The 115,343-nt window shown below is 39.0% G+C and carries 95 protein-coding genes, 6 pseudogenes and 1 riboswitch (2 of these 102 running past the window's edge); of the genes and pseudogenes, 76 read left to right on the top strand and 25 right to left on the bottom strand.

Annotated elements, in window-relative coordinates:
* A protein-coding gene (locus BSR19_RS06805) for an amino acid ABC transporter ATP-binding protein (RefSeq protein ID WP_002885262.1) crosses the window boundary here: on the top strand, positions 1 to 327 show its 3' end. It extends 438 nt beyond the left edge of the window; 327 of the gene's 765 nt are visible here — the last part of the coding sequence; its start codon lies beyond the left edge, outside the window; the stop codon is at positions 325 to 327.
* A 71-nt stretch (positions 328 to 398) separates the two neighbouring features.
* Here BSR19_RS06805 and BSR19_RS11475 read toward each other — a convergent pair whose 3' ends face one another.
* From BSR19_RS11475 to BSR19_RS06790, 3 genes are all read right to left on the bottom strand, one after another.
* Positions 399 to 1,544, bottom strand: coding sequence for a hypothetical protein (locus BSR19_RS11475; protein WP_197092238.1), 1,146 nt, complete (start codon positions 1,542 to 1,544; stop codon positions 399 to 401).
* A 596-nt stretch (positions 1,545 to 2,140) separates the two neighbouring features.
* Positions 2,141 to 4,597: a KxYKxGKxW signal peptide domain-containing protein gene (locus tag BSR19_RS06795; RefSeq protein ID WP_004182290.1), complete on the bottom strand. Its 2,457-nt coding sequence runs from the start codon at positions 4,595 to 4,597 to the stop codon at positions 2,141 to 2,143.
* A gap of 274 nt (positions 4,598 to 4,871) precedes the next feature.
* Positions 4,872 to 8,015, bottom strand: a complete 3,144-nt coding sequence (locus BSR19_RS06790) for a KxYKxGKxW signal peptide domain-containing protein (protein ID WP_156246860.1) — start codon at positions 8,013 to 8,015, stop codon at positions 4,872 to 4,874.
* Between the two features lie 326 nt (positions 8,016 to 8,341).
* On the opposite strand from BSR19_RS06790, the gene BSR19_RS06785 reads away from it, so the two are divergent.
* From BSR19_RS06785 to BSR19_RS06775, 3 genes are all read left to right on the top strand, one after another.
* Positions 8,342 to 9,727 carry an amino acid permease gene (locus BSR19_RS06785; protein ID WP_022496478.1) on the top strand — a complete coding sequence of 462 codons (1,386 nt, stop codon included), beginning with the start codon at positions 8,342 to 8,344 and terminating at the stop codon, positions 9,725 to 9,727.
* A 106-nt stretch (positions 9,728 to 9,833) separates the two neighbouring features.
* Positions 9,834 to 10,244, top strand: coding sequence for an ASCH domain-containing protein (locus BSR19_RS06780; protein WP_227862319.1), 411 nt, complete (start codon positions 9,834 to 9,836; stop codon positions 10,242 to 10,244).
* 121 nt (positions 10,245 to 10,365) lie between these two features.
* The gene (locus BSR19_RS06775) at positions 10,366 to 12,912 is read left to right on the top strand and encodes a carbohydrate-binding domain-containing protein (RefSeq protein WP_156246859.1); all 2,547 of its coding nucleotides are present in this window, start codon (positions 10,366 to 10,368) and stop codon (positions 12,910 to 12,912) included.
* 71 nt (positions 12,913 to 12,983) lie between these two features.
* On the opposite strand, the gene BSR19_RS06770 is transcribed toward BSR19_RS06775, so the two are convergent.
* The 3 genes from BSR19_RS06770 to BSR19_RS06760 all read right to left on the bottom strand — a co-directional run bounded on the left by BSR19_RS06770 (position 12,984) and on the right by BSR19_RS06760 (position 14,329).
* Positions 12,984 to 13,181 carry a CsbD family protein gene (locus BSR19_RS06770; RefSeq protein ID WP_008534959.1) on the bottom strand — a complete coding sequence of 66 codons (198 nt, stop codon included), beginning with the start codon at positions 13,179 to 13,181 and terminating at the stop codon, positions 12,984 to 12,986.
* Positions 13,182 to 13,247: 66 nt separating this feature from the next.
* Positions 13,248 to 13,880 (bottom strand): DUF421 domain-containing protein, encoded by a 633-nt coding sequence (locus tag BSR19_RS06765; RefSeq protein WP_002885232.1) that lies wholly within the window; start codon positions 13,878 to 13,880, stop codon positions 13,248 to 13,250.
* Positions 13,877 to 14,329 (bottom strand): DUF3290 family protein, encoded by a 453-nt coding sequence (locus BSR19_RS06760; RefSeq protein ID WP_156246858.1) that lies wholly within the window; start codon positions 14,327 to 14,329, stop codon positions 13,877 to 13,879. Before BSR19_RS06760 ends, BSR19_RS06765 begins: the two co-directional genes overlap by 4 nt.
* Before the next feature lie 371 nt (positions 14,330 to 14,700).
* On the opposite strand from BSR19_RS06760, the gene manA reads away from it, so the two are divergent.
* From manA to msrB, 7 genes are all read left to right on the top strand, one after another.
* Positions 14,701 to 15,642: a mannose-6-phosphate isomerase, class I gene (gene manA / locus BSR19_RS06755; protein WP_156246857.1), complete on the top strand. Its 942-nt coding sequence runs from the start codon at positions 14,701 to 14,703 to the stop codon at positions 15,640 to 15,642.
* Positions 15,643 to 15,857: 215 nt separating this feature from the next.
* The gene (gene brnQ, locus BSR19_RS06750; RefSeq protein WP_156246856.1) at positions 15,858 to 17,186 is read left to right on the top strand and encodes a branched-chain amino acid transport system II carrier protein; all 1,329 of its coding nucleotides are present in this window, start codon (positions 15,858 to 15,860) and stop codon (positions 17,184 to 17,186) included.
* 162 nt (positions 17,187 to 17,348) lie between these two features.
* Positions 17,349 to 19,823 carry a dynamin family protein gene (locus tag BSR19_RS06745; RefSeq protein WP_156246855.1) on the top strand — a complete coding sequence of 825 codons (2,475 nt, stop codon included), beginning with the start codon at positions 17,349 to 17,351 and terminating at the stop codon, positions 19,821 to 19,823.
* A gap of 19 nt (positions 19,824 to 19,842) precedes the next feature.
* Positions 19,843 to 23,259: an ATP-binding protein gene (locus BSR19_RS06740; protein ID WP_156246854.1), complete on the top strand. Its 3,417-nt coding sequence runs from the start codon at positions 19,843 to 19,845 to the stop codon at positions 23,257 to 23,259.
* Positions 23,259 to 23,852, top strand: a complete 594-nt coding sequence (locus tag BSR19_RS06735; protein ID WP_060972822.1) for an HNH endonuclease — start codon at positions 23,259 to 23,261, stop codon at positions 23,850 to 23,852. The genes BSR19_RS06740 and BSR19_RS06735 overlap by 1 nt, the downstream gene beginning before the upstream one ends.
* Positions 23,849 to 24,226: a hypothetical protein gene (locus BSR19_RS06730; RefSeq protein WP_060972823.1), complete on the top strand. Its 378-nt coding sequence runs from the start codon at positions 23,849 to 23,851 to the stop codon at positions 24,224 to 24,226. Before BSR19_RS06735 ends, BSR19_RS06730 begins: the two co-directional genes overlap by 4 nt.
* Positions 24,227 to 24,382: 156 nt before the next feature.
* Positions 24,383 to 25,333, top strand: a complete 951-nt coding sequence (gene msrB / locus BSR19_RS06725; protein WP_156246853.1) for a peptide-methionine (R)-S-oxide reductase MsrB — start codon at positions 24,383 to 24,385, stop codon at positions 25,331 to 25,333.
* 887 nt (positions 25,334 to 26,220) lie between these two features.
* Here the strand turns inward: msrB and BSR19_RS06720 are convergent.
* Positions 26,221 to 27,570, bottom strand: coding sequence for an MATE family efflux transporter (locus BSR19_RS06720; protein ID WP_156246852.1), 1,350 nt, complete (start codon positions 27,568 to 27,570; stop codon positions 26,221 to 26,223).
* A gap of 63 nt (positions 27,571 to 27,633) precedes the next feature.
* Positions 27,634 to 28,467 carry a helix-turn-helix domain-containing protein gene (locus tag BSR19_RS06715; RefSeq protein ID WP_073685800.1) on the bottom strand — a complete coding sequence of 278 codons (834 nt, stop codon included), beginning with the start codon at positions 28,465 to 28,467 and terminating at the stop codon, positions 27,634 to 27,636.
* A 129-nt stretch (positions 28,468 to 28,596) separates the two neighbouring features.
* Between BSR19_RS06715 and BSR19_RS06710 the strand changes: the two genes are divergently transcribed.
* Positions 28,597 to 30,165, top strand: coding sequence for an ATP-binding cassette domain-containing protein (locus BSR19_RS06710; protein WP_156246851.1), 1,569 nt, complete (start codon positions 28,597 to 28,599; stop codon positions 30,163 to 30,165).
* A 120-nt stretch (positions 30,166 to 30,285) separates the two neighbouring features.
* Here the strand turns inward: BSR19_RS06710 and BSR19_RS06705 are convergent, their stop codons facing one another.
* Positions 30,286 to 31,554, bottom strand: a complete 1,269-nt coding sequence (locus BSR19_RS06705; protein WP_156246850.1) for a nucleobase:cation symporter-2 family protein — start codon at positions 31,552 to 31,554, stop codon at positions 30,286 to 30,288.
* A complete protein-coding gene (locus BSR19_RS06700) occupies positions 31,554 to 32,135 on the bottom strand; it encodes a xanthine phosphoribosyltransferase (RefSeq protein WP_004182304.1) in 582 nt (193 codons plus the stop codon). Before BSR19_RS06700 ends, BSR19_RS06705 begins: the two co-directional genes overlap by 1 nt.
* A 149-nt stretch (positions 32,136 to 32,284) precedes the next feature.
* Positions 32,285 to 32,380: riboswitch (purine riboswitch) on the bottom strand.
* 205 nt (positions 32,381 to 32,585) lie between these two features.
* Here BSR19_RS06700 and BSR19_RS06695 point away from each other — a divergent pair.
* From BSR19_RS06695 to BSR19_RS06540, 32 genes and pseudogenes are all read left to right on the top strand, one after another.
* Positions 32,586 to 33,266, top strand: a complete 681-nt coding sequence (locus tag BSR19_RS06695) for a response regulator transcription factor (RefSeq protein ID WP_156246849.1) — start codon at positions 32,586 to 32,588, stop codon at positions 33,264 to 33,266.
* On the top strand, positions 33,256 to 34,230 hold the full coding sequence (locus tag BSR19_RS06690; RefSeq protein WP_156246848.1) for a sensor histidine kinase: 975 nt from the start codon (positions 33,256 to 33,258) through the stop codon (positions 34,228 to 34,230). The genes BSR19_RS06695 and BSR19_RS06690 overlap by 11 nt, the downstream gene beginning before the upstream one ends.
* 142 nt (positions 34,231 to 34,372) lie before the next feature.
* Positions 34,373 to 35,131 (top strand): ABC transporter ATP-binding protein, encoded by a 759-nt coding sequence (locus BSR19_RS06685; RefSeq protein ID WP_156246847.1) that lies wholly within the window; start codon positions 34,373 to 34,375, stop codon positions 35,129 to 35,131.
* A 1-nt stretch (position 35,132) separates the two neighbouring features.
* Complete coding sequence (locus tag BSR19_RS06680; RefSeq protein ID WP_156246846.1) at positions 35,133 to 37,133, top strand: ABC transporter permease; 2,001 nt, start codon at positions 35,133 to 35,135, stop codon at positions 37,131 to 37,133.
* Between the two features lie 84 nt (positions 37,134 to 37,217).
* Positions 37,218 to 37,712, top strand: coding sequence for a YkgJ family cysteine cluster protein (locus BSR19_RS06675; RefSeq protein ID WP_037600991.1), 495 nt, complete (start codon positions 37,218 to 37,220; stop codon positions 37,710 to 37,712).
* A 12-nt stretch (positions 37,713 to 37,724) separates the two neighbouring features.
* The gene (locus tag BSR19_RS06670; RefSeq protein ID WP_156246845.1) at positions 37,725 to 38,390 is read left to right on the top strand and encodes a hypothetical protein; all 666 of its coding nucleotides are present in this window, start codon (positions 37,725 to 37,727) and stop codon (positions 38,388 to 38,390) included.
* A gap of 136 nt (positions 38,391 to 38,526) precedes the next feature.
* Entirely contained in the window at positions 38,527 to 39,204 is a 678-nt protein-coding gene (locus tag BSR19_RS06665; protein WP_156246844.1) for a hypothetical protein, read from the top strand.
* Positions 39,205 to 39,270: 66 nt separating this feature from the next.
* Positions 39,271 to 40,152, top strand: a complete 882-nt coding sequence (locus BSR19_RS06660) for an ABC transporter ATP-binding protein (RefSeq protein WP_156246843.1) — start codon at positions 39,271 to 39,273, stop codon at positions 40,150 to 40,152.
* Complete coding sequence (locus BSR19_RS06655; protein ID WP_070476653.1) at positions 40,149 to 40,886, top strand: ABC transporter permease; 738 nt, start codon at positions 40,149 to 40,151, stop codon at positions 40,884 to 40,886. The genes BSR19_RS06660 and BSR19_RS06655 overlap by 4 nt, the downstream gene beginning before the upstream one ends.
* 10 nt (positions 40,887 to 40,896) lie before the next feature.
* A pseudogene (locus BSR19_RS06650) lies at positions 40,897 to 41,071 on the top strand (cytidine deaminase); the annotation flags it as partial.
* Positions 41,072 to 41,357: 286 nt separating this feature from the next.
* Positions 41,358 to 42,182, top strand: a pseudogene (locus BSR19_RS06645) (phosphate ABC transporter ATPase).
* Positions 42,183 to 42,185: 3 nt separating this feature from the next.
* A pseudogene (locus tag BSR19_RS11910) lies at positions 42,186 to 42,274 on the top strand (NAD(P)H-hydrate dehydratase); the annotation flags it as partial.
* 160 nt (positions 42,275 to 42,434) lie between these two features.
* On the top strand, positions 42,435 to 42,839 hold the full coding sequence (locus BSR19_RS06640) for an NUDIX hydrolase (RefSeq protein WP_070578985.1): 405 nt from the start codon (positions 42,435 to 42,437) through the stop codon (positions 42,837 to 42,839).
* Positions 42,840 to 43,002: 163 nt separating this feature from the next.
* Positions 43,003 to 43,500 carry an NUDIX hydrolase gene (locus tag BSR19_RS06635; RefSeq protein ID WP_156246842.1) on the top strand — a complete coding sequence of 166 codons (498 nt, stop codon included), beginning with the start codon at positions 43,003 to 43,005 and terminating at the stop codon, positions 43,498 to 43,500.
* Complete coding sequence (locus BSR19_RS06630; RefSeq protein ID WP_070578828.1) at positions 43,497 to 43,937, top strand: ASCH domain-containing protein; 441 nt, start codon at positions 43,497 to 43,499, stop codon at positions 43,935 to 43,937. Before BSR19_RS06635 ends, BSR19_RS06630 begins: the two co-directional genes overlap by 4 nt.
* A gap of 260 nt (positions 43,938 to 44,197) precedes the next feature.
* A pseudogene (locus tag BSR19_RS11905) lies at positions 44,198 to 44,263 on the top strand (SH3 domain-containing protein); the annotation flags it as partial.
* Positions 44,264 to 44,392: 129 nt separating this feature from the next.
* The gene (locus BSR19_RS06615) at positions 44,393 to 44,941 is read left to right on the top strand and encodes a transcriptional regulator (RefSeq protein ID WP_156246841.1); all 549 of its coding nucleotides are present in this window, start codon (positions 44,393 to 44,395) and stop codon (positions 44,939 to 44,941) included.
* Between the two features lie 173 nt (positions 44,942 to 45,114).
* A complete protein-coding gene (locus BSR19_RS06610) occupies positions 45,115 to 46,704 on the top strand; it encodes an ATP-binding cassette domain-containing protein (RefSeq protein ID WP_156246840.1) in 1,590 nt (529 codons plus the stop codon).
* A 123-nt stretch (positions 46,705 to 46,827) separates the two neighbouring features.
* Positions 46,828 to 47,277, top strand: coding sequence for a cytidine deaminase family protein (locus tag BSR19_RS06605; protein ID WP_156246839.1), 450 nt, complete (start codon positions 46,828 to 46,830; stop codon positions 47,275 to 47,277).
* Positions 47,278 to 47,419: 142 nt separating this feature from the next.
* Positions 47,420 to 48,355: a bile acid:sodium symporter family protein gene (locus BSR19_RS06600; protein WP_156246838.1), complete on the top strand. Its 936-nt coding sequence runs from the start codon at positions 47,420 to 47,422 to the stop codon at positions 48,353 to 48,355.
* A gap of 308 nt (positions 48,356 to 48,663) precedes the next feature.
* Positions 48,664 to 48,873, top strand: a complete 210-nt coding sequence (locus BSR19_RS06595; protein ID WP_004182317.1) for a hypothetical protein — start codon at positions 48,664 to 48,666, stop codon at positions 48,871 to 48,873.
* A gap of 10 nt (positions 48,874 to 48,883) precedes the next feature.
* A complete protein-coding gene (locus BSR19_RS06590; RefSeq protein WP_037610444.1) occupies positions 48,884 to 49,063 on the top strand; it encodes a hypothetical protein in 180 nt (59 codons plus the stop codon).
* Positions 49,056 to 49,934 (top strand): ABC transporter ATP-binding protein, encoded by an 879-nt coding sequence (locus tag BSR19_RS06585; protein WP_037610442.1) that lies wholly within the window; start codon positions 49,056 to 49,058, stop codon positions 49,932 to 49,934. Before BSR19_RS06590 ends, BSR19_RS06585 begins: the two co-directional genes overlap by 8 nt.
* Complete coding sequence (locus BSR19_RS06580; RefSeq protein WP_037610440.1) at positions 49,934 to 50,671, top strand: ABC transporter permease; 738 nt, start codon at positions 49,934 to 49,936, stop codon at positions 50,669 to 50,671. Before BSR19_RS06585 ends, BSR19_RS06580 begins: the two co-directional genes overlap by 1 nt.
* On the top strand, positions 50,664 to 51,746 hold the full coding sequence (locus BSR19_RS06575) for a sensor histidine kinase (protein ID WP_037610438.1): 1,083 nt from the start codon (positions 50,664 to 50,666) through the stop codon (positions 51,744 to 51,746). Before BSR19_RS06580 ends, BSR19_RS06575 begins: the two co-directional genes overlap by 8 nt.
* Positions 51,743 to 52,345, top strand: a complete 603-nt coding sequence (locus BSR19_RS06570; RefSeq protein WP_037610436.1) for a response regulator transcription factor — start codon at positions 51,743 to 51,745, stop codon at positions 52,343 to 52,345. The genes BSR19_RS06575 and BSR19_RS06570 overlap by 4 nt, the downstream gene beginning before the upstream one ends.
* 369 nt (positions 52,346 to 52,714) lie before the next feature.
* The gene (locus tag BSR19_RS06565; protein WP_021151727.1) at positions 52,715 to 53,707 is read left to right on the top strand and encodes an ABC transporter ATP-binding protein; all 993 of its coding nucleotides are present in this window, start codon (positions 52,715 to 52,717) and stop codon (positions 53,705 to 53,707) included.
* A gap of 1 nt (position 53,708) precedes the next feature.
* Positions 53,709 to 54,527, top strand: a complete 819-nt coding sequence (locus tag BSR19_RS06560) for an ABC transporter permease (RefSeq protein ID WP_037610434.1) — start codon at positions 53,709 to 53,711, stop codon at positions 54,525 to 54,527.
* A gap of 1 nt (position 54,528) precedes the next feature.
* A complete protein-coding gene (locus BSR19_RS06555) occupies positions 54,529 to 55,314 on the top strand; it encodes an ABC transporter permease (protein ID WP_014634663.1) in 786 nt (261 codons plus the stop codon).
* 642 nt (positions 55,315 to 55,956) lie between these two features.
* Positions 55,957 to 57,201: a hypothetical protein gene (locus tag BSR19_RS06550; RefSeq protein WP_156246837.1), complete on the top strand. Its 1,245-nt coding sequence runs from the start codon at positions 55,957 to 55,959 to the stop codon at positions 57,199 to 57,201.
* Positions 57,202 to 57,266: 65 nt separating this feature from the next.
* A complete protein-coding gene (locus tag BSR19_RS06545) occupies positions 57,267 to 58,172 on the top strand; it encodes a hypothetical protein (protein WP_156246836.1) in 906 nt (301 codons plus the stop codon).
* Positions 58,150 to 59,040 (top strand): hypothetical protein, encoded by an 891-nt coding sequence (locus BSR19_RS06540; protein WP_156246835.1) that lies wholly within the window; start codon positions 58,150 to 58,152, stop codon positions 59,038 to 59,040. Before BSR19_RS06545 ends, BSR19_RS06540 begins: the two co-directional genes overlap by 23 nt.
* Positions 59,041 to 59,150: 110 nt before the next feature.
* On the opposite strand, the gene BSR19_RS06535 is transcribed toward BSR19_RS06540, so the two are convergent.
* The 4 genes from BSR19_RS06535 to BSR19_RS06520 form a co-directional block, all read right to left on the bottom strand.
* A complete protein-coding gene (locus BSR19_RS06535; RefSeq protein WP_156246834.1) occupies positions 59,151 to 60,059 on the bottom strand; it encodes a helix-turn-helix domain-containing protein in 909 nt (302 codons plus the stop codon).
* 155 nt (positions 60,060 to 60,214) lie between these two features.
* Positions 60,215 to 60,934, bottom strand: a complete 720-nt coding sequence (locus tag BSR19_RS06530; RefSeq protein ID WP_014634657.1) for an ABC transporter permease — start codon at positions 60,932 to 60,934, stop codon at positions 60,215 to 60,217.
* Complete coding sequence (locus BSR19_RS06525; protein WP_156246833.1) at positions 60,927 to 61,763, bottom strand: ABC transporter ATP-binding protein; 837 nt, start codon at positions 61,761 to 61,763, stop codon at positions 60,927 to 60,929. Before BSR19_RS06525 ends, BSR19_RS06530 begins: the two co-directional genes overlap by 8 nt.
* Positions 61,764 to 61,848: 85 nt before the next feature.
* Positions 61,849 to 62,757: a helix-turn-helix domain-containing protein gene (locus tag BSR19_RS06520; protein WP_156246832.1), complete on the bottom strand. Its 909-nt coding sequence runs from the start codon at positions 62,755 to 62,757 to the stop codon at positions 61,849 to 61,851.
* Between the two features lie 217 nt (positions 62,758 to 62,974).
* On the opposite strand from BSR19_RS06520, the gene BSR19_RS06515 reads away from it, so the two are divergent.
* The 3 genes from BSR19_RS06515 (at position 62,975) to BSR19_RS06505 (ending at position 68,703) form a co-directional block, all read left to right on the top strand.
* Entirely contained in the window at positions 62,975 to 63,496 is a 522-nt protein-coding gene (locus BSR19_RS06515; RefSeq protein ID WP_231605957.1) for an RDD family protein, read from the top strand.
* 123 nt (positions 63,497 to 63,619) lie between these two features.
* Positions 63,620 to 64,546 carry a DMT family transporter gene (locus BSR19_RS06510; protein WP_156246830.1) on the top strand — a complete coding sequence of 309 codons (927 nt, stop codon included), beginning with the start codon at positions 63,620 to 63,622 and terminating at the stop codon, positions 64,544 to 64,546.
* A gap of 248 nt (positions 64,547 to 64,794) precedes the next feature.
* Complete coding sequence (locus BSR19_RS06505) at positions 64,795 to 68,703, top strand: GH32 C-terminal domain-containing protein (RefSeq protein ID WP_156246829.1); 3,909 nt, start codon at positions 64,795 to 64,797, stop codon at positions 68,701 to 68,703.
* A gap of 83 nt (positions 68,704 to 68,786) precedes the next feature.
* Here BSR19_RS06505 and sdaAA read toward each other — a convergent pair whose 3' ends face one another.
* On the bottom strand, positions 68,787 to 69,656 hold the full coding sequence (gene sdaAA, locus BSR19_RS06500; protein ID WP_156246828.1) for an L-serine ammonia-lyase, iron-sulfur-dependent, subunit alpha: 870 nt from the start codon (positions 69,654 to 69,656) through the stop codon (positions 68,787 to 68,789).
* A gap of 12 nt (positions 69,657 to 69,668) precedes the next feature.
* Positions 69,669 to 70,340: an L-serine ammonia-lyase, iron-sulfur-dependent subunit beta gene (sdaAB, locus tag BSR19_RS06495; protein ID WP_070838935.1), complete on the bottom strand. Its 672-nt coding sequence runs from the start codon at positions 70,338 to 70,340 to the stop codon at positions 69,669 to 69,671.
* Positions 70,341 to 70,673: 333 nt separating this feature from the next.
* Between sdaAB and tnpA the strand changes: the two genes are divergently transcribed.
* The 11 genes from tnpA to smc all read left to right on the top strand — a co-directional run bounded on the left by tnpA (position 70,674) and on the right by smc (position 85,900).
* Complete coding sequence (gene tnpA / locus BSR19_RS06490) at positions 70,674 to 71,147, top strand: IS200/IS605 family transposase (RefSeq protein WP_002891962.1); 474 nt, start codon at positions 70,674 to 70,676, stop codon at positions 71,145 to 71,147.
* Positions 71,148 to 71,356: 209 nt separating this feature from the next.
* Positions 71,357 to 72,052: a YjjG family noncanonical pyrimidine nucleotidase gene (locus BSR19_RS06485; protein ID WP_156246827.1), complete on the top strand. Its 696-nt coding sequence runs from the start codon at positions 71,357 to 71,359 to the stop codon at positions 72,050 to 72,052.
* A 59-nt stretch (positions 72,053 to 72,111) separates the two neighbouring features.
* A complete protein-coding gene (gene uvrC / locus BSR19_RS06480; protein WP_145517448.1) occupies positions 72,112 to 73,899 on the top strand; it encodes an excinuclease ABC subunit UvrC in 1,788 nt (595 codons plus the stop codon).
* Between the two features lie 88 nt (positions 73,900 to 73,987).
* Positions 73,988 to 75,538 (top strand): cardiolipin synthase, encoded by a 1,551-nt coding sequence (gene cls / locus BSR19_RS06475; protein WP_186295072.1) that lies wholly within the window; start codon positions 73,988 to 73,990, stop codon positions 75,536 to 75,538.
* Between the two features lie 89 nt (positions 75,539 to 75,627).
* A complete protein-coding gene (locus tag BSR19_RS06470; RefSeq protein ID WP_156246826.1) occupies positions 75,628 to 76,140 on the top strand; it encodes a GNAT family N-acetyltransferase in 513 nt (170 codons plus the stop codon).
* A gap of 133 nt (positions 76,141 to 76,273) precedes the next feature.
* Positions 76,274 to 77,848, top strand: a complete 1,575-nt coding sequence (cls, locus tag BSR19_RS06465; RefSeq protein ID WP_156246825.1) for a cardiolipin synthase — start codon at positions 76,274 to 76,276, stop codon at positions 77,846 to 77,848.
* 73 nt (positions 77,849 to 77,921) lie between these two features.
* Positions 77,922 to 78,797, top strand: a complete 876-nt coding sequence (locus BSR19_RS06460; protein ID WP_156246824.1) for a LisH domain-containing protein — start codon at positions 77,922 to 77,924, stop codon at positions 78,795 to 78,797.
* A gap of 320 nt (positions 78,798 to 79,117) precedes the next feature.
* Entirely contained in the window at positions 79,118 to 80,194 is a 1,077-nt protein-coding gene (locus BSR19_RS06455) for an aspartate-semialdehyde dehydrogenase (RefSeq protein ID WP_003096845.1), read from the top strand.
* A 383-nt stretch (positions 80,195 to 80,577) separates the two neighbouring features.
* Positions 80,578 to 81,513: a 4-hydroxy-tetrahydrodipicolinate synthase gene (gene dapA / locus BSR19_RS06450; RefSeq protein ID WP_013990425.1), complete on the top strand. Its 936-nt coding sequence runs from the start codon at positions 80,578 to 80,580 to the stop codon at positions 81,511 to 81,513.
* A 161-nt stretch (positions 81,514 to 81,674) separates the two neighbouring features.
* Positions 81,675 to 82,364 carry a ribonuclease III gene (rnc, locus tag BSR19_RS06445; RefSeq protein ID WP_004182345.1) on the top strand — a complete coding sequence of 230 codons (690 nt, stop codon included), beginning with the start codon at positions 81,675 to 81,677 and terminating at the stop codon, positions 82,362 to 82,364.
* A gap of 2 nt (positions 82,365 to 82,366) precedes the next feature.
* Positions 82,367 to 85,900: a chromosome segregation protein SMC gene (gene smc, locus BSR19_RS06440; RefSeq protein ID WP_156246823.1), complete on the top strand. Its 3,534-nt coding sequence runs from the start codon at positions 82,367 to 82,369 to the stop codon at positions 85,898 to 85,900.
* A gap of 390 nt (positions 85,901 to 86,290) precedes the next feature.
* Here smc and BSR19_RS06435 read toward each other — a convergent pair whose 3' ends face one another.
* The gene (locus tag BSR19_RS06435; RefSeq protein WP_156246822.1) at positions 86,291 to 86,836 is read right to left on the bottom strand and encodes a DUF3278 domain-containing protein; all 546 of its coding nucleotides are present in this window, start codon (positions 86,834 to 86,836) and stop codon (positions 86,291 to 86,293) included.
* Positions 86,837 to 86,862: 26 nt separating this feature from the next.
* Positions 86,863 to 87,060, bottom strand: a complete 198-nt coding sequence (locus BSR19_RS06430) for a helix-turn-helix transcriptional regulator (protein WP_048675459.1) — start codon at positions 87,058 to 87,060, stop codon at positions 86,863 to 86,865.
* Between the two features lie 475 nt (positions 87,061 to 87,535).
* On the opposite strand from BSR19_RS06430, the gene pheS reads away from it, so the two are divergent.
* The 5 genes from pheS (at position 87,536) to BSR19_RS06405 (ending at position 92,905) form a co-directional block, all read left to right on the top strand.
* Positions 87,536 to 88,579 carry a phenylalanine--tRNA ligase subunit alpha gene (gene pheS, locus BSR19_RS06425; RefSeq protein ID WP_156246821.1) on the top strand — a complete coding sequence of 348 codons (1,044 nt, stop codon included), beginning with the start codon at positions 87,536 to 87,538 and terminating at the stop codon, positions 88,577 to 88,579.
* Between the two features lie 16 nt (positions 88,580 to 88,595).
* Positions 88,596 to 89,114: a GNAT family N-acetyltransferase gene (locus BSR19_RS06420; protein WP_156246820.1), complete on the top strand. Its 519-nt coding sequence runs from the start codon at positions 88,596 to 88,598 to the stop codon at positions 89,112 to 89,114.
* 296 nt (positions 89,115 to 89,410) lie between these two features.
* Entirely contained in the window at positions 89,411 to 91,825 is a 2,415-nt protein-coding gene (pheT, locus tag BSR19_RS06415; RefSeq protein ID WP_414820572.1) for a phenylalanine--tRNA ligase subunit beta, read from the top strand.
* 68 nt (positions 91,826 to 91,893) lie between these two features.
* A complete protein-coding gene (locus BSR19_RS06410) occupies positions 91,894 to 92,475 on the top strand; it encodes a hypothetical protein (protein WP_156246818.1) in 582 nt (193 codons plus the stop codon).
* A gap of 91 nt (positions 92,476 to 92,566) precedes the next feature.
* Complete coding sequence (locus tag BSR19_RS06405; protein ID WP_002891184.1) at positions 92,567 to 92,905, top strand: ATP cone domain-containing protein; 339 nt, start codon at positions 92,567 to 92,569, stop codon at positions 92,903 to 92,905.
* A 40-nt stretch (positions 92,906 to 92,945) separates the two neighbouring features.
* Here the strand turns inward: BSR19_RS06405 and BSR19_RS06400 are convergent, their stop codons facing one another.
* Complete coding sequence (locus BSR19_RS06400; RefSeq protein WP_156246817.1) at positions 92,946 to 94,211, bottom strand: aminotransferase-like domain-containing protein; 1,266 nt, start codon at positions 94,209 to 94,211, stop codon at positions 92,946 to 92,948.
* A 159-nt stretch (positions 94,212 to 94,370) separates the two neighbouring features.
* Between BSR19_RS06400 and BSR19_RS06395 the strand changes: the two genes are divergently transcribed.
* The 6 genes from BSR19_RS06395 (at position 94,371) to nox (ending at position 100,265) form a co-directional block, all read left to right on the top strand.
* On the top strand, positions 94,371 to 94,901 hold the full coding sequence (locus BSR19_RS06395; RefSeq protein WP_049545157.1) for a DUF5067 domain-containing protein: 531 nt from the start codon (positions 94,371 to 94,373) through the stop codon (positions 94,899 to 94,901).
* A gap of 136 nt (positions 94,902 to 95,037) precedes the next feature.
* On the top strand, positions 95,038 to 95,547 hold the full coding sequence (locus BSR19_RS06390) for an ECF transporter S component (protein ID WP_048675476.1): 510 nt from the start codon (positions 95,038 to 95,040) through the stop codon (positions 95,545 to 95,547).
* Complete coding sequence (locus BSR19_RS06385) at positions 95,548 to 96,405, top strand: pyridoxamine kinase (RefSeq protein ID WP_156246816.1); 858 nt, start codon at positions 95,548 to 95,550, stop codon at positions 96,403 to 96,405.
* A complete protein-coding gene (locus BSR19_RS06380; protein WP_156246815.1) occupies positions 96,395 to 96,925 on the top strand; it encodes an ECF transporter S component in 531 nt (176 codons plus the stop codon). Before BSR19_RS06385 ends, BSR19_RS06380 begins: the two co-directional genes overlap by 11 nt.
* Before the next feature lie 138 nt (positions 96,926 to 97,063).
* Positions 97,064 to 98,602 carry an ABC-F family ATP-binding cassette domain-containing protein gene (locus tag BSR19_RS06375; protein ID WP_156246814.1) on the top strand — a complete coding sequence of 513 codons (1,539 nt, stop codon included), beginning with the start codon at positions 97,064 to 97,066 and terminating at the stop codon, positions 98,600 to 98,602.
* Positions 98,603 to 98,891: 289 nt separating this feature from the next.
* Complete coding sequence (gene nox / locus BSR19_RS06370) at positions 98,892 to 100,265, top strand: H2O-forming NADH oxidase (protein WP_048675487.1); 1,374 nt, start codon at positions 98,892 to 98,894, stop codon at positions 100,263 to 100,265.
* 118 nt (positions 100,266 to 100,383) lie between these two features.
* Here nox and BSR19_RS06365 read toward each other — a convergent pair whose 3' ends face one another.
* Complete coding sequence (locus BSR19_RS06365) at positions 100,384 to 101,370, bottom strand: L-lactate dehydrogenase (protein ID WP_037600761.1); 987 nt, start codon at positions 101,368 to 101,370, stop codon at positions 100,384 to 100,386.
* 219 nt (positions 101,371 to 101,589) lie between these two features.
* Here BSR19_RS06365 and gyrA point away from each other — a divergent pair, with 219 nt between their 5' ends.
* On the top strand, positions 101,590 to 104,058 hold the full coding sequence (gene gyrA / locus BSR19_RS06360; protein WP_156246813.1) for a DNA gyrase subunit A: 2,469 nt from the start codon (positions 101,590 to 101,592) through the stop codon (positions 104,056 to 104,058).
* Entirely contained in the window at positions 104,058 to 104,819 is a 762-nt protein-coding gene (locus tag BSR19_RS06355) for a class A sortase (RefSeq protein ID WP_156246812.1), read from the top strand. Before gyrA ends, BSR19_RS06355 begins: the two co-directional genes overlap by 1 nt.
* Positions 104,820 to 104,953: 134 nt before the next feature.
* On the opposite strand, the pseudogene BSR19_RS06345 reads toward BSR19_RS06355, so the two are convergent.
* Positions 104,954 to 105,888: pseudogene (locus BSR19_RS06345) on the bottom strand (IS30 family transposase).
* A 222-nt stretch (positions 105,889 to 106,110) separates the two neighbouring features.
* Between BSR19_RS06345 and BSR19_RS06340 the strand changes: the two are divergent.
* From BSR19_RS06340 to BSR19_RS06325, 4 genes and pseudogenes are all read left to right on the top strand, one after another.
* Positions 106,111 to 108,810 (top strand): DUF2971 domain-containing protein, encoded by a 2,700-nt coding sequence (locus tag BSR19_RS06340; protein WP_156246811.1) that lies wholly within the window; start codon positions 106,111 to 106,113, stop codon positions 108,808 to 108,810.
* Positions 108,811 to 108,902: 92 nt separating this feature from the next.
* A pseudogene (locus tag BSR19_RS06335) lies at positions 108,903 to 109,241 on the top strand (VOC family protein); the annotation flags it as partial.
* Between the two features lie 113 nt (positions 109,242 to 109,354).
* Positions 109,355 to 110,323, top strand: a complete 969-nt coding sequence (locus tag BSR19_RS06330; protein ID WP_156246810.1) for a DUF1002 domain-containing protein — start codon at positions 109,355 to 109,357, stop codon at positions 110,321 to 110,323.
* 140 nt (positions 110,324 to 110,463) lie between these two features.
* Complete coding sequence (locus BSR19_RS06325; protein ID WP_156246809.1) at positions 110,464 to 111,726, top strand: NRAMP family divalent metal transporter; 1,263 nt, start codon at positions 110,464 to 110,466, stop codon at positions 111,724 to 111,726.
* A gap of 122 nt (positions 111,727 to 111,848) precedes the next feature.
* Here BSR19_RS06325 and BSR19_RS06320 read toward each other — a convergent pair whose 3' ends face one another.
* The 4 genes from BSR19_RS06320 to yghU form a co-directional block, all read right to left on the bottom strand.
* Positions 111,849 to 112,091 carry a type B 50S ribosomal protein L31 gene (locus tag BSR19_RS06320; RefSeq protein ID WP_002945948.1) on the bottom strand — a complete coding sequence of 81 codons (243 nt, stop codon included), beginning with the start codon at positions 112,089 to 112,091 and terminating at the stop codon, positions 111,849 to 111,851.
* A gap of 107 nt (positions 112,092 to 112,198) precedes the next feature.
* Complete coding sequence (locus tag BSR19_RS06315) at positions 112,199 to 113,131, bottom strand: FAD:protein FMN transferase (RefSeq protein ID WP_156246808.1); 933 nt, start codon at positions 113,129 to 113,131, stop codon at positions 112,199 to 112,201.
* Complete coding sequence (locus tag BSR19_RS06310) at positions 113,118 to 114,062, bottom strand: DHH family phosphoesterase (RefSeq protein ID WP_156246807.1); 945 nt, start codon at positions 114,060 to 114,062, stop codon at positions 113,118 to 113,120. The genes BSR19_RS06315 and BSR19_RS06310 overlap by 14 nt, the downstream gene beginning before the upstream one ends.
* Before the next feature lie 79 nt (positions 114,063 to 114,141).
* A complete protein-coding gene (yghU, locus tag BSR19_RS06305; protein ID WP_156246806.1) occupies positions 114,142 to 114,930 on the bottom strand; it encodes a glutathione-dependent disulfide-bond oxidoreductase in 789 nt (262 codons plus the stop codon).
* Between the two features lie 172 nt (positions 114,931 to 115,102).
* Between yghU and add the strand changes: the two genes are divergently transcribed.
* Positions 115,103 to 115,343, top strand: partial view of an adenosine deaminase gene (gene add / locus BSR19_RS06300; protein ID WP_155212120.1) — the 5' end (the start) only. 770 nt of this gene lie beyond the right edge of the window; only the first 241 of its 1,011 coding nucleotides appear in the window; the start codon lies at positions 115,103 to 115,105; its stop codon lies off the right edge, out of view.

The following is a 115,343-nucleotide window of genomic DNA, read 5'->3' as shown; positions in this document are numbered from 1 at the left end:
CGTATTGGTTTAGCCAGGGCTATAGCAGTTAAGCCGGAGGTTATCTTATTAGATGAACCAACATCAGCCCTTGATCCAGAACTAGTTGGGGATGTTCTGGATGTTATGAAACAACTTGCTCATGAAGGAACAACAATGGTAGTTGTGACTCATGAAATGGGGTTTGCACGAGATGTAGCTAATCATGTCGTTTTCATGGATGGTGGTCATGTCATCGAAGAGGGGAGTCCAAAAGACATTTTTTACAGACCAAAAGAAAAACGTACACAACAATTTTTGGCACGTATTCTTTCTGATGCTAGTTATGATTTGGAATATATGATTTAAAAAATCTGCTGTTTTAATTAAGAATGAAAAAAACAAAGACGAGTTTAGTTTGTCTTTGTTTTTTTTTTTGCTTATAAGTAGTCTACTGCAAGAATAGGAGTGTTCTTTTTAGCCGGTACACGTGTTTTCACACCATTATTCCCTTTAGGGAGACGTAATTTTGTAGTTCCTTGGTTTGAAGAATTTGTTTGGTGTTTGTAGTTAACAGGGATACGCGTTTTCACACCGTTATTGCCTTTAGGAAGACGAAGTTTTTTAGCACTTGTTGGTGTAACAGGTGTTACAGGTTTTTCAGCTGTTCCTTCAGTAACTTCCTTGTAAATATAAGTGATTGTCACAGTATTTGAAATACGAATTTTGTGTGACTTAATTTCTTGATCATCAGTTGATTGTAGCTTATATGTTTTACCATTAGCTTGGATCGTTTCAGGCGCAGTCGGGAAATAGGCATAGTAAGCTAAATCAATATCGCGTCTAACCATGTTGACTTTGATTGGAGCAATTTCCTGTCCCTTCTCATCGACAAAACGGGCTTGTTGTGCGACAGTTGGAGCAAGGTCAACATCATCATAGAAGTAGGTAACATCAATCATAGGACTTGAAGCAATTCCTTTTTTAGGAGCGCCGTAATTACTCTTATTGTTAAGCACTATGTCGTCGTATTTAGCGAAATACCATGTTTTTCCGTTTTCATCTGTTACTGTTGCTGGCGCAAAAGCAGATGTGTCGTATTCAGTGAATGCAGGTACTTTAATCGTTGTGTAAAGCACATCTTTTTGAGAGCTAAATTGTGAATAACTTGCTTCAGTTGTACGACGAATATGATGAATACGAACTTCTGACACACGTTCATCAACCGTTGGTGTGTTTACAACTGGACTTGGTTCTTCAAGATTTACAGGGCTTGTATTTTCAATTGTTGGTGCAGGTGCAGTTACTTCCTCACTAAGGATAGCAGTGCTCGCTGAGCTAACCTCAGTTGCAGGATTAGTAGTAGTTGTTGTGCTTACTGATTCGTTAGCTAGATTAACATCAACGGCTGAAGCAGGGATGTTTTCAACAACTAGGTTTTCAAAAGAAGTGTTATCAAGAGCCTCTGTAGCGGGAAGACTTACTGGCAATTCTTGTTCATCTGCAAGTGCAGAAGATGATAGACCAAGTGCTAAAATTGCAGCACTAAGACCAATAGTAGCATGTAATTTCTTATTCATGTTCATTAATTCCTCCTTGATATATGATGATTATAACAGAGGTGATTATAAAAGTCAAAAAATTAAAAATATGTAAATTGAAAAAATTTGTTTGATACTTAAAATGATTTAAAACATGATAGTAATAGTACATTACGAGTGTTAATGTAAAATTTCATTCAAAAATTAGGGCTTTTTATGATTTTCTAGAGGATTCATAAAAGTGATTTATGTTTAATAAAAAACTTATATTTCAAAAACTTTAATCAATAATATATGAACATTTATTGTCATATCCCTGATAATTGTAGCAGTTCTCTATTCTCTAGTTACTCTGGTCTTGACGAACCTTATCCACTATACCATGTTGAATATTGATCATGAAACTGGCTTTGGAAGTGAGAAACGCTACCTTAATTTCAGATATCCTTTGTTATACCCAATCGCTAAGAAGAAAATAGAGAAGTACAAGTCTAAGCGGTATGCATAAAAAACAGCCGTACATTTATTTTGTACGACTGACTTTAAAAAACAGACACTATCATTCTCACAGGTGGTTTTGACTCTCCTAGATGTAGTATTCCTAAATTAGACGTTATTGAGGTAAAGAAATACAACTAATGCTAGTGGACGTAGTGGCCAACACCATTTTCATCAAAGTGATAGCTAACCGTAAATTGTCTCATTATAGCTAAAAATTTAAACATAACAGTTTGATTTTTAACCATGGCTCCATCATCGCCATAGAAGTAGCTTTGACCGCCAAAATCAACCATTTTATTCAGGATGGCACGCCCATCTTGTTGGAAATTGTAATCTTTACCATTAATAGTTTGACGCCCAGTTATTGCTTTGCCATCTTTGTCAAAGTAGTATCTAGCGACTCTAGAAGCCCCTCCGTCGCCACTACCGCTTCCAGGAGCTGCGGGCATTCCAAAATGGATAACTTTTTCATAATCTTCTTCTGGAACATATTCTCCGAGTAATAATGTGACGAAACGATTTGTCATCATTTCTCCCGTGAGTTTATCGTAATAATGGATGTGTCCATCAATCTTACGTAATTGACCTTTTACTTGTTTGCCATCTTTATCAAAATAAAGAGAGATACCATCAACCACTTGAGGACCTGTTAAAAATGTCCCATCATTAGTGACATAATAACTATTTCCTAGAGCATCTTTAACAAATGTTTGACGCTTCTCAGTGCTACGAGTTACGATTCCTTCTTGGTCAATAGTTACTAAGATGTCGCCATCTTGATAAGTTTGATTGCGAATAAGTTGACCAGCAGAATCTTGATTATCTTTCTCAGTGAAATGATAGAATTTATTATCAATTTCTTTCCAACCGTAAGTGACTTTTCCACCTGCTTCAGGATCTAGATAATAACGATTATTGTCTTTGTTAAGCCATCCTACTTGAACCTTTCCTTCACCGTTTACATAGTAGGTACCAGTAATTGTTTTATCATCTTGATTATCAGAGTATGTGTTTACAAACTGATTGTAAATTAAATGATAGTTTTGGAGGAAGTAGTCGCCATCTTTTTCATGGATAATGCCATCGAGTGCCCAACCCTTCTCGTTGAAGTAGTAGGTTTGTCCATCTATCGTGTGGAATCCTTTTATAGCCTTTCCATCTGGGCCAAAATAGTAAGTGATATTGACGTACTCATCTATGTCAATATCAGTACCATAAACATTTACGGTTTTCTTCACTCTGGTAGGAATGACAGAAAGCTGATTTGTACGCATTGCTCCATTATCCTTTTCGAAGAAATAAGTGTCTGTACCTATAGTTGTTATTTTTCCTTTCGCTTGGATTCCGTTATCATCAAAATAAACATTTACACCATCTATATTATGAAGTCCAATAAGTTTGTGTCCAAAACCATCGTAATAGGACCAATCATTTCCATTTTCAGAAATGTATTGGTTACGATATGGAGGGAGTTCTTTAACAATACCGTTTTCATCAGCTTCATAAGACTTACCATCAAGCTCGAAGATGGCATTCTTAACCTCTCTACCATTATCCTTATCGAAATAATGTGTTCCTGTATGGTTCCCCCAAATTGATATTAGTTGACCTTTAGCTTGTTTTCCATCAGAATGAAAATAAAGAGAGTAGCCATCGATGATTTGACTGAAGGTAACCATATGTCCATCTTTATCAAAGTAATACCAAAAACCTTCATTATCAGAAATAAAACGATTTTTTACTGCAGCGCCAGATTCATCAAAATAGAATGTACCTCCATGGACATAAATCTTTTTGTCCTTAACCTTTCTTCCGTTGTATGGATCAAAATAGTAAGTCTGTTCTCCGATATTAACTAGCGAACCTTTAATTTGATATCCTCTATCATCAAAATAGAGATCAAAGTTATCAATAGTTTGCGCTCCTTTTACAGCCTTACCATCAGCTCCGAGATAGTACCATCCATAGCCACCATCAGTAACAAATTGGTTCGTTAACTTTCTACCAGAATCTTTGTCAAAGTAGTATGTTTCATTATCCACAGTTACAAAGTTACCCTTTGCTTGGATACCATCCTGGTCAAAGTAAAGAGGAACACCATCCACTGTTTGAAAGCCAGTTAACTTTTGATTATCTTTAATATAGTACCAATTACCATATTCATCAGTTATGAAGTTGCCTCCTGTAATTGAGTTATCTTCTTGTGTTTCAATACTTGAAGCTTCAGAAACATTAGTAGCTCCTTCCAAAGATGCTTCACTTGAAGATGGTACGGTACTATCTTCAGGAAGCGATACTTTCGAGTTGTTGTCGACTGTATAAGTATCGGTTGTCGTAGAATGATTTGTTGATGTTTCAAGAGACGATTCGGACTGGCTAGTAGTCTTTTCATCAATGAAAGTATTCGATGTGTTGATAGCTGATTCTTCAAAAACTATGGAATTTTCTATTGTTTGATTAGTAAGAGGTAATTCCGATTGCTCAGCATAAGCGATATTTCCGGTAGAAGCGATGATTCCAAGTGTTAAGCTTGAAATAGCAATGGTAATCCAATGTTTCTTCACTTTGTGAAGCTTGAAATGAGTTTTGTGTTCCATAATTCTATCCTCCGTTTCTCACTTTTCACCTTAATTTTAACATTTGATTTTTATATATTCAAATATTTCTATAATAATTTTTTAATTATTCGGAAGCTGTTATATTGTGAAAAAAATAGTAAAAGTATTGCAAATTTTATCAATTAATTCTTGAAAAACTCAAGTATAAATTACAATTTTTCAGTTTTTATGGAAGAAAGTTCGAAAAATTTAATTTTAAAAGAACCCACAAAAAAACCAAGACTTTCGTCTCGGTTTCAGGTTTCATCTCATCTTAAGACACCACATGTCCATCTTTATCGAAGGTATAGAGTTTACCGTCGATGAGGACAGAGCGGTTAGTGTATCTTTCACCTGTTTTAGGGTCGAAATAGTAGGTGTAATTATCAACTGTGACAAAGCGTCCTAGGACTTGTTTGCCTTCAGCGTCGAAGTAGAGGACCTTGCCATCAACTTCTTGGAAGCCAGTCACTTTCTCACCTTTATCATTGTAATAATAGTTGTCGCCCTTATCGTAGACGATACGATTGCGGTAGGCAGGTTCACCCTTGCGGTCAGCAACCACGCCATTGTCATCAGCGTTATAGGCTCTATCTCCGATGACAAAACGTCCTGTTTCAAGGTTTCCGCTAGCTCGGAAGTAGTAGTCCTTGCCGTTGATGGTTTGCCAACCTGTCAGAGCAGCTCCGTCATTGCCATAGTAGCGTGTTGGGTAGTATGGAAAACGTGGAGAACCTTCGTAATTATATGATTTTGAAAAGGCGTTGCGTGTCATGATACCAGTCAGTTGGTCAAATTGGTAAATATTATTGTTGATTGCGACCTCAGTACCTTTAGCTTGGTGGCCATCGTCATAGAAATAGTAACTAACGCCATCAAAGGTCTTCAAACCAGTGACTTTTTGGCCATTTTCATAGAGATAACTTGTACCGTTACGATCCGTCTTCAATTGGTCAAAGTGGATGGCTTTTTCTTTTGTCTCGTCAATACCCTTGGCATCAAAATTAAAGGTTACACCACGATATGTAAGGGCCTTGTTAGTTGTTGCAATGGCAACGTTTGTGGTTACTTTTTGGCCATTTGGTGCTGTGAAGGTCATTGGTGTAGAGTCGAAATGGTAGAGGTGTCCGTTAAGAATGTCCCATTCGTCAAAAGTTGACCATTGTGATTGGCGAACGCTACTATATTTTGATCCAAGAATCTTGCCATCATACTGATAAGGACCTTCTTTGATATTACCGTCGGTATCTGTGACATAGACACCTTCAAGGTCATAAGCATTTTCACCAGTACGCTTAAACTCAGGATAGAGACCATTTGTCAAGAGTTTCCCATCTGGGCTAAAGAGTTGAGAGTTGATAACTCCTGTGTAGAGGTTTCCTTTAGGGGTGTCGTCATCAGAATAGTCGCTAGCGTAGTAACGGTTACCGTTGACTTCTAACCAGCCTGTCTTGAAGGCACCATCATTGCCAGCGTAGTAGATGTTTTCAGAGAAGTCACCGTAACGACCAGTAGATTTATCATGGTAGAAGGCATTGCGAAGGATAGCACCAGTATCTTTGTTGGCGACGTAGTAGTTATCACCTAGGTTGAAAATACCTCCTCGAACTTGTTGGCCCTTATCGTTAAAGTAGTAGAGGTCCTTGTTAATGGTTTGGAAACCAGTGACCTTTTTACCATTATCATCATAGTAGTACCATTCTTGATCAGTACCTTTAACAAATTGGTTTCGATTTGTTGTTTGGTCAGCTTTAGTCGTCGCCACACCATTATTGTCAAAATTATAGACCGTACCGTTTAAGGTAAGTGAACGATTAACCCACTTGTCACCTGTATTTGGGTCGAAATAGTAGGTTTTGCCGTCAACGGTAACCAGTTGTCCCTTGGCTTGGACACCATATTCGTGGAAATATAGGTTCTGTCCGTTAATGGTTTGGAAACCAGATACGGCTTTACCATCAGCTCCGAAGTAGTACCAAGAGTTATCTCTATTAACGAATTGGTTAGTTACGGGATTTCCATTGTCTTTATCGAAATAATAGATATCGTTATAGTAGTAAAGGAAGTCTCCTTTGATTTGTTGACCATTGTCATTGAAGTAGTGAAGGCTACCGTCTACCGTTTGAAAACCGTGAAGTGCTTTACCATCTTTACCAAAGTAATACCAATTACCCTTGTCGTCAGAAATATAACGATTGGTTACCATGATACCAGTCTTAGGATCAAAGTAATACTGTTGACCGTTTAGGTTTTGAACACTTGTCTTGTAGTCAGCTTGGCTACGATCTAGGAATTCGGTTTGGAAACCAAATGGGGCTGAGAAGCCTTTAGTTGCCTTGAAGTCACTCATGTAATACCAATTCCCAGCTTTATCCGAAACAAAGACAAAATTAGGTTGATAGCCAGTAGCATCAAAATAGTAGGTGTTGCCATTTTCAGTGACAAAATCATCTTTAACCATCTTGCCATCTTTGTCGAAGTAGTAATAGCCTGAGTATTTGTGATTAGCACCATCAACGTAGTAGAGACCTGTCACACGACGTCCATTGTCTTTATCGAAATAGTAGCTATCACCATTAATAGTAACGATTTCGTTTTTAGCTTGTCGACCGTCTTCGTGGAAGTAGAGGTTAAATGTATCAATGGTCTGAGCACCAGTGACGGGTTTGCCATCTTTGCCGAGGTAATACCAGTTGTGGTTATTATCTTCGATAAACTGGTTGCGTTTGTTCGTTTCAGGGAGAACTGCTGTCAAACGACCTTGGGCATCAGCATTGTAGGCTTGACCATCGATGTTGATAGAGGTATTGGTTACCTTACGTCCATTGGCTTTGTCATAGTAGAAAGATTGTCCATTTTCAGTGATAATCTCACCTTTGGCTTGCTTTCCATCCTCGTGGAAATAAAGGTCGAAATGGTCAACGTTTTGGGCACCTGTCAGATTTTTCCCGTCTTTAAGGTAGTACCAGTTGCCTTCAGCATCACTCTTGAATTGACCGCCAGAAACGACAGTAGTTTCAACAGATTCTGGTGCTTGACTGTTTACTTCAGTGACTGTGCTAGCTGTTTCTGAAGTAGAAGTTCTCGTTTCGCCACTAGCCAAATTGTAAGTGCTACTTGCTTGATCTTCTTTAAGGACTGGCTGCTTTTCCGTTGTAACAGTAGCAGTTGTATCAGCTGCATTATTAGTTGCGACTAGATCAGCTTTTGTCGTATCTACAGTTGTTTCTGTGACGACAAAATCAGGATCTTGGCTGACGCTCTCAGGTGTGCTTGCTGAGGTGACTTGATTCGCAGCTTCTTCGTCGGCAGAGACACCAACTCCAATCAATGAGGCACCAAGTGCCAAACCAGATACGGCAATGGTAACCCATTGTTTTTTCACTTTATGAAGTTTAAAATGAACTTTATTTTCCATAAAAGTTCCCCTTTTCCTTTTTAATGACCCCATTCTAACATCTTTCATTAGAAGAATCAAACGCATTCATAAGATTTTCATGTTTTTTTCTAAAAATTGAAAATTCTTTCTAGGTAAGGATTTGAGAAACAAAAAAGAATGATAAATGACCACTTTAGCAAGCTCCTTTTAATCGAGATGTATGGAAAATTAAAAAGTAAGCACTGGAAGTCCCCATTTTCAACATAGCATTCACCAATAAAAGTATAAAAATACAGAAAAAGGCCCATTTAGACCAAGAAATATGGTATAATAGTTCGGTATTTCGCAAAAAATGGAGTATAAAAATGAGTATTTTTCGTAAAAAGGATGTCGGTCTCGCTCAGACTGAGATGAAACGGCATCTGACCCTTAGGGATGTGGTCCTTCTGGGAATCGGTGCCATGGTTGGTACAGGAATCTTTACGATTACTGGTACCGCGGCATCGACTCTGGCTGGTCCTGCCCTGATTATTTCAGTCTTGATTTCAGCCGTGTGTGTTGGGATGTCAGCGATTTTCTTTGCCGAGTTTGCCTCACGTTACCCATCAGCCGGTGGTGTCTATGGTTACCTCTATGCTGTCTGGGGGGAGTATCCTGCCTGGATGGGTGGCTGGTTGACCATGATTGTCTTTATGAATGCCGTATCCAGTGTTGCCTCTGGTTGGGGTGCTTACCTCAAGGGGCTGCTGGCTAGCTTTGGTCTTAAGTTGCCTCAAGCCATCAGTGGACCTTTCAATCCCAGTCAAGGTACTTACATAGACCTCTTGCCAGTCTTGGTCTTAGTCTTGGTGACGGCTCTTCTTCTCATGAATTCCAAGCAGGCTTTACGTTTGAACTCCCTATTGGTAGTGCTCAAGTTTTCAGCCTTGGCGGTCTTCATCTTAGTGGGGCTCTTCCATTTGAATCCTAGCAACTGGGCAGATTTTGCACCATTTGGCTTTGGTCAGATTTATGGAGGAAAAACTGGGATTATGGCAGGAGCCTCTCTCATGTTCTTTGGATTTCTTGGTTTCGAGTCTATCTCTATGACCGTAGACGAGATTAAAGAGCCGCAAAAGAACGTTCCTCGAGGTATCGTTCTTGCCTTGATTATTGTGGCTTCACTTTATGCAGTGGTTTCTCTCGTCTTGACAGGAGTGGTTCACTATACCAAGTTGAATGTTGATGATGCTGTGGCTTATGCCCTTCGCTATATCGGTATTTCTTGGGCAGCCAACTACGTATCAGTGGTTGCTATTATGACCTTGATTACGGTATGTATCTCAATGGCCTATGCCCTTAGCCGTATGGTTTATAGCCTGGCGCGTGATGGTTTCCTTCCTCAAACCTTCCAAAAGGTTTCAAAGACTAATAAGGTTCCACATCATGCGACGCTTTTGACAGGCGTTTTGTCAGCTATCTCAGCAGGTATCTTCTCTTTGGCCAATATGGCATCCTTGGTTAACATTGCGACCTTGGCTTACTTGGTCCTCTTGGCTATTGCCCTCATTATTCTTCGTAAGGACAAGGGTTTGCCACAGAAGGATGAGTTTAAGGTTCCATTTGTTCCTGTCTTGCCCATTATTTCAATTATCGTCTGCCTCTCCTTTATGAGTCAGTACAGTTGGCAGACATGGTTAACCTTTGGTTTGGCAGTGCTAATTGGGTCAGCGATCTATGCCTTTTACGGTTACAAACATTCTAAGTATTAAGATGAAAACGTTAGGTCTGATAATCTAGCGTTTTTTGATATAATGGAAGGAGAGTAAAAGCAGGAGTAGATTGATGAAATCAGACCAGATGTAGCAAGCCTATAAGATTTTAAATCAGACAATCGGAGATAAGATTGATGCCTGGGCCTTTGGCGTGGAAGCAGATTATTTGGCAGAACTCGTATTGATGGGGCAAAAGACAGCAACCAGTTCAGCTTTTGACTTGTATGCAGTGGGGAATGAACCATTGCCCAAGGAAAATGAACTGAGCGTCATTCTTGATAGTAAGGAGAATGCTATTTGTATTATTGAAACGACGAAAGTTGAGGTCATCCCATTTAAAGAGGTTTCTAAAGACCATGCCTACAAGGAAGGTGAAGGAGACCGTGGGCTAACCTATTGGCAAGAGATTCATGAGAATCTCTTTAGCAATTGGTTGGAAGAGGTTGGATTACATTTTAGTCAGGACAGTCTAGTTGTTTTAGAAGAATTTAGAGTAGTCTATCCTAGAGATTGAAAGTTCCCAATATCTTGGGGACTTTTTTTACTTTAAGGAAAGATTAACCTTTCTTTAAGTCTTGTCTTAGGTTTCTTGTGTTTAATAGAGGCATCTCAAAAGTAAGTAAGAGGTAGAACATATGACATACAAACATAGCAAACAAACACAAGAACGTTATGCCATTAAGAAATCATCAAAATGGAAAACAGCAGGTTCAGTCCTGGTAGCAAGCTTAATCTTTGGTAGCTCAGTTGTCTTAAATGACAGCAAGGTTTCAGCAGACGAGACAAACACTGAATCAACACTCTCAACGGTTTCAACAGGTGAAACCACTGCTGATTTAATTGAAGAAAGTACTCAGACCGACAATACATCAGAAACTACTGAAACAAGCACAGAATCGGCTACAAGTACTTCAACTGCGGCTTCAACTTCAGACACTGATTCATCATCAACAAGTACAATAAGTACAACAAGTACGACAGAGGACACGACTGCTACATCAACAAGCAGTGAAACATCTGATCATTCAAGTACTTCCGCAACTCCAGAAGCAAGTTCTTCTGAAACTGCTGAAAGCACAACTAGTGAAACCTCAGCATCTGAAACGAACAATGCAGACGAAAACACTAGCTCTAATACAAGCTCAAGCACCACTGAAGCCACTGCATCTGAAACAGCTTCAGTGTTAACCAACAGCGCCTCAGATTCAGCTACTGAAACGACGACAACTGAGTCTGAAGATAGTGATTCAGAAAGCTCAACGACAACGATTACTTTCAATGGAACAACCGTGGTAACAAGTGATAGCGGTACTGTCACAGTTGATGGAACGACAATTACCATCAATCAAGCAGGATCATACACTTTGACCGGAAATGGTTCAAGCTATACCATTATTGTGTCAGGTAGCGTGACAGATCCAGTTACAATCTACTTGGATGGTGTGACCTTAACGGATTCGTCTATTACTTCCAATTCTTCAGCAGAATTGACTGTTAATGTCCTTTCAGACAGTTCTATTTCTTCGACGTCTGCTAATGCGATTGAAGCAGCGGGAGCCTTGACCATTACCAGTGGTACTGGAAGTAACTTGACCCTTTCAAGCACTGAAAAGCACGCCATCAAGGCTGACAGTGTAACGGTTGACTCTGTAACACTTGATTTGACTTCTGAGGCAAAGGATGGTATCAATGCGACGAAAGCTGTAACTATTAAAAATGCCACAGTCAACATCACGGCAACTGATGACGGTATTCAGGTCGAAGACGAAACAGATGTGAACAGTGGTGATTTGACGATTACCGACTCAACGGTAACCATTAATGCAACTGATAAAGGTATCACGGTTACAGATGAATTGACTGTCGAAGGCAATTCTAAAGTAACAGTTGTAGCAGGTGACGAAGGCCTTGAAGGGCGTTATATCAATTTGACAGGTGGAACCGTTGATATCACTGCTGGTGATGATGGTATTAACGCCACTGAGTGGACGACCAAGGACAGCGCTGATACTTCAAGCTTAACCAATTCGACTTCTGACTTGGAAAATGAAGTGGGCATCAATATTGACGGTGCAACGGTAACTATTCTGGCAGACGGTGATGGTATCGACAGTAACGGCAATGTGACAGTGAAAAGTGGTTCTCTCTACGTCGCTCAGACAAGTGCAGATAATGCTGCTATCGACTACGATGGAACAGGTATTATTTCTGGCGGTACCGTTTGGGCCATAGGTAACCAAGGAATGGCTCAGGCCTTTACAACGGGTTCAAGCCAGTCTTATATCATGGCCAACATCTCTGGTAGTGCTGGAGATACCATCACAGTTACAGATAGTTCTGGAAATGTTGTAGCGACCACAACAGCAACAACTTCATTTGGAAATGTGGTCTTTAGTACCGAGAGTCTAACTTCGGGTGAAACCTATACCATTACGACATCAAGTGGTGCTAGTGTGACTGCAACAGCTACTGAAGAAGGCACAAACAATGGTCCTGGTGCTGGTGGCATGGGCGGCTTCCCAGGCGGTGGCTTTGGCAATAGCTCAATGTCTGATAACTTCGGAGGCTACGGTGGACCGACTAGCTATGGGGGAAGCTCTACCAATACCGGAAGCGTAAACACACCGTGGGGCCAATCTGCTTCGACAAGTTCTGAGAATACAAATAGCACAAGTAGTACAAGTTCAGCTACCAATGCTCCAGCAATGACAGCGACAAACACAGCTTTATCAAATCAAAATACGCCAACATCAAATTCTTCAAGCTCTGAAGGAGCGTCTCTTAAATCAAATACCTCTCTTGCTAACCAGCCTACAAAAGAGCAACCGACACAAACAATGACTAATGCGACAAGCAGTGCCCAACAACAAGCTCAAGAGACTGCTGAGAAATTGGATAATATTCTTACTCAAAAACAAACTTCTGAAGCATCAAAAGGTCATGTAGGCGTGAGTCAAAAGGAAAATGTAAGCTCAGTCGTACAAACTAATCTTGCTCAGAAACAAAATACCCAAACAAGTTCTAAGGCTAATCAGTCATCTAAAAGTTCACAAAGCAATCAAACAAGTAAATCAAGTCTACCAAATACTGGTGATGTGAGCAGTTTGGGACTAGGCGCATTAGGAGCAGTTATGATGACAACCTCATTTGCCTTAAAAGGAAGCAAGCATTCTCGTAAGTAATTCTAGTTAAGAACATAAAGAAAAACAGAAGCCCTCTTCAAAAAAGGAAAAGAGCTTCTGTTTATTTATTATTATTTTTTAGAAAAAGCATTTTTAAGGCCTTCAACAGCACCTTCAACGCCTTCTTTAACATCTTCGATACCGTCTTTTGCTTTTGCTACCACTTTTTCGACAGCACCTTCGACTTCAGTCTTTTTGTCGCCAGTCAGTTTACCAGCACCCTCTTTAAGAGCGCCTTTAGCTTGATTCAATTTATCTTCGATTCCCATGATAGAACCTCCTTTTTATGATGAGACCATTGTAGACAATATTAAACGGTAATGCAAGTATTTTGTTTAATAAGTGACAACATTAATCTTTCCTTTATCATATTCAGCGATGAAGATATCTGAAATGTTGTCATATCCCATTTTTTGAAGCTCTTCATTTAACCAATCCTCCGTTTTACCAATAGTATCAAGAATTTCTGTTTGAATGACCCCATCAGTAACGATTGGGTATTTCGGATTTTCATCACCCGCACGAACCACAATCAATTGGCCGTTCTGTTCAATAACTGCACGTTTAACCTCTTTAAGTTGAAAAATTCCTTGGGAACGTAATTTTAAAGCGACATCAGAGGCTGAAAGTCCTTTAGAGCGACAAGCTTCAGGATCTAGTTGACCATGTTTGATGATGACAGTTGGTTTACCGTCAATCAAATGTTTGATAAAGAGAATATTGGTAATTAGCCATTTTAGAAGTAAAATCAAAATCGTCCAAATAATCAAAATCACGATATATTGGAGGATTGAAACGGTACTACTATAAATTGTACCACCGAGGATTGCACCAAGAACAAAGTTCTGTACTTGGTCAGTAGCTGAGCTAGGTGCTAGGTTTCCTTTACCTGTTAAATTGATAACAAAGACGAGTGAAATAAGCCCCAAAGCTAGTTTAATTGCAACAGTAAGATAAAAAGATGTCATTTTTTAACCTCCACGAGTTCAACATCAGACTTGTAAATTTTTATTTGTTCTAGCAAGTAGCTGTCAGGTTCTGAACCTGAGATGGCACGATAGTATTTGTTTCCAACTTTGAGGATAGCACCATCTGTAGTAGTAGAAGTATTGACATAAACTTTACTCTTATCAACGTCGAGATTTTTAGACACAATCTCGATAAAGTGAAGAGATGCTCTAAATTGGTTATCGTTTGATTGATTGCTTTGGAAATTACTGATAGCAATTAGAACCACGGCAACTAAGGTTAAAATAGAAATAATAGAGAGTTCACGAAACTTAGTATCATGGCGTTCTTTGAAGGCCTTAAAAGCAAATACGCCGGTCACTAAAATAAGTCCTGCAGTAATGGCAACCATAACCCAGTTTTGTTGGCTAATCTGACTTAGCACATAGTCGTAGGAATAGAATTTCATTGAGAGATTTCCTTTCATAATATCACTAACATTATAGATTAAAAAGTCTTTAAATTCAATCAAACTATCCGAAAAATGAAGGAATAAGTAGGATTCTTAAAGGAAATTTGCTATTGAAATGACTTGCAGCCATTAAGCCAAAATCTTATGATTTCTTTAAGGACTCTGTTGATATTTTCACAAATTATGCTTATAATTGAGGTAATCAACAATCAGAACTTGCCTAAATTTTTCGAGAATCAGAAGTCTGGTAACTTAAAGAGATTGGTTATTTTATGTAAGACTTCACTGTTAATCTCTAAGAGAGTCAACACCTTTTCTTGAATTCCAAAAAATGTTAAGGCCTCTCGTTCCTAGAAAAAGGAGTAATTATGTCTGAACCATTATTTTTACAATCTGTTATGCAAGAAAAAATCTGGGGCGGTACGCATTTGCGTGATGTCTTTGGCAACGACATTCCAAGCGACCATGTCGGAGAGTACTGGGCTATTTCTGCTCACCCAAATGGTGTTTCTACCATTAAGAATGGTCGTTATGCCGGTCAAACTTTAGATGTTCTTTATGCAGAGCACCGTGAGTTATTTGGCAATCGTCAAGAACCTGTCTTCCCACTTTTGACTAAGATTTTGGATGCCAATGATTGGCTTAGTGTGCAGGTCCATCCAGATGATGCTTATGGACTTGAACATGAAGGTGAGCTTGGTAAAACAGAGTGTTGGTATATCATTGCTGCTGAACCAGGTGCTGAAATTATTTATGGCCACAATGCCAAATCAAAAGAAGAACTGCGTCAGCAAATTGAAAGTAAGGATTGGGAAAATCTTTTGACTAAGGTTCCAGTTAAAGCAGGTGATTTCTTCTATGTGCCAAGTGGTACCATGCATGCTATTGGTGCAGGTATCATGGTTCTTGAAACGCAACAATCTAGTGATACGACCTACCGTGTTTATGATTTTGACCGTAAAGATGATCAAGGTAACCTGCGTGAACTCCATCTTGAAAAATCTATCGACGTGCTTACTATCGGTGAGCCAGCCAACAGTCGACCAGTCACAACAAAAGTAGATGACCTCAAATCAACGCTCTTAGTAGCAAGTGATTTCTTCGCCGTTTACAAATGGGAAATCTCAGGTAAGGCTGATTTTGAAAAGACTGCTGATTACAGTTTGTTTAGTGTACTTGACGGTCAAGGAAGCCTCTTAGTCGATGATCAAGAATACCCAATTGCAAAAGGCAGCCACTTTATTCTTCCTAGCGATGTTGAAACATGGCAAATTAAGGGAGAGCTTGAACTGATTGTCAGTCACCCATAATCAAAATATCAAACTAGACGAGATGAGAATCTTGTCTAGTTTTTTCGTACAAGGATACAGAAAATTTGCAATTTTAAAAACCTTTGTAAATACGTTTCAATAGCTTGAAGTTCCAAACTAATCATGTCATACTAAATAAGTTGACTAAAATTATAATAAACAAGTTGTGTCTATTTGGGGCATAAGATCTTGTTTGTTTTAGATTGGAGAAACTTATGTTAAAAAAGGGAAGCCTTACAGCTTTATTGTTGTTTGGTATGTTCTTTGGAGCGGGAAACCTGACCTTTCCCCCTCAGTTAGGCTTTGAATCTGGAGGTCATTTTTGGCCAGCCATTGCCGGCTTTGTCCTATCAGGTGTTGGTATTGCCATCCTAACACTGGTTATCGGGACTTTAAATCCTAAGGGTTACATTCATGAGATTTCTCAAAAAATCTCGCCTAAGTTTGCTCTAGTCTATTTGGCAGTACTTTATCTGTCCATTGGTCCTTTCTTTGCCATTCCTAGAACGGCCGCCACCGCCTTTTCAATTGGCTTCTCTCCTTTGATTGGAAGTGGACATACTAGCCTTTGGCTCTTTGTCTTTACCGTAATCTACTTTGCTCTAGCACTTTGGATTGCCATGAATCCATCTAAAATTCTAGATAGTATTGGACGTATATTGACGCCTATCTTTGCCATCATGATTGTTGTCGTTATCGTGGCAGGAGCATTTAAATATGTTGGTCACAATCCTCAGGATGCAAGTCAAGCCTATCAGGCTTCTGCTTTTGGTAAAGGCTTCTTGGAAGGATACAACACCTTGGATGCCTTGGCTTCTGTGGCCTTCAGTGTAGTAGCAGTAGTCACACTCAACCAATTAGGCTTCAAGTCTAAAAAAGAGTATATCTCAACGATTTGGGTCGTTGGTTTCGTAGTTACTATCCTCTTTGGTGCTCTGTATTTGGGATTAGCCTTTTTGGGGAATCATTTCCCACTCCAAGTAGCGGGATTACCAAAAGATGCCAATATTGGTGCAAGTGTCTTGTCACAAGCCACACAAGCCATCTTTGGACCAGCGGCTCAGATTTTCTTAGCTATCATGGTGACAGTGACTTGCTTCACAACAACCGCAGGGCTTATTGTTGCGACTGGGGAATTCTTCCACAAGGCATTTCCGAAAGTATCTTACAAGGCTTACGCCATTATCTTTACCTTGATTGGGTTTGCGATTGCCAACTTGGGACTTAACAATATCATTGCTTTCTCAGTACCAGTGCTTTTGATTCTCTACCCAATTACTATCACGATTGTTATGATTGTGATTGCCAATAAGTTCGTGGCCTTGTCTAAACCTGGCATGCAAGTGACAGTTGCAGTAGTCACGCTGATTGCCTTGCTTAGTGTAATTGGAAGCCAGTTTAAACTTGCGGGACTCAATGCCCTCATTAACTTCCTCCCATTGTCGGGAGCATCACTGCCATGGTTGATACCAGCCATCTTGTGTATTCTTTTGTCTCTCATCTTACCTGATAAGATTAAGAGCGAAAGCTTCGAAATGGAATAAAAATAATATCCTATCACATAATATGTGGTGGGATTTTTATGTGGGGTAGAAAATGAGTTAAACATTAGATAAATAAAAATAGTTAGATTTTATAGAAAGCGCATACAGAAAACCATTTGCTGTGATATAATACACTTGTATTTTTAAATAATCGGAGTAATTATGAATAAAATTAAAGTAGTAAGTAATCCTTACGAAAAGACAGTAACTTTCAGTCGCTACGACTTATCTAGTGATAATTGGGTGACAATAAATAGTGATAATAACTCAAATAGCAAGCTAGTTTCAGCCGTTTTTCAACGTGGCTTTTTTCCCTTTAAGGTATATGATATTTTAAAAGAAATTGAAAATGAATATTCTATTCCTGATGAAAAACTAGAATTAATTTTTGAAGGGCCTAATGATGAGAAGCAACAGTTAGAAGAGGCTTTAAAAGATGAGCGGTTTTCAAATATTATTTTGTCATCATCAACAAACTATTTAGAGAATGCACGTGATGTTCTGCCAGAAATTAATCGTATTTTTAGAAATCTTGAGCCACTGATTATAAAGAATATTGGTGAGAGCAACAAGGAAATTGAAGCACAGTTAAAACGCTTTTCGGATGCTTCGGGAGATACAGTTCCTATCTGTGTGCTCGGAACTTATAGTGCAGGAAAGTCGACCTTTATTAATGCCTTGATTGGACAGGAATTACTTCCAAGTGCTGAGATTCCTGTGACTGCTAAAATTTATAAGGTCACAGCTAGTCCTTATGAAGATCGTGCTAAAATCTCTTTTATATTTAAAGATGATAGAGTTGTTCTTACTTTCCATGATGATCAAGTGTTTTATGATGGACTAAATGAGACTGATGCATTTGGTAAGGAAATAAATGAAATATTGAATGATTCTTTTGATTCAATCATTTCAAAGCTACGTGCAGTTTTAGAAGTAATCAATGATTTTGCTGACGAAGGTGTTGGAGATTTAATCGAAATACTTGTCCCATTTTCAAAAGGTATTTTAGGAGATGTAGGTTCAAAAATTACGATATTCGACACTCCAGGTTCTAATTCATCAACTAATAGTAAACATTCAGAAGTCCTAGCTAATGCCATGGCTGGTATGTCAAATGGCTTGCCAGTCTTTGTTACTGATAGTAGTTCCTTAGACAGCACTGATAATAGTAATTTAAAAGAAAAGCTTATTTCAGTAGAAGGTTTAGATGAACGGTTCACAATGATTGTGGTTAATAAGGCCGAGGCAGCAGATTTGAGCTTGACAAATTTTAAACGTGATTCATTTAGAAATAAGATTATGAATCAAGCCGTTCCTAGAGAGTTGTATGCTCAAGGCATTTATTACGTTTCATCAATTTTAGGACTTGGAGCGAAGTTAAATGGGCATTTAGAGGGAGAATTCTACTCTGAGCAATTTGATACTTATAGAGAAAAATACTCAAATCCTGAAACAAAATACTATAAGAAGTTGTATGAGTTTGACATTCTTCCAAGACAAATGTCTAGTACCGTTCGAGCAACTGCTGAAAAAAGTTCCGACCTTATTTATGCAAATAGTGGTTTATTAACCATTGAAGATTCTATTAAAACCTTTGTTGACCGCTACTCACACTATGACAAGTGTCAACAGGCAAAAGCTCTATTAGACAAACTACTATTGAGAACAAATGCAGTAATTACAGAGAAAAACGAAGATTTACGTATTAGAGAGGCAGAATTAGAGGCTAATCTTGATGGCCAAAAATCTGTCATTGTTGAAAGATTGAAATCCATTTCATTATCCCAAAAAAATGACCTTTTGATCAAGTATCCAAAGGAAATGAAAATTTTTCAAGAGCAACTCATGAAACACATTGAAAAAGATGATGTTTTAGATCGTTATAATGAAATACACAAAGAGATACTCTCATTAAATCCAACTTTAAATTTAACTGAGCATCAACAAATTGATATTAGTAATCTAAAATTAGGAAATATCAGTAATGAGTTTAGTAACTATCTCAGTGTTACACGTGAGAACAAGACAAAGAAAATCAATTTAGAGAATCTAGCTTCTGCACAAACAGTTGATTATTTTAGAAATAAATTTGTAGAAGAACTTTATTTTTCAAGGGTAGACTTTGAACGTATTTCTAGCAGTTTTTGGTCTAATCATGCTTCTGAGATAAAATCTCATTTTGAGCGTATTATTTCAGGTGATATGGGACTTGAACCAGAAAAACGTCAAAAGCTTTCTCAATTGATTTTATCTTATGAAGAGGTAGATTTTACTCAATTAAATCTTGAAAAGTTTAGTAAAGAAGAACTTAGTTATGTCTTTAGATTGGGAGACTTTACTTTGAAATCAAGTAAAGTTAACGCATCTGGCCTTAAGAAGACCTATAATGATTTATTTAAATCAAAGATGACAGAATTTGCAGGAAGTATTTGTTCGGAACACGAGAAAGCTTTTAAAATTTGGCTAGTAAATCTTACAAGTATAATTGTTCAAAATATAATTGAATTTAGTCCAGAATTGAGTGCTTTAAATACGAAAATTCAGAGAACAAGAAACGAAGTTGCAAGCTTAGAGGAGCAGCAGCAACAGATTGAAAATTATACTAACCAGATTAAACAAATGATTACTTGGAAATAGCTTTTTGTGGGTGAATCGTATGGGAATAAAAAACATTATTAATAAGGCAGGAGCTAAGGCTGCAGACAAGGTTGCGAAACTTTCAGCTTTGAGCCCAGAGCAACTTAAACAAGTTGAGGAGCAAAGAGAGAAATATCTAGCTGATCAACCTAATATTAGTGATGAGGAATTAACGAATCGCTTATTAGCTTCATGTGGAGTAGAGATTTTCAATTCGTATTTGGAACAGATAAAAGAACTCTATGTTCCTATCGAAAATAAGGTAGAATTTGGTACAGACTTTCAGGAATCATATAATATCAGGTATTTCAATATCACAAAATGGGTCGTTGACAAAAAAGAAAATAGTTTAGAAAAACTAGTTAATGTCTATGAAGTACTTTCTAACGAAGACTGTAATATTGCTCTCGTCTTCAATCGAACTGAGACCAATACAGAAGTTTTTCTGGCTGTAGTAAATACTAAGAATGATTCTGATAATGTCAATGTCGAAAATTATCGCAAGCGATTGTTAGAAGCCATTAAAGGTAACTTTCCTGGATCTACAGTCCAGAATGAAAAGGGAATTGGTAGGATTCCTTGTCTAGCAAACTCTAAGCCTTATTCGGTGGCAACGGTGTCTAATTTACCAACTGCCAAATCTGAAAAATTTATCAGTCAAACCATTGAAAAATTGATAGATGGCATCATTCCGTCAGAACCATCCGAAAACTATACCTTAATCCTTTTAGCAAGTCCTATTCAGGATATAGAAAATAGAAAGTTACGTTTATCTGAGCTATTTTCAGCCTTAGCGCCTTATGAAAAATGGCAAACCAACTATACTTTCACAGCTTCAGATGCAACGACCTCCATGGCTACTTTTGGAGTCAATGTTGGAGCCAGTGCTGGTATCCAACATGGTAAGAATCAATCAGTTAACCAATCTGCTGGTGATACGCAAACTAGTGGTCAATCTCAAACGGATTCGTCTGGACAAACGGATGGTACCAATACATCTCATACAGATGGAACAAATAAAGGATCATCACATACTACTGGTGGCAGTCTTGAAGGGACGCCATTTGGAGTGGGAGCAACTGTTGACTATCATTACTCTAAAAATCATGGAACAAGTACTGCAGACTCTATTGGTCAATCGACTACAAAAACTGTTAGCCGTGCCCTCGCTAAAACCGCTAGTCGTGCCTTATCTCAAACGGTTGGACAAACCTTGGGCTCTTCAAGTGGTGTTAACTTAGGTTCTAATATCGGTGCTAATTTTGCGCGTGCCTCAAATGTGACTGCTACTATTGGTAAGAACGAGGGCATTACCCAGTCCTTTACCAATCATAATATTTCCCACGCCCTTAAGGTCCTTGAAGAACAGATGAAACGTTTTGAAAAAGGAACAGCTATGGGTATGTGGGAGTTCGCTGCCTATGTACTCAGTGAAGACCAGAATATTGCGAATAATGTTGCTCATACATACTTAGCCTTGACCCAAGGAGAAGAGTCATTTATGAGTCAGTCTTCAGTTAATTTATGGAGAGGAGATTTGGGTGAGAGCAGTGGTGATGCAGAAGAAATAGTTGCTTATCTAAGAGAATTACGCCATCCCTTATTTGGACTGAATCCTAATCTGCTATTAGCTGATTCAACCTTTAATGTCTATCCATCTATTGTGACTCCAACAGTACCTCTTACTGGTCAAGAATTGGCCTTTTCATTGAACTTCCCTAGAAAATCTATTCCAGGACTACCGATTTTAGAGTGTGCAGAGTTCGGACGAAATATTGCTAAATTTGATGAAGAAGATGTTACTAATAAGATGCTTCATTTAGGAGATATTTTCCATATGTATCATAAGGAAGATGTACCTGTTAACCTTAGACAAAACTCTTTGGCTTCGCATGTTTTTGTAACAGGAAGTACGGGTTCTGGTAAGAGTAATACGATTTATCAACTCCTCAATGAAGGTAGAAAGAATGGCTTGAAATTCCTAGTTGTTGAACCTGCAAAAGGAGAATATAAGCATGTCTTTGGTAATCACGACGATGTTTCAGTTTATGGAACGAATCCTCAGTTAACACCTTTGTTGAGGTTGAATCCTTTTAGTTTCCCTAAAGAAATTCATATCTTAGAGCATCTAGATAGGCTAGTCGAAATTTTCAATGTGTGCTGGCCGATGTATGCGGCTATGCCAGCGGTTTTAAAAAAAGCTGTAGAACAATCTTATCAGGATTGTGGATGGAATCTCCTTGAATCAACCAACCCTTATGGTAGACTGTATCCAAATTTCAATGATATAGCAGATAATATTAAGACGATAATTGATTCCAGTGAATATGATGATGAGAATAAAGGTGCTTACAAGGGAGCTTTATTAACTCGAATCGAATCTCTGACAAATGGAATTAATGGCCTAATCTTTTCAAATGATGAACTCACCAATGAGCATCTATTTGATTCAAATGTCATCGTTGACCTCAGTAGAGTTGGTTCCACTGAGACTAAATCTTTGCTAATGGGGATTTTGGTTTTGAAATTGCAAGAGTATCGCATGACTAGTGGAGATATGAATGCCGAATTAAAACACATCACTGTGCTTGAAGAAGCTCATAACCTTCTAAAATGCACATCAACAGAACAAATGGCTGAATCAGCTAATCTCTTAGGTAAAAGTGTGGAGATGTTGGCAAATGCCATTGCTGAAATGCGAACATATGGAGAAGGATTTATTATTGCTGATCAAGCTCCAGGTTTAATGGATTTGTCAGTTATCCGAAATACCAATACTAAGATTATCATGCGATTACCTGATTTTTCAGATCGTGATTTAGTAGGGAAGTCAGCTAATCTAAATGATGACCAAATCATAGAACTAGCCAAATTACCAAAGGGTGTTGCAGCAGTCTATCAAAATGAATGGATTCAACCAGTTTTATGTAAGGTTGAAAAAGTTGAGCATGAGTCTAATACATTTCAGAATACGTTTGTAGGAAGTGCTACGCCTAAAAGTTTCAAAGCCAACAATGTCAAATCGGTTATTTTAGATTATCTTATAACAAATTGGATGACCAAAGGTAAGCATGTAGATTATTCTAGTGTAAGTGAATTGATATTAAATTCAAATATCAGCTCAAAGATTAAAAGGCTTCTTATGGAAGTCAATGATTCTAGCGGAGACGTTAATTTGAAGAGTTTGAGAGAACTTGTGTATGAATTGCTAGATGCCAATAGGGCAATCGAGAAATCAAAGGATGAAGACGATATTCATGATTGGGTTGACACTGTTGTACATAACTTCCAACTACCTATCGAATCTTACCCTAAAGAAACGATTAATATCATCTTGGCATTGGTAATTGAAGAACATCAGTTTCGAGATTCCTCTTACGAAAATCTATTTAAACGTTTTGTAGAAGTTCAAACAAAAGAAGGGGGCGTATACTAATGGAAGGAAAAAATCTTGAAGCTGTAAAAAATACTGCCGATAATTTTAAAAGTATTCTCCCAAAGGATAAATTGTCTGGACAAGACATTGAAAATTTTACAAAATCACTTTTTAAAATAAATGACAATAATTTTGAAAAGCAATTTATTCCTAGCACAAATGGTAACTGGACTGGTGAGCCTGGAAATTCGAAATGGATTCCTGATCCAAACTATGTTCCGCAGAATACACAAACGAATCCAGAACAGAAAACGATTAAGGAAATATTTCAACCATATGGTATTGATGGAATTACCTTTAAAAATTTTGAACCAGATTTTACACCTATAGCTAAAGAAAGCTTTAAAATAAAAAACTTTTCAGAAAAAAGGAATAAAAATTTTAAACAAGGTGATTTACAATTAGCTATCAAAATGGGAGTCAGTCCCGAAGAGGCAAAAGCTTATAGAAAAGAACATAGGCTTACCTATCATGAAAGAAGTGACATGAAAACCTTAGATCTGGTACCTATAGATGCCCACGGTGCAATTCCACATAAAGGTGGAATCGCTAAATGTAAAGAATTAAATGAAAAGAAAGGTAATGAATCATGATAGAGTCAAAATTTGGTGAATTAGAATTTGATTTTGGGTATTACACTCAGCTTGAAGTAAATTTGTTTTCACAATCTCAAATTGTTCCTGTAGATTTTTCTGCGTACTATGAAAATGATGGTATTACTGAACAACAAGAATCGGTATATTCTCACTTTCTAGAGGAAAAAGATAAACAGTTAGAAAAACTTCAAGCCCTGTTGATAGCTGAATTTGGTATTGAAAGTAAACAGAGATTTAGTTTAAGTGAATTGTATATCGAGAGAACTGGAGAACTAGCATTCCTATTTGATGATTCTGAAAATCCTGATGAAGGAATTGTTGTCCAATTGTTACCTGATGTATTGATTACCTGTCAATCTGTTTATTTGTAGAGTTATCAAGGTAATAAAGTCATCTATTTGGGTCCTATCACATAATATATGATGGGATTTTTTTGTCTCTCCAAGTCACCTTAAGTGCGAAATTTGCTGAAAAGCGTTACACTTAAGGCGTGGAGATGCAAGTATCTATTGAAGGGAGTGTTAAAAATGTCAAATCCTAATAATCATACTATTTATCTTGCTGGTGGCTGTTTCTGGGGCGTGGAGGAATACTTTTCACGTGTTCCTGGTGTGCTTGATGCGGTTTCGGGTTATGCTAATGGGCGTAGTGAGACGACTCGCTATGAACTTATTGGTCAGACGGGCCACGCTGAAACTGTTCAAGTGACCTACGATACGAACAAGGTGTCATTGCGAGAGATTTTGCTACATTTCTTCCGTATTATCAATCCCCTTAGTAAAAATAAGCAAGGCAATGATATGGGAACTCAGTACCGTACGGGTGTTTACTATACCGATGAAAATGACTTGCCAATTATCGAGCAAGTTTTCCAAGAAATGACTGAGCAATACGGTCAGCCTTTGGCAGTTGAATTGTTGCCTCTGAAGCACTTTATTCCTGCCGAGGATTACCATCAAGATTATCTCAAGAAGAATCCTAATGGCTATTGCCATATTAATGTTAATCAAGCCGTTAATCCTATTATTGATTCAAGTACTTATCACAAGCCAAGTCAGGAGGAGCTTAAGGGAAGTTTGAGTCCAGAAGCCTATGCTGTGACCCAGGAAAATGGAACGGAACGGGCCTTTACAAGTCCTCTTTGGAATCAATTTGAGCCTGGAATTTACGTTGACGTGGTGACTGGCGAGCCACTCTTTTCATCCAAGGATAAGTTTGATTCAGCCTGTGGCTGGCCGAGTTTCTCTCGCCCCATTAGTCCTGAGGTAGCCAACTACAAGGAAGATCATTCTCACAATATGGATCGTATTGAGGTCCGTAGTCGTGTGGGTGATTCTCATCTTGGCCATGTCTTCCCAGATGGTCCAAGTGACAAGGGCGGGTTACGCTATTGTATCAATGGCGTAGCGACACGATTTGTGCCTAAAGCCGATATGGAAAAAGAAGGTTACGCCTACTTACTTGACCAAGTAGACTGATTATTCACTAGTATTAACAGATTTTCTAGCAGAAGCTTATCATAAAATAAAAGGTTGGTACTGCTTGCTACCAGCCTCTTTTGAATGTAAAAGAAATTATTGAAAGCCTTTTAAAGCTAACATAACATGTTACCTAACCGTTCAGGATAAAAAAGTGACCTTTCATTACATTTTTTTACAATTTTATCCAATTTGTTTTACTTCGTATATAGAAAAAATAGTACACTATAATAGTGAGAAATCTGACAAGTGTAAATGTGTCCTTCTCCTTAGCTTTTGCTGGTTTTGGCGTCTGTAAACATTATTGTACTTTGTGTAATAATGAGTCTTCCCAACCTCCCAATATGATTTTATATGTCTTAACTTACCAAAACAAGACTAGCAAGAGAATACTAAGATATTTCCTTAAGAAGTAATGACAGCGCTTGTTAGATTTTGTGATAACATTCAGATAGTCCTAAGGGCTGTTTTATTGTGCTAAATCTTTTTGACGGAGATTATTATGGAATGGATAAATAAACTAATCATATTAATAGCCATTTGTGTCTTGTGGTTCTGGTCTTTTCTTTTACTTCCTAAAACAGGGGAGAAAGTAGTTTATCTTTATCATTTCCTAGCTCTATGTGGTTTAGTCATGATTTATGGTGCCCTAGTTGATCCAGCTGGTCTCTGTGATACTTTTTTCAATATTAAACATCTATGTTTTCATTAATGAATCCCAGTTTGGTAATAGGTCAGGAAAATCTGAATTTAATTAATCACTCATCAAAAGAAGCTTTCTGTGTATTGATAACAGTTTGTCTGTTTTCAATATGCAGGAGTTTTTTTTCTGTATTATCGAGATTTGGACATAGAAAAAGCAGTCGGAAAAGACTGCTTCAGGTGTGTTACTGTTGTGATTCGTATCGTTTGACGATTCTATTTAAGCGCCATTGGTAACAGAGACCACTAACGATAAGACTGGCAATCAGGCCAATCCAGTAACTATAGGGACCAAGTCCAGTGACTTTTTCAAGCAGGAAGCCAACTGGGAGGGTGATGCCCCAGTAGGTTAGGACACCGAGATAAAAAGGTACCTTGGTATCTTTATAGCCACGCAGGATTCCTTGAAGCGGAGCCGCAAAGACATCTGCCACTTGGAAGAAGAGGCTATAGGTCATGAAAATGGCCGTCATTCTCAAAAAGTCAGGCTCATGCCCATAAAGTTCAGCCAAATCATAACGCAAGAAGTAGAGGAAAATCAAGGTAAAGATAGAAAATCCTAGGGCTGTCAACCGTCCCAGCTTGCTGTAGCTCTTGACGGCATCCATGCGTCTGGCCCCAAATTCGTAGGAAATAATGATAGCCATGGCACTGGAAATGCTGAGAGGAAAGGCATACATGAGATTTGAGAAATTCATGGCCGCCTGGTGACTAGCAATCACTAGTGACGGATACTTAGACATAACCAGACCAACACCAGAGAAGATGGCGACTTCCGCAAAGACCGTTCCACCAATAGGGAGACCTAGTTTAAGGGCGTCAAGCAGAGCTGCTTTATCAAGGGGTTGAATCTTTTCAATGTGGTAGGGTTTAACCTTTTTATGCTTTCTGATAACCGAGATGGAAATAAGGAGAAGGGCCCAGTAAGCCAATGAAGTTCCAAGTCCAGCTCCAGCTCCCCCTAACTCTGGTAAACCAGCAATGCCATAGATGAGGAGGAAATTGAAGAAACCATTGAGAGGTAGGAGCAGAAGCATGAGGTACATGGAAAGGCGCGTGAGACCAAGCGCATCAAGGAAGGAGCGAACCACGCTAAAGAGTAGGAGGGGAATAATACCAAGACTCAAAAAGCGTAAATAACCAAGGGCTACCTTTCTGACCAAAGGTTCTAAACCTAAATGATTCAAAACCAAGGGAGCCCCCAGAAAAACGAGGGCAAAGAGGATAAGTGATAGACCCAAAGCCATATAAAGAAATTGATAGAAATCAGGTGCCACTCGGTCCTTGCGACCTGCCCCTAGATGGTGTCCGATAATAGGAACTAGGGCAGATACGATACCTGTTAAGAAGGTGAAAAAAGGACTCCATAAACTCGTTGCCATGGCTACCCCCGCCAAGTGTAGGGCATCGTATTGACCAGTCATGGTAGTGTCCACAAAAGCTGCTGAAAAGTTGGCAAACTGATAGATCAGTATGGGCACAAAAATCTTGAAGAAAACAAGAAATCGCTCACGGAGAGAATGTGTTTCGTGCATTCTGTTTTCCTTTCTAAATTTTTCAAATTATATAATCATTGTACAACTGTTATCCAATAAAGTCTATAATTGACGGAAAGTTCGGTCCCATTCTCTCAAATTATCGTCATCTCCCATAAAAGCCAAGTAGTGGAGAATTTCTTTATGTATAGTCTTTCCCATATTCTTATCGATAAATTTATAAAGGTATGCGGCTTTTAGTTCTTTAAGATAGAGTTTTTGTAACATGAAATAGTCTGGTAATTGAATAGTTTTTAGTTCGTTTATATAGTAGTCACTATCTTCTTGATTTCCGTAAAGAATGATTTGGAAAATACAACGACTGATAACTTCTAAAGTGATTCGATCTAAATTATTTCTAGGATTTTTATTGAGTATTGATAGGAATTCCTTAATGTAGATTTTTAGCGCATCTTCTGTGAAGATATCCTTTACCATATTCAGTAAATTAATATCGAGAAGTGTCCAAATATCAATAGAAAAGAAGTAGTTTTGAAGTTCTGTAGCAATATCTTGGTTAACTGACCGGTTTTGAAGTTTTGAAACCTGACAGTCAATACAAAGACTAATCAGATAATCACTATAATTGGTTTCTCCTAAAATGCGAAACTTTTCTGCGACTTGCTCCAGTGCTTCAAAGTCTAGATGATTTGAGGCTTGATTGAATTGATTAGCAAGTTTTATGTAGGTTTCGTCCACAAGATATTCTTGTTCGAAAAATTCATTATATTCGACTTTTAGATGTTTTAAAAGTTTGAAAAGAGTATCATTTGAGAGTGATGTTTTGTTATTTTCAAAGTCTGAAAGACTCGCTACAGATCCAGCTACTTGAGCGAGTCTCTGAATAGTGTATTTTCTCTGTTTTCGAATCTGTTTAAATTTTTGACCTTGTTCCATATAAAATTACCTTATCGGATTTCCGAAATTTCAATAGTTGATACTATTAATAAACTAAAATAATAGTATCAAATTGAAGGAGGTAAAAGCAATGATTATTGAAAAAAATAAATCAGTTGCTGTATCACAATGATGGTTAAATTTTTTAAGCTACTTCCTAAAAAGGACATTATTCTTTATATCATTTTTGCGCTTCTTTATTCCTGTCAAGGCATTGTAGTACCTGTAATTATCCAGATGGCAGGTCATATAGATAGTAGTGATAGTCGGGATTTAATAGTTTTTACATTTTCGAGTATCTCTCTTTGGGTGGTTGTGTACGCTTTTATGTATATAGAGAATATTCTGCTTCGTTCTATTATTAGAGCGTTTAATGTAAGCCTATCAGAAAATATTTTAAAGAATCATGCTGTCTTTCCTAAAAACATCTCCGATTCTGAGCTTTGCTCACTCTTGACACAAGATCTTGGAATTGTAGACCAGGAGTTCCTCCAATCTTTTCTTATCTCGCCAGTGTGGGGCGCCTCTGTCCTAGTATCTGTAATTTATCTGCTCAAACAAAATATTATTGTAGGGAGTCTTTTTACTGTAGGTGCCTTTCTGATGATTTTGCCTCAGTTTATATTTAAGAGAAAGTTAAAAGAGTCAGGAGAATTACTAAGTAGCTCAAAAGAGAAAAATTTAAGAGCTATTACAGACTTTGGTAAAGGTATTGAAACGATTATTTGCAACCAAGCAGAAAAAGAGAATGTAAAGCAAACTCTCATAACCCTTAGTGAGATGGAGACGACACAATTTAAGTATTATACACTTCAGAATTTAGTTATGTTTTGGACAGGACCTCTGAAAGCTGTCGGCTTGATTGGACCATTTGTGATTGGTCTTGTTATGAAACAAAATTCAATTACTACACTTATTGCTATGATGTCTGCTTCAACATATCTTATTAACCCCTTACAACAGATTCTGGAGGCTATTGCAAGTATTCAATCAAGTCAAGTGATAAAAGATAAATTATTGACATTTGGAAGTGAGTCAGAAATTCCTTCAAAAGGGCTTCACACACATACTTTAGAAGAAATTCAGTTAAAAAACGTCACTAAATCTTATGATAATCAAGAGATTTTTCGAGATGTTACGGTTACTTTTTCATTGTCTCAGCATAACCTTATAGTTGGTGATAGTGGTATTGGAAAAACAACACTTTTTAGGTTAATATCAGGGCAAGATAAGTCTTATAGTGGGGAAATCATTTTCAAAAGCATTGATGGAAGGAAACTGACTCCAAATTTGGATAATGTTGCAATAATTCATCAAAATCCTTATGTCTTTCATACAAGTGTGCGACATAATCTAACTCTTTATCAAGATTATTCTGACTCATTGCTCATTTCAACACTAAAAAAGGTTGGGCTATGGGTGGCTTGTTGTCACCAATTAGACTATGAATTAACTGGAGATAACTTTTCAGGTGGTCAAATCATAAAACTGGAGATTGCACGTGCTATTTTGAGGGGCAAGCAAGTTTTACTTGCGGATGAGATGATGGCGTCTTTAGATGAAGCAAGTTCGAGAGAAATTAGAAATGTCTTGAAACAGTTGCCTAATAGCATTATTGAAATTGCCCATCATTACAATCTGGAAGATTATGATGCTGTCTATAGAATTGAAAATAAGTCAATCGTAAGAATTAAATAGCAAGAGCTACTTTCAGTAAAAGTTAGACAGATTAGTTGCTTAGTCTTTTCTTTTGCTTTACAATTGAAGATTTTAATTTCAAAGAAAACACCTAAGTCAAGCGACTCAGGTGTTCTTGTGTTATTTTTCTTTTTTATTATGGTTCAAAATGGCATTGAGGACAATGGCAAGCAAGCTTGCAACGACGATACCGTTTGAGAAGAACATTTGGAAAGCATTTGGTAGGCTGTTGAAGAGGTTGCTGCCGTTAAGACCAACCCCTGCAGCGATTGATACTGCAGCAATCAAGAAGTTGTGTTCGTTGTTGGCGAAATCAACACGTGCCAAGATTTGCATTCCTTGGATAGAAACAAAACCGAACATGACAAGCATAGCGCCACCAAGGACTGGGCTTGGGATGATTTGAGCCAAGGCACCAAACTTAGGAAGGAGTCCAAGAAGAACAAGGAAACCAGCTGCATAGTAGATTGGTAAGCGAGTCTTGATACCTGACAATTTCACAAGACCAACGTTTTGTGAAAAACCAGTGTATGGGAAGGTGTTGAAGAGTCCACCAAGGAGAACAGCCAAACCTTCAGCTCGGTAACCGTTACGAAGGCGAGTGCTATCGAGTGGTTCTTTGGTAATATCAGAGAGGGCCAAGTAAACTCCAGTTGATTCAACCATAGACACTGTAGCGATAATACACATCATGATGATTGATGACAACTCAAACTTAGGCATTCCGAAGTAGAATGGTGTTGGCACGTGGACAATAGGTGCCGCAGCCACTGGTGAGAAGTCAACCAAGCCCATGCTTGCTGCGATGGCAGTACCGACAATCAAACCAATCAAGATTGAGATGGATTTGATAAATCCTTTAGTGAAAATATTAATCAAAAGGATGATGAGAACGGTGATAGCTGCAAGGAAGAGGCTTTGACCAGTTGGTTTATCAGCATTATTTCCCATATTTCCGATAGCCACAGGGATGAGGGTCAAACCAATAGTAGTGATGACAGATCCCGTAACGATAGAAGGGAAGAGATTGGCCACTTTTGAGAAGACGCCAGAAATGAGGATAACATAAATCCCTGAAACGATAAGAGCACCAAACATAGCACCGCTACCATGTTTCTCACCAATCATAGTAAGTGGTGCTACTGACTGGAAGGCAACCCCAAGAACAACTGGAAGACCGATACCGAAGTATTTATTAAGTTGAAGTTGGAGGAAGGTTGCTACACCACACATGAAAATGTCGGTGGAAATCAAGTAGGTTAATTCATGAGCTGAATACCCTAAGGCTCCAGCAATCATGATTGGAACCAGGATTGATCCCGAGTACATGGCAAGTAGGTGTTGCAGTCCTAGGACCGCCGCCTGCGAATGTTTCTCTTTATTTTGCATTAGATGTCTGCCTCCTTAAATACGACCTGACCATTTTCAAAACGATCCAAACGAGCAAGTGAAACGACTGGGTAACCAGCTTCTTCTAGAAGGGCACGACCATCTTGGAAAGATTTCTCAATAACGATACCGACCGCTTCAACGTGTGCGCCAGCTTCTTCGATGATTTGAATCAAGCCTTTGGCAGCTTGGCCGTTAGCTAGGAAGTCATCAACGATGAGAACCTTATCTTCAGGAGTGAGGAACTTGCTTGCGATAGAGACAGTGCTAGTCACCTGCTTAGTGAAGGAGTAAACCTCAGCAGTGAGGATCCCTTCATTCATGGTGATATTTTTAGCCTTCTTAGCAAAGATCATAGGGACATCCAAAGCCTCAGCAGCATAGAGGGCTGGAGCAATACCAGATGCCTCGATAGTCACCACCTTGGTGATGCCTGCATCCTTGAACTTTTCAGCAAAGACCTTTCCAATCTCACGCATGAGATCAAAGTCCACTTGGTGAGTAAGGAAAGAGTCAACTTTGAGGATGTTCTCCCCAAGGACATTCCCATCTTTGAGAATGCGGTCTTCCAGTAATTTCATATTACCTCCTATAAAAAATAAAACTAAAGTGTATTTTGATTTTCTCAGATTCCATTGAGACTCTGACAAAGATCAAACCAATCGAATAACAGAAAAAGGCCTGCAAAGCAAGCCTTTGAAATCACAAAAAGACAGTAAAAATCTTTCTATGACTATGTTAGCTTACTCATTGTTAGGTGTTACGGCACCTTGTAGAAACGTCACGCCCATTCGTGACATAAATAAGTAATGTTCTCATTGTTCGATGAAGCTGTCGATGGTTGATGATAAACCAACATCAACTCTATTATAATACTATATTTTCTTTGAAGACTCAAAGAATTTTTTCCATAAAAATGCACTCTTTAAAAAGTTGCAAAATTCAATCTAACATTATTGTAAGATTTGCTGAGAAAGGGCGATTCTTATGTCATTTTTGTTATAATAGTGAGAAATGAAAGAGGTTGAGTTATGCATAAGATTTTATTAGTTGAGGACGATGAGGTTATCCGTCAACAAGTCAAGAAAATACTAGAACAGTGGGGTTACGAAGTTGTTCTTGTTGAAGATTTCATGGAAGTATTATCCATTTTTGTAAAAGAAGAACCCCACTTGGTTCTTATGGATATTGGTTTACCTCTATTTAACGGTTATCACTGGTGTCAGGAAATTCGGAAGGTCTCCAAGGTGCCTATTATGTTCTTGTCTTCTAGAGATCAGGCCATGGATATCGTTATGGCAATCAATATGGGGGGAGACGACTTTGTGACTAAACCATTTGATCAAAATGTTCTCCTAGCAAAAATTCAAGGGCTTTTACGTCGTTCTTATGAGTTTGGTAAGGATCAGAGCCTCTTGGAATATAGAGGTGTGATACTGAACCTCAAAGCCATGGATTTGGTTTATCAGGGCGAAGTCGTTTCTTTGACTAAGAATGAGTTTCAGATTTTACAAGTTCTCTTCGAGCGTTCTGGTAATATTGTTAGTCGTGAAGACCTCATGAAGGAGCTTTGGAATAGTGACTTCTTTATTGATGATAACACTCTCTCTGTAAATGTGGCACGTTTACGTAAGAAGTTAGAAGCAGTCGGTTTGAATGATTTTATAGAAACCAAGAAAGGTGTCGGCTACGGGTTGCGTCATGATGGGTAAGTGTCAATTTATCAAATACTATATTAGGTCTCGTCTGCCTTTCTATCTCTTGGTTATCTTTAACGGAATCCTCTTGCTTTTGTTTGCCTTTTTATTTGATGAGGTGGCAGATGTTCTTTATTATGCCCTGACAATCCTGACTTTTGTGACCATCATTATGCTGGCTTGGGACTTGCTTAGATCCTATCAGTCTTATAAGCTAGCATATCTATATGAGGAAATTACTCCCTTAAGTCCTTTGGAGTTTTACTTAGCCCAGACCTTGGAAAATGCAAGGGAGAATCAGATGAATCAGACTGAGGAGGAACGTAAGCGCTATACAGATTTGATGGACTACTACACTCTTTGGGTTCATCAAATCAAGACGCCAATAGCAGCCAGTCAATTGTTAGTTCAGGATGTCACAGATAGTAATACTAGGTCTCTCTTGGAGCAAGAAATCTTCAAAATCGATGCCTACACTAATTTGGTTTTGCAGTATTTACGCTTAGAAAACTTTCATGATGATTTGCAGTTGAAACAGGTTGCATTAGAACACTTGGTTAAAGAAGTTATTAGAAAGCATAGACTTTTCTTTATTCAAAAAGGGTTGACCATTAACCTAGATAACTTGGATGTTAAGGTTATTTCAGATGAAAAATGGCTCTTAGTCATCATTGAGCAGGTCTTGTCAAACAGTTTGAAGTACACAAAGAGTGGCGGTATTGAAATCTACTTCAAGGATAATACGCTTTATCTTAAAGATTCTGGAATTGGTATCAAGGATAGTGATATTTTACGGGTTTTTGAGCGTGGCTTTTCAGGTTACAATGGCCGATTGACTCAGCAGTCGTCTGGGTTAGGTCTCTATCTTTCAAAGAAAATTGCTGATCATCTTGGACATGATATTAGTATTAGCTCCCAAGTAGGTCAAGGAACCACAGTTTCCATTCATTTTCAAAAGAAGAAGTTAGCCATTGATTGATAACTTACAAAAGTGTAAGAAATTAGACGACAAATGAAAGCAAGGGTTATGGTTTTGCCCCTGCTTTTTCTATAAAATGGTATCGAAGTTAAGTAAGAGATTCCTAAAATCTCTCCTAATTCTACTAATAAAGGAGCTTATTATGACATTACTAGATGTTCAACATGTTAAAAAAATTTATAAAACACGTTTCAAAGGAAATCAGGTTGAAGCCCTTAAAGATATCCATTTTACGGTTGAGAAGGGTGAGTATGTTGCTATTATGGGTGAGTCTGGTTCAGGAAAATCAACCCTGCTCAACATTCTTGCCATGCTTGATAAACCAACGGCAGGGCGTGTCTACCTTAATGGTATGGACACAGCAACTATTAAAAATAAGGATGCTTCCAGTTTCCGTCGTGAAAGATTAGGGTTTGTTTTCCAGGATTTCAATCTTTTAGATACCCTATCAGTTAAAGATAATATCCTGCTACCTTTGGTCCTTTCTCGACGCTCAGTTAAGCAAATGATGACACAAGTTGAAGCTATCAGTCGTCAACTGGGAATTCATTCCTTGCTAGAGAAGTACCCTTATGAAATTTCAGGTGGTCAAAAGCAAAGGGTTGCAGTTGCGCGTGCGATCATCACTAAACCAGAAATCCTCTTAGCAGATGAGCCAACAGGCGCCTTGGATTCAAAATCTTCAGCGGCACTCTTGGATGTCTTTGAAACTATTAATGCCAGCGGTCAGACCATTCTTATGGTAACTCACTCAACAGCGGCCGCCAGTCGTGCGCAGCGTGTTTTGTTTATTAAGGATGGTATTCTTTATAATCAAATCTTCAAAGGGGATAAGTCTGAACATCAAATGTTCCAAGAAATTTCCGATACACTAACTACAATGGCAAGTGAGGTGAACTAATATGTTTCGTCTAACCAATAGACTGGCTTTGTCCAATCTCATAAAAAATCGTAAGCTTTACTATCCGTATACATTGGCAACTATTCTGGCTATTGCCATTACCTATATCTTTACATCTTTAACGCTTAATCCTCATCTGGATGACTTGACTGGGGCAGATGCTATCAAGATGGTTTTGGGGATGGGACTTGGAATTGTCGCCCTATCCTCTGGAATTATTGTTCTTTATGCCAATAGCTTTGTTATGAAAAATCGTTCAAGGGAGCTTGGTCTCTATAGTGTGCTAGGCTTAGAGAAGCGTCATCTCTTTAGTATGATTCTAAAAGAAACAGTGATTATGAGTTTTGTGACTTTGCTTCTAGGTATAGGTGTGGGGGCACTTTTCGATAAACTCATTTATGCTTTTCTTCAAAGGCTTATCGGTGAAAGTACTGGTTTAGTTTCGACCTTTCAAGTAATGACAATTCCTATTGTTCTTGTCATCTTTGTTTGTATTTTTAGTTTGTTGGTTTTGGTAAATGGTTTCCGATTGCTACGGCTTAATCCTTTACAATTAACTAAAGATGGCCTTAAGGGTGAAAAAAAGGGACGTTTTCTAGTGATTCAAACCCTTTTGGGACTTGGTGCTATGGGGTATGGTTACTATCTTGCTCTCTCTGTTCAGAATCCAGTAACGGCTATTATGAGTTTTTTTCTAGCTGTTCTACTGGTCATTCTAGGGACTTACCTTCTCTTTAATGCCGGGACAACAGTTGTTCTGCAACTCTTGAAAAAGAAGAAGAGCTACTATTACAAGCCCAATAATATGATTTCCATTTCCAACCTTGTCTTTCGGATGAAAAAAAATGCAGTTGGGCTGGCGACCATTGCCATTCTCTCAAGTATGGTTTTGGTGACACTTGTAGGTGCTGCAAGTATTTATGCTGGAAAAAAAGACTATCTGGCGAGTTCTGCTCCGCATGATTACTCAGTTACAGGGACGAATGTAGATTTAACAAGTACACGGAGAGCTATAGATGATTTCTTAGTACAGACGGGAAATCAGGTAAATAGAAAAGTGGAAGCAAGTTACCTCTACTTTGGTATCAAAGAACAAGAAAAAAACAAGCTAACCATCTTTTCTGAGAATGAAAGAAAAGTTCTACCAAAGTCAATTTTTCTTGTCTTCTCACAATCTACTTATAAACAATTAACAGGTAAAGACCTCAATCTGACTTCGAATCAAGTTGGCTTATTTACTAAAAATAAAATATTAAAAGATCAAAAGAGTTTGTCTGTCAACAGTCAAACCTACCAGATCCATGATAGCCTTAATGACTTTCTTAAAGGTAAAGTACCCAACCTCTTCACAATCATAGTTTCTGATTATAGCTACCTTGTTGTTCCTGATATGGATGATTTTCAAGAAAGTATCAAAGGAACAGCAACCACCCAAGCTACCTATGTTGGTGTTAATGTCAAAGACCCTTCACATGATGCCAAGAAAAATTCAGATTTGTTAGACAAAATCACGGATAAAGAAACACAACAGTTAGCTGGACAAACTACTGGCCTCCCTAAGTCTTACTTCACTGCAAATAGCCGATATGATGCAGAAGGCATGGTAAATGGCTTTGTTGGTGGAACCTTCTTTATCGGCATCTTCCTATCCATCATCTTCATGCTTGGCACAGTTCTCGTGATTTACTATAAACAGATTTCCGAGGGTTATGAGGATCGTGAGCGCTTTGTTATTCTTCAAAAGATTGGCTTGGACGACCTCCAAGTCAAGCAAACCATTGGAAAGCAAGTCCTTACTGTCTTCTTCCTCCCCTTGATTTTTGCCTTTATTCACTTGGCCTTTGCCTATCATATGATCAGTTTGATTGTGCGTATCATTGGAGTTCTTAATCCAAGTCTTATGTTAGTGGTTACTATCATTGTTTGTGGCGTATTCTTCCTAGCCTATATCTTGGTTTTCGTCCTAACGTCGCGTTCTTATCGTAGAATCGTATCAATGTAACTGACATAGAGTCTAGTTCAAGCTAGGCTCTATTTCTTTTATGCTATAATAGATGACAGAATTATAAATTATCGGAGAAAATACATGTCACAGACTATTGATGTCAAACGTTATGAGGAATTGGCACGTCAAAAGCAAGGGGAGCACCGAAAGTTTCTAGCACAACTCAAGAAGAAGGCTCCTAAAAATTTAGATAAGATTGTTCAGCAGGTACACAATGAAGTCTTTCAAGAAATTGATTGTACTCAGTGTGCCAATTGTTGTAAGACGCTTGGTCCCGACTTTACAGAGCAGGACATTACTCGCATTGCCAAGCATTTTCGAATGAAATTACCTGCCTTCGAGGAGCTGTACCTGCAGGTAGATGAGGATGGCGACAAGGTCTTCAAGTCTATGCCTTGTCCCTTCTTAGGGCCTGATAATCTCTGTGATATTTATGATGTCCGTCCTAAGGCCTGTGCAGCCTTTCCTCACACGGATCGTAAGAAAATCTATCAGATCAATCATCTGACTATCAAAAATACGCTTTTCTGTCCAGCAGCCTACCTTTTTGTGGAAAAACTCAAGGATAGGATTTAGAAAGGAACTGTTATGAAACGCTTTAATTCAGGTGTTATTACCTTACTTATCATTGCTGCCTATTTTATCGCAACAGCTTTTATTCCAGATTTGTATTTGGCTTTTAATTATAAGTTGATTTTAGCCTTGCTTTTTGTGCTTTTGAGCTGGCAATCTAAGGGAAAATTTCTCTTTTTCTTGGGGATGGCTTTTCTATCGACCTATATCCATGACCTCTTTAGATTGGACTATTCGGAATGGACACTCTTTGTAGGAATTCTTATCTTGGGGATTGCAGTGGACCGTTTGAGCAAGCCAAATTATAAGAAAAAATTCTCTTACAAGGTGTCTAAAGAACATGAGCGAGAGATTTTTGCTAAGACTCTTTTTTCAGAGTCTGTGCAAGTGGTGACTTCGCAAAATCTTGAAACTGTCTATGCCAATGCCGATTTTGGACGTTTGACTTTAGATTTGCGTCAGGCTCAGTTTATGACGGACCGACCTCAGATTGTGGTTCAGGCAAATTTTTCTCAGGTTATCATTCGAGTTCCTAAGGATTGGCAAGTGGATACACACGGGCTTCATACAAGCTTAGCAGGAGTGAAAGGCTACGATAGTCTAGGAGATCGAGAGTTATCAAGAACGACAGTTTCTCTAACAGGCTCTGTAACCTTTGGACAAGTAACTGTCAAACATTGAAAATAATGAAAGAGCGAAAGCTCTTTTTTTCTTGCAAATCCTTCTTATATAACATTGAATACGTTTACAAATAGTGCTATACTGATAGTGAAAATAATTGGAAATTTGCAATCATTTACTAGAAAGGAGTCTTCTTATGCAACGGTTTAATCTTCGGAGTTTCTTGTTGCTTTTACTAGCAGCTTGTTTTATCGCTAGTGCCTTTATTCCAGATTTTTGGATCATGGTCAATTATAATCTGGTTTTCTTCGTTGCCTTCTTTTGTTTTGGTATCTTGAATAGGCGACCCCTCCTCATTTTTCTTGGTTTGGCCTTCTTATCACCCTATGTTCATGACTTGTTAAACCTCGATTTTGCACAGTGGAATCTCTTTAGTGGTATCTTTCTAATTGGCTTGGCCTTAGAGCTTTTTTATGGCCGTAGTCAAAACAAAGGCCTTACTAAAGACTATAAGGTTAATAAGAACGACCAAGAGGGACCTCATATTTCTGTTAAGACCTATATGGCTGAGGATAGGTATCGCATCTATTCTCAAGAAGTCGAAACAGTTGATATGAATCTAGCTTTTGGTGAGCTTTGGTTGGATTTGAGTCAGGCCAGCTTTGCGTCAGATCAGGTAGCTGTTCATCTTGATGCTAAGTTTGGTGAAGTTCATATCCGACTTCCTCACGGCTGTGTCATGGATGCCACTGGAATTTCACATCCTCTGTCATCTGTAAAGGTGGATCGTTTTGAATCTGATTTCGAGCAAGTTGAAACAAGGCTTCATCTGAGCGGAAGTCTCTTCCGTACGGAGTTGGAAGTGGAGTATTAAGGGAAGTCCAATGATGTCAGCGATATTGTCAAGCATGGCATCTATATAAAAGAAAGGAAAGCATTGATGGGTGAGACAGTTATTCAGGTTTCTTCTCTTGGAAAACGTATCAAGGGAAAGACTATTTTAGAGGATATTAGTTTTGAGATAAACAAGGGCGATTGTGTGGCCTTGATTGGACCTAATGGGGCAGGTAAGACTGTCTTGATGTCCTGTATTCTTGGCGATAAAAAACCGAGCAGTGGTCAGGTCCTCATTGATGGTAAGGCAGGTAAGGCCAAAAATAAAATTGCGGTTCTCCTTCAGGAAAATACCATTCCAAATAGTTTGAAAGTGGAGGAACTGATTGCCTTCTTCCAATCTATCTCTGATAATCCCTTGACCAATCAAGAGGTACAAGAGCTCTTACAATTCAAGGAAGACCAGTACCAGCAGTTTGCGGATAAACTCTCTGGTGGGCAAAGACGTCTTCTAGCTTTTGTCCTTTGTTTGATTGATAAACCCCAAATCCTCTTTTTGGATGAACCGACAGCGGGTATGGATACCTCTACTCGTCAGCGTTTCTGGGAGATTGTCAATGACTTGAAAAAAGCTGGGACAACTATCCTCTATTCCTCTCACTATATCGAAGAGGTGGAACACACAGCTGACCGTATCTTAGTCCTCCATCAAGGAAAACTCATCAGAGATACCACGCCATACGCTATGCGACACGAAGAGAAGGAGAAGCAGGTCACTCTGCCAAGTAGCTTTGTTGGCATTGTTCATGGACTGCCAGACATCTATGAGATTACTGAAAAGAGGGATGTCATCAGTTTCATGACAAAAGATATCGAAAAGGTATGGCAAAGTCTTGAAGAAGCGGGCTGTGGAATTTCTGATATTGAAATTCAAAATAAAACACTCTTGGATAGCCTATTTGATTCAACAAGGGAGGACAAGGCATGAAAGCATTACTAAAAATTGAGTGGATTAAAACGTGGCGAAGTTGGCCAGTCTTTATCATGGGAATCGGGATACCTGTCGGATTTTTCCTCCTTTTTTCTAGTATCTTCTCAGCACCTACTCCAGAAGCTCAAAAAGAGTTTTTGCTGTCTTATATGCTGACCATGACTGGCTTCTCCATGTCTAGTTTTGGTTTGTTTACCTTTCCCTATATGTTGCAAGAGGACCGAATTGAACACTGGTTGACCTATATCGAGCACTCAAAAGTTAGTATTGCAGCTTATTATCTTTCTAAAATCTTTCGTGTGCTTCTAAACTTTATGGTTGCCATCATTGTGACCTTTTGTGTAGGTGCCTTTTTCCGAGATGTAGAGATGCCATTCTTTAGATGGGTAGGGTCAGGTGCTCTCTTACTTTTGTCCGGTCTACTCTTTCTAGCTTTTGGTTTACTTATCGCTCAGATTAAATCTCAACAATTCATGTCTCTTGTGGCAAATATTATTTACCTTGTCTTGCCTATAGTGAGTGGTTCATGGGTTCCTATTTCCTTGTTCCCTAAGTGGGTTCAGAGCATCTCTGAGTGGACACCTGTCTATCATGTCAATGAATTGGTCGTTAATTTTGCTATCAATGGGAAATTTTCATGGAAATCACTCCTGTTTATTGTAGCTTATACTGCAGTAGCAACAGGGCTTGCACTCTTTATCAAGTCTCAAAGGGAAAGTGATCACGGTTAAGGGAGAAATAATGGATATTTGGCAGAAAATGTATGAAAAGGCTCAAGCCTTGTATCAGCCACAGGAAGTCTCAGACTTTGTCTATGCAAGGCACGTAGTGGCTGCCGTTGAGGCTGAAGATGGACAAATTTTTACAGGCTTTTGTATGGAAGGGACGTGTGGTGTTTTCCATCTTTGTGCTAGTCATCAGTTTTCTATCAAGGTGATGTGTCGCTTATTTCAAGTTTCACGGTCTAGCTACTACGCCTTTAAAAGTCACCAACCAAGCCAACGAGATCAAGAAAATAAACTTCTTAAAAATGTGTCCAAAATATTGACAGAATTTCAAGCGTAAGGAAGAATTATGATTCATAACTTATCATTCTTAAAAGGCTGATCATTATAAAAAAGGAGAAGACAGTATATTCTTCTCCTTTTTTAATTGGGTAGTGAGGTGTACAATAAAAGTAAGAGAATTTAAGGAGAAGGACCATGATTGTAAAAGTTTGTAATGCAGATTATAGTCTTCAGTGGGATGGGACGTATCAATTTGCTCTTGAAAACTATCCTAAGATTCAAGAATGGGAATTGGAGAAGCTAGCAAAGTTTATTGCTTATGAACAGGACCATCATCGTCAGACCATTGTGGAATGTGAGAATCATGAATTAAATATACAAATTCATGATTACTTGAAAAAGCATAGCTATTTTCCTCCATACAGACCAAGTCATCAGCTTGTAGCTTCTACCTATGATATCCAGAAAAAATTGGTTACTTCAGATTATTGTAGTCATACTTGTACAGTGGAGGTGGCTCAGACTATTTTTCAGACTGGAAAACTCATGTCAGCGGTTAAAGTATTTGGTAAAAGTGGGGCTGAGCTAGTTACAGATAGTCGTAATGCAGCTTCTGATCCAGCAGACTATTTTGACTATATCATGTTTGGATGGTCTAATACGACTTCGGGTTACCGACTCGCTATGGAGCGTTTGTTAGGACGGGCACCTTCTGAGGAAGAATTGCAAGAAAAGTTCATTCCTGGCGTTAGTTTTCATTTCCTGTATGAAGAATTAATTCAAGCACCAGGTTATATCTTTGATGGCTATCATGTTGCGAAGGTAAGAGATAGTTTAGATTTGGATACCTTTCTTTATTTGTGTATTATTCCTTCGAAAGATAAGGCTTGTGTTGAAGGTTTGATTCCTAGTCAATTACAAGATAGAGTGATTTACCTAGACTAAGAGGGAGAAGGGTTACAGGCTTGGAATACCAAGGTGAATCAAGTGTTACATAGTAAGGATAAGTTGAAGGAGTAGTGTATGAAAGAGATTGATCAAGTTCTACTGAAAAAGTGATCATCGAGCGTCCTCGTTCTAGTCATAAGGGAGACTACGGTCTGATGTTAGTATGATTTTATGGACACGTTTTGGTGGAATAGTATCTAACCAAAGGAGATGTCCAAATGAGCCAAAAATATACCAAAGAGTTCAAGGAAACTATTGTTCAATTGCATGAAAACGATTATTAAGAAGTATCAATTACAGAACAAGAGAAAGGAAAGAAAATTAATGGAAAATAAATTAATAGCACATAGTTTGATAATGTTTAAAAATAAATATCTTGTAATAAAACGTAGTGATATTAAACGAGGAGAAAAAAATTATTATCCCTCTTATTGGGATATTCCAGGTGGGAGTGTAGAAGATGGGGAGCTTCCTAGACAAGCTGCAATTAGGGAGTGTCAAGAGGAAGTTGGCCTAGTTATTTCATTAGAAAACATTATTCATGAAGATAGTAATATAGATAATAATAAGATATTTACAAGACTTGTCTATAGTGCCAACTTACTTCAAAATGAAAATATCAATATTAAATTAGATCCAGAAGAACATGTGGAGTATAAGTGGATAAAAAATTTAGATGATTTAGACGGGGAAAGTATAGTACCATACTTATATGATATTATGAAATAGTCATTTCGAAAAGAAGAAAAATTTCAGAAGATGAAATTATAGAAGCAGTAAAAGTTGCTGAAGATAGTTTTGAAGTAGTATTGTAAAATGATAGTCTTCAAAAAGAATGGCTATACTCATTTTTTACTATCGACTGAGCTTTGAATTAAAGTAGGAGGATTTGATGGAAATAAAAAATCACTTTGGTGTCTATGGCATTTGCTTTGAAAATGGGAAATTACTCTGCATTGAGAAAACGAGAGGACCTTATCAACATCGTTTTGATCTACCGGGTGGTAGCCAAGAACTAGGTGAGGGGTTGACAGAGACCCTCAAGAGAGAAGTTCTGGAAGAGACAGGATATGCTCTTAGCGATTATTCAAACCCTAGAATCTATGATGTGATGGTTCAGGAAGAAGGACAAGACTTCGCAGTACACCATCTCATGGCCTTTTATGATATCGTACTCGATTTCGAACGCTCTCAACAATCCCTTCCTCAAGAGGTTCTTGGTGGAAGCAATGATTCAGCAAATGCAATCTGGCTTCCTATCGAGCAGATTACAGAAGAAAATGCTTCGCCTTTAGTATTGAAGGTAAAGGCAGAGTTAGGAGGATTTCCAGAATTGGACAAGACCTCTCACATGAATTGGAAGGTAAAAGAAAAACAGGAGAAGAAATGACACCGCAAGAAATGTGGAATCAATACAAGAAAATTAACCCCTCTATCGGAGATGAGATAGATGCCTGGTCTTTTGGAGTGGAAGCTGATCTCTTGGCAGACTTGGTTTTAAAAGGTGAAAAGACGGCAACTGCTTCAGCTTACGATCTTTACGCTCTAGCGGGTGAAGCCCTTCCACAAGAAGGGACATTTGATATCATTTTAGATAGCCAAGATCAGGCTGTCTGCATTGTCGAAATAACAAAGGTTTCTGTTCAGCCTTTTCATCAAGTGTCAGCTGACCATGCCTTTAAGGAAGGGGAAGGAGACAAATCTCTGGCCTATTGGCGTCAGGTTCATGAGGACTGTTTCGCCGAGTGGCTGAGAGAGGCAGGAATGACTTTTACACCTAACAGCAAGGTTGTTTTAGAAGAATTTCGCAAGGTTTATCCATTATAGAACATGAGAGTGGGACAGTTGAGTAGGGCTGTAAAAGCTGATGAAATCAGCGTGTAGAGCCCACTCAACCACTGCGTCTTGCTCGACAATCCAAAGACAATTGAGAGGCTAGGACTTTTGTCCCAGCCTCTTTTTAAAGGGGATATTCGAGATGCGTTTTAATTCTAAAAGTGACAGAGATTTGGCTTTTGAACAGGCTCTTTTGAGATATGATATCATAAAAAAGGGCTACTTAAGATTATGATAGCCTTATTTAGGCAGATGGCCATTATTGGATTTCTTACTTATCATATTCAGGTGCACGTCGTTATATTGCGATTAACTAAGTTTTAAAGGCTATTCAATTTTAGAAGATGGCAGGAACATATTTCTGTATTATTTTATGAAATTGTATTGAAAAATTGAAATAAAAATGTTATATTTGTAATGAAAAATAAATAAAAGGAATATTAATCATGAAAATTCCAAGTAAAATTATTGGTTTAGTATTAGCTCTTATCGTAGTTATCCTTGCTGTCTTTTTGGTGACTAAATTTAACAGCCATGAATCAGCTCGTGTTAGCACAAGTAGTAGCCCAGCCAAAACGGTTAAGAAGTCATCTTCAAGCTCAAGTAAGGTCGTTAAGAAGAATAATAAGTCAAGTCAAACCTCGTCGTCAGTAGCTTCAACTGAAGAGGATAATGGACAAGCTTCTTCTCAAGAACAAGCTCAAGCAGCGGGAGCATCAGATACTGCACAAACAGGAGAAACTACAACATCACCTTCTCAAGTTGGAGGAGTTGAAGGTGGTCGAGGTGCTTGGACAGCTACTTCTGGAACATTGACACTTGATGAGGAAACACCTGTATATGCTGCACCAGATAAAGATAGCGGAGCAGTTTCTACACTTCCTGCCGGAGATGTTGATTGGGATAAATATGAAATTTTACCTGATGGAAATTGGTATAGCTTTGTCAAAGATGGGCAACGTTATTATATTTCATATTCAGATGTAGGACATTGATAAAGAATTAAAAAGGAAACATGATAATTCGTATAAAGTTATCATGTTTTTGTTCATTTAATGAAGTATTGCTTTATACTTAGCGTCATTTTTGAATAATAAACTTCTAAAAAATTATATGTTATTATTTATTGAAATATTTGATTTTTCTGACATGTTAAAAGGAGAGATTAATGAAATCTGTTTATCAAGTTGTTAAAAAAGATATCCAAGTATATTCAGTACTTACTATCTTATTGTCTATTGCAATGGTAAGTGAAGCCTATTTGATGCAACTAATCATTGACTCTATCAAACTTGGAGTGGGGCGCTATGTTGTTACATCTATTTTTGTAGTTGTGTTCTTGTTGATTCAAACACTTATCTACTATTTTCAACAATCACTGACAGCAATCATTAGTAAGAAATCTGCGTATGCTTATAGAAATGTTATTTTCCAAGGTATTCAGAAAACACCTTTAGAGTTACTCACAGGAAATAAAAATGACAAACTTCTAGCCTCATTAACTACTCAAATAGATCAAATTGAATTTAATTATTTTTATTCCATATACTGGGGTGGCTACTTAATCTGCCAATTAATTATTGCCATAATTGTTTCTCTCTACCTTAATCCTTTATTAGCAGCTTTAACTCTGCTTTTAAGCTTACCAAATCTTTTTGTAGCTGTACTCTTTAAAAATCCTTTAGAAAAGAAACAAGAAGAGTTAATTGAAACTACTAATACTTCAGTATCAGCTATTCAAGATCTTATCGAAGGTATACCTGATTGGAAAATTGCCAACAAGAGTTTTGACATTAATAGAGTCTTTGATATTCAAACTTTAAAGCTACTTAAACGCCAAACAAATGTTGAAAAATCTCAATATGTTGTTGTCAGTTTAAATCAGCTGTTTTCAAATGTTCTTTATTTCGGTAGTTGGATTATTGGGGGACTATTAATCATAAATAGTCAACTGACATTAGGGAGTTTAATAGCATTCTCACAATTATTAGTCAGGATTTCTTACCCAATATATGCTTCTTCTGATTTGTTAGCTAAATTTATTAGTGGTAAGAAAACTATAGAGACTCTTTCTACTGAATTTCAAATTATAGAGGAAAATCTTAATACTCTGGAACATATTGAAGTTATATCATTTGATAATTTTCGTTTTAAAAATAATTCGGAAGCTATCCCTTTTAATGGGCAGTTTTATAAGCATAAGAAGTACCTATTAAAAGGAAAGAGTGGAACTGGTAAAACCACACTATTAAAAGCAATCCTACGAGAGTATAACGATTACACAGGAACAGTTAAAATTAATGGTATTGATGTTAAAAGTATCAAAGAGAGTAGTATCTTTGATAATGTAGCTTATGTACCCCAACACCCTCATATGTTCAATGCAAAACTTCGTGATAATCTTACTCTATTTTCTGAGGATGTTTCAGAAGAGGAACTGTTTGAGGCATTGAAATTTGTAGAATTATCTAAGTGGGCTAATAGAGAGTCTTTAGAGTTGATGCTTTCAAATGATACTATAAAACTTTCAGGTGGAGAAGCCAAGAGAGTTGCTTTGGCAAGAGCCTTATTGATGAAGACTGATATCTTGTTTTTAGACGAATTTTCTTCTGGTATTGACCTTGAAACGTTATCAAAAATAGAGAATCGACTTTTACAAACGAGTAAATTAATTATTTACATCACACATGTAGACACCGATAGAATTATCCAACAATTTGATGAAATAATAGATTTGAATGAGTTTGTAGACTTATAAAACGATGACACTCTTAAAAACTCAACTTGACATGTTCTATGACACTATTAGCCAGTCTAGCCCTAGTCGCATGGTTGAAGAAAACTATAAGCAGAGAAAGTGATCGTGTTTAAAGGAGAAAAAATGGATATTTGGCAGAAAATGTATGAAAAGGCTCAAGCCTTGTATCAGCCAAAGGAAGTCTCAGACTTTGTCTATGCAAGGCACGTAGTGGCTGCCGTTGAGGCTGAAGATGGGCAAATTTTCACAGGCTTTTGTATGGAAGGGACTTGTGGTGTTTTCCATCTATGTGCCGAAAGGGCTGCCCTTTTCAATATGTATCAAGAATCTGGTCAAACTAAGGTCAAGCGTATTATCGCCTTTCGTGACCAGCCACCTCATGGTGGACCGTCTGGCATGCCTTGTGGGGCTTGTCGAGAATTTCTAATGGAACTCCATCCTGACAATCGTAACTTGGAGTTTATGGTTGACTACGAAACACGTCAAACCATTACTTTGGGCGAATTATTGCCACTATGGTGGGGCGAAGAACGGGCTCAACAGTTTGGAGAAAAGTCGCAAGACAAGGCTTAACGTTTATAGAAATCACAAAATCCTCACATCTTAAGTGTGAGGGTTTATTTTTTGAAATTAATTTCAGAAAATTCGAAATTTACCTTGAAATTCAAGATGAAAGTGCTATACTATTCTGTGAAAATAGAAAGAAGGTTTCATTATGGAGTCACTTGTATCTTTTAGTAAATGGCTCAGCAAATGGTTTACTGTAGCTGTTATCCTTTGGGCGGCCTTTAACTATGCCCTTCCTGCAACTAGTAGTTGGGTCATTCCCAATACGGCTTACCTACTTGGATTGATTCTCTTCGGTATGGGACTTACCTTGACCACTGAAGATTTTAAACGTATTGCTAAGCGTCCAATTCCAGTTGTGCTTGGGACTGTTGCCCACTATGTCATCATGCCTGGTTTGGCTTGGTTACTTTGTATGATTTTCCATTTGAAAGGTGCGACAGCAGCAGGGGTTATCCTTGTTGGGTCTTGTCCAAGTGGGACTTCATCTAGTGTCATGGCCTTCCTTTCAGGTGGGGATGTTGCCTTGGATGTCTCTATTGAAACCCTCTCAACTCTCTTGGCACCACTCATGATTCCAACCCTCTTGTCCTTCTTGGCTGGTCAATATGTCAGTGTTCCTGCACAAAACCTTTTTCTTAGTACCTTGCGTATCGTTGTTGTTCCTATTATCTTGGGGGTACTCGTTCACTCAATCTTTGGTAAGAAAATTGATGCCATCATCAAGATTATGCCTTTGATTTCTCAAGCTGCTATCCTCTTGATTGTTGGAGCAGTTGTTTCTGCCAACCATGCTAATATTTTCACAGCAGCGACAGCCCTTGTCATTCCAGTCGTTATGCTCCACAATCTTTGTGGTTATGCCCTTGGTTTTGGATTTTCAAAAATCCTTGGTTTGGAAGAGCCACAACAAAAAGCCATTACTTTCGAAGTGGGGATGCAAGACTCAAGTCTTGGAGCAACCCTTGCCATGAAATATTTCGTGCCACAAGCTGCGATCCCATCAACTATCTTTAGTATTTGGCACAATATCTCAGGTTCCATCCTCTCATCATGGTGGAAGAACCATTCAAAAAATAATTAGTAATATAATGAAAAGCTGACCTTGGGTTGGCTTTTATTTTTTTATAAAGAATTTTTTTTGATACTTTCCTTAGGTGATGACCTTTGGCTCCGAAAAGTCAGAGTGCATAATAAAGGACGTGTCGTCCGCACTTACTATGAACTCGCTGAGAGATATTAGACTATAGAGAGCTGACCTTGGGTCGGCTTTTTTACGTCACATGACAAATGTCATGTCATGTCATGACATCTGGTGCTAAAAAGAGAATGACCAAAGAGATATACTTTAGTCATAACTTAGAAATAATAAAAAACGAAAGAGGTCATCTCATGAAAATCAAAACATCTTACCTTATCTACGCTGTTATCGGAACTGTCTTTGCTGGACTTAGCATGTTTACTGATATCTTTGAAAAAGGCAACTTTGAAGCTATCTTCTCAAATCTTGGCATGATTATTGGCTTGTCTATCTCAGCCTACATTCTCATCACTATGGCTAAAAGTTTTATCGACCTTGTTATTAATGAATTGAAAAACTAGGAGATCCAGCATGAAACTACTAAAAATACTGAGCATCATGCTCCTAGCGGCAATTTGGACTATCCTCTTTGCCTATGTCCTATTTCATGGTAGCAGTGATATACTCTACAGTGTTATGGGCGTCTCAGTTGCAGCCTGTTATGTTTTTCTAGCCTTCTACCAAAAGAAAGGAAGTCACAAACATGAGTGAAGCGGTCCTTCAAGTCACAAATCTTGTCAAAAAGATCAATGGTAAAACGATTTTAGATCATATTAGTTTTGAGGTGGGACAAGGTGACTGCCTTGCCTTGATTGGGCCCAACGGTGCGGGTAAGACGACCTTAATGTCCTGCATACTTGGTGATAAGAAAGCCAGTAGCGGTCAAGTCTTTATCAAGGGCAAAAAGGGGAAAGCACAAGATCAAATTGCAGTTCTCCTCCAAGAAAATACCATTCCCTCAAAATTAAAAGTTAAGGAACTGATTGTTTTTTTCCAAGATATTTCTGAAAATGGATTATCTAAGGAAGAGATTCAAGCACTCTTACAATTCAAAGACGACCAGTATCAGCAGTTTGCGGACAAACTTTCAGGGGGACAAAAACGTCTTCTTGCCTTTGTCCTCTGTCTCATTGGCAAGCCTGACATTCTCTTTTTAGATGAGCCGACAGCAGGGATGGATACGACGACACGCCAACGCTTTTGGGAAATCATCAATGACCTGAAAAAGTCTGGTGTAACCATCCTCTATTCGTCCCACTATATTGAAGAAGTGGAACACACAGCTGACCGTATCTTGGTCCTCAATCAAGGGAAACTCATCAGGGATACTACACCATATGCCATGCGTAGCGAGGAAAAGGAAAAACAAGTCACTTTACCAAGTCGCTTTGCGCCAAGTCTTGATAAACTGGCAGCCATTTATGAAGTAACTGAAAAACGTGATGTTGTAACCTTTATGACTAAAGATATTGAAAGTATTTGGAGTAGTTTACAAGCTCAAGGCTGTCGCATTTCTGACATTGAAATTCAAAATAAGACACTTTTAGATAGCCTATTTGATAGCACAAGGGAGGACAAGTAATGCAAGCACTACTTAAAATCGAATGGATAAAAACATGGCGCAGTTGGCCTGTCTTTATCATGTCTATCGGAATGCCCGTCGGATTTTTCCTCTTGTATTCAGGTATGGAAATGAGTCCTGACCCAGAGTCACAAAAAGCATTTATCTTGTCCTATATGTTGACCATGACAGGATTCTCTATGTCCAGCTTTGGCTTCTTTACCTTCCCCTACATGCTTAAAGAGGACCAAACGGAGCATTGGCTAACCTATATCGAACATTCAAAAATCAGTATTCAGGCCTATTACCTCTCTAAAATCTTCCGTGTTCTTATGAACTTTATGGTAGCTATCCTAGTGACTTTCTGTGTGGGAGCTTTTGCGCGTGATGTTGAGATGCCATTCTCACATTGGCTTGGTTCAGGTGCTCTGTTACTCTTGTCAAGCCTAGTCTTCCTATCCTTTGGCTTGCTCCTAGCTCAAATTAAGTCTCAACAAATCATGTCTATCGTCGGAAATATCGTCTTTCTTGGACTTGCTATTATCGGTGGTTCTTGGATGCCAGTAACCATGTTTCCAAAATGGGTTCAGCATATTTCGGAGTGGACACCCATCTATCATATCAATCAGTTAGTAGTCAATTTCGCAAAAAAAGGGGAATTTTCATGGAAATCGCTCATTTTTATCTTGGTCTATGCTACAATAGCTACAGGCTTAGCCCTTTTTATCAAATCTTACAGAGAAAGTGACCATGTTTAGAAGTTACCAGAAAAATGATTTCGCTTATTTTGTTAGTCTTATTTTCCTTGTCTTCCCAGTATTGGGAGTCCTTGGTGGGTATTATCCAGTTTGGAGCCTAGTTTTGACAGGACTGTTTACCATCGCTTATCTCCTTATGGTGTATTTGAAAAAGGCCTATAGCAAGTGGATTCCCTTTCTGTGGTTTTACACTCTAGCTTACATTATCTTTATGTCCATTTGCATCCAAGGTGGCATGATGTGGTTTGTTTTTTTCAACGTCAATCTTCTCGTTTGGCGCTTTGAGGATAGCATATCATCTTATCGCTTTTTATCCTTTCTAGCGACACTCTTAATTTTGACGTCATCATCCTTCCTATTGACAGACGATTTGAGTACCCAGCTCATGTCTCTGGCTATTCTCCTCTTTTCGTTGGGAATGTACTATTTTCAAAATCGTATACGTCAGGAGAGAAAGATAGAAGAGCAGAACCGGACCATCAATATCCTGTCGGCTGAAAATGAACGCAACCGTATCGGTCGTGATTTGCACGATACCTTGGGACACACCTTTGCCATGATGAGTCTCAAAACAGAGTTGGCACTGAAACAGATGGACAAGGAGCAGTATGACGCTGCTAGAAAAAATCTGGAAGAATTGAACCAGATTAGCCGTGACTCCATGTACGAGGTGCGTGAGATTGTCAATAAGCTCAAGTACCGAACGGTGGCAGAGGAGTTACTGGAACTCGAGCGACTCTTTGACCTATCTGATATCGTCCTGACCGTGGATAGTAGCCTTGACTTAGACGGCCTGTCACCTGTTAGCCAGTCGACCTTGTCCATGGTGCTTCGTGAACTGGCCAATAATGTTATCAAACATAGTCAGGCCGATAGCTGTCAAATTCGTCTAAGACGTGATCATGGTATTGTTTTAGAGTTTGAGGATGATGGTTGTGGCTTCAAGGAAGTCACAGGACAAGAGTTACACAGTATCAGGGAGCGTCTCAGTTTGGTAGATGGAGACTTGGAAATTCTGTCTCAATCGCATCCAACAATCATTCGTGTGCATTTGAAAGAGGGAGGAAAAGCATGAAATTATTAGTCGCTGAAGACCAGTCAATGTTGAGGGATGCCCTCTGCCAACTCCTCATGTTGGAGGACGATGTCGAAGAGGTCCATGCAGCCAGTGATGGCCAAGAAGCTATTACTCTTTTGGAAAAAGAAGAAGTCGATGTGGCCATTTTAGACATTGAAATGCCAATAAAGACTGGACTTGATGTCCTGGAGTGGATTCGAGCCAATCAAAGAGAAACAAAGGTCGTTATTGTGACCACCTTCAAAAGAACAGGCTATTTCAAACGAGCCCTGGCAGCCCACGTGGATGCCTATGTACTGAAAGAGCGTTCCATCAGTGACCTCATGGCGACCATCCATACCGTCCTAGCAGGTCAAAAGGAGTACTCGCCAGAGCTGGTTGAAGGTGTTGCCTTTGATAATAATCCACTCAGCCAACGCGAACAAGAAGTCTTGGCCATGGTGGCCCAAGGGTCAACAAACCAAGAAATCGCCGAAAGTCTTTTTCTCTCAAATGGAACCGTCCGAAATTACATGACAGCCATCCTAACCAAACTTGATGCAGGCAACCGAACAGAAGCCGTCCGCATTGCCAAAGAAAAAGATTGGCTAGGGTGAGGAGAGGTAGATAAGAATGAAGTCACCATATGGTGGCTTTTTTCATGCCTTATAATCTATCTAAACATTCACAAGCAAGAATGAGAGAAGTTGAAATGAGCCTCTACAGGAATATGTAGAGGCTTTGATGAATTATTGAATTGTGTCATTTTGTTTAGTGAATTAGACGGGTGGTTTTGATTTTTTCAAGTATCAAAACTATTTTCTCTTTTTCGAGAATAACACTTGGTTTCCTTTTTTAACTGCTTTATAATAGAGTAATACTGAGGTCTTCTGCTGTGATAAAGAAGGCAGATTTTAGGAGATGAGAAATTGGCTTTTTGTGTTTAGAGGACACGGTTTGTTGATTTTTTACTGTAGGAGATAGATATGGCAATGATAGAAGTGAAACATCTTCAGAAAAATTTTGTGAAGACAGTCAAGGAACCGGGGTTGAAGGGGGCTTTGCGTTCCTTTATTCATCCTGAAAAGCAGACCTTTGAAGCGGTCAAGGATTTGACCTTTGAGGTGCCCAAGGGGCAGATTCTAGGTTTTATCGGGGCAAATGGTGCTGGGAAGTCGACCACCATTAAAATGCTGACAGGAATTTTGAAACCGACATCTGGTTTTTGTCGGATTAATGGCAAGATTCCACAGGATAATCGCCAGGATTATGTCAAGGATATTGGGGTTGTTTTTGGACAACGCACCCAGCTATGGTGGGATTTGGCCCTGCAAGAGACTTACACGGTTTTGAAGGAGATTTACGATGTCCCAGACTCGCTCTTCCACAAGCGCATGGATTTTTTGAATGAAGTCTTGGATTTGAAGGACTTTATCAAGGATCCCGTGCGGACTCTTTCACTGGGGCAACGGATGCGGGCGGACATTGCGGCTTCCTTGCTTCATAATCCCAAGGTTCTCTTTTTAGATGAGCCGACCATTGGTTTGGATGTGTCGGTCAAGGATAACATTCGTCGGGCTATTACTCAGATTAATCAAGAGGAAGAAACAACTATTCTCTTGACTACTCATGATTTGAGTGATATTGAGCAACTATGTGATCGGATTTTTATGATTGATAAGGGGCAGGAGATTTTTGATGGAACGGTTAGCCAGCTCAAGGAGACCTTTGGAAAGATGAAGACTCTCTCCTTTGACCTGACGCCAGGTCAAAATCATCTAGTCTCTCATTATGAGGGCTTGCCTGATATGTCCATTGATAGACAAGGAAATACTCTCAATATTGAATTCGATAGTTCCCGCTATCAATCAGCTGATATTATCAAGCAAACCCTGTCTGATTTTGAAGTCCGTGATTTGAAGATGGTAGATACGGATATTGAAGATATCATCCGTCGCTTCTATCGAAAGGAGCTCTAAGATGGTCAAATTGTGGAGACGGTATAAACCCTTTATCAATGCAGGGATTCAGGAGTTGATTACCTACCGAGTCAACTTTATTCTCTATCGGATTGGTGATGTCATGGGGGCTTTTGTCGCTTTCTATCTCTGGAAGGCAGTCTTTGACTCCTCCCAGGAGCCTTTGATTCAGGGCTTCAGTATGGCAGATATCACCCTTTATATCATCATGAGTTTTGTGACCAATCTGTTGACCAGGTCTGATAGCTCTTTTATGATTGGGGAGGAGGTCAAGGATGGCTCCATTATCATGCGCTTGCTGAGACCAGTGCATTTTGCGGCCTCTTACCTTTTCACCGAACTTGGCTCCAAGTGGTTGATTTTCATCAGTGTTGGCCTTCCATTTTTAAGTGTCATTATTTTGATGAAAATCCTGTCTGGGCAAGGGATTGTAGAAGTGCTGGGGTTGACGGTTCTATATCTCTTTAGCTTAACGCTCGCCTATCTGATTAACTTTTTCTTTAATATCTGTTTTGGTTTTTCAGCCTTTGTATTAAAAAACCTTTGGGGTTCCAATCTACTCAAGACTTCCATAGTGGCCTTTATGTCTGGAAGTCTGATTCCCTTGGCTTTCTTTCCAAAGGTGGTTTCAGCTATTCTCTCCTTCTTACCTTTTTCATCCTTGATTTACACTCCGGTCATGATCATTGTTGGGAAATACGATGCCAGTCAGATGCTTCAAGCGCTTTTGCTCCAGTTCTTCTGGCTTATAGTGATGGTGGGCTTGTCTCAGTTGATTTGGAAACGAGTCCAGTCATTTATCACCATTCAGGGAGGTTAGTATGAAAAAATACCAACGCATGCATCTGATTTTTATCAGACAATACATCAAGCAAATCATGGAATACAAGGTGGATTTTGTAGTAGGTGTCTTGGGAGTCTTTCTGACTCAAGGTCTGAACCTCTTGTTTCTCAATGTTATCTTTCAACATATCCCATCCCTAGAAGGTTGGACCTTTCAAGAGATTGCCTTTATCTATGGATTTTCCTTAATTCCAAAGGGATTAGATCATCTCTTTTTTGACAATCTCTGGGCTTTAGGTCAACGACTAGTTCGAAAAGGGGAGTTTGACAAGTATCTGACTCGTCCTATCAATCCTCTCTTTCACATCCTCGTTGAGACCTTTCAGATTGATGCCTTGGGGGAACTTTTGGTCGGTTGCATTCTATTGGGAACAACAGTATCAAGCATTGCTTGGACGCTTCCAAAATTCCTGCTTTTCCTAGTCTGTATTCCATTTGCTACCTTGATTTATACTTCCTTGAAAATAGCGACAGCCAGTATCGCTTTTTGGACTAAACAGTCAGGTGCCATGATTTACATTTTCTATATGTTTAATGATTTTGCCAAGTACCCGATTTCTATTTACAATTCGCTCCTTCGTTGGTTGATCAGTTTTATCGTGCCTTTCGCCTTTACGGCTTACTATCCTGCTAGTTATTTCTTGCAGGGTAAGAATGGGCTCTTTAATATCGGTGGTTTGATTCTGATTTCCCTTGTCTTCTTTTTCATTTCCCTCAAACTCTGGGATAGGGGCTTGGATGCCTACGAAAGTGCTGGCTCGTAAGGGGGAAAGATGGATTGACCATCACAGACTCTACACTGGCTGAGAAAATAAAAAGGTCTGTCTAGATCTTTATGATTTAATTATTACGCACCAAAGCAATGATTATTTCGAAGGTTTAAGCAATGACTTTAAGTACCAGCAGTCTACTACCAAGTCTTGAATGCTACTCTTAAAGGAGATACACATAGAGCAAGTTAGTCATAGAAGATAAATCGCTCTATATCGTTCGAAAGGCTAAACAATACTTGAAGGATGAAGAAAATCATCTGAAAATTTCTCAATCGAAATAGAGATTAATTGGAAGTGCCTGAAAAAACTGTACTGATTCCTAAAAGTTAGATTTTTTCTGTCTAACTTTAGGGCTATCGTTCTTATATCTTATTTTAGGTAGTTTTTTACTATTATTCCTAAGTTTTTTGATGTGGTACTTATTTATTCTGTTAGAATTATCGGGGCAATTTAAGAAAAGCAAATATTTGAAAATCTTGGAGAAGAAAGAACCCCCTGCTAAGCTATTTTTATTGAATCATTCACTCATTTGGGTGTTTTCTTTTTCACATTATCGGTGAACTTGTGAATGCTAAATAATCAGATATAATGAAAAGTAAATCTATTTCAAAAATGAATATAGGAGATAAGTTGATGGATTATAAGAGGATTTGGAAAAAATATACCCTTATTTTACGTATCAGTACCGTGTTAATTATTATTTTGTTATTTTTCCTTCGATGGTTATTTTTAGAAAATTCCACAATGCAGTTGATTGCTTCAATTAGCGTCGTTTTTCTAGTTCTTGTATTAAAAATTTACTTAAATAGCTTATTGGTAAGGGAAACTCACAAAGTCCTTAATGAAACGATGGGTTTGGATTTCTGGTATGATTCGATTCAACGGCATGGTAAGTCTCGACGAAAAAAGACTCAAATCAATGCTAGGATTGCTTCTATTACTTACGCTTACATGATTGGCGATTTTCCATCCGTCATAAGCCAAGCAGAGAAATTACAATTTGCAGGTATTAGGAAAACTTACCTTAATTTTCTATGGATTATTTCACTGAAAGCATCCTTACTTTCTGGAAAAATAATCAGCAAAGATGACCTCTTAAAATCACTCCATTATCTAAACTTTAAAGACGAGAAAGCAAAAGAAGTCAAACAGAGGGAATTTCTTGCTATGTACGATATCCTTGTGGAGAGGAAACCAAATGATTTCTTTAATCAAGCAACTGCTCCACAAGCCTTTGAACGACTTGAACTTCAGTATTTTAAAGCCTTAAATGAGCTAATAAAAGGAAATAAGACTCAATCCCAAAACTTGTTTGAAGAGATTGCACAAGAAGATGAGCGCCTGTACTTTGTACGAATGGCAAGACAGTGGTTGGGCAATAAAGGTGAAGGAGTTACCAAAAATTTAGAACAGGGGTTAGAGAAAATCGAGCCTCTAACTGTCGATTTGCCAAGTCTAGAACTTGAGACACCTAAAAAGAACAAGAAAAAATGGTTATGGTTGCTCTTGATTATACCAGCTCTAATGCTTCTGGGGATTATTAATACCACTATTGATGAGGAAAAATCAGATGATGGTATTTACTATCTCATCGTTAAAAATCGATCAACAAAAACAGCTACAATTGATAAAAATTTTTGGATAAAAATAGACGGTGAGCAGATTACTCTAAAGGATGTGGAGGGAGAGCAAACCTATCACTATGACTCCCAAAATGATGAATTCACTAAAGATTCAGAGACATATAATTGTCTGTTCAACAATGGTACCCTACTTCTTGTGGGTGACGGTTCAGATAATGAACCACTAGATTATGTTAGTCCTGAAAGCAGTTGGTATTCAGGCTATGAACAGGGAAAAGTCAAAATAGAAAAGTAGCTTAAACCGGAGAGGGACGCAAATAGCAGACTTGATTACAGTAAGAGAGAGGTGATAGTTAAGAAATGAAGAAATCAATTTTTAAAGCCAGTTTTGAAGAATCTTTAAATCTATTAGATGATGCCTCACTTCAATATATAAAGAAAGATTATTACGAAAAACTGGGCAAAGGCTTAAACAATGGAAAGCCAAGTATTGGTTTTAGAATAAAAAGTATTCTCTACAGCGTCTTTTTTGTATTCGGATGTAATTTTCTCTGTGCCTTATTTGCCTCTTCTTTGGATGTTGCAGATTCCAAAGATTTAACCTTGCCTGTTCACAAGCCGTCACTGTTGACCCCAGAATTATTTCTGATTTGCTGTTTCATATGGCTATTACTTGTACTTATTGGAAAATTTGTTCATAAACCATTTATTCGTCCATACAGATATCGCTTCCATATGGAGACCTTTTTATTTTGGTTCTGTCTTGAATTCAATCTCTTGGCCATAACTGTAGCCCTCCCGACCCTAACCTCAGTTGGAATCTGGTTTATTTATATTTTCTTGTTTATCATTGCCCTAATATTCCTCCGTATGGAGAAAAAAAGTTTAACCACTTGTTTATTTGGCGAGAAGATTGGAGAAACGCTACTTGATAGGATAGCAAGCCTAATGGCTACCTATGGTTCAGGAGTGCTAGGACTTGCAGTAATTATCAAAATAATCTTATCGCATTCGGGCATAGCAGTTTCACAAAGTTTGACTTTGTTAGGTATGTTCTTGACATGGATAATCATAGATATTGGATTATTGGCAATGGTTATCTTCATGGAGTTCCCTTTCTTTTTAGAAGGTTACTACAAATGGAAATACCCTGAAGAATACCGTGACTGGGAAGGCAAGTCAGTAGAAGAATGGTATGGGAAGAAGTACTTGAAGAAGCATAAGGAGTTGTTGAAAGCTAATAATGAAAAAGAAATCAATCTTTAAAGCCAGTTTTGAAGAATCTTTAAATCTATTGGATGATGAGATCTCGGGAAAATATGTTGAGGATCTCTATCAAGATGCTTTAAAAAAAGAAAAATATAGAGGAACCTTGAAGTCGTATGTTTGGCAAATCATTTTAACACTAATTTTTGTGATAGGGCTTAATTGGGGATTCTTAGCTGTAAATAGTTATTTCTTTTATGAACCTGATAAATCGGAATTCACATTTCCTATTTCAAAAATAAATTTCTTTCCCCCTTGGGTATTTTGGCTTTGTTTGTTCATGTGGTTTTTTCTAATTATACTTGGAAAAGGGTTTAACAAACAATTTATATTAATTTATAGAACACAATTTCATCTATTAGTTACATACTTTCTCTGGTTATTAGTCGAAGTTAATTTGTTTTTCATGACACTTACATATGGAAGTTTAGAGTTTTGGGGAATGACAATTTTTATTGGTTCTATTTTCTTAGTCATCTTTCTCATGTTTCGAAATCGTCTCTTCTCATTAAGACAATTAATGTATGGAGAAAATAATAATGACACTGTTAAAAATGACTTTATTGGTAAAATTGTAAAAGCTGTTATGAAATATGGTGGGATACTTGTTGCACTTTATATGCTTATGAAACTTTTTATGCCACGATTTGGAGAGTTTAGATCTGAGGGATTTATTTTTCTACAGTTTTTAGGGATGTGGTATCTTATCACTCTTGTGATTGTTGCCTTCGAAATCTATCTCATGTTCCCCTATATGATGCAAGGCTACTACAAATGGAAATATCCTGAAGAATACCGAGATTGGGAAGGCAAGTCAGCAGAAGAATGGTATGGGAAGAAGTATCTGAAGAAGCATAATATCAGCTGAAAGAAAAAAATTGAAATAATAAAAGAAGCATCTGAATTTGACTTCAGATGCTTCTTCGGTAGTTATTGCATTTAGAATGAATCATATTAAAGATGTTGCTGATATATTTTCTATTTTGTATTTAAATCTTTTTCCATTTCCATTTTTAGATTTTTGATGAAAACTTGGTCGCCAAAAGCTTCAGCCAGAACAGTTGCCGTATTATAGAGATCTCTTGCTTTATTGATGTCATTTTCATAATATAAATAGTATTTTGCTTCAAAAATGAGTACGGCGGGTTTGTAAGCATGTTGTAGTGTCTTATCAATAACAGTATGCATTTTATCGACAATAGTTTTCATATTTCTATAATCATGATGCATCACATAGATTCCAGCTATAGTTGACAATGCCCCAAGTAGTTCAACATTAACTAGCTCTTCCCCTTGTAATTCTTGATTAATTAATTTGCATCGAAAACTTTCAACAATTTCTTTATCATAGTCACCAATTTGACATCGAAATCCATAGTATTTAATTAATAAGAGGTCATTTAAAGAATATTTATCCTTCCTCAAAACTTGAGTGAAATAATCTTCAAATACCTCTTCAATAGGATCCTCCTCTTCCATAATCATAAACTTTAACGTTCTTTCAATAATATCAATGGCTAGAAGTTCCTCCTCAGGAAGAACATCAATATAGTTATCATATAGGTCCTCAATATCTTTTAGCTTCTTCTTGATACGTCCGGTGTCCCCATAGACAGGGGATTTCATGAGTTTATATTTAGACCTATAATACTCTTCAGGAATGTCTAGTTTTGTTTCACCTAGCAAATAGTTGAGAGAAACACCTAGTTTATCACTGATATACTGCAGTTTGACAATAGTTGGCAATGAGCGACCGAGCTCGATTCTCATCAATTGTTTGACGGTTAATTCATCTTCAGTATCACAGACTTGTTCACGAGTTAATTCTTGTCGTTCACGTTCTTCACGAATTCTTTTTCCAATCTCGATTTTAATATCATCAGACATCTGTATTCCCCTTGAGTTTTAATTATATAATAATATACCTTAAAATCATGTGAATGAAAAGACTCTAGGAACTTGTCTGTGTTTCTAGTTAGAGCAAATAGGGGAATAAACAAAACAACCAACTAAACTGAGTCTTAGATGGTTGTGGTTTTGACTTAAGATATTTTTCGTAATCTCTTAGATTGTAGAATGATCAGTGTAGTAAATAGGAGTAACCAGACTAGCAGGGATAGTGAGCTTGCTACTTGGTCCTGCCACTTAAAGGTTTCAAGGTGCCCTATAGATTTCGTGAACAATCCCATATAACTGTACTTTGTGACATTATCAAAATCTTTACTGATTTCTGAAAGCATTGGAATAAACATACTAATCATTATTACTGGAAGACTAATCACTTGGGCAGATACTTGAGTTTTGCTGATTAATCCAATGAAAAGATTGATAAGCATCATTACTAAAGATGTAGCAAATGAGACGATAAGATAAGGACCATAATGAGTTTCAATATTCAGTTCTAGTATTTTTGGAATAGCAGTTGTCATAACTAAGCTAATAAGCACTGGGTAAAATAAAACTGAAAGGATATAGTTCGTACTGTTAACACCACTTAAAAACAAAGTTCTTAAAATATTTTTTTCCTTTTCTTCAGAAACAATCGTGCTGATTGGAGTTCCAACTGATACACTCAAAGATATGGCTAAACAGGTAACTAATAGATTGGCTTTCACTGAATTGTTTAGGCTACCTTGTATCTCATAAATATATTTGTAGAGAAAGGCAAGTCCTAAAGGAAGGAGGATTTGTAGGATAATGCTTTTATTAGATTTGATTACTCGTTTTCTAAGCCATAGTAAAGATTTTAATTGGTTAAACATTAAGTTTTCCTCCTGTCAGTTGAATGAAGATGTCTTCTAGAGTCGGTTCACATGAGTGGATGGTTTGAATATCCTGAATAGCAGTAATATGATTTAATTCAGAGAAGGGAATCACTTTCTCTTGACCTGAACAATAGGTCACTTTTACCATCTTATTGGTATTGTATTTCTGAATAAGCTCAGCAGGTTTTCCTTCTTCAACAATCTTCCCTTTATTTAGAAGTACAATTTTATCGCATAAAATGGTAGCTTCGTGCATGTCATGTGTCGTCAGAAAAATGGTTGTTCCATGTTCTTTAAGCTCTTTGATGAGAGCGTGAATGGTTTGAGATGTTGATGGATCTAAACCAGAAGTCGGTTCATCAAGAAAGAGAACTCTTGGCTTGTTAATCATAGCCCTAACTAAAAGCATCCGTTGTTTCATCCCTGTAGAGAGTTTTTCTGCCAAGGTTTTACGATGGTCATAAAGACCTACACGTTTCATCAAATCGTCAATATAATCTGGTGAAACATTGTAGAGTTTGGCGAAGAATAGAAGATTGTCATGAAGTGTTAATTTTTCATAAAAGCCACTATTTTCAGTAATTAATCCAATCTTTGACAAATCTTTTTCTTTTAACTGAAGGGATGATTTGCCTAAAATATAAGTTTCTCCCTGACTAGGAGTGAGTTGACCTGTTAAGATATTAATTGTTGTCGTTTTACCAGAACCTGATGGCCCTAAGAAACCTAGAATTTCACCTTCTTCAACTGTGAAGTTTAGATTTTCTATTGCTTTATATTTTTGAAATTGTTTGCTTAACTGTTTTGCTACGATAAGGTTTGTCATATCTTGATTTCTCCTATTTGATTATATGAATGAGTATAAACAAAAAAATAACGAATCAAAAGGACATTTATGTCACTTAGATTTGTTATTTCGTATTTAAATCTTTTTCCATTTCCATTTTAAGATTTTTGATGAAGACTTGGTCGCCGAAGGCTTCGGCTAGTACGGTGGCTGTATGATAGAGCTCTGTTGCTTTATTTATGTTATTCTCATAGAAGAGATAGTATTTTGCTTCAAAAACAAGTACTGCGGGTTTATAAGCTTGTTGAAGTGTCTTATCAATAAGAACATACATTTTATCAACAACAGACTTCATTTCTTTATAGTCATGATGCATCACATATATCCCAGCTATAGCTGATAAAGCACCTATCAGTTCAACGTTAAACAGCTCATCACCTTGTAATTCTTGCTTAATTAATTTATGTCTAAATTTTTCAATTCTCTCTTTATCATAGTCATAATCCTGACATCGAAATGCATAGTATGAAATTAATAGAAGGTCATTTAAGGAATATGCTTCTTTTTTCAAAGCTTGAGCTAAATAGTCTTCAAATACAGATTCAATAAGACTATCTTCTTCCATAATCATAAAATTTAACGTTCTTTCAATGATATCAATGGCAAAAAGCTCGTCCTCTGGTAGAATATCAATATAGTTGTCGTAGAGTTCCTCAATATCTTTTAGCTTCTTCTTGATACGTTCGGGGTCGCCATAGACAGGAGACTTCATGAGTTTATATTTAGCCTTGTAATAGTCTTCAGGGATGTCTAGTTTTGTTTCACCTAGCAAATAGTTGAGGGAAACTCCTAATTTATCACTGATATACTGCAGTTTGACAATAGTTGGTAATGAGCGACCGAGCTCAATTCTCATCAGTTGTTTGACGGTTAATTCTTCTTCGGTGTCACAAACTTGCTCACGTGTTAAACCTAGTCGTTCACGTTCTTCACGAATTCTTTTTCCAATCTTGATTTTAATATCTTCTGACATACATAATTCCTTATGATTTAGATTTTTAATAATAATATAACGTAAAATTGAAATAAAGTCCAAAAGCCATAATAGAAGTAGTGTATAATAAAACCTACAGGAGTTTACAATTATGAAACAATCTCAATTTGCGAGGGTGCTAGCCAGCAGATTTTCCTCTCAAATATTATTTAGAATATTAAAAATGTTATAATAGGAGATGAGAAAGGAGGAGTCGATGATGAAGATCTTAGCAATCAATCCTATTTCGTTTAAAAAAAGAATGATTGAATTTCTATTCGATTATCTTTTCATTCTAGCTTATTTAGGTCTTCTGTTTTTAAGTTCTATGCCTATATACATTATTTTTTTTAATGGCGTCCCAGAGTTTACAGCAATTCAGTCGCAGTGGCTTGTATTTTTCACCTCTGTTTTGCCAATCACGCTCCTTTTCACATTCTTGGATTATAAACATGATGGCAGTTTTGGGAAGGTAAAAGCTGGACTTGAACTGGTCTACCAGAAAAAAACAGTGCAGGCTAGCTTGACTAGAAATGTCATCAAATTTTTACCTTGGCAACTCGGTCATATGGGCACGATTCATGGCTTATATAGTGATTTTGATGTATTGTCCATTATCCTCTCTATTTCGGCGACTCTCCTCGCAGTTTCCTTACTGGCAATGACGATGTTTCGGAAAGATAAGAGACATCTAGGAGACCTGCTAGCACATACACAAGTGCAGCTAAAAGGTGAATAAAATATAGATTGTTTACTTGGTCCATAAGTAAAAATTGAAATGAAACTAAGGAAGTCATCATAATGACCTCCTTTTTCTATTGCTTCAATTACTGTATAATAGAATCTACAGGAGTTTACAATTATGAAACAATCTCAATTTGCGAGGGCGATTTGGTATGGTATTCTTGGTGCTCTCTTTTTTGCTTTTACTTTTATTTTCAACCGTAGTATGAACCTTTCAGGTGGGTCCTGGATGTGGAGTGCTAGTCTACGCTATTTGTTTAGCTTGCCTATGCTGGCTGTTTTGGCCTGGCGTAAGGGTGAGCTGGCAGGTGTTCTGTCTGCCATTAAGAAAGCACCCCTGACTTGGTTGATTTGGAGTACGGTTGGTTTTGGGCTTTTCTATGGGCCACTGTCTCTAGCCTCCATTTATGGCGAGTCCTGGTTTGTGGCAGCCACTTGGCAGATTACCATTCTAGCTGGTCTACTCTTGACACCTCTCTTTGGTCAGAGGGTACCTGGTAAGCAACTGCTTATGACATTGGTTATCCTTTTAGGTATTATTCTCATCCAGATTCCTTACTTTGGTAGTGGTCTTGGTAGCGGTGTGGTCCGTGCTAGTCTCTTGATTTTACTGGCTGCTTTTGCCTATCCTTTGGGCAATCGTAAGATGATGGTCCACTGTAAAGAGGATCAGCTTTCAACGACGCAGCGCGTGTTTGGGATGACCTTGATGAGTACGCCTTTTTGGGTGATCTTATCAGTTTTTGCTGTAACGGATTCTGGACTTCCATCAGGGGGACAGATTTTACAATCTTTAATTGTAGCTGTCTTTTCTGGAGTTGTCGCAACCTTGCTTTTCTTCGAGGCGACTAATCTGGTTAAGCATAACCATAAGCAACTGGCAGTAGTTGAGGCTACTCAGGCTGGTGAAGTTCTCTTTACCCTCTTGGGTGGTTGCCTCTTCCTCGGAGATAGTCTACCTAGCCTTTTGGGATACTTAGGGATTGCTATTGTAACCATTGGTATTATTGGAAATAGCCTGCTAACAGGCTCAGATTTAGCATAAGCAAGAGACTTTCGAATGGCAAATTCGGAAGTTTTTCATTTATATGAAAAATATTACAGAAAAAGATGGCGTTTTCAGATTATAGTGATATAATGATATTAAAAGTAAGCGTTTACCGTTTTAATGTAAATCCTAAAGATATTTCCGGAAACTTTGATAGGCTTATTAATAAAGGCAAATGTATTGACTTTGAATTTTCATGAAAACTGAGATAACATTTAATGTTGCTCTAAAGAAGGAGAAGAGTCATGAATGATACTGTTTGTAAAAATTGGTTTATACGTAAAAGTGGGAAGACATGGGTCTATGGCTGTGCCTTGGTAAGTTTTGCAGGCTTGGCCCTGGCTGGTCCTGTCTATGCGGACCAAGTGGAACAGGCAACTGTGAGCCCCACAGCTCAAGAAGTGGTAGCTCAGACTAATCATCAAGTTGCCCCTCAAGTGGAGCTTGCTTCAAGCACGACCAAAGAAGTCCCCCAAGTGATAGAGCCTAGCCCGTCTCTTGTTTCCGAATCTGCTATAACAGCTCAAGAGAATCTCACTCAGCCTAGTCCTAATCAGCCAAAAGAAGTCCAAACACAGGCTAGTGAGGCTGAAAAAGTGCCTAATCAAACGAAAGAAGCTGATTTGAATCAGACCAGTCAAGACACGCCGGTTGTAACCAATAGTACAAGTCCTGTTCATGTGACAGAAGATAAAACGGATTTGCCTAATAATGAAGCAGTTACCAATCTTGAAGGAATGACCGCAGATCAAAATGGTCACTGGGAAATGAAGGCTGACGGCATTCATTCAGAAGCCAAAGATAGGGGAGATTCTTTCCTTTATTCTCAATCTGAAGGTAAAAATTTTGTTTATTCTACGGATGTGATCTTCAAGGAAGCTGGTGGTGCAGCTGCCCTCATTTTCCGTGGTAACAATGATAGTAGTGACAAAAATATGTACGGGGTCAATGTGGACTCTGGGAACCATAAGGTTAAGTTTTGGCGTTGGGTCAATAATCAGGATATTCAACTTGTAGATGAAAAAGATGTGACACCAACTGCAGATGAAACCTACAATCTTAAAGTGGTTGCGGCTAATCAGTGGCTATCTTATTATGTCAATGATGTGCTTGTCGCAAGTACAGGCGATTCTGTTCTTCAAAAAAGTGACAAAGGCCAACCTCAAGTTCTTCCAGAAGGTTATTTTGGACTTCTTAATTGGAATGCCAATGTTATTTTCAAAAATACCCGTTATGTCAATCTTGACGATGAGAGTCTTCCTTTGATTGACAATCTCGTAGTGACTTCAAAGACAGGTTCCGTTGAAAAACAAGCCCAATTCTTCTCCGAAGAACCACTTCATATTCAATATGTGGGACACAATGTTGAGACAGTAGGCTTTGACATCACTAAGCATAATTCAAATGCTGTCATTAAGGTTGAAGATGCCAAAGGAAATGTTTACACAGATATTTCTCAATTGCCAGTGGCTGTCGGTGCTAATTACTTTACTATTGAAAGTAGTGTGACCGATTCGCTTGGCCGTCCTGTGACCTTGACCTACCGCGTCAATATCCATCGCAGACAGAGCGATGATGTGTATTACAACGAGCTTTACCGTGATCAGTATCATTATTCTGTTAAGGATGGCTGGGCTAATGACCCTAATGGCTTGGTCTTCTACAAGGGACGTTACCATCTCTTCTATCAATTTTACGATGATACCAAATGGGGTCCAATGCACTGGGCTCATGCGACCAGCCGAGACTTGCTTCATTGGGATGAAGAGCCAATTGCTTTTTATCCAGATGCAACAGGTCACATGTTCTCAGGCTCTGTCGTGGTTGATAGTACCAATAGCTCAGGTCTCTTCAAATCTCCGGAAGGTGGCCTGGTAGCTATTATCACTTCAAATGGTAATGGGCAACGGATTGAAATTGCCTACAGTGAGGACGAGGGTAGAACTTGGCAAAAATATGACAAGGTGGTTGCTGACTGGTCTCAGGACCCACTTCAAAACCAAGATTTCCGTGATCCGAAGGTCTTTCGCTGGGATAACCAATGGTTTATGGTCCTTGCTGGTGGTCCACTCCGCATTTATTCTTCACAAGACTTGAAGAACTGGCAAGTGGAAACAACCTACAAGGATTTGCATACGGAATGTCCTGACCTTTATCCGATTGTAGCCAATGATGGCGCACTCAAGTGGGTCCTCTCACGTGGCGGTCGTTCTTACAAGGTTGGTGATTTTAAACAAGTGGATGGCAAGTGGGCCTTTGTAGCTGATGAGGTTTACCAAGACCATGACGAAACCATGAATTTTGGTAAGGATTCCTATGCTGCCATGACTTATTATGTTCATGATTTTGGAACAGCTGACCATCCAAACATCCCACAATTGACTGAAATCAACTGGATGAACACCTGGGAAGATTATTGCAATCTGGTTGCAGATACTGTAGGTCAAAAATTTAATGGTACCTTTAACCTTAACCTTGACCTTGGTTTGGTTAAATCAGGCGACCGTTACCTTTTAACCCAAACCCCTGTTAAGGCCTACGAAAGCCTTCGTGACACAGAAAATGCCCAGTATTTTGAAAATGTCACAGTAGCTTCTGACAATGAATTGCTTAAAGATTTCACGGGTGATACTTATGAAGTGGTTTCTCACTTTATACCAGGTAAGGACACGACAGCAGTTGGCTTTAACCTTCGCGTTGGTGATGGTCAAGCTACAAAAGTCGTTTACGATTTAACTAAGGAAACTTTGTCTATTGATCGTAGCCAATCTGGTACTATCCTTTCAGATGCCTTTGCTAAGGTTAATAGTCAACAAGTGACTCGCAATGAAGATGGTTCTATTGATTTGCATCTTTATGTGGACCGTGCGAGTGTGGAAGTCTTTGCTAAGGGCAATACGGTAGCTGGTGCTAATCAGATTTTCCCAAGCCCAAGAGCCGTTGGAGCGAGTGTCTTGGTTGAAGGTGGTCCAGCCAAAGCAAATATTGCTATCTACCCAATTAAGAGTACTTGGACTGACAAGAAGGAAGTCACTAAGGCTGTTGCCATGAACACCACAGTTGCAGGTCATTTGGCTCTTGAAGTTGGTCAAAGTAAGGATTTGCAAGTTTACCTCGCACCAGCTTCTGAAGAGCAGGATGTGACATGGACAGTAAGTGATCCAAGTTTGGTGTCCTATACTGAACATGACAATAAACTTTCTCTCAAAGCCCTTCACAAGGGTCATCTCACTGTCACAGCAACTTCAGTTGAAAACCCATCATTGACCAAGACCTTTAATATTGACATTACGCTCAATAATTTTGCGACCAACCTTAAAGGCTTGAAAGCTGTCACTGGTGATTGGTATATTGATGACGATACCCTTTACGATAGCAATGTTAGTGCCAATGACTTCTTCATGGCCTATGAAAGTAATGGCTTCAAGCAATTTGACTATGATATCGATGTCAAATACCAACATGGCTTGGTCAACCTCTTTGTAGCTGCGGAACGTGAAGAACCAGGTCGTGCCTACTCTGTCCAATTTTCTGATAACGATACTGTTCGTCTCTTCCGTTTTGGTGGTGAAACCATCGCTGAAGCTCACTTGGATAAGGCTATCAATGACGGCCAGTACCACCACGTCAAGGTTGAAAAGGGCAAGGACACCATGACAGTCTATGTCGATGGCAAGGAAGTGCTTCATCATCAATTTGATGCTGTGGATAATTACTTCAATCAAGCCCATGTAGGTGTTGGTCTTTGGGATGGCTCAGTAGAATTCCAAAACTTCTTCGTTACTGAAAAAATGACAAACACAAGCAGTGACACTACTGACGAACCAATTAAACCTGATCCTCAGCTAGAACCTAGTCCAGAGCCAAATCCAGAAAATAAAACAGATGAACCTGAGCATCAGCCTGAGCTTGCTCCAGAGCCTGAACCGACAGGACAAAATAATGGTCACGACAGTACAAACACAGTGCCAGATCCATCTCAGGATAATACTAGTAAGCAAGAAGAAAGTAAGGCTCCAGTGGAAACACCTAAGACTGTCACTCCACTAGTTGAGAACCTTCTCAAAAAATTCAACGCATTTAGTCTCTCAACTTTTCTTGCAAGTATTGCCAAAGAAACATGGCACTTTTTGACAAAATGGCTATTCAGCTAAAATCAAAACGTTGAAAAGGCTATGTAAGAAGAAAAAAACTTAGAAGTATGAGTGCTTCTAAGTTTTTTTGTTTCTACTAAAAATTATCCAAAAATTTCTTTTGCGAGTGCTTTTCCTTTCGGAGTTGCTGCTAAGCCACCTTCAGCAGTTTCACGGAAGGCAGTTGGCATAGCTGAACCAACCTGATACATAGCATCAACGACCTGGTCGACTGGAATGGCTGATGTGATGCCTGCCAAGGCCATGTCAGCAGCTACTAGGGCAAAGCTTGCCCCCATAGCATTACGTTTGACACATGGGACCTCAACCAATCCGGCTACAGGGTCGCAAATGAGTCCCAACATATTCTTAAGCACAAAGCAGATGGCCTGGCTGGCTTGGAAAGGTGTTCCACCAGCAGCCATTGTAATAGCGGCAGCAGCCATAGCAGAGGCGGAACCGACTTCAGCTTGGCAGCCTCCCTCGGCACCAGATATCGAGGCATTATTTGCGATGACTAAGCCAAATGCACCAGCAGTAAAGAGAAAATCCAATTGTTGTGATTCGGTTAAGCCCAGTTTTTCGATAGCAGTTGTAAGAACAGCGGGCAAACAACCTGCTGAACCAGCCGTTGGTGTGGCACAAACCAAGCCCATCTTGGCATTAGATTCGTTAACTGCCATGGCATTGCGAGCAGCCCCTAAGACAGCAGAGTCAGCCAGGGTCTTTCCTTTTTTGATGTAGGCGTCTAATTTGGCAGCATCACCACCGGTTAAGCCTGTCGGTGATTTCTCTGGGGACAAACCAGCCTGAACAGACTCTTTCATCACTTCAAGATTTCGAGTCATGAGAGCTAGGATTTCAGGACGTTTCCGTCCAGTTAGCTCTGTCTCTGTAGCAATCATGAGCTCAGCAATGTTGCCTTGATAATCACGGTCAGCTTGTTGAACTAATTCTTCAATAGTGTAAAACATGCAATCCCCCTCTTAGCTGAAAAAGTTGACATTATGTAGATGAGGAATTCTAGCGATTTCATTGACGGCCTCATCACACTGGTGAGAGTCAATTTCGATAATCATAATAGCCTTCTCACCAGCATTTTCTCGAGTGACAGTCATCTGAGCGATATTGATACCATAACGAGATAAAATATCAGTCACAAGAGCAATCATTCCTGGAACATCTTGGTGAACAATGATAAGTGTAGGTGTATTCATTTTGAGGTTGACCGCAAAACCATTGAGCTCAGTCACTTGGATATTCCCCCCACCGATGGAAACACCAGTGGCAGAGATAGTTTTTGTAGCATTTTTTAGTGTAATACGAGTGGTGTTGGGATGCGGTGCATTACTATCTTTGTTGATTTTCCAATAGACCTTGATGCCTTTTTCGTATGCAATGTCCAGTGCGTGCGGAATGTCAGGGTCGTCAGTCTCCATGCCTAAAATACCAGCTACTAGAGCTACATCAGTCCCGTGACCTCGATAGGTCTTGGCAAAGGAATTAAAAAGTTGAAATTCCACCTCAGTCGGTGTTTCACTAAAAATGGCAGAGACAATTTTTCCGATACGAACAGCTCCTGCAGTATGGCTTGAGGAAGGTCCTACCATGACAGGGCCGATGATGTCAAAAACGGATTGAAATTTTAAATTTTTCATAGCACGCCTCGTCTGATTAATCTTGTATTTTCAGTATACCATGAATTAGTGATATTAGGGTTTTAAGTAAAATTGTATTTTTTGAAAAATATCCTATTTTAAGGTTTCTTTAAGCTTTAATGGATATAATGTTGGTCTATTAAGTAAGCAATACTTATTTTTCATAAATCAGAGAGGACGACCTGCGGGTCGTCTTTTTTTGTTTTACGAAAACCACTAGCTGTGCTAGTGGTTCCGAAAAGCTTTTAGCGATGTATCAAAAAAGTCCCCCTAAAGTGTTATATTAGATAAGGTTTCCCGACCACTAACTAATATACAAAAGGAGGACCCCTGATGAGACAGGATAATAATAGTTTAGCACATACTACATGGAATTGTAAGTATCATATTGTGTTCGCACCCAAATATCGACGTCAGATAATTTATGGGAAATACAAAGCAAGTATTGGTCAAATCTTACGATTATTATGCGAAAGAAAAGGTGTTGAAATTCATGAAGCAGAAGCTTGCCCAGATCATATTCACATGTTGGTGAGTATACCACCGAAACTAAGTATTTCCTCATTTATGGGATATTTAAAGGGCAAAAGTAGCTTAATGATATTTGATCGACACGCTAATTTAAAGTATAAATATGGGAATCGCAAATTTTGGTGTCGAGGGTTTTATGTTGATACGGTTGGACGAAATCAGAAGCGAATTGAAGAATATATTCGTAATCAATTACAAGAAGACGTGATAGCAGATCAGCTAAGTCTATTTGAGGAGTATGATCCGTTTACAGGTGAGAAGAATAAGAGAAAGTAATCTTAAAGAGACCCGCTAGACGGGTTAGCTAGCAAAGGTGGTGCTGAAGGGAAACCATTCGGTAGGCCTTTAGGCCTCGGCCGGTAGCAGAGGCTTTCAGCCGAAGAGCAAGCCACCCGTTCTCACGGGTGGTTTTGACTATTTATTCATATATAGCTAGATTGTGGTAAAATAGAGCCTAAAGATTCAAGTATCAGAAAGGATACGCCATGACCTATACCCATTTACTTTTCGATCTTGACCATACCCTCCTAGATTTTGACCGTGCTGAAGATTTGGCTTTAAACTACTTGCTTGAAGAGGCTGGTGTGGCTTCACAAGATCTTAAAGTTTACAAGGACCACTATATTCCCATGAACCGTTCCATGTGGGAGGACCTCAACCATGGTTTGATTACAAAACCTGAATTGCTTCGCACGCGCTTTTCACGTCTCTTTGAGCACTTTGGAAAAGAAGTAGATGGTAGTCACTTTGCTGGGCGCTACCAACATTTTTTGAGTCAGCAGGGGCAGGAGTTGCCTCAGGCCCATGCTTTCTTATCAAACGTTAAAGACCGTGGCCACAAGATTTATGCAGCAACTAACGGTGTTAGCTATATCCAACGTGGCCGCCTGCAGGCTTCGAGTATTTTACCTTTCTTCGACGATGTTTTCATCTCTGATGAGGTGGGTGCCCACAAACCGTCTACAGACTTTTTTGATAAAATTGCCAATCAGATCCATGATTTTCATCCAAGCTCAGCTCTCATGATTGGTGATAGTCTAACTGCTGATATCCAGGGTGGTAATAATGCGGGTATTGATAGTGTCTGGTTCAATCCAAGTAACCTAATCAATGAGACTCCAGCTGTTCCAACCTATCAAGTCAAAAGTTATGAGGAAATCCTGATGATTTTGTCCAAGTAAAGCTATGATAGCCATAATTCCGAAGAGCTTTTCAGCTCTTTTTTTGCTACAATGAAAGCATGAATGATCTGATTAAACATAAGTTGGAATTGCTCCCAAACAACCCAGGGTGTTATCTCCACAAGGACAAATTCGGCAATATTATTTATGTCGGTAAGGCTAAAAATCTAAAAAATCGTGTGCGTAGCTATTTTCGTGGAAGCCATGATACCAAGACGGAGCTTTTGGTATCTGAGATTGCAGACTTTGAATTTATCGTTACCGAGTCTAATATTGAGGCTCTGCTTTTGGAAATTAACCTCATCCAAGAGAATATGCCCAAATTTAACATTCGCCTCAAGGATGACAAATCTTACCCATTTATCAAGATTACTAAGGAGCTCTATCCAAGGCTCTTGATTACTCGCCAGGTCAAAAAGGATGGTGGTCTTTATTTCGGCCCTTACCCAGACTCTGGTGCAGCCAATGAAATCAAGAAGCTTTTGGACCGTATTTTCCCCTTTAAGAAATGTAAAAATCCTGCCAACAAGGTCTGTTTTTATTACCATATTGGTCAATGTAATGCCCACACCATCTGTCACACCACTGAGGATTATTGGCAAGGTTTGGTTGAGGATGTCAAGAATTTCCTAAACGGTCATGATGATAAAATCGTTAACCAGCTCAAGTCCAAGATGAAGGACATGTCTGATCAGATGGAGTTTGAGCGTGCGGCGGAGTATCGAGATCTTATTGAGGCGGTGTCGACGCTCAGGACCAAACAAAGGGTTATCCGTCAAGACATGCAGGACCGTGATATTTTCGGTTACTATGTGGACAAGGGCTGGATGTGTGTTCAGGTTTTCTTTGTCCGCCAAGGGAAACTCATCCAGCGTGATGTCAATATGTTCCCTTATTATAATGACGCCGAGGAGGATTTTCTAACCTATATGGGTCAATTTTATCTGGATAGTCGTCATCTCAAGCCTAGGGAAATTTTTATTCCTGGAGACATTGATCAAGAGTCTGTCGAAGCTCTGGTCGGAGATGAGGTCAAGGTTTTCAAACCGCAAAGAGGTGAGAAAAAGCAGTTGGTTAATCTGGCGGCGAAAAATGCCCGTGTCAGTCTGACTCAAAAATTTGATCTTCTTGAAAAAGATCTAGCCAAGACCCAAGGAGCCATTGAAAATCTAGGCAAGCTCATGGGGATTCCGACACCAGTCCGTATCGAGTCTTTTGATAACTCTAACATCATGGGAACTAGCCCTGTCTCTGCCATGGTTGTCTTTGAAAATGGTAAACCTAATAAAAAAGAGTACCGCAAATATAAAATCAAGACTGTTGAAGGTCCTGACGATTATGCCAGTATGCGTGAGGTTATTCGTCGTCGCTATAGTCGTGTCAAACGCGATGGTTTAACGCCACCGGATCTTATTATCATGGATGGTGGTCAAGGTCAAGTCAATGTCGCCAAGGACGTACTTCGTAATGAGCTTAATCTATCTATCCCAGTTGCGGGCCTTCAGAAAAATGACAAGCACCAAACCAATGAATTGCTTTTTGGAGATCCTTTGCAAGTCATTGATTTACCACGTCAATCCGAGGAATTTTTCCTTCTTCACCGTATTCAGGATGAAGTACACCGCTTTGCTATCACCTTCCATCGACAAGTCCGTAGTAAGAATAGTTTCAGTTCCAAACTTGATGGCGTGGAGGGGTTAGGACCTAAGCGCAAACAAAAACTCCTAAAACACTTTAAGTCTATGACAGCTATCCAAAAAGCCAGTGTCGAAGACATTCAAGCTCTTGGCATTCCTGAAAAAGTAGCACAGGCCCTATTGGATAAGTTAGGCGAAGATAACAATTAAAGAAACTTAAATTAATTAAGCCATTTTTTTGTTATAATAAGATTAATTATAAAGGGAAAGGAGTCCTGCTATCAAAAACGAAGCTAAAATTGAGCGTCTTTATGATAAGAGTCGTCGCGGCTTTCTTCGTGGAATCTTTAGTCGTGCTACGATTATCTTCTTAATCATCTTATTGCAGCTTGTTGTTGTGGCCATGTCATACTTATGGTTGCACCAATACAGGGTCCATCTTCAGGTAACAGAAGTGGTCCTTCGTATTCTGGCCATTATTTATCTTTTCCAAAGTGATATGGAATCAACAGCCGTCAATACTTGGCTCCTGATTGTATTGCCTTTTCCTATTATCGGAACCTTACTCTTGGCTTATACGAAACTTGATATAGGTTACACAGGGATGAAGCGTGCTATTCAGAGCAATATTGACCGTAGTTCTGGTATTCTGAAACAAGATAATCAGGCTCTTGAAGAGCTTAAGAAACGACACACGAGCAACTACAACTTGGTTCAATATCTTGAAAATGTGAATGGTTCTTTTCCAGTTTATCGTCACACGAAGACGACCTATTTTCCAAGTGGTGAAGCCAAGTTTGAGGAAATGAAGAAACAGCTCCTTAAAGCAGAGAAGTACATTTTCTTGGAATATTTCATCATTGGTGAAGGTGAAATGTGGGGTGAAATCCTAGCGATCTTGAAACAGAAGGTTCAAGAAGGGGTGGAAGTTCGAGTCCTGTATGACGGTATGAATGAATTTTCAACCTTAAGTTTCGACTATAAGAAACGTTTGCGAAATATAGGCATTCAGTCTCGCGTTTTTGCGTCAGTGACGCCTTTCTTGTCTACCTATTATAATTACCGTGACCATAGAAAAATCTTGTTGATAGATGGTAAGGTTGCTTTCACAGGCGGAGTTAATTTAGCTGACGAGTACATTAACAAGATTGAGCGTTTCGGTCATTGGAAAGACACTGCACTCATGGTGGAGGGGCTAGCCGTTGATACTTTTTTAGTCCTCTTTCTTCAGATGTGGACCTACTCACATGAAACACTGGATGTGACACCATATATGATTGAGCATGAGACCTTTGATACTCCTGGTTTTGTTGTTCCTTACGGGGATATCCCACTGGATAAGGATAAGGTTGGTGAGAATGTTTATATTGATATTCTTAATCATGCGCGTGATTTTGTTCATATCATGACGCCCTATCTTATTTTAGATGGCGAGTTACTACATGCTTTGAAGTTTGCGGCTGAGCGTGGGGTAGATGTCAGTATTATCATGCCTGGCATTCCTGATAAAAAGTCAGCTTACTACCTAGCTAAGACCTACTACCCAACACTTTTAGCATCTGGTGTTAAAATCTATGAGTACACACCCGGTTTTGTTCACGCCAAGATTTTTGTGAGTGACAATAGTAGGGCTGTTGTAGGAACGATTAATTTAGATTACCGAAGTCTATATCATCATTTTGAGTGTGCGACTTATCTCTATAGGACTTCTTCGGTTCTTGCTATCGAGGAAGATTTCCAAGCGACCAAAGCCAAGTGTCATCGAGTTAGTGTCGCCGAGATTGAAAATCTGCCGTTCCATCAAAAGGCTTTAGGATTATTGACCAAACTAGTTGCGCCATTGATGTAATGTCAATTTCTGTAAGAAGAGGGTTGAGCCCTCTTTTTTTATAGTTTAAAATAAAGATAATAAAGATAATGAAGTCGAAGGAGAAAATGATGTTAACCATTCGTCCAGCCAACTTGGCTGATGCACAAGCTATTCAGGCCATCTATGCCCCCTATGTTGAAAAGACACCCATTACTTTTGAATATGAGGTTCCCAGTGTTCAAGAGTTTGAAAAACGCATCAGCAATACGATTGAAAAATACCCCTATCTAGTAGCAGAAGAGGATGGACAAGTTCTCGGCTATGCTTATGCCTCAACCTACTATGCTCGCACAGCCTATGATTGGACGACAGAATTGTCTATCTATCTGCATGAAGATGCGCGTGGTCGAGGTCTGGGAAGTCAGCTTTACGATGCCCTTGAAGAAGAATTGAAAAAACGAGGTTTTCTGCGATTCTTAGCATGTATCGCTGTGCCGAATGAGGCTAGCATTGCCATGCATGAAAAACGCGGTTATGTCCAAGTGGCTCATTTTCCAAAAGTGGGTTACAAGTTTGATCGATGGCACGATATTGTCTGGATGCAAAAGAGCTTGGATGGACCTGTCAGAAAAATACGGTAGAAGGCTAGAAATATCTGGTCAAAGTTGACAAATTTACTATATAATCTGCCTATGCTAGAATGATACTAATATTTGACAAATCGTAGAAAGAGCTCTGAACTGTGAGCCAATTCTTTATACTAAAGGAGCCTATATGTCCCAAGAAACAAGTGCTAGACTATTGCCTCAGAAACCTTCTAAATGGGCAAAAATCCTGCTTAATCGCAAGGTACCCATTTTCCTTTTTTTCTGTCTTGAACTTACCTTCCTAATCTATTCTTATGTCAGCCTCCAAAAGCATTTCCCATCAATTGTTTTATGGGAACACTTATTGAGTGTCTTTACCTTCTTTTATTTACTCAATCGTTCCATGGACTCCCGTTCCAAACTATCCTGGCTGATTATCATTGCTCTTTTCCCAATTTTTGGGACAGCCTTGCTTTACTTTTCACTTGCTGATTTGGGTGTAAGACGGTTGAAGAAACGACTTGAGGATGCTACAGTGCAAGCTTCTAATTATTTAAGCACCGATCCAGAAGTAGCTGATTATTTATCTCAAGGTGATCGTCAACTACAGCGTTTAGCTTATTTTCTGGAGCAGAGTCCGGCTCAGTTTTCCACCTACAGAAACACTAATGTTACCTATTTTCCTCTTGGAGATGACATGCTTCCGGCTTTGTTAGAGGATTTGAAAAAGGCTGAACAGTACATCTTCATGGAGTATTTCATCATTGATGAAGGTATCATGTGGGGTGAGATATTAACCATCTTGGAGGAGAAGGCTAAGGCGGGACTGGATGTCCGTGTTATGTTTGATGGGATGAATGAGATGACCACCTTGTCCTACGATTATATCGAGAGGTTACACAAGATTGGTATTAAAGCTCAGACCTTCTCACCAATTAAGCCAATTCTCTCAACTTACTACAATTACAGAGACCATCGAAAAATTACAGTAATTGATGGTCAAGTGGGTTATACCGGTGGCGTTAATATTGCTGATGAGTATGTCAATAAACGAGAGCGTTTTGGTCATTGGAAGGATACTGCGATTCGATTAGACGGCTCAGCTGTGCAAACTCTCAAGGCTCTCTTTTTGACCATGTGGTCAGTGACTGGAGTTGATAATCCAGCTGATATGGACCGCTATTTACAAGAAAAGCCTCAAAAAAAAGAGAGTCAAGGCTTTGTTCTCCCATACGGTAATTCGCCGCTGACCTATCACAAGGTTGCAGAAAATGTTTATTTACATCTGCTAAATACGTCAACTGATTACGTCCATATCATGACCCCTTATCTGATTTTGGACGATGAACTCGTAAGGGCTATGACATTTGCAGCCAGACGAGGTGTGGACGTTCGTATCATTATGCCAGGAATTCCTGATAAACAGTATGCCTTTGACATTGCTACTACTTACTTTAAAGTCTTGTTGGATGCTGGCGTCCGTATTTTCCGCTATACGCCAGGTTTTGTCCATGCTAAAGTTTATGTTTCTGATGACAAACAAGCTGTTGTAGGTACTATTAACACAGACTACCGAAGTCTCTATCAAAATTTTGAAGATGGGATTTATCTCTATAAAAATCTGGAAGTGCTCAAAATTGCTGAGGATTTTGAGAAAACCCAAGCACTCTCAGAGGAAGTCACTCTGGAAAGTTTGTCTAAAATACCTATGGCTCATCGTCTAGGTGGCTATCTCTTTTCTCTGATTGGACCTTTGATGTAATCTTCTTTATAAATTTCCCCGTTTTTTGTTCTATGGTATAATAAGACCATTAGATGAAAAAGGGGATTTTTTAATGAAAAAAGCAATGACTCTCTTAGGGGTGACCTTAGTTTCAGGACTAATTTTGACAACAGCACAAGAAATTAAAGCTCAAGAAACTTCTGAAAACATCATTGCTCTACGAAGCAGACGTAGTGGTTCGCGTTCTTCAAGTAGAGGTAGCAGAAGTGGATCAAAATCTGGTTTTGGCTCAAGCAAAGGACATCATTCTGATGGCAATTCAGGAAAAGGGTATAAATCTGATAGTGGGTCTAGTAAGAGTTACAAGTCAAGTAGTGATCATGACAGTTACAATGGATCTAGTAAAACTTATGGTTCTAGTAGCTCGCATAGTTCGGATTCATATGTTGACTCTAGTACCAAATCAAGTAGCAGTCAGAGCCCTTCCTCTTCTGGTAATAGCTCTAGCAAGTCAAAATCGGATACAAATTCAGAATACACAAAGCCTAAGATGTCATCTCCTGAGCTAAACGACTCTGAACGTTCTAACTTTCAATCAGGTGCAAAAGTTAGTGACGATGAGACACTCAAAAAGTATTCCAAACAAAATGATGATTTTTCAGATGAACAGTCCAAAAGTATTTTTGACAATAATAACGATTATCAAACCCGTGACCGTTATTACAGACAAGATGTCATCCGTAATCCCTGGTTCTGGATGTATATGAGCAGACGTTCTTATCATCGCTATGGGAATTCATACCATTCAAAAGTGAATAATAACGCTTATACCAAGGGCTATCAGGATGGCTTTGCGGATGCCGACAAAGGCATTGATAATTATGATTCATACTCAAAGGAGTCAACTCTTTTTGGCAAATTCACAACAACTTCAGAAAAAACAGAATACCTACGTGGTTATAAAGATGGTCATGATGATGGAAAGTAAGAGCAATGGCTAAGATATTTCCATGGTATTCATGACTTGACTCTGTGGTCTATTATGCTAGAATAGGAGTATGCGATGAGTCGATTGGCTCTTTTGAGCCTTTTGCGCTGAGGAGGTCTACATTAGATTGTAACGCAGGAGCGGACCTTGAGTAGTTGTGTGAACCTGCTACTCTCATCGAAAGATGCCTCTTATCCCTTGCCGTTTGGTAGGGGATTTTTCTTTATTCTTGGCTTTTTTACCCTTTTCAACTGGACTTAAACGTAGTATAATAGATTCACTAAACTAAATTGATAGAAAATTCCGAAAGAGGTTTAACTATGGGATACACAGTTGCTGTTGTCGGTGCTACAGGTGCCGTCGGTGCTCAAATGATCAAAATGTTGGAAGAATCAACACTTCCAATCGATAAAATTCGCTACCTTGCGTCTGCACGTTCTGCAGGGAAAGTCTTGCAGTTTAAAGGTCAAGACGTGACCATCGAAGAAACGACTGAAGACGCATTTGAAGGTGTAGACATTGCACTTTTCTCAGCTGGTGGATCTACCTCTGCTAAATATGCACCATACGCTGTTAAAGCCGGTGCAGTAGTCGTTGATAACACATCTTACTTCCGTCAAAATCCAGATGTGCCATTGGTTGTACCTGAGGTCAATGCACATGCACTCGATGCTCACAACGGTATTATCGCTTGTCCTAACTGTTCAACTATCCAAATGATGGTTGCCCTTGAGCCGGTTCGTCAAAAATGGGGCTTGGACCGTATCATCGTGTCAACTTACCAAGCTGTATCAGGTGCTGGTATGGGAGCAATCCTTGAAACACAACGTGAGTTGAAAGAAGTTTTGAATGACGGCGTTAACCCACGTGATGTTAAAGCTGAAATCTTGCCATGTGGTGGTGATAAGAAACACTTCCCAATCGCCTTCAACGCCTTGGCTCAAATCGACGTCTTCACTGAAAATGACTATACTTACGAAGAAATGAAGATGACAAACGAAACTAAGAAAATCATGGAAGACGACAGCATTGCTGTATCAGCAACATGTGTACGTATTCCAGTTTTGTCAGCTCACTCAGAGTCAGTCTATATTGAAACAAAAGAAGTGGCACCAATTGACGAAGTGAAAGCTGCTATTGCAGAATTCCCTGGTGCAGTTCTTGAAGACGATGTTGCTAACCAAGTCTACCCACAAGCTGTTAACGCTGTAGGTTCACGTGATACATTCGTTGGACGTATCCGTAAAGATTTGGATGCTGAAAAAGGTATCCACATGTGGGTTGTTTCAGATAACCTCCTTAAAGGTGCCGCTTGGAACTCAGTCCAAATCGCAGAAACACTTCACGAACGTGGTTTGGTTCGCCCAACTTCAGAATTAAAATTTGAATTGAAATAGGGAACAAAACAGAAATCAGTAACTCGAAGAGTTTGATTTCTCCTTCACTTTTATAATTTAAGGCTCAGGCTATAAAAGTCCACCGGACTTTTATACTCCTCCCGCACAGTTAATTAGGAAGTACGAATGTTGCAGACATGACTAGTTCCAATAAAACACTGCGTTATGATTCAGGAATCAGTAAGGATTTAGTATTGTATTTGAATACTAAATTCAAGCTGAATCCTATAAAGCAGAGAGACCTCTCTCTGTTTTTTTGTGTTTTGACTATCATATTGAAACAGTCAGTCCTCCCGTTTTCAGAAAATTGTTAACTTATCTGTCTGTCTGGTCAAAATTATGGTAAAATGGAAAGGATTAGAAAACGGTTGAAGGAGAATATTATGTCAATTGATCAATTAAGAGATGTCAAACTGATCACAGCCCTTATTACACCTTTCCACGAAGATGGCTCTATCAATTACGATGCGCTTCCAGAATTGATTGAGCATCTTTTGGCTCACCATACAGAAGCTCTTCTTTTGGCGGGGACAACAGCTGAAAGTCCAACACTTACTCACGATGAGGAGTTGGAACTCTTTGCGGCTGTTCAGAAAATCGTTAATGGACGTGTGCCATTAATTGCTGGTGTCGGTACCAACGATACACGAGACTCTATCGAGTTTGCCAAAGAAGTTGCCAAATTTGGTGGTTTTGCAGCTGGTCTTGCTATCGTGCCTTACTACAACAAGCCATCACAAGAAGGTATGTACCAACACTTCAAAGCTATTGCGGATGCTTCTGATTTGCCAATTATCATCTACAACATCCCTGGTCGTGTGGTTGTTGAAATGGCTCCTGATACCATGCTTCGTTTGGCTGAACATCCAAATATTATCGGGGTTAAAGAATGTACCAGCCTTGCTAATATGGCCTACCTTATCGAACATAAACCAGAAGATTTCTTGGTTTATACCGGTGAAGATGGGGATGCCTTCCACGCTATGAACCTTGGAGCTAACGGTGTTATCTCAGTAGCCTCTCATACAAATGGTGATGAGATGCACGCCATGCTTGAAGCTATTGAAAATAGTGACCTCAAGACAGCAGCAGCTATCCAACGTAAATTTATTCCTAAAGTTAACGCTCTCTTCTCAGTACCAAGTCCTGCACCTGTCAAGGCTGTTCTCAACCATCTTGGTTTCGAAGTTGGACCACTTCGTTTGCCATTGGTTGCATGTACTTCAGAAGAAGCTAAACGTATCATCAAGGTCGTCCTTGAAGAAGATGTCGAAGCAACACGTGAGACAGTTACAGGTGTCGTTCGTCCAGATTATTAAGAAAATGAAGTTGAGCAGATTCAGATTGCTCAGCTTTTTTAGTTGAATAGGTTAAATCTCACAAAATCAGAAGATTAGGTTCTAAAAGCAGTTTTCTATCATGAAAATCAGCTTTTTTTGATATAATTATAATTAGTGTGCTTAAAAAGAAAGGAAGTTTCATGAATCAACTTGAACAAAAACTTGAACAGGATTTTGGTATTGTTTTTAGCCAAAAAGACCTCTTAGAAACAGCATTTACCCATACCTCATATGCCAATGAGCACCGCCTCCTAAACATTTCACATAATGAACGTTTGGAATTTTTAGGAGACGCGGCTCTGCAATTAGTCATTTCCGTTTATCTTTACAATCGCTACCCTAACAAGCCAGAGGGGGAAATGTCTAAGATGCGTAGTACTATCGTTCGTGAAGAAAGTTTGGCAGGTTTTACAAAGGCTTGCGGATTCGAGCAGTATATTCGTCTTGGTAAAGGAGAAGAAAAATCCGGTGGACGTGAACGTGCCACTATCCTAGGTGACCTCTGGGAGGCCTTCCTCGGTGCCCTTTATCTGGATCAAGGCTTGCCTGCTGTTGAGAAATTCTTGAATCAGGTCATGATTCCTCAGGTTGAAAAGGGGAACTTTGACCGCGTCACGGACTATAAGACAGCCTTGCAAGAGCGTCTTCAGGTCAATGGTACGGTTGATATTACTTATACTGTTATCGACGAGTCTGGACCAGCTCATGCCAAAGAATTTACTATGCAGGTAGCTGTTGATGGTAAGGAACTCAGCACAGGTCTTGGAAAATCTAAGAAATTAGCTGAACAGGCAGCGGCAAAGGCTGCCCTTGAACAACTAGGAAATTAAGCATGTATTTGAAATCGATTGAAATGCAGGGCTTTAAATCCTTTGCGGATAAGACGCAAGTCATCTTTGACAAGGGAGTAACAGCCGTTGTAGGTCCAAATGGATCGGGAAAATCAAATATTACAGAGAGTCTGCGCTGGGCACTGGGTGAATCATCTGCCAAGAGCTTGCGTGGGGGCAAGATGCCTGACGTTATTTTTGCAGGAACAGAGGTTCGTAAGGCTCTCAACTATGCGGAAGTAGCGGTCACACTTGATAACAGTGATGGCTTTATCGCGGGTGCTGGTGAAACAATTCGTGTGGAGCGACATATTTATCGAAACGGTGACAATGATTACTTGATTGATGGTCGTAAGGTTCGTCTACGTGATATTCATGACCTCTTCATGGATACAGGTCTCGGCCGTGATTCTTTTTCCATTATTTCTCAAGGTCGTGTTGAGGCTATTTTTAATGCCAAGCCTGAAGAGCGCCGTGCTATTTTCGAAGAAGCCGCAGGTGTTCTCAAATATAAAACACGTAAGAAAGAAACGGAAAGCAAGCTTAATCAAACCCAAGATAATCTTGATCGTTTGGAAGATATCATCTACGAGCTAGATGGTCAGGTTAAACCCCTTGAAAAACAAGCAGTCACAGCCAAACGTTACTTGGAATTAGATGAAGAGCGTAGACAGACACAGCTTAATCTTTTGGTCCATGATATTGAAGTTGGCAAATCTGACTTGACCCAAACGCAAGAAGTTTTGGCAGAGGTCAAGGACAAATTAACCAGCTACTATGAAGAACGTCATCGTTTAGAGACGGAGAACCAAGAACTCAAGCAAAAACGTCATCAAATTTCAGAACAAATTTCTTCTGACCAACAAACCTTAGTGGATGTCACACGACTTATTAGTGACTTTGAGCGTCAAATTGATCTTTATACCATGGAAAGTCAGCAGCGTTCAGAGAAAAAAGAAGAAACAGAAGCTCGTCTCAGTGAGCTAGAGAGTCTGAAAACAGAAGCACAAGCTTCGCTTGATAAGGTTAACCAAGGCCAAGTTGAATTGAATGCTGAATTGGATACTATTGCTCAGGAGCTGACTGCCATTCAAAAAGATCTGGAGCAATTTTCTGATGATCCAGATACACTTATTGAACGTTTACGTGAGGATTATGTTGGTCTGATGCAGGAGGAAGCCAAGATTTCCAACAGTTTGACCCAGGTCACCCACGACATGGACAGTCAGACTCAAGCGCTTGAGGCACAAGCTGAAGAATATAAACAAGCTCAAGCTGATTTGCTCTCCGCTCAGGAAGTGGCCAGCGAAGCCCAAAAAGCTTATCAAGCAGCCCAAGAGAGTCTTCAAAACCTCCTAGCTAGCTACAAAGAAAAGGCTCAGACTTATCAAGCTCTTGATAAGGACTACCAAGAGGCTCAAAAGCAGATGTTTGACCTCATGGATTATCTTAAAAGTAAAGATGCACGTCGTCAAAGTCTAGAATCTATCCAGAAAAATCATTCTAATTTCTATGCAGGGGTGAAGGCTGTCCTTCAAAATGCCCAATCCATTCAGGGAATTATTGGCGCAGTCAGTGAACACTTAACCTTTGACACGCGTTATCAGACGGCTCTTGAGATTGCTATGGGAGCTAGCGGGCAAAACATTATTGTTGAGGACGAAGCGGCTGCTAAGCGTTCGATTGACTACTTGAAACGAAATCGTCAGGGACGTGCGACCTTCTTGCCTTTGACCACTATTAAGCCACGTGAACTTAATGGACAATTTGCTCAAAGTCTTGCCAATGCACCAGGTTTTATAGGTATGGCTTCCGATTTGGTTACTTATGAGGACCGCTTATCTAATATTTTCCAAAACCTCCTTGGGGTTACGGCAATCTTTGATACCATTGACAATGCCAATAAGGCGGCTCGAGCGGTTCGTTTCCAAGTGCGTATGGTTACTCTTGATGGCTCTGAGATTCGTCCAGGTGGTGCCTTTGCTGGTGGTACCAACAAACAAAATAATAGTCTCTTTATCAAGCCTGAACTAGATGCATTGACTGCTGAAATTAACCAGATTAAGGCTCAATTAAGTGATAGTGAAGCCAAAGTTGAAGCCCTTAAGGTTAAACGTAAGGCTCTACAGAAAGCGCTAGAAGATCTTAAGGTAGATGGTGAGAATGCTCGTCTGCAAGAGCAAAAACTAGGCTTAGAACATCAACAAGCCTTGTCAGATGTAGAGAAAAATCAAGCCTTAGTAGATAGTTTCAAACAGGATTCTCAGGGATCTGAAGGTGCAAATCTGCAAGATAAGGCTGAGCAACTTAAAGCTGAGTTAGCACAAATTGCATCCAAGCGTGAGGCCATTAACGACCGTATTGAGGCAATTAAGGAAGATAAAGATGCTCTTGGTCAACAAAAACAGGTGCTCCTAGACAAGCAATCTGAACTTCAGTTGAAGGAACGTGACTTGCAGGCAGAATTGCGTTTTGCGAAGACAGAGAGCAATCGTCTTCAAGCTGACTTATCTGAGTTAATGCAAGAATCGGATAGTCTTAAGGCACTCCTTAACAACCAGGTTGATGAAGACCAAACTGACCGCCTTCCCCATCTGCAAGCACAGCATAAAGAGGCTGTTCAACGTAAAGACGATTTGGAACAAGCTCTTGTCCGTGCCAAGATTCAGGTGCAAGATTACGAAGGTCAGTTGGAGGATTTGGAGGAGCGTTTGGCAAAAGCTGGCAATCGTAACGAGGATTTGATTCGTCAACAGACTCGCTTGGAAGAACGTGAAAGTCAGATTAGTCAATCACTTCGTAAGTTTGCGACTCAGTTGGCTGAAGATTACCAGATGACGCTTGAAGCAGCCAAAGGTCAGGCTAGCCCTCTTGACAATGTCGAACAAACTCGCCAGAATCTGCAAGGTCTTGAGCGTTCGATTAAAGCTTTGGGGCCAGTCAATGTGGATGCTATTGCCCAATTTGAAGAGGTTAAGCAACGTCTAGATTTCTTGAACGGCCAAAAGGATGATTTGCTCGAAGCCAAGAGTCTCCTTCTGAATACCATTAATGACATGGATGATGAAGTGAAATCACGCTTTAAAGCAACCTTTGAGGCTATCCGAGAAAGCTTTAAACAAACCTTTACGCAGATGTTCGGTGGAGGTTCAGCTGACTTGATTTTGACCTCAGACAATCTCCTAGAGGCTGGAGTAGAAATTTCAGTTCAGCCACCAGGTAAGAAAATTCAATCACTTAACCTTATGTCAGGTGGCGAGAAAGCCTTGTCAGCTTTGGCCCTTCTCTTTGCCATCATTCGTGTTAAGACTATTCCATTTGTTATCCTAGACGAAGTAGAAGCGGCTTTGGATGAAGCCAATGTTAAACGCTTCGGTGACTACCTTAATCGTTTTGACAAGTCAAGTCAATTTATCGTAGTTACCCACCGTAAGGGAACCATGTCTGCAGCAGACTCTATTTATGGAGTAACCATGCAGGAGTCAGGTGTCTCGAAAATCGTTTCAGTCAAACTGAAAGACCTTGATTTAGACTAAAAATAGATTATATTTTCATGAAAGATAGTTGATAGCTTTATCACTATCTTTTTTCATAGTCTCAAAAAATTTGCAAAGACTTTCAGAAAAAAATAAAGTCTGCGCTTTCAAAATTACGCAATCGATTGCGTAAAATGGGATAACAAAGGCTATGATTAGGATTCTAGGGTTTATGAGAAAGAGGACGACTTGTCATTTCACACTGACATGTTACAATATTTAAGGAAATGTCATATGGGGATATGGTGTTTTTTGAAGTTAGTTATAGTGTATGTGTTAAGATACGATTTTCTGGACACATTTTAGGCTTCGAGTAAACAAGTCTAAGAAGTCTTCTTTCGAGCAAAAAATCCAGGCTGGGAAACCTGGATTTTTCTTTGTCTTTTTAGTTTATTGGTCACCTTTCTCAGCTTGAGATTTGGCTTGTTTGATACCAGCATTGACCAAGCCCTGCATGATAGCCCCAAAAAGGATAGCTTCAAAAATGCCAGATAGCATATTACGGAATGAGAATAATTCTGTCAAATAGTCTTTATTGTCAACTAAGAAGTGAACTAGGGGCATGCCTAAGAACATGCTAATCCCAAAGTATAAACCTGACTTAAGCCCCACGTGCTTAAGTTGTTTTTTCTCTTTCTCAGTCAGTTCTTCCTCGTCAAAAGCATTAACAGCACTTATCTTTAACTTATAAGTAAGGATGCTGCTAACTAACAGAATGATAATCAAGAGGAGGATAGGATAAATACGGGCCACAAGTTCAGGGTACTTAAAGCCTATAAGAAAGGCAATACAATTACCACAAAGTAAGGTAAAGAAAAGAACTACGAAAGCTATGTTACCCATTCGATCAACCTGTTGGCGCTTTTGTTCATCTAAAGGACCTGTGATACCATAAAAACGTTTAATTAGTTTGTCAGTGAAAGTTTCTTTGTTCATGATTTACCTCTTTCTAGCTTTTATCTTTATACCTTATTTCCATCCCAAAAGAGACTGTTAAGATCTGTGTTTAGTGCCTTAGCTAGATTTAGACAGAGCTCCAGTGTTGGGTTATATTTGTTATTTTCGATCATGTTAATGGTCTGTCGGGAAACACCAATAGATTTTGCGAGTTCTAGTTGCGAAAGCCCCATATTTTTTCTAAATTCCCTGACATGATTCATAATGGGCCTCCTTCTGAAAGACGAGCTAATGTGTTACTGTAAGTAGCAGTTAAATATGTCAACTTTATCTGACATAATTGTAGCAAGTTCCTATGGATATGTCAACTTTATCTGACATAATTGTAGCAAGTTCCTATGGATATGTCAATTATCTTAGACATAATTTTAATTTGGTATTAACTAAAGGATTCTTTGTCAGCTCTTGAAAGCTTTATATTTTTTTGATAAAATGGTAGTAATTGAATAGAAGTCGTAGAGACTAGTAACCTTATGGAAATTGACAGGGATTGGGGGCCATGGACTGGAAGCCTCCTCAAGGGAAGTTTGGCGAATTCACTCATGAAAACGGCTGGCGAATCAAGGTCTGGGTAACCAGATAAAAAACGGATGGTACCGCGTGTCAACGCTCCGGGTTGGAGTTTTGGCATGTGGTTTTTGTTTGCGATTCGAAATTGTTACATCAGAAAGGAATCTCATGGATTTACAAACACAATTGCAAGAGTTGAAAACATCAACGCAGGCTAAATTGGCTGAAATGCGTGGTGAACACTCTAAAGAATTACAAGAATTGCGTGTTGCAGTTTTAGGTAAAAAAGGCTCTTTGACGGATCTTTTGAAGGGACTTAAAGACCTTCCTAATGAAGAGCGCCCTAAAGTTGGTAAAATGGTCAACGAAGTTCGTGACGTTTTGACTGAAGCTTTTGACGAAGCAGCTAAAATTGTTGAAGCAGCTAAAATTCAAGCACAACTTGACTCTGAAAGTCTTGACGTAACTCTTCCAGGACGCCAAGTCAAACTCGGGAACCGTCATATTCTTAGCCAAACAGCTGAGGAAATCGAAGACATTTTCTTGGGGATGGGCTTCCAAATCGTTGATGGTTTTGAAGTTGAGACTGACTATTATAACTTTGAACGTATGAACTTGCCTAAGGACCACCCAGCGCGTGACATGCAAGATACTTTCTATATTACGGAAGAAATTTTGTTTCGTACTCACACAAGTCCTGTTCAAGCTCGTACGCTTGATAAACACGATTTTTCTAAAGGTCCACTTAAGATGATCTCACCAGGACGTGTTTTCCGTCGTGATACAGATGATGCTACTCACAGTCACCAGTTCCACCAAATCGAAGGTTTGGTCGTTGGTAAAAACATCTCAATGGGTGATCTTAAGGGAACGCTTGAGATGATTATCCAAAAAATGTTTGGTGCAGAACGTCAAATCCGTTTGCGTCCTTCTTACTTCCCATTCACTGAGCCTTCAGTTGAGGTTGACGTGTCATGCTTCAAGTGTGGTGGTAAAGGATGTAACGTATGTAAGAAGACAGGTTGGATTGAGATCCTTGGTGCTGGTATGGTTCACCCACAAGTGCTTGAGATGTCAGGTGTTGATTCTGAAGAATATTCAGGTTTCGCCTTTGGTCTTGGTCAAGAACGTATTGCCATGCTCCGTTATGGAATAAATGATATTCGTGGTTTCTACCAAGGAGACGTTCGATTCTCAGAACAGTTTAAATAAGGTTTAGGAGATTGTCATGACGGTTGTTATTCGAAAGGTTCTTCCCGAAGAGGTTGAAGAATTAAAAGTTATCTCGGAAGATACTTTTAGGGAGACATTTGCTCATGATAATACAGACTCCCAGTTGCAAGCTTACTTTGACACTGCACTGTCTGAGGAAGTTCTGCTCGATGAAATTACTCATGAAGAATCGCGTTACTTTTTCATTATAGTTGATGATGAAAAGGCAGGTTTTCTAAAAACTAATGTCGGATCTGCCCAAACAGAGCAGCATTTGGACAATGCCTTTGAAATTCAACGAATTTATATCAGTCAGGCCTTCCAAGGGATGGGTTTGGGTAAGCAACTCTTTGAATTTGCATTGCAGGAAGCCCGTGATCTAGGTTGTGATTGGGCCTGGTTGGGTGTTTGGGAAAGAAATTTCAAAGCACAGATTTTTTACGATAAATATGGCTTTGAAAAATTTTCAGAACACAATTTTCCGGTTGGTGACGGTAAAGTAGACTGTGACTGGTTGCTTAAATTAAAACTATAAACCGATTATTAAGTTGATAGAGAGGAGTTTATAAGGCGATTAAACGTGTCAGTTCGTCTTCCTCTTATATCAGCTATACATATTCCTATATTACAGAAAGGATTTGAACCCGCCCTAAGTAGAGGTTTAAATTCTTCTCTCATTTATCAGTTGAACTGATAATTTTACAGAAAGGATTTGAATACGACCTCAAAGTTCGAGATTTAGATAAGTCGCTACTGAAATTAGGATTTCAGGCGACTTCCTAAAATCTTGTCACTTTGGTCCTTGCTTTGCAAGGACACGGTCTTAATATCATAATTATGCTAGTTAGTTATAAATGGTTAAAAGAGTTGGTTGATGTGGATGTTACCACTGCTGAACTCGCTGAAAAAATGTCGACGACAGGTATTGAAGTGGAAGGTGTTGAAACACCTGCTGAAGGCTTGTCTAAATTGGTTGTTGGTCATGTCTTGTCATGTGAAGATGTGCCTGAAACACACTTGCACTTGTGTCAAGTAGATACAGGAGATGCTGAAGGTCCACGTCAAATTGTTTGTGGAGCTCCAAATGTCACTGCTGGAATCAAGGTAATTGTTGCCATTCCTGGTGCACGCATTGCGGACAATTACAAAATTAAAAAAGGGAAGATTCGAGGCATGGAATCTCTCGGTATGATCTGTTCTTTGGCAGAACTTGGACTTCCAGATAGCATTATTCCTAAGGAATTTGCAGATGGAATCCAAATTTTGCCTGAAGATGCTGTTCCTGGAGATAGCATTTTCCCATATCTCGACCTTGATGATGAAATCATCGAATTGTCAATCACACCTAACCGTGCGGATGCTCTTTCTATGCGTGGTGTGGCCCATGAAGTCGCTGCAATCTATGGTAAATCTGTTCACTTCCCAGAAAAAACAGTCACAGAAGACAGCAAGCCAGCTTCTGATAAGATTTCAGTAGCTATCGAAAGCGATAAAGTGGCTACTTATGCTAGCCGTGTGGTTGAGAATGTTACTGTTCAACCAAGTCCACAATGGTTACAAAACCTTCTTATGAATGCTGGTATCCGTCCAATCAACAATGTGGTAGATGTGACAAACTATGTTCTTCTTTACTTTGGACAACCAATGCACGCCTTTGATTTGGACAAATTTGAAGATTCACGAATCGTTGCCCGTGATGCCCGTGAGGGTGAAAAATTGGTGACTCTCGATGGTGAAGAACGTGAATTGACTACTGAAGATATTGTTATTACAGTTGCTGACAAACCAGTTGCCCTAGCAGGTGTTATGGGTGGCGCTTCAACTGAAATTGACAACAATTCTAAAAATGTTGTTCTCGAAGCTGCTGTATTTGATGGTAAATCAATTCGTAAGACAAGTAGTCGCCTCAACCTTCGTTCAGAATCATCATCACGTTTTGAAAAAGGTATCAATAACGATACTGTCCTTGAAGCGCTTGATTTTGCTGCAGCAATGTTGCAAGAATTGGCAAATGGAACGGTGCTTGCAGGCCGTGTTCAAGCGGGATCAGTTGATACAGAGCCAGTTCAAGTTTCTACAAGTCTTGACTATGTGAATGTTCGCCTTGGTACAGAATTGACTTTTGCAGATATTGAAGATGTCTTTGCGAAACTTGGTTTTGGATTGACAGGTGATGCCGATAAATTCACAGTATCTGTACCACGTCGTCGTTGGGATATCAGTATCCAAGCAGACCTGGTTGAGGAAATTGCACGTATCTACGGCTATGAAAAATTGCCTACGACACTTCCAGAAGCAGCAGGAACGGCCGGTGAATTGACTGAAACACAAGCACTTCGCCGTAAGGTTCGTAGCATTGCTGAAGGTGCTGGATTGACTGAAATCATCTCATATGCTTTGACAACACCTGAAAAAGCCGTTGAATTTGCTGCGACACCAAGTAATTTGACTGAGTTGATGTGGCCAATGACTGTTGACCGTTCAGCTCTCCGTCAGAATATGGTTTCTGGCATGCTTGATACTGTTGCTTACAATGTTAACCGTAAGAATAGTAACGTTGCCATTTACGAAATCGGTAAGGTCTTTGAACAAAAGGGTAATCCAAAAGAGGAATTGCCAAATGAAATCAATACCTTTGCCTTCGCTATTTCTGGTCTTGTAGCTGAAAAAGATTTCCAAACCAAAGCAACGCCAGTTGATTTCTTCTATGCCAAAGGTATTGTTGAAGCACTCTTTGATAAACTTGAAGTTTCAGTTGACTATGTACCAACAAAAGACCTAGCAAGCATGCACCCAGGTCGTACAGCTGCTATTGTGCTTGATGGTCAAACGATTGGATTCCTTGGTCAAGTTCACCCACAAACTGCCAAAAACTATGGCATTCCTGAGACTTATGTGGCTGAAATTAACCTTAGTGCTGTAGAAGCTGCCTTGCAACCAGATCAACCATTTGTTGAAATCACAAAATTCCCTGCAGTATCACGTGATATTGCCCTTCTTCTCAAGGCAGAAATAACTCATCAAGAAGTTCTGGATGCTATCTACTCTGCAGGAGTCAAACGCTTGGTTGCTGTTAAACTCTTCGACGTTTACGCAGGTGAAAAACTTGGTGCAGGTATGAAATCAATGGCTTATAGCCTTACCTTCCAAAATCCAAATGACAACCTCACAGATGAAGAAGTTGCCAAATACATGGAAAAAATTACTAAAGCTCTCACTGAAAAAGTTAAAGCAGAAGTACGTTAATAGTTAGAAAATCCATCTGAGAAGATGGATTTTTAAGTGATTAGACGATATTACATAAAGGAGATAATTTGTTTTTAGAGTTCTTTGACGGGGTATGGGGACATTACACTTTTGAATCTGATAAAGTCAATGTACTTATTGATGGCTTACCCAGTTTTGCTTATCCCTTGGGACAATTAACATTTTTAGTGTTAGTCTATAGGTTACTCGTTCATCAGTATGTTAAGAAGTTTTTAATCATGTCACCTCAAGATATCTGGGCTTGGCAGAAGGAAAAGTTTTGTCAAAGTAAATTATCTTTCATTGTCATCCCAATAGTTTATCTGTTTATTTTCGGAATGACCTATGTTTTGGTTGAGGATGTTTTAGCTACCGTCACTATTTACAAGGATTATGGAGGACCTATAGCTAAAACCATTGATGGCAAAGTTAAACAAATAGATATTAGTCATGTTGGGTCTAAAACGAGTAGTGCTAGGATTAATGCTCACTTTGAAAGTTCTGACGGGCAGACTTATGACATTCACCTGATAAACGATGATAAAAGAATCGCTAATTATATGCGGCACCATGAGTCAGATTCCTATACTGCAACGCTTTCCTTTGATAAACATGGTAAACCAGTTTACATTTCTAAATTCTGGGAATAAGCAGTCTGGATAGCTCTTTCAGGGATTTGCACTTGACAAATATGTAAATTCTCTGCATAATAAAAGAAAAAGCCATGAAAAGAGGGTAGCCATGCAAATTATTAAACGTAATGGTCAAGTTGCTGAATTTGATCCTGATAAAATTTACCAAGCCATCTTAAAAGCAGCACAGACTGTGTATGTTCTCGACGATACTTGGCGCCAAAACCTTGCTCAAGTTACGAAAAAAGTAGTGCTTGATCTTCAAGATGCTCAGGTAGAACGCCCAACCATTAACATGATTCAGTCATTGGTTGAAAATCGTCTCATGGAAGCAGGCTTTATCAACATTGCTGAGCACTATATTTCATACCGTTTGCAACGAGATTTGGAGCGTAACGGTTATGGTGACAAAGTAATTGTACACCTACGCTTTGAGCAGACTAAATAAACAAAAGCCATCAAGCGATGGCTTTTGTTGTGTCTAATTGTCACTCTGTCTTTTTTAAAATTTTTATAAAGGATTCCAGTTCCTGTCCATGACCTATCTGCAGATAAGTTTCAGAAGTTGGTCTAATAAAGGAGGATTCTAAAAAGCGAATCTGCTTGTGGGCTTTGAATTTTTCGAGTGAAAACTCTTTAGGAAGTTGCCAGGTCACATGCCTAGGGGAAATCTGATAAGGAATGCTAACCTTAGATTTGTCAATGATTGCTTGACTTTTAGCCATATTTTGTTGAAAGAGGTCATCCAGCTTCTTAATGTTTTTTTGGAACATGCCATTTTCGAGATAAACGGAAAGTGCTTTTTGCATGATGAGATTGGTATCATAGTCAATAAGTCCCTTGTGGCTCAAAAAGGTAGACTTAAGATTAGGTGGTAAAACAAGGCTACCTAGGCGCAAACCTGGAAAAAGGGTCATGGAGAAGGATTTGATATAGATGGTCTGATTTTGAGTATCATAGTAGTGAATAGGGAGATTTTTACTATCACTAAAGTCTCCCATATAGTCATCCTCGACGATATAAACATTATACTGATTGGCAAGTTGGGCTAGCTTTTCTTTTTCGCTAGCATTATAGCTTAATCCGAGAGGATTGGAGTAACGACTGATAGTATAGAAGAACTTAATCTGTCCAGATTTAAAGTACTCTTCCAAGCGGTCAAAATCCAAACCATCAAAACCACGGTTAATCGTCTCGTAAGCTAGATTTTGACGGTTGACAAGCTGGTTCATGCGATGATAGGTAGGTTGTTCTAAAAGAATTTTGTGGCCACCATTACCAAAATCCATCTGTGAAAGGATGTAGAGGGCCTGTTGACTTCCTGAGGTTATGACAATCTGATCTGAATTGACATAAATATCGTCAGCAATTAATCGACTCTTTAAGGCTTCAAGCAAATCTTTGAGTCCAGCTTGTTCATGATAATAGTTGAAGAGGTAGTCCTGATGACCCGCCAAACTTTCATCCAAACAAAGTTTAAAATCCTCGTAGGCCAATTGATTGTAATCATTAAGGTTAAGAAGGACCTTATTATCGACTTCATTGCGTCCTTCGAGAACATAATAGCCACTTTTGGGTACGGCGTAAATATAGTTTTGATATTTGAGTTCCAAGAGTGCTCTTTGAGCTGTATCCTTACTACAGGCATAAGTCTGGCTAAGTTGACGAATAGAGGGGAGCTTACTCCCTTTTTTTAAAGTACCATTTTGGATATCTTTTATAATGGTCTCGACAATATCTTGATAAATACTCATAACTGACCCCTTACAGATTTTTCCTTATTTTACCTTACTTCCCTTCTCAGAGCAATAGGCCCAGAGAAATTTGACAAGATTATTAGATTTTGACATAATAAGAAGGTTGTAAGGTAAAACTAAATTCCCCTTCCAAATAAGTTTAAGGAGATTATAAGAATGACTTTTAAGAAAATCTTAGGACTTCTCGCTCTTGCATGCTTGACTATTATCGGTTTGTCAGCTTGTACACCCGAGAAAGAGCCTACTTGGACCTACGATAAAAACAAAATGCTATTTACAGGACAAGATGCAAGTGTACAAGTTCTTTCTGCAACTAAAATCGAATCACCAGAAGGTCAAAAAGCTGTACGAGTTCACTATAAACTTAGCAACTCAAGTAAAGAAACCATGAATGCTTACACTCTTTTGATGAAGGTAGTCCTTGATGTGAAACAAGAGAAGGAAGAAGTGAAGGTGGCAACAATAGTCTTTTCTAAAGATGATGATCGAGATAAGATTGCAAATAAAACCACGATTGCTCCTAAGGAAGTTAAAGAAATCGTTGTTGACTATGCCGTTGCGGATTTTGATCATGATCTTAACATTGATTTCTCTGATTACGGTACTGAGGCAAACGCGACAGCCAAGCTTTCCCTACAAAATCTTGAAAAGGCACCTGTCAAATATTTTGATAAAAAAGCTCAATAAGTTTGATCACCACACGTTCGTGTGGTTTTTTTATTGCTCCAAATCTGTACCCATACAGTAATAAAAATACTATCTTGTTTAATCGTCAGAATTTTCATAAACTTATACTATATTTATTGACTAAGGAGTTTTAGGTATGTCAGCAAAACGTTTAACCATTTCTGCATTTTTCATGGCACTTGTCATTATTTTGAGTTCAAGTCTCTTATCTATTCCTGTGCCAGGAGGTCATTTCTATTTTAACGGGATTGTTATTTTCCTAGTTGGTTTAATTTTCCCACCTACAGAAGCAGTTATTATTGCGGGAGTAGGTTCCTTTATTGGAGATTTTCTTTTTTACCCTCTTCCTATGTGGGTAACTCTAGTAACACACAGCCTTCAAGTTCTTGCTATTGCACTCATTGTTGGAGGGCGTTTAGGAGAATTGAGCAAATCTAGGGCATCTTTAGGTCTCTTGCTTGGGGCTATTATTGATCTAGTAGGTTATGGCTTAGGAAGAGCCTTTATCTATGGTACGCCAGCTTATGCTATTATGAAGATTCCATTTGACCTTGTAGCTGCTATTCTTGGTTTAGGAGTGGCCTATTACATTTATTTCCACACAAGCTTTGTTAAACAGTTTAAAAAGACTTGGGAAGGGAAATAGATGACTAAAGTAATTGTTGCCAATGACCTCGTTGGTCTAGGTAAGGTTGCTTTGACTAGTAGCCTCCCTATCATGTCAGCCTGTCAAACTGAAGTTCTTCCCTTGCCGACGGTTCTTTTATCTTCGCATACAGGCGACTTTAATAATATTTATGTACGGGACCTTACAGTTGACCTAAAAGGGTTTTGTAAGCAGTGGGAGCACTTGGATTTTAAAGTAGATGGCCTTGTGAGTGGTTATTTTAAGTCAGAAGAAGAACTAAAACTTGTAGGTCAATTAGCTCGCGATAAAGAGATACCTCTATTTGTTGACCCTATTATGGGTGACAATGGCCGTCTCTATCAAGGTTTTGATAGAAACTTTGTAGAAGCCATGAAAGATTTCTGTCAACAAGCAGATGTCATCATTCCCAATCTGACAGAAGCTGCCTTATTGACGGATACTCCATATCTTGAAGCAGGTTCCTATGATAAAGTCACTGTTGAAAAGCTTTTGAGAGATTTGACCAAGCTTGGCCCCCGAAAAGTTATTGTGACAGGTATCTCTTTTGAGACAGAAAAAATGGGTTTGGCTTATTTTGATAAAGAGACTAATGAAACGGCTTATCTTATGAGGAAAAGTTATCAATCTCATTTTTATGGTAGTGGAGATTTACTAACGGCAATCTTATCAGCTGGTTACTTTTATAACCTAGATTTATTAAAGGTTTGTGATTTGGCCTTGGATGTCATGGATCGAGTTCTTTCATCAACACTGTCCGATGGTCGTCCTTTAAAATACGGCCTATGCTATGAGCCTCATATTGGTTTATTATTTAGTGGTTTTAATGCCCTATTGGAGGAGAAAAATGAAAAGTGATAAAACACGTGAATTAGTTATCCTAAGTTTGTATGCAGCTTTAATTATTGTGAGTGTGCAGTTTATTCGTATTCCTTTTGGACCTCAATTTGTCCATTTGGGAAATGCCCTAGTTGTGATTGCTGTCTTGATTTTTGGAGCCAGAAAAGGTGCGCTAGTCGCAACAGTAGGGTTAGGGCTATTTGATATTATCAATGGTTATGCTGCCGAGGTCTGGATTACTATTTTAGAATCCTTGATTGTCTGTCTGGTGCTCTATCTTGTTTTTGAAAAGCTACTAAAATCAAATGACAAAATGGCTAATATCATACTCATTGGAGTCATAGCTGCAGTAACCAAAATTATTTTGAATTTTATTAAGTATACGATTATCAATAGTATCGTTGCGACTCTACCAGTAAATGCTGCCATGGTATTGGCACTTACTAAAATAGGGGGAACCTTTGGAACATCAGTAGTGACTATTATTGCAGTTCCCCTCCTATATCCTGTCTTTAAACGTATTTTACAGAGAAACTAAAGAGTTAGCAGGTTGCTCCTGCTTTTTCTTTTTAATTTTCCAAAAGCATAGGTCCAAATTTTCACTAAAAAATGGTAGAATAGTAGAGTTAATGTCAAGAAAGGAAAGGGCTGAAGACTGTTTTAGCCCAGATATGCTATGTCTATTTTAGAAGTCAAAAATCTTAGTCACGGATTTGGTGACCGTGCTATTTTTGAAAATGTCTCATTCCGTTTGCTCAAAGGTGAGCATATCGGTCTTGTCGGTGCTAACGGTGAAGGGAAATCAACCTTCATGTCTATCGTTACTGGAAAATTGCAGCCAGATGAAGGTAAGGTAGAGTGGTCTAAGTACGTTACAGCGGGTTACTTGGATCAGCATGCTGTTCTTGAAAAGGGGATGACCGTTCGTGATGTCCTTCGTACGGCTTTTGATGAGCTCTTTAAAACTGAAGAACGCATCAACGAGATTTACATGTCTATGGCTGACGAAGGAGCCGACGTTGATGCTCTGATGGAAGAAGTAGGTGAGCTTCAGGATCGTTTGGAAACGCGTGATTTCTATACACTAGATGCTAAGATTGATGAGGTTGCCCGTGCACTAGGTGTCATGGATTTTGGCATGGATACAGATGTAACGGACCTTTCAGGTGGTCAACGTACCAAGATTCTCTTGGCTAAGTTATTGCTTGAAAAACCAGATATCTTGCTTCTTGATGAGCCTACCAACTATTTGGATGCTGAACATATTGCCTGGCTTAAACGCTATCTTCAAGAATATGAAAATGCCTTTGTCCTCATTTCGCACGATATTCCGTTCCTAAACGATGTGATTAACATTGTCTACCATGTTGAAAATCAAGATCTGGTTCGCTATGCAGGTGATTATGACAATTTCCAATCTGTCTATGCAATGAAGAAAGCTCAATTGGAAGCAGCCTATGAACGTCAGCAAAAGGAAATTGCAGACCTTCAAGATTTTGTTAACCGTAACAAGGCGCGTGTTGCTACTCGAAATATGGCCATGTCTCGTCAGAAGAAATTGGATAAGATGGAAATTATCGAGTTGCAGGTAGAGAAGCCGAAACCAGAATTCCATTTCAAGGAAAGTCGTACACCTGGACGCTTTATTTTCCAAACCAAAGATCTTGTTATTGGTTACGACCGTCCGTTGACCAAGGCTCCATTGAATCTTACATTCGAACGTAATCAAAAGGTAGCTATTGTCGGTGCCAATGGTATCGGTAAGACCACTTTGCTTAAGAGCCTGCTTGGTATTATTCAACCACTCGAAGGAGAAGTTGAAACAGGTGATTTTATTGATCTAGGTTATTTTGAACAAGAAGCAGAAGGGTCACGTCAGACACCTCTTGAAGCAGTTTGGGACGCTTTCCCAGCTCTAAATCAAGCTGAGGTTCGTGCAGCTCTAGCCAAATGCGGATTAACCTCTAAGCATATTGAAAGTCAAATTCAGGTGCTTTCAGGTGGAGAACAGGCTAAGGTTCGTTTCTGTCTCCTTATGAATCGTGAAAATAATGTCCTTGTTCTGGACGAACCGACTAATCACTTGGATGTTGACGCTAAGGATGAATTGAAGCGTGCCCTTCAGGACTTTAAAGGTAGTGTCCTTATGGTATGTCACGAACCCGAATTTTATGAAGGTTGGACAGATGTTTGGGATTTTAATGAGTTAGTATAGTGATAAAAGAGTGTTGTCATTCTCTAAAGAGAGAGTTGCTCACTCTTTTTTTATGTTAAAGAGACGAGTAGACTTACTAAGACTTGATAAGACGGAGATGGTGTAGAGGAAGGTCGTCATCATCATAAAGTGTTTTTCTACAGATTTTGTCGTGACTTATTTGGGTTTTGAGCATACAAATTTAATTTGTTCAAAAAGTAACAAAGTCTGAGCATAAAAGGTGTAACCGTTTTCCGATTATGGTAGAATAAAACAGTAAACTATTATCAAAAGAAAGTTGGACAAACTTATGTCAAAAATCGTAGTTGTTGGTGCTAACCACGCTGGTACTTTTAGTATTAATACTATTCTCGATAATTACGGAGACCAAAATGAAGTAGTTGTTTTCGACCAAAACTCTAACATTTCATTCTTGGGTTGTGGTATGGCCCTTTGGATCGGTAATCAAATCTCAGGTTCTGATGGTCTTTTCTATGCCAACAAAGAAGGACTTGAAAGCAAGGGCGCTAAAGTTTATATGAACTCACCAGTTGAGTCTATTGACTTTGATGGTAAAACTGTTACAGCCCTCGTAGATGGTAAAGAGCATGTTGAATCATATGACAAATTGATTTTGGCAACAGGTTCTCAACCAATCTTGCCTCCAATCGAAGGTGCCGAAATTAAAGAAGGTAGCCGTACTTTCGAAGCTACGCTTGAAAACCTTCAATTCGTTAAACTTTTCCAAAACGCTCAAGAAGTTATTGATAAATTGAACGACAAATCTCAAGATATCAAACGTGTGGCGGTTGTAGGTGCTGGTTACATTGGTGTTGAATTGGCTGAAGCTTTCCAACGTCATGGAAAAGAAGTTATCCTTATCGACGTTGTTGATACATGTTTGGCAGGTTATTACGACCATGACCTGACTGACCTTATGGCTAAAAATATGGAAAGCCACGGTATTAAATTGGCATTTGGTGAAACTGTTAAAGCAGTAGAAGGTGAAACTAAGGTAGAACGCATCGTTACAGATAAAAATGCTTACGATGTCGATATGGTTGTTCTTGCTGTTGGTTTCCGTCCTAACACAGCTCTCGGTGCTGGTAAGTTGGAAACATTCCGTAATGGCGCTTACCTTGTTAATAAGAAACAAGAAACATCAATCAAAGATGTTTATGCAGTTGGTGACTGTGCTACTGTTTATGACAATGCCCTTGATGATGTGAACTACATTGCCTTGGCTTCAAACGCTGTTCGTTCAGGTATTGTCGGTGGTCATAATGCCGGTGGTGGAGATGTTGAATCAAACGGTGTTCAAGGATCAAATGGTATCTCAATCTATGGTTTGAACATGGTATCAACTGGTTTGACAGAAGAAAAAGCAAAACGCTTTGGTTTCAATCCAGCAGTAGTATCTTCAACAGATCTTCAAAAAGCTGCCTTTATGGAAGATGAAAATGCAGACGTTACAATCAAGATCGTCTATGACAAAGATACACGCAAAGTTCTTGGTGCTCAAATGGTATCACGCATGGACATCTCTATGGGAATCCACATGTTCTCATTGGCTATCCAAGAAGGTGTAACTATTGACCGTCTTCAATTGCTTGATTTGTTCTTCTTGCCACACTTTAACCAACCGCTTAGCTATATTGCTAAAGCAGCTATCTCAGCCAAATAATCTTAAACAGCTAATTCAGTCGAATTAGCTGTTTTTTCTTTTTTTAATACGAAAAAAGCCTCCTATTTTAATACGAAAAAAGCCTCCTACTGGAGACTTTTATTTAACTAATGTTAGATTAGTTTTTTGAAGCTTCTTGGAATTCAGGGTTTTTCCATGCTTCATCAATGATAGCTTGCAATTCGTCAGCAGAAGCTTTCATTTTTTGTTGTTCAGCATCGTTCAATGGGATGTTAACTGGACGTACGATACCGTGTGCACCTACGATTGCAGGTTGACCGATAAAGACGTTGCTTACACCATATTGACCTTCTTGGAATACAGACAATGGAAGTACTGCATTTTCATCGTCAAGAATAGCTTTAGTGATACGAGCAAGGGCAACGGCGATACCATAGTAAGTAGCACCTTTTTTGTTGATGATTGTGTAAGCGGCATCACGAACACCTTCGAACAATTCAACCAATTCAGATTCTTGAACGTTTTGAGTGTCTTTAAGGAATTCTTCAAGGTTTACACCGGCGATGTTAGCGTGTGACCAAACGGCAAATTCTGAGTCACCGTGTTCACCCATGATGTAGGCGTGAACTGAACGAGCATCAACGCCAAGTTTTTCAGCAAGTGCTTGACGGAAACGAGCTGAGTCAAGTGAAGTACCTGAACCGATAACGCGTTCTTTAGGGAATCCTGAGAATTTCCATGTTGAGTAGGTCAATACGTCAACTGGGTTAGCTGCTACAAGGAAGATTCCATTGAAGCCTGATTCAACAACTTGAGTAACGATAGATTTGTTGATAGCAAGGTTTTTACCAACAAGATCAAGACGAGTTTCACCTGGTTTTTGTGGAGCACCAGCAGTGATAACTACAAGGTCAGCATCCGCACAGTCTTCGTATTTAGCTGCGTAGATTTTTTTAGGTGAAGTGAAAGCAAGCGCGTGGCTAAGGTCAAGCGCATCACCAACAGCTTTTTCGAACAATTGTGGAATTTCGATGATACCAAGTTCTTGAGCGATACCTTGGTTTACAAGTGCGAAAGCGTAAGATGAACCTACGGCACCGTCACCAACGAGGATGACTTTTTTGTGTTGTTTAGTTGCAGTCATGGGTCTAAACATCTCCTTATTTTTTAATTGGGTTACCCCGTACACTGCTTATTCTACCACTTTAAGTGATGGATGTCACGAAATAATAAGGAAATAATAGATGAAAGCGTTTACACAACTGAAAAGTAAAGCGTTTTATGGTATAATATTATAGAAATTTTCTATACTCTTTTATTAGAGTTTGGAATGATTTGAATGAAAGAAAAGAGGCATTTTTGAGTGCAAGATAATAATTTAATTGACGTTAATTTGACGTCTGAGATGAAGACGAGCTTTATCGATTATGCCATGAGTGTTATCGTGTCTCGTGCTCTCCCAGATGTTCGTGACGGTTTAAAACCTGTACAACGTCGTATTCTATATGGAATGAATGAGCTTGGGGTGACACCTGATAAGCCACATAAAAAATCTGCCCGTATTACCGGGGATGTCATGGGTAAATATCACCCACACGGAGACTCATCTATCTATGAAGCCATGGTTCGTATGGCGCAATGGTGGAGCTACCGTTACATGTTGGTTGACGGTCACGGGAACTTTGGTTCTATGGATGGTGATGGGGCTGCCGCTCAGCGTTATACTGAGGCGCGTATGTCTAAAATCGTCTTGGAAATGCTTCGTGATCTCAATAAGAATACCGTTGATTTTCAAGATAACTATGATGGATCAGAACGTGAGCCAATCGTTCTTCCGTCACGTATTCCAAACCTTCTTGTCAATGGTGCGACAGGGATTGCCGTTGGTATGGCGACTAACATCCCACCACACAATTTGGCTGAAACGATTGATGCTGTCAAATTGATGATGGATAATCCTGAAGTCACAACACGTGAACTGATGGAAGTTCTTCCTGGACCAGACTTTCCAACTGGTGGCTTGGTCATGGGGAAATCTGGTATTCACCGTGCTTATGAAACTGGTAAGGGTTCTATTGTACTTCGTTCGCGTACTGAAATTGAAACAACTAAATCAGGTCGTGAGCGTATTGTTGTCACTGAGTTTCCTTACATGGTCAATAAGACCAAGGTTCATGAACATATCGTTCGTTTAGCTCAAGAAAAACGTATTGAGGGGATTACAGCAGTCCGTGACGAGTCTTCTCGTGAAGGCGTACGCTTTGTCATCGAAGTGCGTCGTGATGCTTCTGCCAATGTTATCTTGAACAATTTGTTCAAATTAACGCAACTTCAGACTAACTTCAGCTTCAACATGTTGGCCATTGAAAAGGGTGTTCCTAAAATCCTTTCTTTGCGTCAAATCTTGGCTGACTATATTGCTCACCAGCAAGAAGTTGTGGTTCGTCGTACACAGTTTGACAAGGATAAGGCTGAGGCACGTGCCCACATTTTAGAAGGTTTGTTGATTGCCCTTGATCATTTGGATGAAGTGATTACAATTATCCGTAATAGTCAAACTGATGCTGAGGCTCAAGCTGAGTTGATGGCTCGCTTCGAACTCACGGAACGACAAAGTCAAGCTATTCTTGATATGCGTTTGCGTCGTTTGACAGGTTTGGAACGTGATAAGATTCAAAATGAGTACAATGATCTCTTGGCTCTGATTGCTGATTTAGCTGATATTTTGGCAAAACCAGAACGAGTCATTGCTATCATCAAGGAAGAATTGGACGAAAGCAAGCGTAAATTTGCAGATGCTCGCCGCACAGAGCTTATGGTTGGAGAGGTCATTTCTCTTGAAGATGAAGACCTCATCGAGGAAGAAGATGTTGTTATCACTCTCTCAAATAAAGGGTATATTAAACGTTTAGCCCAAGACGAGTTCCGTTCACAAAAACGTGGTGGTCGCGGTGTCCAAGGTACTGGTGTTAACGATGATGACTTTGTTCGTGATATTGTCTCAACAAGCACTCATGATCACCTTTACTTCATGACTAATAAGGGGCGTGTATACCGTCTTAAGGGGTATGAAATCCCAGAATACGGTCGCACAGCCAAAGGCTTACCTATTGTCAATCTCTTGAAGTTGGACGATGGTGAGACCATTCAAACAGTCATTAATGCCAAGAGTGATGAAGCTTCTGAAAATAATCACCTTGTCTTTGTAACTCGTCAAGGTCTAGTTAAACGTACAAAAGAAGCGGAATTTAAGAACATTCGTCAAAATGGGTTGATTGCCTTGAAACTTAGAGAAGGTGACGAGCTAATCAATGTCTTCTTGACTACTGGTAATGAAGAAATTGTCATTGGTACTAAATTTGGTTACAGTGTACGCTTCAAAGAAGACACTATTCGAAGCATGAGTCGTATGGCTGCCGGTGTTAAAGGGGTAACTCTTCGTGATGGTGACCAAGTTGTTGGTGCAGCTGCCATTACAGAAGACCAAGAAGTCTTGATTATCACTGAAAAGGGTTACGGTAAGCGTACCTCAGCTACTGAATACCCAACGAAGGGTCGTGGTGGTAAAGGTATCAAGACTGCCAATATCACAGAGAAGAATGGTAACCTAGCAGGTATTGTAACAGTGTCTGGCGATGAGGATATCATGGTCATCACCGATACAGGTGTTATCATCCGTACTGCTGTTGCTAATATTTCACAAACTGGTCGTGCCACTCAAGGGGTTAAGGTCATGCGCTTGGATGACTCTGCTCGTATTGTAACCTTTGCTTTAGTTGAGCCAGAAGAAGTTGAACAAGCTTCCGAAGATCAAGAAAGTGGTGACAACTAATGAGCAAAGATAAGCAAAATAACGTAACAAAAAAACGCCGTAAGTGGCTTGATATTCTTCGCTGGGTGTTGATTGTTGTTCTCTTGGTTGTTGGTTTAGCCTTGATTTTCAATAAGTCTATTCGAAACACAGTGATTGCTTGGAATACAAATAAGTATCAAGTGAGCAAGGTTTCTAAAAAGACTATTGAGAAAAACAAGGAAGCTAAGACTAGCTTTGACTTTGATACCGTTAAATCAATTAGTACAGAGTCTGTCTTGCAGGCACAGATGGATGCTCAAGAGCTTCCTGTCGTTGGTGGTATTGCTATTCCAGAGGTAGGTATCAATCTCCCTATTTTCAAAGGACTTGGCAATACAGAGTTGACTTACGGTGCAGGAACGATGAAAGAAGATCAAGTCATGGGTGGTGAAAACAACTATTCACTAGCTAGCCACCACGTCTTTGGTATTGCCGGTGCATCTGATATGCTATTTTCACCGCTAGATAAGGCTAAGGAAGGTATGAAGATTTATCTTACGGATAAAAATAAAGTCTATACTTATGTTATTAGTGAGGTGAAGGTGGTCCAACCAACTGAAGTAGCAGTAGTTGATGATACACCTGGCAAGTCTGAAGTTACCCTTGTAACTTGTACGGATGCCGAAGCAACTCAGCGTACAATCGTCAAAGGGGAATTGAAATCACAGGTAGATTTTGACAAGGCAAGTTCAGATATTATTGAAGCCTTTAATAAGTCATACAATCAATTTCAAAGTTAAGAAAGGGCCTTCGGGCCTTTTTCAATGGAGGAAAAAATGTTTTTAAATACGGTACACCATGTTGCCATCATTATTTCTGATTATGATTTATCTCGAGATTTTTATTTGATAAATTGCAAGAATAAGTGCAACCTTTATTCGAACTCATCCTCTAGAACTTCACTAGCAGTTCTGTAAGCTAAACATTTTCGTGGTCGGTGATTGATATCATATAAAGCCTTGTTCAAAGCCTCATCAGAGATAGCGGCTAAATCTGTTTTCTTTGGGAAATATTCTCTTAGTAAGCCATTTGCGTTTTCATTGCTTCCTCTCTGCCAGGATGAATAGGCGTCCGCAAAGAAAAAGGAAATTCCTAAGTTCTCTACCAGAGGGTAGCAGGCAAACTCTTTTCCCCTGTCTGAAGTGAAGGTTTTAAGAGCCTCTTTTGGAAATAGCTTACAAAGTTGTTCGATAGCTGAAAACAGGGATTTGGCTGTTCTGTCTGGTATCTTGAAAGCTAAGTAAAAGCACGTTTTTCGCTCTAGGAAGGTCGTTAAACAGCCTTTGCTTTTGCCTCTGGAAGACACCACAGTATCGAGCTCTCAGTGACCAAAGGTCTCACGATTCCTGACCTCTTTAGGACTTTTGGCAATTGACGTACCAATCCTAAATCTTCCACATGTTTCTTTGGGTTGTCGAGTCTTTCCCTTACGACGAAGGACGCTTAAATCCAGATCAATCAAACCAGCATAGAGCCAGTTATAGATAGTTTTAAAAGCTACCATTGGCTTTTGTTCAAGCTGATAGTGGCCACAAATTTGTTCAGGCGACCAGGAGGATTTTAAACCGTCCTCAATTTCCTTTTTCAACTTTGATGTCAAATGAGACTTCCGACCTTTTTGCTTAGCCCTGTGGTCGTACTGTTCCTGTGCTAAGGCTGCGGAATAACCATTTTGGCATCGTCTTAACTCTCTTGAAATAGTAGACTTATCGAGGCAAGTTTATTTGCAATTTGGCAAGGTTTCAAACCTAATTCTAAGTAGGTTTCTATCTTTATTCGGTCGGTTATGGTAAGATGGGAGTAGCTCATAGTTTTTCCTCGGGTTCTGTTTGTGTGGTTACTTACAGTTTACACCAATGAAACGCTATGAGTTTTTTGTATGGTTTATGTTTAAAAAGCATCATACATATACTAGAAGAAAAATGTGGTTTTTGATATGATAAAATATGTAGAAACTAATTATGAAACGAAAGGGCAGATTAGTTTTAACTAGCAATAATTACTATTTCAAGTTCAAGGTGAGGGCATAGTATGGATGAACAGAATTACAATTTGGAACAAAGTATAGCAGAGTTAGATAAGCTCTCTGACTTATCAACCAAGGAAACAGATAAGACCGCCTGTGAAGCTCTAGCAGAAAAAGCAAGAATAATTTATGAGCAACACCCTGAATCAGAAGACATTGCTTTGCGGTATGTCAAGACTTTGTCGAATTCAGCAGACAAACAAACAGATATTGAGAAGGCTAATCGTACAGTTGAGAAAGTCAAAATAATTTACGAAAAATTCCATAATTCTGAGAGGATTGCTTCGTGGTATGCATGGTTCCTAAAGAATTTAGTAGCTAAACAAACAGATATTGAGAAGGCTAATCGTACAGTTGAGAAAGTCAAAATAATATACGAAAAATTCCATAATTCTGAAGAAATTGCTTCGTGGTATGCTGGAGCCTTGTCTAAGTTAACAGACAAACAAACAGAGATTGAGGATGTTAATCGTACAGTTGAAAAAGTCAAAATAATATACGAAAAATTCCATAATTCTGAAGAAATTGCTTCGTGGTATGCTGGAGCCTTGTCGAATTCAGCAGACAAACAAACAGAGATTGGGGAGGTTAATCGTACAGTTGAGAAAGTCAAAATAATATACGAAAAATTCCATAATTCTGAAGAAATTGCTTCGTGGTATGCATGGTTCCTAAAGAATTTAGTAGCTAAACAAACAGAGATTGAGAAGGCTAATCGTACAGTTGAGAAAGTCAAAATAATATACGAAAAATTCCATAATTCTGAAGAAATTGCTTCGTGGTATGCTGAAGCCTTGTTTAAGTTAACAGACAAACAAACAGAGATTGAGAAGGCTAATCGTACAGTTGAGAAAGTCAAAATAATATACGAAAAATTCCATAATTCTGAAAGGATTGCTTCGTGGTATGCTGGAGCCTTGTCTAAGTTAACAGACAAACAAACAGAGATTGAGAAGGCTAATCGTACAGTTGAGAAAGTCAAAATAATGTACGAAAAATTCCATAATTCTGAAAGGATTGCTTCGTGGTATGCTGGAGCCTTGTCTAAGTTAACAGACAAACAAACAGAGATTGAGGATGTTAATCGTACAGTTGAAAAAGTCAAAATAATTTACGAAAAATTCCATAATTCTGAAAAGATTGCTTCGTGGTATGCATGGTTGCTACAGAATTTAGTAGCTGAACAAACAGAGATTGGGGAGGTTAATCGTACAGTTGAGAAAGTCAAAATAGTTTACGAAAAATTCCATAATTCTGAAGAGATTGCTTCGTGGTATGCTGGAGCCTTGTCGAATTCAGCAGACAAGCAAACAGAGATTGAGGAACTGAGACACACAGTTAAACAAATATGTGACATTTTAAAATTAATCCCCGATGTTAAATTATTTGCCACATTAGTAAAAATATTAGAAAACAATCCTGATACTCCATTATATAAAAATGATACTCCAGCCACTAGCCTCACAAAAATTTTAGATAGACTATGTTTTTATTCCAATGATGGTTTTGACAGAAAACTACTAATTCGAGCTTTAAATCTTGATCTCGTTAAAAATACAAAATACGATATTTTAAAGGATTGGATAAAATACTATAAAGATGATGAAAATAAGCTCAATCAGTTAATAGATATCTATAGAATTGTTCAAGAAATCAAATATCAACTTGGCTTGAAAGTAAAAGATAAAAATTCGAATCTTAAATTTGGTCATTATACCAAAGGAAAAACTCTCCAAAATTTATTAGATCAAGATACAGAAAATACAGATGATACAAAATTTTCCGTATCTGGAAAAACTCGTTTGTATAATGCCAATTATATGAACGACCCCGAGGAAGGGTTAGTTATCGAAGAAATATTGAAACCTAGTAAAGATAAGGAAATAACATCCTACTTCAAGAAGCAAAATATTTTAGATCCTAGTCCATGGTTTTTAATGAGCTTCACCAGTAAAACAGATGACTTGACTATGTGGTCCCAATACGGCGATGATGCACAGGGTGTTTGTCTGGTACTTAAGGAAGATGATTTCTCAAGATTCACTTCTTTCAATGATGTTTCATGGCGTAAAGAAGCTATTCCCTTAGAGACTATGAAGCAAATGGATTCCACCATATCATACCTAGGTAGTGATTTAAAAACCTCAGTAGACGAATCGAAGAAAAAGGAGTCAACTTTTTCTGCCAATGTTGAAGAGGCACAGCCCCAACCTGAAAAAAAAGATAAGGTAGCTAAAGTGAATAGTGATTATCTCTATAGAATAGCCTATGTTAAAAATACAGGTAAAAACATTGAACTAGAAGAAACAGAACTCTTTGATGACAATGAAATTACAAAATTAAAAGAATCTGTGAATAATTTAAAGCAAAAATTGTATGAGAGAGTGAATGATAATGATGACTTTTATAAAGAAGCTATCTCCAACTGTATCGAAGAAATTCGCTACTTATTTAAATCTGTCGATTACAAATATGAAAACGAACTTCGTATCTTACGCTATGCTAATCTAGACCCAAGTAATGATAAAATCAAAATTGATAAAACCTCTGGAATTGGTAAACTTTATGTAGAACGGGAAAACCCAATTCAAATTGAGAAGGTCGTTTTTGGTCCTAAGTTTCCAAACCCTGAATATGTAACGCCTTTACTGAAACTATTGGATAATGATATCAACTATAAAAAATCTACGATAAAATTTAGATAGATACACTCCTATTCTCTATTCTAAATAACACTCATAAAATCTAAAAGAAGTTACCTAAAAGCCAAATGATATGAAAGCCAGACTGAGTCTGGTTTTTATTTGATAAATTAGGTTTTAAAATTATACGTGAAAATCATCGTCCAGAACGTCATGATTATAAATTAGATTTACGTTGTGGTGATATAGAACTAGAAATCTTTGGAAATAGGACTAGTGATTTAGATTATGTGGAGCCACCAAAACGTCTGTCTTATCCTGAGTCGTGTGGACTACGTCATTTAGCTTTTAAAGTTGCCAATATTGAAGAGGTTGTCGAGGCTTTGGAACAAAAAGATATTTCATGCCAACCGATTCGCAAGGACAGTTTTACCGAGGAAAAGATGACTTTTTTTGACGATCCTGACGGGCTCCCCTTGGAGTTGCATGAGTAGTTTTTTTGACCCCATTTTTTTAAGTCATGGTATAATGAATTCACGGCTGAGTTCAAACTCGGTCGTCCTTCAGGAGATTATGGATACTATTCTATTTTCGAAAGGAAACACACATGAAAATGAAAAAACTTCTTGTTGCTGGGATGGTTTTCCTAGCTTCGGTGACAACCTTTGCTTCAGCTACTCAAGCAGCAACATCATCACAAGTCCAAAAGGTTATTGATGAATCTTATGTTCAACCAGACTATGTGATGGGGTACTCATTGTCGGAAGAGCAACGAAATGAAACCTTGAATTTATTAGGGTATGATAGTAGTAAGGATACTAATGTCAAGACCTTGACGACTTCTGCTTACGCCAATATCATGAATGTGGCTGACGATTCTAGTCTTCAGCTATATTCTTCGGTTAAGATTGCTAAGCTGGGTGCTAAGGAAACCTTGAGTGTAGAGATTGTGACACCGCAAAATATCACGAAAATCACTCCAGATATGTACCGTAATGCTGCCACGACACTTGGTATTGAACATGCTAAGATTACGGTAGCAGCACCAATTGCAGTTACAGGAGAAAGTGCCTTGGCTGGTATTTACTATTCCCTTGAGCAAAATGGGGCTAAAGTTTCAGATGAAAGCAAAGAGCTTGCACAAGAGGAACTTAAAACCCTTTCTCAAATCAATGAGGAAAATTCTGGTAAGACTGACTATGATGCAGACAAGCTTAATGTAGCTATGACTGATATTAAGTCAGCTGTTGCTGATAAAGGGGATAAGTTAACAGAAGACCAAGCTAAAACGATTGTTCAGCAAACGGTCAATAACTATAACTTGGATCTTTCAGATACGCAAATTAATCTTCTGGTGAATTTTGCTTTGAATTTGTCTAAGTCTTCAATCATTGATAGTGCTAGTTTCAAGTCGAGCTTGAGTTCACTTAAGGATTCTATCGTTTCGAAAGCTGGTAATACCTTCTCTGGAATTAACTTAAACTTCAATGCCAACAAAACACTTGAGAATAGCAAAAATATTTTTGCACAAATTTGGCAAGCTATTGTAGATTTCTTTACTGGATTTTCTAAATAGTAAAAGAGCTATCCATTTGGATGGCTTTTTTCTATTTTTCAGAAAATATGTGAAATGCTAATGAAATTATTCCAACAATTGTGTAAAATGGTAAACATCAATTCAGATTATTCTGAAAATTTGTTTTAGGAGATTCTCTTATGTCACAAACAAGTGTAACTAGTCAGTCTACCTGGCGTAGTAAAATAAAAGCAATGGGACCCGGTATCCTAATGGCTTCGGCGGCCGTAGGTGGTTCCCACATCGTTTCATCTACCCAAGCGGGTGGTTCTTATGGATGGGCCTTGTTAGGCTTGGTTATTCTGGCTAACCTCTTCAAATACCCATTCTTCCGTTTTGGTGCTGAGTATACCGCAGATACAGGTAAAACCCTTGTTGAAGGTTATGCTGAGAAAGGTAAGTTCTATCTTTGGGTATTCTTTATTTTGAATGTCTTTTCAGCCTTGGTTAATACTGCAGGTGTTTCTATTCTTTGTTCAGCCATCATTGCTAGTGCCTTTCCAATGCTTGGTTTGAGTATTACCACCTGGTCAATTATTTTGGTTGCAATTATCTGGGGTATGTTACTCTTCGGTGGCTACAAACTTCTTGACGGTATGGCCAAATGGATTATGTCTGCCTTGACCATTGCAACCGTAGGAGCGGTTATTATTGCTGCTATCAAACACCCAGAGTATAGCGTGGATTTCGTAGAGAAAAGTCCATGGCAACTAGCGGCTCTTCCATTTATCGTATCGCTTCTTGGTTGGATGCCAGCTCCGATTGAGATTTCTGCTATCAACTCACTGTGGTCAGCTGAGAAAAAGAAAACAGTTGATTTTAATAGCGAAGACGCACTCTTTGACTTTAACGTCGGTTTTATCGGAACAGCTATTCTTGCAGTATTCTTTGTAGCACTTGGTGCCCTTATCCAATATCCAACTGGTAAACCTGTAGAGGCTGCTTCAGCTAAGTACATTGCTCAGTTTGTTGGTATGTACGCATCAGTACTTGGTGATTGGTCACGTTATTTGATTACCTTCATCGCTTTCTTGTGTATCTTCGGTACTGTCATCACAGTTATTGATGGTTATTCACGTGTAAATGAAACATCTCTTCGTCTTTTGTTTAACAAGAAAGAGTCCAGTGCAACACCTTTGAAAGTTTGGATGACCTTGACAGCTATTCTTGGTCTTATCATTATTTTCTTCTTTCAAGGTCAAGTTGGTACCATGCTTCGTTTCGCCATGATTGGTTCTTTCCTTACAACACCATTCTTTGCGCTTTTGAACTATGTACTTGTTACAACAGAGAAGAAAAACCTTCCAACATGGTTGAAAGGACTTGCCATTGCAGGTTTGATTTTCTTATTTGGATTTGCTATTTTCTTTATCTGGGCTTTGGCTATTGGTAAAGCAGGATAAGAGGAGTAAACAGTTTCTTTTGGGAAGCTGTTTTTTTTTATTCTATATATGAAAGAGAGGTTATAGCCGAGGGCACAGAAAAAAGCCATTCCAATCGGAATGGCTTAACAACAAGAAGTTGCTTATTTGAGACCGTATTTTTTGTTGAAACGATCCACGCGTCCGTCTGCTTGTGTGAATTTTTGACGGCCAGTGTAGAATGGGTGAGAATCTGATGAGATTTCTACACGGATAAGTGGGTAAGTTTCACCTTCGAATTCAACTGTTTCGTTTGAGTGTTTAGTTGAACCGCTAAGGAATTGGTAACCAGTAGTTGTGTCCATGAATACTACTGGACGGTAATCTGGATGGATATCTTTTTTCATGTTAAAATGTTTCCTTTCTGCCATGGTACTTTCCGCACCATAGTTTTTTTTAACTATTTTAGTTTATCAAAAGCTAGTCTTCTTGACAAGTCTTTTTTTACTATTTTTTAGGAAAGTCGGATCTTGTATATGCCAGCTGTCTGGAAGCAGTGATTATCTTTATCAACGATGATTGCTTCAAGATTAGGTTGTGAACTAACTTCCTGGAAAATGCGTTCGAGACTTGACCCAAATAAACGGGTCGTCCAAATTTCGCCATCAACTGAGAGAGATGAAATAATGGTGAGGCTAGCTAGGTCACTAGAGACTGGGTAGCCAGTTTGACTATCAAAAATATGATGATAGGTTTTGCCATCTATCTCAAAAGTGCGTTCATATATTCCTGAAGTAACTACAGATTGATCTCTTATAGCAAGTACCAGAAGGTTTGTATTTCTAGTCTCCTTGGGATCTTGAATACCAATTCTCCATTTTTGATCAGGATTGTGTAATGCTGGTCCAAATGTGAGGACATTGCCACCAAGATTAATCAGAGCGCTAGTTACATTTTCAGCTTTAAGATAATCTGCTATACGATCTGCGATATAACCTTTTGCCAGAGCACCAAGGTCAATTTTCATACCTTTTTCTTGGAGAAAGACACTTTGATTTTCCTCGGATAGAACAATAGCATTGGGATTAATAATATCTAGGAGTGGGGCGATTTCTTCAGGAAGGGGGAGCTTGGCATCAGAAAAGCCGATTCGCCAAGTCTGAATGAGAGGTCCAATAGCAATATTAAGGTGACTGCCCGGCTGGCAACTATGCCATTTTCCAAGAGAAATCAGTTCAAAAAGTTCTGGGTGAACCTTTACAGGGTGTATACCGGCAGCCTTATTAATCTGCATAAGTTCGGAACTGTCATCATTGGCAGAAAAACGCTTATTATAAAGATTAAGCAGCGTTTCAACTTGATCAAGTAGAGGCTCTGGATGTTCATGATAAATGGAGACGTCAATCACAGTCCCCATGAGACGTACACGACGATTAGTGAGTTGCATGGGCAACAGTATCCTTGATTTCTTGATAGATTTGGTCGTTTTCCTCTAAACTGTAGGAATTGGCACCACTGGCAAGTGGGTGTCCTCCACCGTCATGGCGTTTGGCAATTTCATTGATGACAATGCTTTTACTACGAAGACGTACACGGTAATGGCCCTCAGGTTGCTCTACGAAAATAGCCCATGACTCAACGCTATCAATACGGCCAGGAGTTCCAACAATAGCAGAACTCTCAGCATCAGTGATATTAAAGTCATCAAGAACTTTTCGAGTTAAGACGACGCGAGCTGCCCCATTTTCATCAACTTCAAGATTATCGAAAACATAGCCTTGAAGTTTAGCAATTTTGAAAGGAAAACTATCCATTCGGCGAGCCATAGATGCAAAATCAAAGTCATACTCACGAAGTTTAGCAGCGATTTGTAGTGTTTTAGGTGTTGTAGATGGGTAGAGGAATCGACCTGTATCTCCAACAATACCATTGTAGAGAACACGAGCAGCGGCATCTGACAAGGAAAGGCCAAGAGTGAGAGCCCAGTCAGTCACAATTTCGCTGGCACTTGAAGCAGTCGTATCAACTAAGAGGAGGTCGCCGTAGGGATCGTCGTTAGGATGATGGTCAATTTTGATAAGAAAATCCCCCTTATCAAAACGGTCGTCGTCGATACGAGGAGTGTTGGCTGTATCGGTAACAATAACAAGCGCTCCTTCATAGTCTTGGTCAGTTACCCTATCCATTTCAGCAATCCAAGACAAGGTAGGTTCATTGACACCTGTCGCAAGAACCTTTTTATCTGGAAAGTTTGTTTTTAAAATTTCCTTCAGTCCTACCTGACTACCAATGGCATCAGGGTCAGGTCTTTGGTGGCGGTGAATAATAATAGTGTCATAGGCTTTTATTTTTTCTAAAATAGCTTGAAATACAGTCATGAATGTCTCCTTGTGATTTTGTTTCTATTATATCATGAAACAATAGAAAAACGGTTAGCCTAGGCAAACCGTTATAAAATTAGATATCTTTATAGTTGACTTCAAGTCCACGTTTAACCGCTGGACGGTTGGCAATTTTTTCAGTCCATGCTTGAAGGTGCTTGTATTCTTTAACATCAAGGAAAATACCTGCCTTGTCCCAAATTTTATCTTGAGCAAGACGGCCATACCAAGACCAAATTGCGATATCAGCGATAGTGTATTCATCACCGGCAATATAAGGCTTGGTTGCTAATTCTTTATCTAGCAAGTCAAGTTGGCGTTTGGCTTCCATGGCAAAACGGTTGATGGCATATTCGATTTTTTCAGGTGCATAGTGGAAGAAGTGCCCAAAGCCACCACCTAAGAAGGGAGCAGCACCTGTTTGCCAAAAGAGCCAGTTGAGAACTTCCGTACGTTTTGCGTGATCAGTTGGAATGAGTTTTCCGAATTTTTCAGCCAAGTAAAGCAGGATGTTAGCTGATTCAAAGACACGAACCGGTTGGTCTTCAGAGTAATCCATCATGGCTGGAATCTTTGAGTTTGGATTGATCGAAACAAAGTCGGATCCGAATTGGTCACCGTCACCAATCTTAATACGATAAGCGTCATAGCCCGCTTGAGTCACACCGAGTTCTTTCAGTTCTTCAAGCATGATAGTTGCCTTGATACCATTAGGTGTCGGAAGAGTATAGAGTTGGAAAGGTTGGTCACCTTTAGGTAAAGTTTGTTCAAAACGTGCACCAGCTGTAGGTTGATTGAGGCCGCCCCAGGCACCTCCCATAGAGGTTGGATTTTGCCAAACTTCTGGTAAAATATAGTCAGACATAAAGTTTCTCCTTGTATTCTTGATAGTTACATCCTAACAAAATGCTAATGGCATTTCAAGAATCTACTACGTCCTATTAGCGCGCCATCTTGACTTTTTCTATAAGAATGATAAGATAGTAAAAATTAATTTTTATCTGATAAAAACATATTGTTTAGAGAGGAAGAAAAGAATGACTGCTATTGATTTTCATAAGTTGGCAAAAACAGAACTGCACTGCCATTTGGATGGTTCTCTATCATTGGAAACTATTCGTCACCTAGCTGACTTAGCAAAGATTGAGTTACCTAAGGACGATGCGGAGCTCAGACACCATGTGACAGCCCCGGCTACCTGTGAGAGTCTCCTAGATTATCTAGAGGCTTTTGATTACATTCGTCCTTTGCTTCAAACAAAGGAAGCTTTGACCATTG

The organism is Streptococcus salivarius (assembly GCF_009738225.1).
Classification (GTDB): Bacteria; Bacillota; Bacilli; order Lactobacillales; family Streptococcaceae; genus Streptococcus.
This window is presented reverse-complemented; position numbering and strand designations above follow the sequence as displayed.

What these genes read in the sequence shown, in the direction of transcription:
- BSR19_RS11475 (WP_197092238.1), bottom strand. Translation starts at nt 1,544, where the DNA reads ATGAACATGAATAAGAAATTACATGCTACTATTGGTCTTAGTGCTGCA.
- BSR19_RS06630 (WP_070578828.1), top strand. Translation starts at nt 43,497, where the DNA reads ATGACACCGCAAGAAATGTGGAATCAATACAAGAAAATTAACCCCTCT.
- BSR19_RS06515 (WP_231605957.1), top strand. Translation starts at nt 62,975, where the DNA reads ATGATGAAGATCTTAGCAATCAATCCTATTTCGTTTAAAAAAAGAATG.
- BSR19_RS06585 (WP_037610442.1), top strand. Translation starts at nt 49,056, where the DNA reads ATGAGTGAAGCGGTCCTTCAAGTCACAAATCTTGTCAAAAAGATCAAT.
- BSR19_RS06380 (WP_156246815.1), top strand. Translation starts at nt 96,395, where the DNA reads ATGAAAAGTGATAAAACACGTGAATTAGTTATCCTAAGTTTGTATGCA.
- BSR19_RS06320 (WP_002945948.1), bottom strand. Translation starts at nt 112,091, where the DNA reads ATGAAAAAAGATATCCATCCAGATTACCGTCCAGTAGTATTCATGGAC.
- BSR19_RS06715 (WP_073685800.1), bottom strand. Translation starts at nt 28,467, where the DNA reads ATGGAACAAGGTCAAAAATTTAAACAGATTCGAAAACAGAGAAAATAC.
- BSR19_RS06790 (WP_156246860.1), bottom strand. Translation starts at nt 8,015, where the DNA reads ATGGAAAATAAAGTTCATTTTAAACTTCATAAAGTGAAAAAACAATGG.
- BSR19_RS06590 (WP_037610444.1), top strand. Translation starts at nt 48,884, where the DNA reads ATGAAACTACTAAAAATACTGAGCATCATGCTCCTAGCGGCAATTTGG.
- BSR19_RS06430 (WP_048675459.1), bottom strand. Translation starts at nt 87,060, where the DNA reads ATGAATCATGTCAGGGAATTTAGAAAAAATATGGGGCTTTCGCAACTA.
- BSR19_RS06610 (WP_156246840.1), top strand. Translation starts at nt 45,115, where the DNA reads ATGAAATCTGTTTATCAAGTTGTTAAAAAAGATATCCAAGTATATTCA.
- BSR19_RS06660 (WP_156246843.1), top strand. Translation starts at nt 39,271, where the DNA reads ATGGGTGAGACAGTTATTCAGGTTTCTTCTCTTGGAAAACGTATCAAG.
- rnc (WP_004182345.1), top strand. Translation starts at nt 81,675, where the DNA reads ATGAATCAACTTGAACAAAAACTTGAACAGGATTTTGGTATTGTTTTT.
- BSR19_RS06530 (WP_014634657.1), bottom strand. Translation starts at nt 60,934, where the DNA reads ATGTTTAACCAATTAAAATCTTTACTATGGCTTAGAAAACGAGTAATC.
- BSR19_RS06695 (WP_156246849.1), top strand. Translation starts at nt 32,586, where the DNA reads ATGCATAAGATTTTATTAGTTGAGGACGATGAGGTTATCCGTCAACAA.
- BSR19_RS06375 (WP_156246814.1), top strand. Translation starts at nt 97,064, where the DNA reads ATGTCTATTTTAGAAGTCAAAAATCTTAGTCACGGATTTGGTGACCGT.
- BSR19_RS06505 (WP_156246829.1), top strand. Translation starts at nt 64,795, where the DNA reads ATGAATGATACTGTTTGTAAAAATTGGTTTATACGTAAAAGTGGGAAG.
- sdaAA (WP_156246828.1), bottom strand. Translation starts at nt 69,656, where the DNA reads ATGTTTTACACTATTGAAGAATTAGTTCAACAAGCTGACCGTGATTAT.
- BSR19_RS06785 (WP_022496478.1), top strand. Translation starts at nt 8,342, where the DNA reads ATGAGTATTTTTCGTAAAAAGGATGTCGGTCTCGCTCAGACTGAGATG.
- brnQ (WP_156246856.1), top strand. Translation starts at nt 15,858, where the DNA reads ATGTTAAAAAAGGGAAGCCTTACAGCTTTATTGTTGTTTGGTATGTTC.
- BSR19_RS06680 (WP_156246846.1), top strand. Translation starts at nt 35,133, where the DNA reads ATGTTTCGTCTAACCAATAGACTGGCTTTGTCCAATCTCATAAAAAAT.
- BSR19_RS06705 (WP_156246850.1), bottom strand. Translation starts at nt 31,554, where the DNA reads ATGCAAAATAAAGAGAAACATTCGCAGGCGGCGGTCCTAGGACTGCAA.
- BSR19_RS06555 (WP_014634663.1), top strand. Translation starts at nt 54,529, where the DNA reads ATGAAAAAATACCAACGCATGCATCTGATTTTTATCAGACAATACATC.
- uvrC (WP_145517448.1), top strand. Translation starts at nt 72,112, where the DNA reads ATGAATGATCTGATTAAACATAAGTTGGAATTGCTCCCAAACAACCCA.
- BSR19_RS06315 (WP_156246808.1), bottom strand. Translation starts at nt 113,131, where the DNA reads ATGCAACTCACTAATCGTCGTGTACGTCTCATGGGGACTGTGATTGAC.
- tnpA (WP_002891962.1), top strand. Translation starts at nt 70,674, where the DNA reads ATGAGACAGGATAATAATAGTTTAGCACATACTACATGGAATTGTAAG.
- BSR19_RS06765 (WP_002885232.1), bottom strand. Translation starts at nt 13,880, where the DNA reads ATGACATCTTTTTATCTTACTGTTGCAATTAAACTAGCTTTGGGGCTT.
- cls (WP_156246825.1), top strand. Translation starts at nt 76,274, where the DNA reads ATGTCCCAAGAAACAAGTGCTAGACTATTGCCTCAGAAACCTTCTAAA.
- BSR19_RS06420 (WP_156246820.1), top strand. Translation starts at nt 88,596, where the DNA reads ATGACGGTTGTTATTCGAAAGGTTCTTCCCGAAGAGGTTGAAGAATTA.
- yghU (WP_156246806.1), bottom strand. Translation starts at nt 114,930, where the DNA reads ATGTCTGACTATATTTTACCAGAAGTTTGGCAAAATCCAACCTCTATG.
- BSR19_RS06540 (WP_156246835.1), top strand. Translation starts at nt 58,150, where the DNA reads ATGAAAAAGAAATCAATCTTTAAAGCCAGTTTTGAAGAATCTTTAAAT.
- BSR19_RS06485 (WP_156246827.1), top strand. Translation starts at nt 71,357, where the DNA reads ATGACCTATACCCATTTACTTTTCGATCTTGACCATACCCTCCTAGAT.
- BSR19_RS06330 (WP_156246810.1), top strand. Translation starts at nt 109,355, where the DNA reads ATGAAAATGAAAAAACTTCTTGTTGCTGGGATGGTTTTCCTAGCTTCG.
- BSR19_RS06690 (WP_156246848.1), top strand. Translation starts at nt 33,256, where the DNA reads ATGATGGGTAAGTGTCAATTTATCAAATACTATATTAGGTCTCGTCTG.
- BSR19_RS06455 (WP_003096845.1), top strand. Translation starts at nt 79,118, where the DNA reads ATGGGATACACAGTTGCTGTTGTCGGTGCTACAGGTGCCGTCGGTGCT.
- BSR19_RS06310 (WP_156246807.1), bottom strand. Translation starts at nt 114,062, where the DNA reads ATGACTGTATTTCAAGCTATTTTAGAAAAAATAAAAGCCTATGACACT.
- BSR19_RS06520 (WP_156246832.1), bottom strand. Translation starts at nt 62,757, where the DNA reads ATGTCAGAAGATATTAAAATCAAGATTGGAAAAAGAATTCGTGAAGAA.
- BSR19_RS06605 (WP_156246839.1), top strand. Translation starts at nt 46,828, where the DNA reads ATGGATATTTGGCAGAAAATGTATGAAAAGGCTCAAGCCTTGTATCAG.
- BSR19_RS06670 (WP_156246845.1), top strand. Translation starts at nt 37,725, where the DNA reads ATGAAACGCTTTAATTCAGGTGTTATTACCTTACTTATCATTGCTGCC.
- BSR19_RS06570 (WP_037610436.1), top strand. Translation starts at nt 51,743, where the DNA reads ATGAAATTATTAGTCGCTGAAGACCAGTCAATGTTGAGGGATGCCCTC.
- BSR19_RS06730 (WP_060972823.1), top strand. Translation starts at nt 23,849, where the DNA reads ATGATAGAGTCAAAATTTGGTGAATTAGAATTTGATTTTGGGTATTAC.
- BSR19_RS06595 (WP_004182317.1), top strand. Translation starts at nt 48,664, where the DNA reads ATGAAAATCAAAACATCTTACCTTATCTACGCTGTTATCGGAACTGTC.
- BSR19_RS06435 (WP_156246822.1), bottom strand. Translation starts at nt 86,836, where the DNA reads ATGAACAAAGAAACTTTCACTGACAAACTAATTAAACGTTTTTATGGT.
- BSR19_RS06325 (WP_156246809.1), top strand. Translation starts at nt 110,464, where the DNA reads ATGTCACAAACAAGTGTAACTAGTCAGTCTACCTGGCGTAGTAAAATA.
- sdaAB (WP_070838935.1), bottom strand. Translation starts at nt 70,340, where the DNA reads ATGAAAAATTTAAAATTTCAATCCGTTTTTGACATCATCGGCCCTGTC.
- BSR19_RS06545 (WP_156246836.1), top strand. Translation starts at nt 57,267, where the DNA reads ATGAAGAAATCAATTTTTAAAGCCAGTTTTGAAGAATCTTTAAATCTA.
- BSR19_RS06700 (WP_004182304.1), bottom strand. Translation starts at nt 32,135, where the DNA reads ATGAAATTACTGGAAGACCGCATTCTCAAAGATGGGAATGTCCTTGGG.
- BSR19_RS06580 (WP_037610440.1), top strand. Translation starts at nt 49,934, where the DNA reads ATGCAAGCACTACTTAAAATCGAATGGATAAAAACATGGCGCAGTTGG.
- BSR19_RS06565 (WP_021151727.1), top strand. Translation starts at nt 52,715, where the DNA reads ATGGCAATGATAGAAGTGAAACATCTTCAGAAAAATTTTGTGAAGACA.
- BSR19_RS06395 (WP_049545157.1), top strand. Translation starts at nt 94,371, where the DNA reads ATGACTTTTAAGAAAATCTTAGGACTTCTCGCTCTTGCATGCTTGACT.
- BSR19_RS06390 (WP_048675476.1), top strand. Translation starts at nt 95,038, where the DNA reads ATGTCAGCAAAACGTTTAACCATTTCTGCATTTTTCATGGCACTTGTC.
- BSR19_RS06720 (WP_156246852.1), bottom strand. Translation starts at nt 27,570, where the DNA reads ATGCACGAAACACATTCTCTCCGTGAGCGATTTCTTGTTTTCTTCAAG.
- BSR19_RS06355 (WP_156246812.1), top strand. Translation starts at nt 104,058, where the DNA reads ATGAGCAAAGATAAGCAAAATAACGTAACAAAAAAACGCCGTAAGTGG.
- BSR19_RS06615 (WP_156246841.1), top strand. Translation starts at nt 44,393, where the DNA reads ATGAAAATTCCAAGTAAAATTATTGGTTTAGTATTAGCTCTTATCGTA.
- BSR19_RS06470 (WP_156246826.1), top strand. Translation starts at nt 75,628, where the DNA reads ATGTTAACCATTCGTCCAGCCAACTTGGCTGATGCACAAGCTATTCAG.
- BSR19_RS06770 (WP_008534959.1), bottom strand. Translation starts at nt 13,181, where the DNA reads ATGGGAATCGAAGATAAATTGAATCAAGCTAAAGGCGCTCTTAAAGAG.
- manA (WP_156246857.1), top strand. Translation starts at nt 14,701, where the DNA reads ATGTCTGAACCATTATTTTTACAATCTGTTATGCAAGAAAAAATCTGG.
- BSR19_RS06400 (WP_156246817.1), bottom strand. Translation starts at nt 94,211, where the DNA reads ATGAGTATTTATCAAGATATTGTCGAGACCATTATAAAAGATATCCAA.
- msrB (WP_156246853.1), top strand. Translation starts at nt 24,383, where the DNA reads ATGTCAAATCCTAATAATCATACTATTTATCTTGCTGGTGGCTGTTTC.
- BSR19_RS06550 (WP_156246837.1), top strand. Translation starts at nt 55,957, where the DNA reads ATGGATTATAAGAGGATTTGGAAAAAATATACCCTTATTTTACGTATC.
- BSR19_RS06640 (WP_070578985.1), top strand. Translation starts at nt 42,435, where the DNA reads ATGGAAAATAAATTAATAGCACATAGTTTGATAATGTTTAAAAATAAA.
- BSR19_RS06525 (WP_156246833.1), bottom strand. Translation starts at nt 61,763, where the DNA reads ATGACAAACCTTATCGTAGCAAAACAGTTAAGCAAACAATTTCAAAAA.
- BSR19_RS06560 (WP_037610434.1), top strand. Translation starts at nt 53,709, where the DNA reads ATGGTCAAATTGTGGAGACGGTATAAACCCTTTATCAATGCAGGGATT.
- BSR19_RS06710 (WP_156246851.1), top strand. Translation starts at nt 28,597, where the DNA reads ATGATGGTTAAATTTTTTAAGCTACTTCCTAAAAAGGACATTATTCTT.
- BSR19_RS06760 (WP_156246858.1), bottom strand. Translation starts at nt 14,329, where the DNA reads ATGAAATTCTATTCCTACGACTATGTGCTAAGTCAGATTAGCCAACAA.
- smc (WP_156246823.1), top strand. Translation starts at nt 82,367, where the DNA reads ATGTATTTGAAATCGATTGAAATGCAGGGCTTTAAATCCTTTGCGGAT.
- BSR19_RS06535 (WP_156246834.1), bottom strand. Translation starts at nt 60,059, where the DNA reads ATGTCTGATGATATTAAAATCGAGATTGGAAAAAGAATTCGTGAAGAA.
- BSR19_RS06685 (WP_156246847.1), top strand. Translation starts at nt 34,373, where the DNA reads ATGACATTACTAGATGTTCAACATGTTAAAAAAATTTATAAAACACGT.
- BSR19_RS06385 (WP_156246816.1), top strand. Translation starts at nt 95,548, where the DNA reads ATGACTAAAGTAATTGTTGCCAATGACCTCGTTGGTCTAGGTAAGGTT.
- BSR19_RS06365 (WP_037600761.1), bottom strand. Translation starts at nt 101,370, where the DNA reads ATGACTGCAACTAAACAACACAAAAAAGTCATCCTCGTTGGTGACGGT.
- BSR19_RS06665 (WP_156246844.1), top strand. Translation starts at nt 38,527, where the DNA reads ATGCAACGGTTTAATCTTCGGAGTTTCTTGTTGCTTTTACTAGCAGCT.
- BSR19_RS06510 (WP_156246830.1), top strand. Translation starts at nt 63,620, where the DNA reads ATGAAACAATCTCAATTTGCGAGGGCGATTTGGTATGGTATTCTTGGT.
- BSR19_RS06675 (WP_037600991.1), top strand. Translation starts at nt 37,218, where the DNA reads ATGTCACAGACTATTGATGTCAAACGTTATGAGGAATTGGCACGTCAA.
- BSR19_RS06745 (WP_156246855.1), top strand. Translation starts at nt 17,349, where the DNA reads ATGAATAAAATTAAAGTAGTAAGTAATCCTTACGAAAAGACAGTAACT.
- BSR19_RS06795 (WP_004182290.1), bottom strand. Translation starts at nt 4,597, where the DNA reads ATGGAACACAAAACTCATTTCAAGCTTCACAAAGTGAAGAAACATTGG.
- BSR19_RS06735 (WP_060972822.1), top strand. Translation starts at nt 23,259, where the DNA reads ATGGAAGGAAAAAATCTTGAAGCTGTAAAAAATACTGCCGATAATTTT.
- BSR19_RS06575 (WP_037610438.1), top strand. Translation starts at nt 50,664, where the DNA reads ATGTTTAGAAGTTACCAGAAAAATGATTTCGCTTATTTTGTTAGTCTT.
- dapA (WP_013990425.1), top strand. Translation starts at nt 80,578, where the DNA reads ATGTCAATTGATCAATTAAGAGATGTCAAACTGATCACAGCCCTTATT.
- BSR19_RS06775 (WP_156246859.1), top strand. Translation starts at nt 10,366, where the DNA reads ATGACATACAAACATAGCAAACAAACACAAGAACGTTATGCCATTAAG.
- pheS (WP_156246821.1), top strand. Translation starts at nt 87,536, where the DNA reads ATGGATTTACAAACACAATTGCAAGAGTTGAAAACATCAACGCAGGCT.
- BSR19_RS06635 (WP_156246842.1), top strand. Translation starts at nt 43,003, where the DNA reads ATGGAAATAAAAAATCACTTTGGTGTCTATGGCATTTGCTTTGAAAAT.
- nox (WP_048675487.1), top strand. Translation starts at nt 98,892, where the DNA reads ATGTCAAAAATCGTAGTTGTTGGTGCTAACCACGCTGGTACTTTTAGT.
- BSR19_RS06740 (WP_156246854.1), top strand. Translation starts at nt 19,843, where the DNA reads ATGGGAATAAAAAACATTATTAATAAGGCAGGAGCTAAGGCTGCAGAC.
- BSR19_RS06340 (WP_156246811.1), top strand. Translation starts at nt 106,111, where the DNA reads ATGGATGAACAGAATTACAATTTGGAACAAAGTATAGCAGAGTTAGAT.
- BSR19_RS06655 (WP_070476653.1), top strand. Translation starts at nt 40,149, where the DNA reads ATGAAAGCATTACTAAAAATTGAGTGGATTAAAACGTGGCGAAGTTGG.
- BSR19_RS06460 (WP_156246824.1), top strand. Translation starts at nt 77,922, where the DNA reads ATGAAAAAAGCAATGACTCTCTTAGGGGTGACCTTAGTTTCAGGACTA.
- BSR19_RS06405 (WP_002891184.1), top strand. Translation starts at nt 92,567, where the DNA reads ATGCAAATTATTAAACGTAATGGTCAAGTTGCTGAATTTGATCCTGAT.
- BSR19_RS06600 (WP_156246838.1), top strand. Translation starts at nt 47,420, where the DNA reads ATGGAGTCACTTGTATCTTTTAGTAAATGGCTCAGCAAATGGTTTACT.